This is a genomic window from Streptomyces sp. NPDC038200, assembly GCF_055600785.1.
The window spans coordinates 1-91,812 of sequence record NZ_JBVJYH010000028.1; the positions used below are offsets into that span (position 1 = coordinate 1).

Annotated in this window: 86 protein-coding genes and 1 riboswitch; of the genes, 39 read left to right on the forward strand and 47 right to left on the reverse strand. The window is 73.0% G+C overall.

What is annotated here, in order from left to right:
• The 3 genes from ACZ7KF_RS37390 to ACZ7KF_RS37400 form a co-directional block, all read right to left on the reverse strand.
• The coding region (locus ACZ7KF_RS37390) for an aminotransferase class III-fold pyridoxal phosphate-dependent enzyme (protein WP_471085693.1) at positions 1 to 413 on the reverse strand (413 nt) is incomplete at its 3' end.
• Positions 414 to 425: 12 nt separating this feature from the next.
• The gene (gene ectA, locus ACZ7KF_RS37395) at positions 426 to 944 is read right to left on the reverse strand and encodes a diaminobutyrate acetyltransferase (protein WP_471085696.1); all 519 of its coding nucleotides are present in this window, start codon (positions 942 to 944) and stop codon (positions 426 to 428) included.
• Positions 945 to 1,210: 266 nt separating this feature from the next.
• A complete protein-coding gene (locus tag ACZ7KF_RS37400; protein ID WP_471085699.1) occupies positions 1,211 to 2,311 on the reverse strand; it encodes a pyridoxal-phosphate-dependent aminotransferase family protein in 1,101 nt (366 codons plus the stop codon).
• Between the two features lie 138 nt (positions 2,312 to 2,449).
• Between ACZ7KF_RS37400 and ACZ7KF_RS37405 the strand changes: the two genes are divergently transcribed.
• The 5 genes from ACZ7KF_RS37405 to ACZ7KF_RS37425 all read left to right on the forward strand — a co-directional run bounded on the left by ACZ7KF_RS37405 (position 2,450) and on the right by ACZ7KF_RS37425 (position 7,071).
• Positions 2,450 to 3,298 (forward strand): transporter substrate-binding domain-containing protein, encoded by an 849-nt coding sequence (locus ACZ7KF_RS37405; RefSeq protein WP_471085701.1) that lies wholly within the window; start codon positions 2,450 to 2,452, stop codon positions 3,296 to 3,298.
• The gene (locus ACZ7KF_RS37410; protein WP_471085704.1) at positions 3,295 to 4,128 is read left to right on the forward strand and encodes an amino acid ABC transporter permease; all 834 of its coding nucleotides are present in this window, start codon (positions 3,295 to 3,297) and stop codon (positions 4,126 to 4,128) included. Before ACZ7KF_RS37405 ends, ACZ7KF_RS37410 begins: the two co-directional genes overlap by 4 nt.
• Positions 4,125 to 4,919 (forward strand): amino acid ABC transporter ATP-binding protein, encoded by a 795-nt coding sequence (locus ACZ7KF_RS37415; RefSeq protein ID WP_471085707.1) that lies wholly within the window; start codon positions 4,125 to 4,127, stop codon positions 4,917 to 4,919. Before ACZ7KF_RS37410 ends, ACZ7KF_RS37415 begins: the two co-directional genes overlap by 4 nt.
• A gap of 17 nt (positions 4,920 to 4,936) precedes the next feature.
• The gene (locus ACZ7KF_RS37420; RefSeq protein ID WP_471085709.1) at positions 4,937 to 6,028 is read left to right on the forward strand and encodes an amidohydrolase family protein; all 1,092 of its coding nucleotides are present in this window, start codon (positions 4,937 to 4,939) and stop codon (positions 6,026 to 6,028) included.
• 134 nt (positions 6,029 to 6,162) lie between these two features.
• A complete protein-coding gene (locus ACZ7KF_RS37425; RefSeq protein WP_471085712.1) occupies positions 6,163 to 7,071 on the forward strand; it encodes an SCO1860 family LAETG-anchored protein in 909 nt (302 codons plus the stop codon).
• 28 nt (positions 7,072 to 7,099) lie between these two features.
• Here ACZ7KF_RS37425 and ACZ7KF_RS37430 read toward each other — a convergent pair whose 3' ends face one another.
• Positions 7,100 to 7,696, reverse strand: a complete 597-nt coding sequence (locus tag ACZ7KF_RS37430) for an NADPH-dependent FMN reductase (RefSeq protein ID WP_471085714.1) — start codon at positions 7,694 to 7,696, stop codon at positions 7,100 to 7,102.
• 113 nt (positions 7,697 to 7,809) lie between these two features.
• Here ACZ7KF_RS37430 and ACZ7KF_RS37435 point away from each other — a divergent pair, with 113 nt between their 5' ends.
• Positions 7,810 to 8,640: a helix-turn-helix domain-containing protein gene (locus ACZ7KF_RS37435; RefSeq protein WP_471085717.1), complete on the forward strand. Its 831-nt coding sequence runs from the start codon at positions 7,810 to 7,812 to the stop codon at positions 8,638 to 8,640.
• Positions 8,641 to 8,771: 131 nt separating this feature from the next.
• Here ACZ7KF_RS37435 and cobC read toward each other — a convergent pair whose 3' ends face one another.
• From cobC to cobM, 6 genes are read right to left on the reverse strand one after another with little or no spacing between them, the layout of a single operon-like run.
• On the reverse strand, positions 8,772 to 9,866 hold the full coding sequence (gene cobC, locus ACZ7KF_RS37440) for an Rv2231c family pyridoxal phosphate-dependent protein CobC (protein WP_471085719.1): 1,095 nt from the start codon (positions 9,864 to 9,866) through the stop codon (positions 8,772 to 8,774).
• Entirely contained in the window at positions 9,856 to 10,788 is a 933-nt protein-coding gene (locus ACZ7KF_RS37445) for a sirohydrochlorin chelatase (protein ID WP_471085722.1), read from the reverse strand. Before ACZ7KF_RS37445 ends, cobC begins: the two co-directional genes overlap by 11 nt.
• Positions 10,785 to 11,033, reverse strand: a complete 249-nt coding sequence (locus ACZ7KF_RS37450; RefSeq protein ID WP_471085725.1) for a precorrin-8X methylmutase — start codon at positions 11,031 to 11,033, stop codon at positions 10,785 to 10,787. Before ACZ7KF_RS37450 ends, ACZ7KF_RS37445 begins: the two co-directional genes overlap by 4 nt.
• Positions 11,030 to 12,754 carry a precorrin-3B C(17)-methyltransferase gene (cobJ, locus tag ACZ7KF_RS37455; RefSeq protein WP_471085728.1) on the reverse strand — a complete coding sequence of 575 codons (1,725 nt, stop codon included), beginning with the start codon at positions 12,752 to 12,754 and terminating at the stop codon, positions 11,030 to 11,032. The genes ACZ7KF_RS37450 and cobJ overlap by 4 nt, the downstream gene beginning before the upstream one ends.
• Positions 12,751 to 13,983, reverse strand: coding sequence for a precorrin-6y C5,15-methyltransferase (decarboxylating) subunit CbiE (gene cbiE / locus ACZ7KF_RS37460; RefSeq protein WP_471085731.1), 1,233 nt, complete (start codon positions 13,981 to 13,983; stop codon positions 12,751 to 12,753). Before cbiE ends, cobJ begins: the two co-directional genes overlap by 4 nt.
• Positions 13,980 to 14,798, reverse strand: a complete 819-nt coding sequence (cobM, locus tag ACZ7KF_RS37465; RefSeq protein ID WP_471085734.1) for a precorrin-4 C(11)-methyltransferase — start codon at positions 14,796 to 14,798, stop codon at positions 13,980 to 13,982. Before cobM ends, cbiE begins: the two co-directional genes overlap by 4 nt.
• Positions 14,799 to 14,881: 83 nt before the next feature.
• On the opposite strand from cobM, the gene ACZ7KF_RS37470 reads away from it, so the two are divergent.
• Entirely contained in the window at positions 14,882 to 15,613 is a 732-nt protein-coding gene (locus ACZ7KF_RS37470; RefSeq protein WP_471085737.1) for a ZIP family metal transporter, read from the forward strand.
• A gap of 23 nt (positions 15,614 to 15,636) precedes the next feature.
• Here the strand turns inward: ACZ7KF_RS37470 and cobI are convergent, their stop codons facing one another.
• The 10 genes from cobI to ACZ7KF_RS37520 all read right to left on the reverse strand — a co-directional run bounded on the left by cobI (position 15,637) and on the right by ACZ7KF_RS37520 (position 29,780).
• A complete protein-coding gene (gene cobI, locus ACZ7KF_RS37475; RefSeq protein ID WP_471085740.1) occupies positions 15,637 to 16,386 on the reverse strand; it encodes a precorrin-2 C(20)-methyltransferase in 750 nt (249 codons plus the stop codon).
• Positions 16,383 to 17,807: a cobyrinate a,c-diamide synthase gene (locus ACZ7KF_RS37480; RefSeq protein WP_471085742.1), complete on the reverse strand. Its 1,425-nt coding sequence runs from the start codon at positions 17,805 to 17,807 to the stop codon at positions 16,383 to 16,385. Before ACZ7KF_RS37480 ends, cobI begins: the two co-directional genes overlap by 4 nt.
• Positions 17,804 to 18,403 (reverse strand): cob(I)yrinic acid a,c-diamide adenosyltransferase, encoded by a 600-nt coding sequence (cobO, locus tag ACZ7KF_RS37485; protein ID WP_356150824.1) that lies wholly within the window; start codon positions 18,401 to 18,403, stop codon positions 17,804 to 17,806. Before cobO ends, ACZ7KF_RS37480 begins: the two co-directional genes overlap by 4 nt.
• The gene (locus ACZ7KF_RS37490; RefSeq protein WP_471085744.1) at positions 18,403 to 20,403 is read right to left on the reverse strand and encodes a putative cobaltochelatase; all 2,001 of its coding nucleotides are present in this window, start codon (positions 20,401 to 20,403) and stop codon (positions 18,403 to 18,405) included. The genes cobO and ACZ7KF_RS37490 overlap by 1 nt, the downstream gene beginning before the upstream one ends.
• Positions 20,400 to 24,050 (reverse strand): cobaltochelatase subunit CobN, encoded by a 3,651-nt coding sequence (cobN, locus tag ACZ7KF_RS37495; RefSeq protein ID WP_471085746.1) that lies wholly within the window; start codon positions 24,048 to 24,050, stop codon positions 20,400 to 20,402. Before cobN ends, ACZ7KF_RS37490 begins: the two co-directional genes overlap by 4 nt.
• Positions 24,047 to 25,555, reverse strand: a complete 1,509-nt coding sequence (locus tag ACZ7KF_RS37500; RefSeq protein WP_471085749.1) for a cobyric acid synthase — start codon at positions 25,553 to 25,555, stop codon at positions 24,047 to 24,049. Before ACZ7KF_RS37500 ends, cobN begins: the two co-directional genes overlap by 4 nt.
• Complete coding sequence (locus ACZ7KF_RS37505) at positions 25,552 to 26,496, reverse strand: cobalamin biosynthesis protein (protein ID WP_471085752.1); 945 nt, start codon at positions 26,494 to 26,496, stop codon at positions 25,552 to 25,554. Before ACZ7KF_RS37505 ends, ACZ7KF_RS37500 begins: the two co-directional genes overlap by 4 nt.
• Before the next feature lie 98 nt (positions 26,497 to 26,594).
• A riboswitch (cobalamin riboswitch) is annotated at positions 26,595 to 26,735 on the reverse strand.
• A gap of 461 nt (positions 26,736 to 27,196) precedes the next feature.
• Positions 27,197 to 27,424 (reverse strand): hypothetical protein, encoded by a 228-nt coding sequence (locus tag ACZ7KF_RS37510; RefSeq protein WP_471085755.1) that lies wholly within the window; start codon positions 27,422 to 27,424, stop codon positions 27,197 to 27,199.
• Between the two features lie 34 nt (positions 27,425 to 27,458).
• Positions 27,459 to 28,703 carry an inorganic phosphate transporter gene (locus tag ACZ7KF_RS37515; RefSeq protein WP_471085758.1) on the reverse strand — a complete coding sequence of 415 codons (1,245 nt, stop codon included), beginning with the start codon at positions 28,701 to 28,703 and terminating at the stop codon, positions 27,459 to 27,461.
• Positions 28,704 to 28,847: 144 nt separating this feature from the next.
• Positions 28,848 to 29,780, reverse strand: a complete 933-nt coding sequence (locus ACZ7KF_RS37520; RefSeq protein ID WP_471085761.1) for a lysozyme — start codon at positions 29,778 to 29,780, stop codon at positions 28,848 to 28,850.
• A 220-nt stretch (positions 29,781 to 30,000) separates the two neighbouring features.
• Between ACZ7KF_RS37520 and ACZ7KF_RS37525 the strand changes: the two genes are divergently transcribed.
• The 3 genes from ACZ7KF_RS37525 (at position 30,001) to ACZ7KF_RS37535 (ending at position 33,953) form a co-directional block, all read left to right on the forward strand.
• The gene (locus ACZ7KF_RS37525) at positions 30,001 to 30,738 is read left to right on the forward strand and encodes a class II aldolase/adducin family protein (RefSeq protein ID WP_471085764.1); all 738 of its coding nucleotides are present in this window, start codon (positions 30,001 to 30,003) and stop codon (positions 30,736 to 30,738) included.
• A 496-nt stretch (positions 30,739 to 31,234) separates the two neighbouring features.
• Positions 31,235 to 32,362, forward strand: a complete 1,128-nt coding sequence (locus ACZ7KF_RS37530) for an alpha/beta hydrolase (protein WP_471085767.1) — start codon at positions 31,235 to 31,237, stop codon at positions 32,360 to 32,362.
• A 172-nt stretch (positions 32,363 to 32,534) separates the two neighbouring features.
• On the forward strand, positions 32,535 to 33,953 hold the full coding sequence (locus tag ACZ7KF_RS37535; protein ID WP_471085769.1) for a hypothetical protein: 1,419 nt from the start codon (positions 32,535 to 32,537) through the stop codon (positions 33,951 to 33,953).
• Between the two features lie 16 nt (positions 33,954 to 33,969).
• Here ACZ7KF_RS37535 and ACZ7KF_RS37540 read toward each other — a convergent pair whose 3' ends face one another.
• Together ACZ7KF_RS37540 and ypfJ are read right to left on the reverse strand one after the other, a co-directional pair.
• Positions 33,970 to 34,407: a VOC family protein gene (locus ACZ7KF_RS37540; RefSeq protein WP_471085772.1), complete on the reverse strand. Its 438-nt coding sequence runs from the start codon at positions 34,405 to 34,407 to the stop codon at positions 33,970 to 33,972.
• Positions 34,408 to 34,453: 46 nt separating this feature from the next.
• Positions 34,454 to 35,344: a KPN_02809 family neutral zinc metallopeptidase gene (gene ypfJ / locus ACZ7KF_RS37545; protein WP_471085775.1), complete on the reverse strand. Its 891-nt coding sequence runs from the start codon at positions 35,342 to 35,344 to the stop codon at positions 34,454 to 34,456.
• Between the two features lie 205 nt (positions 35,345 to 35,549).
• Between ypfJ and ACZ7KF_RS37550 the strand changes: the two genes are divergently transcribed.
• The 4 genes from ACZ7KF_RS37550 to ACZ7KF_RS37565 all read left to right on the forward strand — a co-directional run bounded on the left by ACZ7KF_RS37550 (position 35,550) and on the right by ACZ7KF_RS37565 (position 39,585).
• Complete coding sequence (locus ACZ7KF_RS37550; RefSeq protein WP_471085778.1) at positions 35,550 to 36,404, forward strand: PQQ-binding-like beta-propeller repeat protein; 855 nt, start codon at positions 35,550 to 35,552, stop codon at positions 36,402 to 36,404.
• 93 nt (positions 36,405 to 36,497) lie between these two features.
• Positions 36,498 to 38,096 (forward strand): ribosomal protection-like ABC-F family protein, encoded by a 1,599-nt coding sequence (gene abc-f / locus ACZ7KF_RS37555; protein ID WP_471085781.1) that lies wholly within the window; start codon positions 36,498 to 36,500, stop codon positions 38,094 to 38,096.
• A gap of 335 nt (positions 38,097 to 38,431) precedes the next feature.
• Complete coding sequence (locus ACZ7KF_RS37560; protein ID WP_004002281.1) at positions 38,432 to 38,653, forward strand: helix-turn-helix domain-containing protein; 222 nt, start codon at positions 38,432 to 38,434, stop codon at positions 38,651 to 38,653.
• Between the two features lie 128 nt (positions 38,654 to 38,781).
• Positions 38,782 to 39,585, forward strand: coding sequence for an enoyl-CoA hydratase/isomerase family protein (locus ACZ7KF_RS37565; RefSeq protein WP_471085784.1), 804 nt, complete (start codon positions 38,782 to 38,784; stop codon positions 39,583 to 39,585).
• Between the two features lie 30 nt (positions 39,586 to 39,615).
• On the opposite strand, the gene ACZ7KF_RS37570 is transcribed toward ACZ7KF_RS37565, so the two are convergent.
• The 8 genes from ACZ7KF_RS37570 to ACZ7KF_RS37605 all read right to left on the reverse strand — a co-directional run bounded on the left by ACZ7KF_RS37570 (position 39,616) and on the right by ACZ7KF_RS37605 (position 49,077).
• Positions 39,616 to 40,341: a nucleopolyhedrovirus P10 family protein gene (locus ACZ7KF_RS37570; RefSeq protein ID WP_471085787.1), complete on the reverse strand. Its 726-nt coding sequence runs from the start codon at positions 40,339 to 40,341 to the stop codon at positions 39,616 to 39,618.
• A gap of 310 nt (positions 40,342 to 40,651) precedes the next feature.
• A complete protein-coding gene (locus tag ACZ7KF_RS37575; RefSeq protein WP_471085789.1) occupies positions 40,652 to 41,407 on the reverse strand; it encodes an SDR family oxidoreductase in 756 nt (251 codons plus the stop codon).
• A 5-nt stretch (positions 41,408 to 41,412) separates the two neighbouring features.
• Positions 41,413 to 43,218: a glycoside hydrolase family 15 protein gene (locus ACZ7KF_RS37580; RefSeq protein WP_471085792.1), complete on the reverse strand. Its 1,806-nt coding sequence runs from the start codon at positions 43,216 to 43,218 to the stop codon at positions 41,413 to 41,415.
• Between the two features lie 162 nt (positions 43,219 to 43,380).
• A complete protein-coding gene (locus tag ACZ7KF_RS37585; protein ID WP_471085795.1) occupies positions 43,381 to 44,178 on the reverse strand; it encodes an SURF1 family cytochrome oxidase biogenesis protein in 798 nt (265 codons plus the stop codon).
• Positions 44,179 to 44,227: 49 nt separating this feature from the next.
• Entirely contained in the window at positions 44,228 to 44,461 is a 234-nt protein-coding gene (locus tag ACZ7KF_RS37590; RefSeq protein ID WP_225828193.1) for a hypothetical protein, read from the reverse strand.
• A 97-nt stretch (positions 44,462 to 44,558) separates the two neighbouring features.
• Positions 44,559 to 45,533 carry a DEDDh family exonuclease gene (locus ACZ7KF_RS37595; RefSeq protein WP_471085798.1) on the reverse strand — a complete coding sequence of 325 codons (975 nt, stop codon included), beginning with the start codon at positions 45,531 to 45,533 and terminating at the stop codon, positions 44,559 to 44,561.
• 154 nt (positions 45,534 to 45,687) lie between these two features.
• The gene (locus ACZ7KF_RS37600) at positions 45,688 to 48,294 is read right to left on the reverse strand and encodes an MXAN_6230/SCO0854 family RING domain-containing protein (protein ID WP_471085801.1); all 2,607 of its coding nucleotides are present in this window, start codon (positions 48,292 to 48,294) and stop codon (positions 45,688 to 45,690) included.
• A gap of 147 nt (positions 48,295 to 48,441) precedes the next feature.
• Entirely contained in the window at positions 48,442 to 49,077 is a 636-nt protein-coding gene (locus ACZ7KF_RS37605; protein WP_471085804.1) for a TetR/AcrR family transcriptional regulator, read from the reverse strand.
• 101 nt (positions 49,078 to 49,178) lie between these two features.
• Between ACZ7KF_RS37605 and ACZ7KF_RS37610 the strand changes: the two genes are divergently transcribed.
• The 6 genes from ACZ7KF_RS37610 to ACZ7KF_RS37635 all read left to right on the forward strand — a co-directional run bounded on the left by ACZ7KF_RS37610 (position 49,179) and on the right by ACZ7KF_RS37635 (position 55,407).
• Positions 49,179 to 49,988: an acetoacetate decarboxylase family protein gene (locus ACZ7KF_RS37610; protein ID WP_471085922.1), complete on the forward strand. Its 810-nt coding sequence runs from the start codon at positions 49,179 to 49,181 to the stop codon at positions 49,986 to 49,988.
• Positions 49,979 to 50,863 (forward strand): SDR family NAD(P)-dependent oxidoreductase, encoded by an 885-nt coding sequence (locus tag ACZ7KF_RS37615; protein ID WP_471085806.1) that lies wholly within the window; start codon positions 49,979 to 49,981, stop codon positions 50,861 to 50,863. The genes ACZ7KF_RS37610 and ACZ7KF_RS37615 overlap by 10 nt, the downstream gene beginning before the upstream one ends.
• A gap of 13 nt (positions 50,864 to 50,876) precedes the next feature.
• Positions 50,877 to 52,187 (forward strand): amidohydrolase family protein, encoded by a 1,311-nt coding sequence (locus tag ACZ7KF_RS37620; RefSeq protein ID WP_471085809.1) that lies wholly within the window; start codon positions 50,877 to 50,879, stop codon positions 52,185 to 52,187.
• The gene (locus ACZ7KF_RS37625; RefSeq protein WP_471085812.1) at positions 52,184 to 53,419 is read left to right on the forward strand and encodes an amidohydrolase family protein; all 1,236 of its coding nucleotides are present in this window, start codon (positions 52,184 to 52,186) and stop codon (positions 53,417 to 53,419) included. The genes ACZ7KF_RS37620 and ACZ7KF_RS37625 overlap by 4 nt, the downstream gene beginning before the upstream one ends.
• 88 nt (positions 53,420 to 53,507) lie before the next feature.
• Positions 53,508 to 54,218: a VIT1/CCC1 transporter family protein gene (locus ACZ7KF_RS37630; RefSeq protein WP_471085815.1), complete on the forward strand. Its 711-nt coding sequence runs from the start codon at positions 53,508 to 53,510 to the stop codon at positions 54,216 to 54,218.
• A gap of 133 nt (positions 54,219 to 54,351) precedes the next feature.
• Positions 54,352 to 55,407: a zinc-dependent alcohol dehydrogenase family protein gene (locus ACZ7KF_RS37635; protein ID WP_471085818.1), complete on the forward strand. Its 1,056-nt coding sequence runs from the start codon at positions 54,352 to 54,354 to the stop codon at positions 55,405 to 55,407.
• A gap of 196 nt (positions 55,408 to 55,603) precedes the next feature.
• Here ACZ7KF_RS37635 and ACZ7KF_RS37640 read toward each other — a convergent pair whose 3' ends face one another.
• Entirely contained in the window at positions 55,604 to 56,980 is a 1,377-nt protein-coding gene (locus tag ACZ7KF_RS37640; protein ID WP_471085820.1) for a CoA transferase, read from the reverse strand.
• A 66-nt stretch (positions 56,981 to 57,046) separates the two neighbouring features.
• On the reverse strand, positions 57,047 to 58,573 hold the full coding sequence (locus tag ACZ7KF_RS37645) for a S8 family peptidase (protein WP_471085823.1): 1,527 nt from the start codon (positions 58,571 to 58,573) through the stop codon (positions 57,047 to 57,049).
• A 284-nt stretch (positions 58,574 to 58,857) separates the two neighbouring features.
• Between ACZ7KF_RS37645 and ACZ7KF_RS37650 the strand changes: the two genes are divergently transcribed.
• The 3 genes from ACZ7KF_RS37650 (at position 58,858) to moaA (ending at position 61,997) form a co-directional block, all read left to right on the forward strand.
• Complete coding sequence (locus ACZ7KF_RS37650; RefSeq protein ID WP_471085826.1) at positions 58,858 to 59,214, forward strand: DUF485 domain-containing protein; 357 nt, start codon at positions 58,858 to 58,860, stop codon at positions 59,212 to 59,214.
• Complete coding sequence (locus ACZ7KF_RS37655; protein ID WP_471085829.1) at positions 59,211 to 60,836, forward strand: solute symporter family protein; 1,626 nt, start codon at positions 59,211 to 59,213, stop codon at positions 60,834 to 60,836. Before ACZ7KF_RS37650 ends, ACZ7KF_RS37655 begins: the two co-directional genes overlap by 4 nt.
• Before the next feature lie 171 nt (positions 60,837 to 61,007).
• Positions 61,008 to 61,997, forward strand: a complete 990-nt coding sequence (gene moaA / locus ACZ7KF_RS37660) for a GTP 3',8-cyclase MoaA (protein ID WP_471085924.1) — start codon at positions 61,008 to 61,010, stop codon at positions 61,995 to 61,997.
• Here the strand turns inward: moaA and ACZ7KF_RS37665 are convergent.
• Entirely contained in the window at positions 61,994 to 62,227 is a 234-nt protein-coding gene (locus ACZ7KF_RS37665) for a hypothetical protein (protein ID WP_471085832.1), read from the reverse strand. The genes moaA and ACZ7KF_RS37665 overlap by 4 nt on opposite strands.
• 239 nt (positions 62,228 to 62,466) lie before the next feature.
• On the reverse strand, positions 62,467 to 62,874 hold the full coding sequence (locus tag ACZ7KF_RS37670) for a DUF3099 domain-containing protein (RefSeq protein ID WP_471085835.1): 408 nt from the start codon (positions 62,872 to 62,874) through the stop codon (positions 62,467 to 62,469).
• 243 nt (positions 62,875 to 63,117) lie between these two features.
• Between ACZ7KF_RS37670 and ACZ7KF_RS37675 the strand changes: the two genes are divergently transcribed.
• Positions 63,118 to 63,396: a GlsB/YeaQ/YmgE family stress response membrane protein gene (locus tag ACZ7KF_RS37675; RefSeq protein WP_471085838.1), complete on the forward strand. Its 279-nt coding sequence runs from the start codon at positions 63,118 to 63,120 to the stop codon at positions 63,394 to 63,396.
• A 103-nt stretch (positions 63,397 to 63,499) separates the two neighbouring features.
• Here ACZ7KF_RS37675 and tyrS read toward each other — a convergent pair whose 3' ends face one another.
• Genes tyrS through ACZ7KF_RS37690 form a run of 3 tightly spaced genes read right to left on the reverse strand, consistent with a single transcriptional unit; the run spans position 63,500 to position 67,739 of the window.
• Positions 63,500 to 64,768 (reverse strand): tyrosine--tRNA ligase, encoded by a 1,269-nt coding sequence (gene tyrS, locus ACZ7KF_RS37680; RefSeq protein ID WP_471085841.1) that lies wholly within the window; start codon positions 64,766 to 64,768, stop codon positions 63,500 to 63,502.
• Between the two features lie 56 nt (positions 64,769 to 64,824).
• Positions 64,825 to 66,219 carry a metallopeptidase TldD-related protein gene (locus tag ACZ7KF_RS37685; RefSeq protein WP_471085844.1) on the reverse strand — a complete coding sequence of 465 codons (1,395 nt, stop codon included), beginning with the start codon at positions 66,217 to 66,219 and terminating at the stop codon, positions 64,825 to 64,827.
• Positions 66,216 to 67,739: a TldD/PmbA family protein gene (locus ACZ7KF_RS37690; protein ID WP_471085847.1), complete on the reverse strand. Its 1,524-nt coding sequence runs from the start codon at positions 67,737 to 67,739 to the stop codon at positions 66,216 to 66,218. The genes ACZ7KF_RS37685 and ACZ7KF_RS37690 overlap by 4 nt, the downstream gene beginning before the upstream one ends.
• A gap of 239 nt (positions 67,740 to 67,978) precedes the next feature.
• Here ACZ7KF_RS37690 and fabG point away from each other — a divergent pair, with 239 nt between their 5' ends.
• From fabG to ACZ7KF_RS37705, 3 genes are all read left to right on the forward strand, one after another.
• Positions 67,979 to 68,683 (forward strand): 3-oxoacyl-[acyl-carrier-protein] reductase, encoded by a 705-nt coding sequence (fabG, locus tag ACZ7KF_RS37695; protein ID WP_471085850.1) that lies wholly within the window; start codon positions 67,979 to 67,981, stop codon positions 68,681 to 68,683.
• Between the two features lie 5 nt (positions 68,684 to 68,688).
• On the forward strand, positions 68,689 to 69,456 hold the full coding sequence (gene fabI, locus ACZ7KF_RS37700) for an enoyl-ACP reductase FabI (protein ID WP_471085853.1): 768 nt from the start codon (positions 68,689 to 68,691) through the stop codon (positions 69,454 to 69,456).
• A gap of 188 nt (positions 69,457 to 69,644) precedes the next feature.
• Complete coding sequence (locus ACZ7KF_RS37705) at positions 69,645 to 69,995, forward strand: hypothetical protein (protein ID WP_471085856.1); 351 nt, start codon at positions 69,645 to 69,647, stop codon at positions 69,993 to 69,995.
• On the opposite strand, the gene ACZ7KF_RS37710 is transcribed toward ACZ7KF_RS37705, so the two are convergent.
• Positions 69,973 to 70,665 carry a FadR/GntR family transcriptional regulator gene (locus ACZ7KF_RS37710; RefSeq protein WP_471085859.1) on the reverse strand — a complete coding sequence of 231 codons (693 nt, stop codon included), beginning with the start codon at positions 70,663 to 70,665 and terminating at the stop codon, positions 69,973 to 69,975. The two genes, ACZ7KF_RS37705 and ACZ7KF_RS37710, sit on opposite strands and share 23 nt — an antisense overlap.
• A gap of 82 nt (positions 70,666 to 70,747) precedes the next feature.
• On the opposite strand from ACZ7KF_RS37710, the gene ACZ7KF_RS37715 reads away from it, so the two are divergent.
• The 4 genes from ACZ7KF_RS37715 to ACZ7KF_RS37730 all read left to right on the forward strand — a co-directional run bounded on the left by ACZ7KF_RS37715 (position 70,748) and on the right by ACZ7KF_RS37730 (position 73,334).
• Positions 70,748 to 72,064, forward strand: a complete 1,317-nt coding sequence (locus tag ACZ7KF_RS37715) for a CynX/NimT family MFS transporter (protein ID WP_471085862.1) — start codon at positions 70,748 to 70,750, stop codon at positions 72,062 to 72,064.
• 60 nt (positions 72,065 to 72,124) lie between these two features.
• Positions 72,125 to 72,244 (forward strand): SGM_5486 family transporter-associated protein, encoded by a 120-nt coding sequence (locus ACZ7KF_RS37720; RefSeq protein ID WP_471085865.1) that lies wholly within the window; start codon positions 72,125 to 72,127, stop codon positions 72,242 to 72,244.
• A 286-nt stretch (positions 72,245 to 72,530) separates the two neighbouring features.
• Positions 72,531 to 72,737, forward strand: a complete 207-nt coding sequence (locus ACZ7KF_RS37725; RefSeq protein WP_471085868.1) for a hypothetical protein — start codon at positions 72,531 to 72,533, stop codon at positions 72,735 to 72,737.
• Between the two features lie 78 nt (positions 72,738 to 72,815).
• On the forward strand, positions 72,816 to 73,334 hold the full coding sequence (locus ACZ7KF_RS37730; protein ID WP_471085871.1) for a SixA phosphatase family protein: 519 nt from the start codon (positions 72,816 to 72,818) through the stop codon (positions 73,332 to 73,334).
• Between the two features lie 90 nt (positions 73,335 to 73,424).
• Here the strand turns inward: ACZ7KF_RS37730 and serB are convergent, their stop codons facing one another.
• Together serB and ACZ7KF_RS37740 are read right to left on the reverse strand one after the other, a co-directional pair.
• Entirely contained in the window at positions 73,425 to 74,648 is a 1,224-nt protein-coding gene (gene serB / locus ACZ7KF_RS37735) for a phosphoserine phosphatase SerB (protein ID WP_471085874.1), read from the reverse strand.
• Between the two features lie 205 nt (positions 74,649 to 74,853).
• Positions 74,854 to 77,052 carry a streptophobe family protein gene (locus ACZ7KF_RS37740; protein ID WP_471085877.1) on the reverse strand — a complete coding sequence of 733 codons (2,199 nt, stop codon included), beginning with the start codon at positions 77,050 to 77,052 and terminating at the stop codon, positions 74,854 to 74,856.
• Between the two features lie 242 nt (positions 77,053 to 77,294).
• On the opposite strand from ACZ7KF_RS37740, the gene ACZ7KF_RS37745 reads away from it, so the two are divergent.
• Positions 77,295 to 79,859, forward strand: coding sequence for an ABC transporter ATP-binding protein/permease (locus ACZ7KF_RS37745; RefSeq protein WP_471085880.1), 2,565 nt, complete (start codon positions 77,295 to 77,297; stop codon positions 79,857 to 79,859).
• Between the two features lie 86 nt (positions 79,860 to 79,945).
• Here ACZ7KF_RS37745 and ACZ7KF_RS37750 read toward each other — a convergent pair whose 3' ends face one another.
• The 3 genes from ACZ7KF_RS37750 to ACZ7KF_RS37760 all read right to left on the reverse strand — a co-directional run bounded on the left by ACZ7KF_RS37750 (position 79,946) and on the right by ACZ7KF_RS37760 (position 82,757).
• Positions 79,946 to 80,680 carry a transglycosylase SLT domain-containing protein gene (locus ACZ7KF_RS37750; RefSeq protein ID WP_471085883.1) on the reverse strand — a complete coding sequence of 245 codons (735 nt, stop codon included), beginning with the start codon at positions 80,678 to 80,680 and terminating at the stop codon, positions 79,946 to 79,948.
• Positions 80,681 to 80,979: 299 nt separating this feature from the next.
• The gene (locus tag ACZ7KF_RS37755; protein ID WP_471085886.1) at positions 80,980 to 82,065 is read right to left on the reverse strand and encodes an S-adenosylmethionine:tRNA ribosyltransferase-isomerase; all 1,086 of its coding nucleotides are present in this window, start codon (positions 82,063 to 82,065) and stop codon (positions 80,980 to 80,982) included.
• A complete protein-coding gene (locus tag ACZ7KF_RS37760) occupies positions 82,062 to 82,757 on the reverse strand; it encodes an SDR family NAD(P)-dependent oxidoreductase (RefSeq protein ID WP_471085889.1) in 696 nt (231 codons plus the stop codon). Before ACZ7KF_RS37760 ends, ACZ7KF_RS37755 begins: the two co-directional genes overlap by 4 nt.
• Positions 82,758 to 82,986: 229 nt before the next feature.
• Between ACZ7KF_RS37760 and ACZ7KF_RS37765 the strand changes: the two genes are divergently transcribed.
• The 3 genes from ACZ7KF_RS37765 (at position 82,987) to ACZ7KF_RS37775 (ending at position 85,181) form a co-directional block, all read left to right on the forward strand.
• Complete coding sequence (locus ACZ7KF_RS37765) at positions 82,987 to 84,132, forward strand: GAF domain-containing sensor histidine kinase (RefSeq protein ID WP_471085892.1); 1,146 nt, start codon at positions 82,987 to 82,989, stop codon at positions 84,130 to 84,132.
• Positions 84,125 to 84,766 (forward strand): response regulator, encoded by a 642-nt coding sequence (locus tag ACZ7KF_RS37770; protein WP_471085895.1) that lies wholly within the window; start codon positions 84,125 to 84,127, stop codon positions 84,764 to 84,766. Before ACZ7KF_RS37765 ends, ACZ7KF_RS37770 begins: the two co-directional genes overlap by 8 nt.
• Positions 84,767 to 84,935: 169 nt before the next feature.
• Positions 84,936 to 85,181 (forward strand): chaplin, encoded by a 246-nt coding sequence (locus ACZ7KF_RS37775; RefSeq protein WP_225828158.1) that lies wholly within the window; start codon positions 84,936 to 84,938, stop codon positions 85,179 to 85,181.
• A 63-nt stretch (positions 85,182 to 85,244) separates the two neighbouring features.
• On the opposite strand, the gene ACZ7KF_RS37780 is transcribed toward ACZ7KF_RS37775, so the two are convergent.
• Entirely contained in the window at positions 85,245 to 86,033 is a 789-nt protein-coding gene (locus tag ACZ7KF_RS37780) for a hypothetical protein (RefSeq protein ID WP_471085898.1), read from the reverse strand.
• Positions 86,034 to 86,184: 151 nt separating this feature from the next.
• Between ACZ7KF_RS37780 and ACZ7KF_RS37785 the strand changes: the two genes are divergently transcribed.
• The 3 genes from ACZ7KF_RS37785 to ACZ7KF_RS37795 all read left to right on the forward strand — a co-directional run bounded on the left by ACZ7KF_RS37785 (position 86,185) and on the right by ACZ7KF_RS37795 (position 88,556).
• Positions 86,185 to 86,982 carry an ABC transporter ATP-binding protein gene (locus ACZ7KF_RS37785; protein ID WP_471085901.1) on the forward strand — a complete coding sequence of 266 codons (798 nt, stop codon included), beginning with the start codon at positions 86,185 to 86,187 and terminating at the stop codon, positions 86,980 to 86,982.
• Positions 86,983 to 87,041: 59 nt separating this feature from the next.
• Positions 87,042 to 87,473, forward strand: a complete 432-nt coding sequence (locus ACZ7KF_RS37790; RefSeq protein WP_471085904.1) for an NfeD family protein — start codon at positions 87,042 to 87,044, stop codon at positions 87,471 to 87,473.
• A gap of 123 nt (positions 87,474 to 87,596) precedes the next feature.
• Positions 87,597 to 88,556: an SPFH domain-containing protein gene (locus tag ACZ7KF_RS37795; RefSeq protein WP_471085907.1), complete on the forward strand. Its 960-nt coding sequence runs from the start codon at positions 87,597 to 87,599 to the stop codon at positions 88,554 to 88,556.
• Positions 88,557 to 88,667: 111 nt separating this feature from the next.
• On the opposite strand, the gene ACZ7KF_RS37800 is transcribed toward ACZ7KF_RS37795, so the two are convergent.
• The 3 genes from ACZ7KF_RS37800 to ACZ7KF_RS37810 form a co-directional block, all read right to left on the reverse strand.
• Entirely contained in the window at positions 88,668 to 89,174 is a 507-nt protein-coding gene (locus ACZ7KF_RS37800) for an HNH endonuclease (RefSeq protein WP_471085910.1), read from the reverse strand.
• A gap of 168 nt (positions 89,175 to 89,342) precedes the next feature.
• Positions 89,343 to 89,882 carry a YbhB/YbcL family Raf kinase inhibitor-like protein gene (locus ACZ7KF_RS37805; protein ID WP_471085913.1) on the reverse strand — a complete coding sequence of 180 codons (540 nt, stop codon included), beginning with the start codon at positions 89,880 to 89,882 and terminating at the stop codon, positions 89,343 to 89,345.
• Between the two features lie 44 nt (positions 89,883 to 89,926).
• Positions 89,927 to 90,709 (reverse strand): sporulation protein, encoded by a 783-nt coding sequence (locus ACZ7KF_RS37810; RefSeq protein ID WP_471085916.1) that lies wholly within the window; start codon positions 90,707 to 90,709, stop codon positions 89,927 to 89,929.
• A 100-nt stretch (positions 90,710 to 90,809) separates the two neighbouring features.
• Between ACZ7KF_RS37810 and ACZ7KF_RS37815 the strand changes: the two genes are divergently transcribed.
• Entirely contained in the window at positions 90,810 to 91,460 is a 651-nt protein-coding gene (locus ACZ7KF_RS37815; protein ID WP_471085919.1) for a DNA-3-methyladenine glycosylase, read from the forward strand.
• Positions 91,461 to 91,812 lie beyond the last annotated feature (352 nt).

Here is a 91,812-nt window from a genome sequence, read left to right on the forward strand (position 1 = left end):
GACACGATCGCCTCGCGCCCCTTCACCTTCCGCGCCAGCTTCAGCGCCGACTCCACGGCATTGGTACCCGTCGGGCCCGGGAACATGACCTTGTAGGGCAGGTCCCGCGGACGCAGCACCAGATCCTGGAAGGTCTGCAGGAAGCTGCGCTTGGCCGTGGTCGACATGTCCAGTCCGTGCGTGACACCGTCACGCTCCAGATAGTCGATCAACGCCCGTTTCAGCACGGGATTGTTGTGGCCGTAGTTCAGCGACCCCGCACCGGCGAAGAAGTCCAGGTAGGCATGGCCGTCCTCGTCGTACATCCGGCTGCCCCGCGCGCGGTCGAACACGGTGGGCCAGCCACGGCAGTAGCTGCGCACCTCGGACTCCAGGGTCTCGAAGACGCTGAGATCGGGCTGGGTGATGGTCACGTGAATCGCTCCTCAGTGGGGGGTGGACGCGGTCAACGGGCCTATGCGGTAAAGGACTTCGGGATCGTGGGGGCCATCGGGGAACAGGCCGGCGGAGAACAGCACCTCCCGGCCGACCCGCGCGCCGTGCCGCTCGGCGAACGAGGTGAACAGGCGCTCGGAGGCGGTGTTGCCGGGGGTGATGGTGGTCTCCAGCTCGGTGATGCCGCGTTCGGCGGCGAGCCGGGCGGTCAGGCCGTCCAGCAGCGCGGCGGCGATGCCGGCGCCCCGGTGGCCGGGGTCGACGGCCACCTGCCAGACGAGCAGGGTGTGCGGACGGTCCGGCCGCAGGTATCCGGTGACGAAACCGACCGGCTCCCCGTCCGCACCACGCGCCACCGCCGAGGTGTCGGCGAAGTCCCGGCACCACAGCAGATAGCTGTAGGAGGAGTTCAGATCGAGGGTCTTCGATTCCTTGGCGAGACGCCAGAGCGCGGCTCCGTCGGTCGTCGTCGGCCGTTCGATGAGAAGTTCTGCGGGTGCGGCAGTCATGCGGCACGAATTTAGCGAGGCGAATTCAAGAATGCACGGGAGCTGTCGGCGGTGTTGCCAGGGGCATAGGTGAAATGTCCGCAATGCCCCACGGCAAACCACCACAAAACGCCATCGTTGTGGAGTGTGTCACAGCCCGGAAAGTGCAGGAAAGCCGTCTGCAAACTCCCCTGTTTAGCTCTGCAAAAAGCGGGCAGAAGCAGATGGGAAGCTATCGTCCGGGGAATTGGTGGGAATTGTGAAAGGGAATTGAATTCCGACTTCGATCAGTGCCAGGCGGTCTCCGCGGCCCGGCGGGCGGCGGCCGGATCGACCGGCAGCCCCTTCTCGGCGAGAGCCGCCCCCAGTGCCGCCAGCGACCCCTGCACCGCGCCCGGCGTGGCGTCGGGGCCGTAGTGGTTGACCCGGATCATCTCCTGGGCCAGGGCGCCGCCGCCGGCCGCCAGCGGCAGCGCCGGGTCGCTCTCCAGGGCCTGCGCCACCAGCTCCGCGGCCACCACCCCGGACGGCACCCGCAGCGTCGTGGCGACGGGCGCCGCGTCCTTCTCCTCGTGCACGTACGGCTCCAGGCCCCCGCCCAGCGCGACCGCGCCCGCCCGCGTGGCCAGCGCGGCGCGCCGGTGCCGGTCCATCACCGTCTCCAGCCCGGCCGACTCGATCCGCTCCAGGCACGCCTCCAGCGCCAGCATCTCCAGCTGGGCCGGAGCGTGCGGCAGCGCCTTGCGGCCGGCGTCGGTCCAGCGCTCCTTCCAGTCCAGCAGGGAGAGGTAGGAGCGGCGGGGGGCGCCGGGGTTGGCGGCCATCCGGGCCCACGCCCGCTCGCTCACCGAGATCGCCGACACGCCCGCCGGGCCGCCCATCGCCTTCTGCGCCCCGATCACGCACAGGTCCACACCCCACGCGTCCGGCAGCACCGGCTCCGCGCCCACGGAGGCCACCGCGTCCAGGTAGAAGAGGGCGCCCTGCTCCCGTACCGCCTCGCCGATCTCCGCGACCGGGTTGGTGTTGCCGGTCGCCGCCTCCGCGTGCACCAGCGACACGAAGTCGATCTCCGGGTGCTCGGCGAACGCCTCCCGGATCTGCTCGGCGGTCACCGCCGTGTGGAAGGGGACCGCGATGTCGTGCACCGTGGCGCCGGCGTCGCGCAGCCAGTTGCCGAAGGTCTGGCCGTACGGACCCGTGATCACGTTCAGCGCCACCGTGCCCGGCCCGGCCGCCGCGCGGATCGCGCCCTCCAGCGGCAGCAGTGCCTCGCCCTGGGTGATCAGGACGTCCTGCCGGGTCCGGAGCAGCCGCGCCACCCCGTCCTCGATCGCGGCGAAACGCTCGGCGGTCAGCGGGGGCAGGTCGAGGAAGGGGTGGGTCACGGCGGTGCTCTCTTCTGCTCTCGGGGATCGACTCCATCGATCTTAGGTTGAAAGCCTTCGTAACCATGGGTTTGATTTGAGAGACTCAAACCCTTCCTTATAATCGGAAGCCACAGTTCCCCCACAGGAGATCTCCCCATGAAAACGCTCGCAGGGCGCCGGACCCGCCTCCTGGCCGCCACCACCGCGACCGCCGCACTCGTGCTCGTCGTGGCCGGCTGCTCCTCCAGCGACTCGGGGAGCGGCAAGACGACCGTCAAGGGCGTCCACCTCGCCAAGGCCGGTCAGCTGACCACCTGTACCCACCTGCCGTACCCGCCGTTCCAGTCGGAGGTGGACGGCAAGGTCCAGGGCTTCGACGTGTCCCTGATCGATCTCGTCGCCAAGGACCTCGGCGTCAAGCAGCAGATCCTCGACACGCCCTTCGAGAACTTCAAGACCGGCGCCTTCCTGAACTCCGGGGAGTGCGACCTGGCCGCCGCGGGCATGACCATCACGCCCGAGCGCAAGAAGAACGTCGACTTCTCCGACCCGTACTTCGAGGCCACCCAGGCCGTCCTGGTCGACAAGAGCAGCGGGATCGACTCGCTCGCCGACGTCAAGGCCAAGGGCAAGAAGCTCGGCGCCCAGGCGCAGACCACCGGCGAGGACTACGTCAAGGGCAAGGGCTACGACCCGATCTCCTTCGAGTCCTCCGACGCCGTCCTCAACGGCCTGCGCACCGGCCAGGTCCAGGCCGTCGTCATCGACTACCCGGTGGTCCAGGGCTGGCTGAAGGACAAGGCCAACGCCGACAAGTTCAAGGTCGTCGACAACCTCAAGACCGGTGAGCAGTACGGCTTCACCGTGAAGAAGGGCAACAAGGCGCTGCTCGACGCCATCGACAAGGCGCTCAAGAAGGCCAAGGCCGACGGCACCTACAAGAAGATCTACGAGCAGTGGATCGGCCCGTACAACGCCTCCGTCGCCTCGCCCGCCGCCTCATGACCGATACGGACGTACGACTCCAGCCGAAGAAAAAGGGACTGACCCGGCGCCAGAAGCGCAGCCTGTCGCGCGGCGCCCAGTACGCCGTCTTCGCCGCCGCCGTGATCGCCTTCGCGGTCACGGCGGACTGGGGCCGGCTGCAGAACCAGTTCGCCCAGGCCGACATCGCCCGGCAGATGTTCCCGGACGTCATCACGCTGGCGCTGAAGAACACCGTGCTCTACACGGTGTCCGGCTTTGTCGTCGGGCTCGTCCTCGGCATGGCCATCGCGCTGATGCGGCTGTCCTCCGTGGGTCCGTACCGCTGGCTGGCGAGCGTCTACATCGAGATCTTCCGGGGCCTGCCCGCCCTGCTGATCTTCATCTTCGTCGGTGTCGCCGTGCCGCTCGCCTTCCCCGGCACCGAGATCCCCGGCGGCACGTACGGCAAGGTCGCCCTCGCGCTCGGACTCGTCTCGGCCGCCTACATGGCGGAGACCATCCGCGCCGGCATCCAGGCCGTGCCCAAGGGGCAGATGGAGGCCGCCCGCTCGCTCGGCTTCTCGCCCGCGAAGGCCATGGTCTCGATCATCGTCCCGCAGGCCTTCCGGATCATCCTGCCGCCGCTCACCAACGAACTCGTCCTGCTCTTCAAGGACTCCTCGCTGGTGCTGTTCCTCGGCGTCACCCTGGAGGAGAGGGAACTGTCCAAGTTCGGCCGCGACCTCGCCAGCACGACCGCCAACTCCACGCCGATCCTGGTCGCGGGCCTGTGCTACCTGCTGGTCACCATCCCGCTCAGTTTCGTCGTCCGCCGTATGGAGACCAAGGCCCAGGAGGCGATCCGGTGAGCCGCCCGGAGATCGAGGTCCGCGGACTGCACAAGTCCTTCGGCGACAACGAGGTGCTGCGCGGCATCGACCTGGAGATCGGCCAGGGCGAGGTCGTCTGCGTCATCGGCCCCTCCGGCTCCGGCAAGTCGACGCTGCTGCGCTGCGTGAACCTGCTGGAGGAGCCCACCCGGGGCCAGGTCTTCGTCGGCGGCACCGAGGTGACCGACCCCGACGTCGACATCGACGCCGTACGCCGCCGTATCGGCATGGTCTTCCAGCAGTTCAACCTCTTCCCGCACCTGAGCGTCACCGAGAACCTCACGCTGCCGCAGCGCCGGGTCCTCGGGCGGGACAAGGCGGCGGCCGCGCGGACCGCCGCCGAGAACCTGGCCCGGGTCGGCCTGTCCGAGAAGGCCGACGCCTACCCGTCCTCCCTCTCCGGCGGCCAGCAGCAGCGCGTCGCCATCGCCCGCGCGCTCGCCATGGGCCCCGAGGTGATGCTGTTCGACGAGCCGACCTCGGCCCTCGACCCGGAGCTGGTCGGAGACGTCCTCGCCGTCATGCGCAGGCTCGCCCGGGAGGGCATGACGATGATGGTCGTCACCCACGAGATGACCTTCGCCCGCGAGGTCGCCGACCGGGTCGTCTTCATGGACGGCGGTGTGATCGTCGAGGACGGCAGCCCCGAGCGGGTCATCGGCGATCCGCAGCACGAGCGCACCCGGCACTTCCTCTCCCGGCTGCTCGACCCCGCGATGGCCGAGGTGGAGGAGGAGACCTCCGACCAGGTGGGGAAGTCCGCGCCGTAGGTCGTTAAGGTGCGGGCATGAGCGATGGCGCGGTGCTGCACGTGAAGGGCCGGATCCTGGTGGGGCCGGAGGACGTCCGCGACGACCTGTGGGTCGTCGGGGGCCGTGTCTCCTACGAGCGCCCCGCCGGGGCCCGGGACGTGCGGACCGTCACGGGCTGGGCCCTGCCCGGTCTGGTCGACGCGCACTGCCACGTGGGCCTCGACGCGCACGGCCCGGTCGACGCGGAGACCGCGGAGAAGCAGGCGCTCACCGACCGGGACGCGGGCACCCTGCTGATCCGGGACGCGGGCTCGCCCTCCGACACCCGCTGGATCGACGACCGGGACGACCTGCCGAAGATCGTCCGGGCGGGCCGCCACATCGCCCGCACCCGCCGCTACATCCGCAACTACGCCTGGGAGATCGAGCCGGACGACCTGGTGGCGTACGTCGCCCGGGAGGCCCGGCGCGGCGACGGCTGGGTCAAGCTGGTCGGCGACTGGATCGACCGCGACCTCGGCGACCTGGCCCCCTGCTGGCCCCGCGAGGCGGTGCGGGCCGCGATCACCGAGGCGCACCGGCTCGGCGCCCGCGTCACCGCCCACTGCTTCGCCGAAAGCTCCCTGCGCGACCTGGTCGAGGCGGGCATCGACTGCATCGAGCACGCCACCGGCCTCACCGAGGACCTGATCCCGATGTTCGCCGAGCGGGGCGTCGCGATCGTCCCCACCCTCGTCAACATCGCCACCTTCCCCAAGCTCGCGGACGGCGGCGACAAGAAGTTCCCGCGCTGGTCCTCCCACATGCGCCGGCTGCACGCGCGGCGCTACGACACCGTGCGCGGCGCCCACGACGCCGGCATCCCGGTGTTCGTCGGCACGGACGCCGGCGGCTCACTGGCCCACGGCCTGGTCGCGGAGGAGGTCGCCGAGCTGGTCACGGCCGGCATCCCGCCCGTGGCGGCCCTGTCGGCGACGAGCTGGGGTGCCCGCGCCTGGCTCGGCCGGCCCGGCCTGGAGGAGGGTGCCCCGGCCGACCTCGTGGTGTACGAGGCGGATCCCCGGGCGGACGTACGGGTGCTGGCGGCGCCGCGACGGGTGGTGCTGAACGGGCGGATCGTCGAGTAGATGTACTCGTGATTCGAATCGACGTGCGGAATATCCACGTTGGAGTGAAGTAACCCTGCACAGCTGACCGTTCACCCACAGTGCGTACAAGGTTGACGGGTCCCAAGCATGTTCCCGATGGGGGTCCCACCGCCTTGAACAGCAACAACTTCCGCCTGCCCGCACGCCGTCTCGCCGCCCTCGCGACGGTCACCGCCCTCACCGCGGCGCCCGCGGTCCTGGGCGCGGGCGCCGCGCACGCGACCACCGGCCACGGTCGCGCCTCCGCCGTCGTCCTGCGCACCGGGCTCGACGTGTCCCTGCTCGACAAGACCGTGAACGTCCCGCTCGCGGTCTCGCTCAACGAGGTCCAGGCACCCCGGAGCGCCGACAGAACCGCCCTCTCCGCCCGGCTCGACGGCGTGAACGGCGGCAAGCCCTTCACCGTGCTCGGCGCGGACGTCGCCGAGGCCAGGGCCACGGCCACCGCCCGGCGGGCCGAGGGCTCGGTCCGGGTCGCCCACGCCCGGCTGCACCTCCCCGGACTGCCCCTGCTGTCCCTGATCGAGGCCGACACGATCACCGCCAGGGCCACCTGCGAGACCGGCAAGGCGCCGGCCGCCGCCGCGAACGTCCTCGGTACCGTCACCGTCCTCGGCAAGCGGGTCACCCTGACCGCCGGCGGCCGGACCGAGGTCAAGGTGCCCGCCGTCGGCGAGGTCCGCCTGGACCTCGCCCGGCGGACCACGACGACCCGTACGGCCGCCGCGACCGCCCTCGAACTCAAGGTCTCCGTCAACCCCTTGAAGCTGGGCGTCGCCGACGTCGAGGGCACGGTCACCCTGGCGAAGGCCACCTGCGAGTCCCCGATGGCACCGCCCACCGGGAAGCCGGTGCCGAGCCACGACCCGGCCGCCGACGTCCGCCCCCAGGGCGCCCCGGCCCAGGCCGACCTCGCCGAGACCGGCGGCAGCTCGGCGACCCCGTACATCGCCGGTGGCGCGCTGGCGCTGCTGCTGGTGGGCGGGGGAGCGGTGGTGGCGGCCCGCCGCCGCAAGAGCTGACGGCGTCCGGCCGCCCCCGTCCCGCGGGTCACCCCGGGTAGGGAGCGGCCTCCCGGCCCGCCCGGAGCGTGCCCGCCCACCAGGACAGCTGGTCCAGCACGGTCTTGGCGTACCCGGGGGCCTCGGCGTCCAACGGCTCGCCGTCCTGCCAGGCGGTGAAGTAGTTCGGGAAGGCCAGCCCGTCCCGGACCGTCACCGCGTGCAGCTCGGTCAGCACGTTCTCCAGGTGCAGGACGGCGTGCCGGCCCCCGGCCGCGCCCCCGTAGCTGACGAAGGCGACGGGCTTGGCCGTCCACTGGGTGAAGTGCCAGTCGATGGCCGCCTTCAGGGAGGCCGGGTAGCTGTGGTTGTACTCGGGGGTGACGACGACGAAGGCGTCGGCCTCCTCCAGCGCCGAGGTCAGCCGGGCCATCCCGGCGGGCCGGGGGTAGCCGTCCCCGGCGTACTTGGGCGGGGCGGCGGGCAGCGCCAGCGGGATGTCGATGTCGGCCAGGTCGACGACGTCCACCTCGAACCCGCCGTGGGCACGGGCCTGTTCGGCCACCCACGAACTCACGACCGGACCGAACCGGCCCTCCCGGACGCTTCCGACGATGATCAGCAACTTGTGCGTGGTGTTCTCCATGCCCACCACGATCGGGCGCCGCGCACCGGGTGACCAGGCCGGGCTCAGGCTGGCCCCCGCAGGGCCACTCTGAGCCCTCCACCGGCCGCGGACAGCCCACCTATCCTCGCCTCATGGGCACACCGCTGGGGGACTTCATCCGTACCAAGCGCGACAGCATCCAGCCGGAGACGCTGGGACTGCCGGAGCGCGGCCGCCGCCGGTCGCCGGGGCTGCGCCGGCTGGACCTCGCCGCGCGGGCCGGCATCAGCGTCGAGTACCTGACCCGGATCGAACAGGGCCGGGACCGCAACCCCTCGATCCCGGTGGTCAACGCCCTCGCCGACGCGCTCGGCCTGGACCCGGCGGAACGCGGCCACCTGCGCTACCTCGCCAAGATCACCGGCGGTGAGTGCACCGCGCACGCCCGCCCGGCCCCGCCCCGGCGGGACGTCCGGCCCTCGCTCCTGGAGACGCTGCGCCTCCTGGAGCCGGGCATCGCCGTGGTGACCAACCGTCTCGGCGACATCCTCGCCCGCACCAGCGGCTACGAGACGCTGGCCGGCGGCACCGGACTGCTCGACGGCGACACCCCGAACCTCACCCGGTACGTCTTCACCGACCCGCGGGCCCGCACGTTCTTCGCCGACTGGGACGAGATCGCCGACGAGCAGGCCTTCGACCTGTGGCTCGGCCCGTCCGTCGAGAACTCGGAATGGTTCGGCGCGGAACTGGCCCCCGTGGCCGGCCCCGATTTCACGCGCCGCATGAACCGGCATGTGGTGCCGCGGCGGGGGACGCTCCGGCTCCACCACCCGACGGGACACGAACTCCGGTTCCGGCGCGAGACACTGGACGCCCCGGCGGACGCCCAGCAGCTCGTGGTGTACCTGCCGGCGGACGAGGAAACGGCGACGGCGCTCGAACGACTCCGGGACCGGCCGAGGCTGCGGGCGATCTCGTGACAGCACCGCGCGACCGCGAGCCCACGGGGCACCGCGCCGGCGAACTCGCAGCCGGCCGGGGCGGGACGCCGTCGCCCCGGCCGCCGGGGGCCTCGCGGCCGGCCGGGGCGGGAGGCCGTGGCCCCGACCTCTCAGCCGAGCGGGTCGGCTGGGTGGGTGGGCGAATCGAGGGCGGCCGACAGAGCTTCCAGGAAGCCGTTCACGGTCGCCCGGTCCCGCACCGCCACCCGTACCCAGTCCGCGCCGAGCCCCGGGAACGTGTCCCCTCGGCGCACGGCGTAGCCGAGGTCGCGCAACCGTCGCCGTACCGCGGCGGCACCCGGCATGCGCACCAGCAGGAACGGCCCCTCCGCGGGTTCCGTCACCCGCACGCCCCGGCCGGCGAAGGCCGCCAGCTCCGTCACCAGATGGGCCCGGTCCGCCGCGATGCGATGCGCCGCGTGCCCCGCCTCCGCCAGTGCCCGCGGTGCCACGCACACCTCGGCCGCGGTCAGCGCCGGCGTCGAGACCGGCCACAACGGCTGGGCCCGCGCCAGTTCGGCGACGATCTCCGCGGGAGCCAGCACGTACCCGATGCGCAGCCCGGCCAGCCCCCAGGTCTTGGTGAGGCTGCGCAGCACGACGAGACCCGGCACATCGGTCCGTCCGGCCAGCGACTCCCGCTCACCCGGCACCGCGTCCATGAACGCCTCGTCCACCACCAGCGTCCGCCCCGGCCGGGCGAGCCGGACGACCGCCTCCGCCGGATGCAGCACCGACGTCGGATTGGTGGGGTTGCCGATCACCACCAGGTCGGCGTCCTCCGGTACGGCCGCCGGGTCCAGCCGGAACCCGTCCGCCTCGCGCAGCAGCACCCGGTCCACGGTGTGCCCGGCGTCCCGCAGCGCGGCCTCCGGCTCCGTGAACTGCGGGTGCACCACGACCGGCCGCCGCACCTTCAGGGCACGGGCGAGCAGCACGAAGGCCTCCGCGGCCCCCGCCGTCAGCAGCACCCGCTCCACGGGCAGCCCGTGCCGCGCCGCCACCGCCGCCCGCGCGGCCCGCCCGTCCGGGTAGGCCGCGAGCGACGCCAGCGAGCCGGCGATCTCCTCCCGCAGCCACGGCGGGGGAGTGTCCGCGCGGACGTTGACGGCGAGGTCGACCAACGCGGCACCCGTGTCCCGTACTTCGGCGTCCCCGTGGTGCCGCAGATCGTGCCCGGGGCCGCCGGTCCGCTCAGTGCGCATGGCTGTGCGAGTGCCCCCCGTGATGGTGGTGCCCGTGCCCGTGGTGGTGGCCGTCGTCGTCCGGGTGGAAGTGCGGCTGCTGCGGCAGCCCCACCTTGTCCTCGAAGCCCGGCATCGCGATCCGGTACACGCACGAGTCGCAGTTCATGCGCAGGTCGCCCTTGACGGCCTCCTCGTACCGTTCCATCACCAGGTCCAGCAGCTCCGGCTCGGGCCCGATGACGTCGGCCGACCGCACGTCCACCCCCGGGTGCGCGGCGGCCCATCCCTCGGTCTGCTGCCGCACCCGGTCCGGCAGGATGCCGGTGAACAGGAAGTACGGCAGCACGACGATCCTCTTCGCGCCCAGCGCGACGCACCGGTCCAGGCCGCTCGGCACGTCCGGCGCCGCCAGCGACACGAACGCCGTCTCCACCCCGGCGTACCCGCGGCCCTCCCACAGCAGCCGCGCCGCCTTGAACACCTCGGCGTTGGCGTCGGGGTCGGTGGACCCGCGCCCGACCAGCAGCACGGTGACGTCCGCCCGGTCCTCGGGCGTCCGCGCCGTACCCCCGAGCGCATCGTCCAGCCGCCGCTCCAGCACGCTCAGCAGCGCCGGGTGCGGGCCCAGCGGGCGGCCGTAGGTGTACGAGATGCCCGGGTGCCGCTCCTTCTCGCGGGCCAGCGCGGCCGGGATGTCGCCCTTGGCGTGCCCGGCGGACACCAGCATCAGCGGCACCGCGGCGAACCGGCGCACCCCCCGCTCGACCAGCTCGGTGACGGCCTCGCCCAGCGGCGGCGGGGACAGTTCGATGAAGCCGCCCGCGACGGGCAGCTCGGGGTGGCGGCGCCCCAGCTCCCGGACGAAGTCGCGGAACGCCTCGGCTCCGGCGTCGTCACGGGTGCCGTGGCCGGCGATGAGCAGGGCGGGCGGGGTGGTCACGAGGTCTCCTCAGCTGAAACGGGGTGGTACGGCAGGGCGTCGGGCGTGGCGGCGGCGACCGCCGGACGGCCCTTCCGGGGCACGTCGCGCAGGGCGGGCGGCCCGCTCGCCCGCAACGCCTCCCGGGACCCGGCCTGCCGGACGAAGCCGCCGGGCCGGCCGGTGACGAGCGCGGGGGAGGCGTCGGGGCGGGCGCGCGGTCGCCGGAAGGACTGCCGTGCGACGGGGTGGACGGCCCGGTTCACCGGTCGTCCTCCTGCCCCGCGGAGCCGCTCGTCGACGAGGCCTCCTGCCAGCGGTAGCCGCGCGGGGTCACCATGCGCCCCGCGATCTCCCGGGTGGCCGTGTTGCCCACGGTCACGACCGTCATCATGTCGACGCTCGCCGGGTCCAGTCCGGCGAGGGTGGTGACCCGGCTGGACTCGTCCGGCCGGGAGGCGTTGCGGACGACCCCGACGGGCGTCGCCGGCTCCCGGTGCTCGGCGAGGATCGCGAGCGCCTTGGGCAGCTGCCAGTCGCGGCCCCGGGAGCGCGGGTTGTAGAAGGTGACCACGATGTCCGCCTCGGCCGCCGCCCGCACCCGGCGCTCGATGACCTCCCACGGGGTGTGCAGGTCGGACAGGCTGATCGACACGTGGTCGTGGCCCAGCGGCGCACCCAGGATCGCCCCGGCGGCCAGCGCGGCCGTCACCCCGGGCACCCCGACCACGTCGATGTCGTCGGAGGCCTCGGCGAGCGCCGGGGAGGCCATGGCGTACACGCCCGCGTCCCCGCTGCCGATGAGCGCCACGGCGTGCCCCTTGCGGGCCTCCGCGACCGCCGTACGGGCCCGCTCCTCCTCGGCGCCGAGCCCCGACTCCAGCACCCGGGTGCCGGGCCGCAGCAGATCGCGGATCTGGTCCACGTACTGGTCGAGCCCGACCAGCACCGAGGCCCGCCGCAGCTCGGCCGTCGCGCGCGGGGTGAGCAGGTCCCGGGCGCCCGGCCCGAGCCCGACCACCGCGAGCCGCCCGCGCCCCGGACGCCGTACCACGGCACAGGTCGCCATCGCCGGCTGTCCGTCGGCGCGCTCCGACTTCCGCTTGGGCACGAGGAGCGCACCGCCGCCCAGCAGGGCGGCGGCCTCGGCGACGGACGGCGTACCGACGGCCGCGAGCGGCGCGTCGGACGGGTTGGGCACCTCGACGCCGGCCAGTTCCTCGGCGGAGTACGTCACCAGGGGCACCCCGAGCCGCTCGGCGGCGGCGACGATGCCCGGCTCCTGCGCCTTGGCGTCCACGGTGGCCAGCTCGGCCACCGACGCGGGCGAGAGCCCCGCCCCGGCCAGCGTCCCCTCGATCAGCCCGAGCACCTCGGCCACCGGCGCGCCCCTGGACGCGCCCACCCCGACCACCAGCGTCGGCGGCCGGAGCAGCACCTCCCGCTCGCCCGCCGTGATGGCCCGGTCGGTGAGCCGGATGGTGCAGGAGCCCTCGGCCGCGACCGGCAGCGGCGGCAGCGGCCAGGTCACCTCGGCCCGCAGCGCGACCGGCTCGCCGTCCAGCAGGGCCCGGGACACCGCGGCGACCGAGCCCTCGTACGGCAGCCCGAGCGTGTCCAGGCCCGGCAGTCCGACGGCGTCCGTCGCCGTCGTCACCACCGGCTCCGCGCCCAGCGACTCACCGACCTCGCGGGCCAGTTCGTTGGCGCCGCCGCCGTGCCCGCCGAGCAGGGACACGGCGAACCGGCCGCCCTCGTCCACGCAGACCACGCCCGGATCGGTCGCCTTGTCGCCGAGCAGCGGGGCGAGCAGCCGTACCACCGCCCCCGTCGCCAGGAAGCACACCAACTGCTCGCACTCGGCGAACGCGGCCCGTACGGCCTCCCCGACGGGGCCGTCGTAGACGCGCGTACGCTCCGGCCAGGCCGCGGCCAGCCGGTCCCGCGCCGCCGCTCCCGCCGCGGTGGCGGAAATGAGGCCGATCACTGGGCAACTCCTTCACTGGACACCGGGGTTCGCACGCCCCACAGCAGAAACACAGGATTGGTGGCCGCCAGCCGGGTCACGTCCCCGGGCAGCGGCGCCAGACGGGAGGACTGCAGCAGCACCCCGTCGCAGGTGAACCCGGCATCCGTCAGCGCCTCGCGCGCCGCCGGCACCCGGTCCAGCGCGGCCATGGCGACGACGACCGTGCGCCGCGCCCGCCGCGCGCTCGCGGCGACGATGGCCGGCAGCTCCCGGCCCCCGCCGCCGACGAACACCGAGTCGGGGTCCGCCAGCCCCGCCAGCGCGGACGGTGCCGAGCCGTGCACCACGTCCACGTCGACGCCGTGGGCGTCCGCGTTGGCGCGGATCCGCGCCACCCCGTCCGGAGTCTTCTCCACGGCGACGACGGCCGCGCCGAACCGCGCGCACTCCACCGCGACCGAGCCCGACCCGGACCCCACGTCCCACACCAGGTCGCCCAGCCGCGGCCCCAGCCGGGCCAGGGCCAGCGCCCGCACCTCGAACTTGGTGATCATCGAGTCCCGGTGGGCGAACTCGCTCTCGTCCAGCGCCCACCGGGCCGGCGCCCCCGGTGCCCCGGCGACCGTGCGCATCGCGCCGAGCGCCCGTGCCTCGTCCAGGCACAGCACCACGCTCACCGCCGTACCCCAGTCCCGGGCCGCCGCCTCGGCGGCCGTCACCCGTTCCACACGCTCCCGCTCCGGGTCGCCGAGGGCACTCGCCACCACCAGGACCCGGTCACCGGGCAGCGCGGCACCCAACTCGGCGGGTCCGGCACCCGGCCCGGTCAGCACGGCCACCTTCGGCCGCGCCCGGCACACGTTCACCGCCGTACGCAGCTCCCGGCCGTGCGCGCTGACCACGACCGCGTCGTCCCAGGGCAGCCCGGTCCGGGCGAAGGCGGCGGCCACGGAGGACACACCGGGCCGCACCCGGAGCAGTCCGGCGCCGAACCGCTCGGCCAGCGCCCGCACGATCCCGAAGAACCCCGGGTCCCCGGACGCCAGCACGACGACCGGCAGCGCCTTGCCGACGTACTCCGCGACGGTGTCCAGGGCGGGGGCCAGCGGCCCGAGCACGACCCGCTCGGCGCCCTCGGGCAGCCGTACGGCGTCCAGGTGCCGCCGCCCGCCGACGACCAGCGCGGCCCCGGCGAGGACGTCCGCGGGCACGGGCGTGCCCGTTCCCGCACCGACGACCGTGATCAACTCTTCGCCTTCTGCTCGCGCAGTGCCCGCCGTGCCTGCGGATCGGCCTTGCGGTAGCCGTGGAAGTGGCCCGGGTGGTACAGGTGCGAGCGCGTCCCGTGGGCGGCCAGCGCCGGGCCGACCAGGAACAGCGTGTGCTTCCAGAGCTTGTGCTCCTTGACCGTCTCCTCCAGCGTGCCGATCGTGCACCGCACGATCAGCTCCTCCGGCCAGGTCGCCTGGTACGCCACCACCACCGGGGTGCTCGTCGGATAGCCGCCCTCCAGCAGCTCCCGCACCAGCTGCCCGCTGCGCGCCGCCGACAGGAAGACCGCCATCGTGGTGCCGTGCCGGGCGAACTCGCGCACCTCCTCGCCGGGCGGCATCGGCGTCTTGCCCCCGCCCAGCCGGGTCAGCACCACGGACTGCGCGACCTCGGGGATGGTCAGCTCGCGCCGGGCGAGCGCGGCCACCGCGGAGAACGAGGACACGCCCGGGACGACCTCGGTCGCGATGCCGATCTCCTCGCAGCGGTCCAGCTGCTCCTGCGTGCCGCCCCACAGGGCCGGGTCGCCGGAGTGGATACGGGCGACCTTCAGCCCTTCCTCGAACGCACGTCGGTACACGGCGACGACGTCCTCCAGGGACATGGTCGCCGAGTCCAGGATCTCGGCGCCCTCGCGGGCGTGGTCGAGGACCTCCGCCTGCACCAGGCTCGCGGCCCAGATCACCACGTCGGCCTCGGCGATGGCCCGCGCGGCACGGAACGTCAGCAGATCGGCGGCGCCGGGGCCGGCACCGACGAAGGTCACCTTGCCGGTGGGGGCATCGGCCATGGGAATCGGTCCTCTCCTACAAGTCAGTACGTGAACGGCTGTCGGACATGCGCGAACGGCGGTCCATCGGATAGCAAGGCCCTATGGCGGTCTTCGTGGCGCTCGGCGCGTTCCTGATGACGCTGGCCGGCGGCTGGACGGCACAGCGCGTGACCGACCGCCGCCATCTGGTCCTGGGCCTGGCCGGCGGGCTGATGCTGGGCGTGGTCGGCCTGGACCTGCTGCCGGAGGCGCTGCGCGCGGCCGACCGTGAGATCTTCGGCGTGCCCGCCGCCCTGCTGCTGTTCGTGGCCGGATTCCTGCTCGCCCATCTGGTGGAGCGCACGCTGGCCGCCCGCCAGGCCGCGCACGGCGGCGCCGAGGGGCACGACCACCGGGTGCCCGAGGTGGGTCTCGCGGCGGCCGCGGCGATGGTGGGCCACAGCGCCATGGACGGCGTGGCGATCGGCGCGGCCTTCCAGGTGGGCGGCGGCATGGGCACGGCCGTCGCGCTCGCCGTGATCGCCCACGACTTCGCCGACGGCTTCAACACCTTCACCCTCACCAGCCTGTACGGCAACGCGCGCCGCCGGGCCGTCGGCATGCTGGTCGCCGACGCCTGCGCACCCCTGCTGGGCGCGCTGTCCACGCTCTTCTTCCGCCTCCCGGAACCGGTGCTCGGCGGCTATCTCGGCCTCTTCGGCGGCGTGCTGCTCTACCTCGCCGCCGCCGAGATCCTGCCCGAGGCCCACCACGAGCACCCGGCCCGCTCCACCCTGCTGTGCACGGTGGCCGGTGCCGCGTTCGTCTGGCTGGTGGTCGGCCTCGCCGGCTGACCCGGCAGGACGGATGTACGGTCTCACAGCTTCCCGCCCCGGCCGCCGTCCCGCCGCGGGGGCGCGATCAGCGTCGAGAGGTACGGCAGCGGTGTCCCGTCCAGCTCGGCGGCCGGCCGCACCGACTCCTCCGGCAGCCCCAGCGCCGAGCCCCACACCGCGTCCCCGAGCCGCCCGGTCCGCGCGAGCGCCTCGGCGACCTCGGCGGCCTGCCGCCCGAACTTGTACGCCACGACCGTCCCCGGCCCGGCCAGCGCCTCCTTCAGCACGGCCGACCCGGCCGTCACCGGGACGAGGGTGAGCGGCTCGGTGCCCTCCGTCAGCACCGCCCCGGACCGCGCCGCGAGGTCCTGCATGGCGGTGATCCCGGGCACCGTCTCCACGGCGACCCCCGGCACCAGCTCCACGATGGTCTGCGCGAGATACGTGAACGTCGAGTACACGTTCGGGTCCCCGATGGTGGCGAACGCGACCGACCCGTGCTCCCGCAGCAGCTCGGCGACCCGCGCACCGGCGGCGTCCCACGCGGCCTCCCGGCGCGTCTGGTCCGTCCGCTCGTTCAGCGCGAACACCACCCGGACCACCTTCCGGGCGGGCACGTAGTGCAGCACGGTCGCCTCGGCGCGCCCCGGCTCTCCGCCGTCCGTCCCGTCGGGCGCGGCCATGACGGGTACGACGACGACATCGGCGGCCCGCAGGGCGTTGACTCCCTTGACGGTCACCAGCTCCGGATCACCGGGACCGACCCCGACTCCGATCAGCCTGCTGCTCATGACGTCCGGCACCTCTCCACGAACCGACGGGCGACACCGGGCTCGGACGCCCAGTGCGTGTGCAGATAACTCGCGTGCACGCCCTGCTGTACGAAACCTTCGACCCGCCTGAGCGGCGTCCGCACCCCCCAGGCGGGAGCGGCACCGGCGCCCGGCTCGACGACGGTGCGGTGGAACTCGTGGCCGCGCATCCGCGTCCCGGCCGCCGCCAGCACACTGTCGCCGACGGCCACCGCGTCCCGGTAGCCCAGGGTCAGCCGATCGGTCATCCGCGCGGTGGCGTCCAGCACGCCGCACATGGGCCGCCCGTCCAGCTCGCGGCTGAGATAGAGCAGTCCGGCGCATTCGGCCGCCACGGGCGCGCCGCTCGACGCCAGCCCGGCCACGGCCGCGCGCAGCGGCTCGTTGGCGGACAGCTCACCCGCGTACACCTCGGGGAAACCGCCGCCGATGACCAGCCCGGCGGTTCCCTCGGGCAGTTCCTCGTCCCGCAGGGGATCGAAGGCGACGACGTCGGCGCCGGCGGCGGTCAGCAGCTCGGTGTGCTCGGCGTAGGAGAAGGTGAACGCCGGGCCACCGGCGACGGCGACCACCGGCGCCCGCTTCCCGGCCGACCGCGTCCCACGGCGGGCGGGCGCCTCGGTGGCCTGTTCCCCGGCCGGCCGATCCGGGTGGTGGGCGGGCGGGACGGGGGTCCAGGGGGCGACGCCTGCCGGGAGGGCACCCGCGGTCCGGGCGAGTGCCTCCAACGCGGCCAGGTCACATCCCCGGGACACCAGCGCCGCCATGGCCTCGACGGCCTGCACCGCCGCGGACTGCCGTTCGGCGACCGGCACCAGCCCGAGATGCCGCGACGGCGTCTCCACCGGCTCCGCCCGCCGCAGCACACCCAGCACCGGCACTCCGGAGGCGTCCAGCGCCTCCCGCAGCAACTGCTCGTGCCGGTCGGAGCCCACCTTGTTCAGGATCACGCCCCCGACCCGCACCTGCGGATCCCAGGAGGCGAACCCGTGCACCAGCGCCGCCACCGACCGCGACTGCGAGGACGCGTCCACGACGAGCACCACCGGCGCCCCCAGCAGCTTGGCGACATGGGCGGTGGACGCCAGCTCGCCTTCCCCGGCGGCCCCGTCGTACAGCCCCATCACACCCTCGACCACGGCGAGATCGCATCCCCGCGCCCCGTGCAGGAACAGCGGAGCCACCAGCTCCGGCCCGCACAGGTACGCGTCCAGGTTGCGCCCCGTCCGCCCGGTCGCGAGGGCGTGGTACCCCGGGTCGATGTAGTCCGGCCCGACCTTGTGCGGGGACACGGCGAGCCCCCGCGCGGCGAACGCGGCCATCAGCCCCGTGGCGACGGTGGTCTTGCCGCTGCCCGAGGAGGGCGCGGCGACGACCAGCCGAGGCACCGACGACCTCACCACTCGATGCCCTTCTGGCCCTTCTGGCCCACGTCCATGGGGTGCTTGACCTTGGACATGTCGGTCACGAGGTCGGCGAAGTCCACCAGCTTCTCCGGCGCGTTCCGCCCGGTGATCACCACATGCTGGGTGCCGGGACGGTTCCGCAGCACCTCGACCACCTCGTCGGTGTCGACCCAGCCCCAGTGCATCGGGTACGCGAACTCGTCCAGCACGTACAGCCGGTACGTCTCGGCGGCCAGGTCCCGCTTGACCTGCTCCCAGCCCTCCCGGGCCTTCTCCTCGTTGTCCATCTGCGCGTCCCGCTGGACCCAGGACCAGCCCTCGCCCATCTTGTGCCAGTCGACGGTGCCGCCCTCGCCGGAGGCGCCGAGCACCCGCAGCGCGTTCTCCTCGCCGACCTTCCACTTCGCCGACTTGACGAACTGGAACACCCCGATGGGCCACCCCTGGTTCCAGGCGCGCAGCGCGAGCCCGAACGCGGCGGTGGACTTGCCCTTGCCGACGCCCGTGTGCACCACGACCAGCGGACGGTTCCGCCGCTGGCGGGTGGTCAGGCCGTCGTCCGGTACGACACTCGGCTGTCCCTGCGGCACTACGCGGCCCTCCTCGACGTCCCCTGCACATCCCTGACCAGCCCGGCGATCGAGTCGGCCCGCAACTCGTCCAGCGTCACGGCCGTACCGCCCAGCTCACCCGCGAGCTGCCCGGCGAGCCCGAGCCGCACCGGCCCCGACTCGCAGTCCACGACCACCGAGGCGACGCCCTCGGCGGCGAACAGCCGCGCCGCACGCCCCGCGAGGGCGACCGGTTCGGGGCCACCGGTGGCCCGCCCGTCGGTCACCACCACGACCAGCGCCCGCCGCGCCGGATCCCGCAGCCGCTCCACCCGCAGCACCTCGTGCGCCTTGAGCAGCCCGGCGGCGAGCGGCGTACGGCCGCCGGTCGGCAGCGACTCCAGCCGCGCGGCGGCGGCGTCGACGGAGGACGTCGGCGGCAGCGCCACCTCCGCGGCGGAACCCCGGAAGCTCACCAGCCCCACCTTGTCCCGCCGCTGGTAGGCGTCGAGGAGCAGCGACAGCACGGCGCCCTTCACGGCGCTCATCCGCTGCCGCGCCGCCATCGACCCCGAGGCGTCCACCACGAACAGCACGAGGTTCCCCTCGCGCCCCTCCCGGGTCGCCTGCCGCAGATCGTCCCGGCGGATCACCAGTCCCGGCCCCGACCGGCCGCGCGCCCGCTGATGCGGAGCGGCGGCCTGCACGGTCGCCGCCAGATGCAGCTTGGTCAGCGTCCCCCGGGGCCGCCGGGCCCCGGTGGTCCTGCCGTGCTCGGTCCGCGCCCGCGACCGCCGGCCGGCGGCGCCCTCGCCGATGCCGGGCACGCTCAGCGCCTTCGTGCGGAAGGGCTCCGCGGCGCGCACGGCCGACTGCTCCTGCGCGCCGGCCGGCTGCGGTTCCCCGCCCTCACCGGCCTCCGGGCGCGCGGAGGTGTCACCGCCGCCCTGCGGGCCGGAGTCGGGCTGCGGACGACCGCCGCCCCCGCCGGGGCCGTCCGGGTCCGGGTCGTCCTCGCCCTCGTTCTCCCCGGAATTCTGCTCCAGCGTCTCGTCCAGCTTGTCCTCGTCCAGCCCCGGCGCGTCGAACGGGTTCCGCCGGCGCCGGTGCGGCAGCGCCAGCAGCGCCGCCTGCCGCACGTCCTCCGCGAGCACATCGGTCCGCCCGGCCCACGCGGCCAGCGCGGTCGCGGTCCGTGCCATCACGATGTCGGCGCGCATGCCGTCCACCTCGAAGGCCGCGCAGGTCGCCGCGATCTGCCGCAGCGCACCGTCGCCCAGGCGCACCTGCGGCAGCAGCTCCCGCGCCGCCGCGATCCGCTGCCGTACGGCGGCCTCCTCGGCGGCCCAGCGCGCCGCGAAACCGGCCGGGTCGGCGTCGTAGGCGAGCCGCCGCTTGACGACCTCCACCCGCAGGTCCGGCTCCCGTGAGGCGGCGACCTCCACGGTCAGCCCGAAGCGGTCCAGCAACTGCGGGCGCAGCTCCCCCTCTTCGGGGTTCATGGTGCCGACGAGCAGGAACCGGGCCGCGTGCCGCACGGACACGCCCTCGCGCTCCACGTACGAGGCACCCATCGCCGCCGCGTCCAGCAGCAGGTCGACCAGGTGGTCGTGGAGGAGGTTCACCTCGTCCACGTACAGGATCCCGCGGTGCGCGTCGGCCAGCAGGCCCGGCTCGAACGCCTTCACGCCCTCGGCCAGCGCCCGCTCGATGTCCAGCGCGCCGACCAGCCGGTCCTCGGAGGCGCCGACGGGCAGCTCGACCATCCGCGCGGGCCGCTCGGCGCCGCTGCCGGGCTCGTGCGGCCCGTCCGGGCACGCGGGATCGGGGGCGGCCGGATCACAGGAGAACCGGCAGCCGGGCACGACGGCCACCTCCGGCAGCAGCGCCGACAGCGCTCGTACCGCGGTGGACTTCGCGGTGCCCTTCTCACCGCGCACCAGCACACCGCCGACCGCCGGCGACACGGCGTTCAGCAGCAGCGCGAGCCGCAGATCGTCCTGGCCGACGACGGCCGTAAAGGGGAACGGGGTGGTCACTGGTCGCCCTCCAAGTCGCCTTCCAGCTCCAGATACGTGGCGCGCAGCCGCTCCAGCGTGTCCGCGTCCGGTTCCGCCCACAGACCACGGTCCGCGGCCTCCAGCAGCCGCTCGGTGATCCCGCGCAGCGCCCATGGGTTGGACTTCTTCATGAAGTCCCGGTTCTCCGGGTCGAAGACGTACTCCGCGCTCAGCTTCTCGTACATCCAGTCGTCGACGACGCCGGCCGTCGCGTCGTACCCGAACAGGTAGTCCACGGTCGCCGCCATCTCGAAGGCGCCCTTGTAGCCGTGCCTGCGCATGGCCGCCATCCAGCGCGGGTTGACCACCCGCGCCCGGAACACCCGGTGCGTCTCCTCGCCCAGCGTGCGGGTCTTCACCTGGTCCGGTACGGCACTGTCGCCCACGTACGCCTCGGGGTTGGCGCCCGTCAGATGGCGGACCATGGCGACCATGCCGCCGTGGTACTGGAAGTAGTCGTCGGCGTCGACCAGGTCGTGCTCGCGGGTGTCGACGTTCTTCGCCGCCACCGCGATCCGCTTGAACGCCGTCTCCATGTCCCCGCGCGCCGCCCGCCCGTCGAGCCCGCGCCCGTACGCGTAGCCGCCCCACACCGCGTACACCTCGGCCAGGTCCGCGTCGGAGCGCCAGTTGCGGGCGTCGATCAGCGGCAGCAGACCGGCGCCGTACGCGCCCGGCTTCGAGCCGAAGATCCGGGCCGTCGCGCGCCGCCGGTCGCCGTGCTCACGGGCGTCCTCGTCGGCGTGCGCCTTCACGAAGTTCCGCTCCGCCGGCTCGTCCAGCTCGGCCACCGCCCGCACCGCGTCGTCGATCAGACCGACCACATGCGGGAACGCGTCCCGGAAGAACCCGGAGATGCGGACGGTGACGTCGATGCGCGGACGCCCCAGTTCCTGCAGCGGGACCACCTCGAAGCCGGTGACCCGGCGGGAGGCGTCGTCCCACACCGGGCGGCAGCCCAGCAGCGCCAGGATCTCGGCGATGTCGTCGCCCTGGGTGCGCATCGCGGACGTGCCCCACACCGTGAGGCCGACGGACCGCGGGTACTCGCCGGTGTCCTGCAGATACCTCTGCACCAGGGAGTCGGCCAGCGACTGCCCGACCTCCCAGCTCAGCCGGGACGGAATGGCCTTGGGGTCGACCGAGTAGAAGTTGCGGCCCGTCGGCAGGACGTTCACCAGACCGCGGGTCGGCGAGCCCGAGGGGCCGGCCGGGACGTATCCACCGTCCAGCGCCCGCAGGATGTGCCCGATCTCGTCCGTGGTCCGCGCGAGCCGCGGGACGACCTCGTCGCAGGCGAACTCCAGCACCGCGAGCGCGTCCGGGAGCAGGGAGCCGACCGCGTCCGACAGGACGGCCGGGACGGCCGCGCGCTCCCAGGCCCGCTCCTCCATGCCCTCCGCGATCCGCCGGCACAGCTGCTCCAGCAGGTCGATCGCGTCGGAGGCCGTACGGGCCGGCCCCTGCACCAGGTCGGTCAGCTCCACCGGCACCTTCACCGGGGCGCCGGGCTCGCCCAGCAGCTCCTTCTCGTCCAGCCCGAAGTGGGCCGCCAGCGAGGACCGCAGCCCCGGCAGGGCGTTCGCCTGCCCGCCCCAGACCTGGGACGCCCGCAGCACCGCCAGCACCAGGTTGACCCGCGGCTCCCCGACCGGCCCGCCGCCCAGGATGTGCAGGCCGTCGCGGATCTGCACGTCCTTGATCTCGCACAGATAGCCGTCGATGTGCATGACGAACTCGTCGAAGTCGTCGTCGTCCGGCTGCTCGGCCACATGCAGGTCGTGGTGCAGCTCGGCCGCCTTGACCAGGGTCCAGATCTGGGCGCGGACGGCCGGGGCCTTCGTCGGGTCCAGGTCGGAGACGAGCGCGTACTCGTCCAGCAGCTGCTCCAGCTTGGCGAGGTCGCCGTAGGTGTCGGCGCGGGCCATCGGCGGCACCAGGTGGTCGACCACGGTGGCGTGGCCGCGCCGCTTGGCCTGGGTGCCCTCGCCGGGGTCGTTCACGATGAACGGGTAGACGAGGGGGAGGTCGCCGAGGACGGCGTCCGGCGCGCAGCCGGCGCTCAGGCCCAGGCCCTTGCCCGGCAGCCACTCCATCGTGCCGTGCTTGCCCATGTGCACGATGGCGTCCGCGCCGAAGCTGTTCTCCAGCCAGCGGTAGGCCGCCATGTAGTGGTGCGAGGGCGGCATGTCGGGGTCGTGGTAGATCGCGATCGGGTTCTCCCCGAAGCCGCGCGGCGGCTGGATCATGACCACGACGTTCCCGAACCGCAGGGAGGCGAGCACGATGTCCTCGCCGTCGACGTACAGGCCGCCCGGCGGCTCGCCCCACGCCTCGCTCATCGCGTCCCGCAGCTCCGGGTCCAGCTTCTCGAACCACGCCCGGTAGTCCGCCAGCGGGACCCGGGCGGGCGCCGCCGCCAGCTGGTCCTCCGTCAGCCACTCCACGTCGTGGCCGCCGGCCTCGATGAGCCGGTGGATCAGCTCGTCGCCGCCCGAGGGGTACGCGGTGAGCCCGTACCCGGCCTCGCGGAGCGCGTCCAGCACCCGCACCGCCGACGCGGGCGTGTCCAGGCCGACCGCGTTGCCGACGCGGGAGTGCTTGGTCGGGTAGGCGGTGAAGACCAGGGCGATCTTCTTCTCGGCGTTCGGCTTGTGCTTCAACCGGGCGTGCCGCAGGGCGATCCCGGCGACGCGGGCGGCCCGCTCGGGGTCGGCGACGTACACCGGCACGTCGTCGGGGCCCTGCTCCTTGAAGGAGAACGGCACGGTGATCAGGCGGCCGTCGAACTCCGGGATCGCGACCTGCATCGCCGCGTCCATGGGGGACAGGGCCGCGTCGGACTCCTGCCACGCGGCCCGCGAGGAGGTGAGGCAGAGGCCCTGCAGGACCGGGACGTTCAGGTCGGCGAGCGCGCCGATGTCCCAGGACTCCTCGTCACCGCCCGCCGAAGCCTGCGACGCATGCGTACCGCCGGCGGCCAGCACCGTGGCGACCAGGGCGTCGGCCCGTCCCAGCAGCTCGTACAGCCCGGCGTCCGCGCCGCGCAGCGAACCGCAGTAGACGGGCAGGGCGTTGCCGCCCCGCGCCTCGATCGCCTCGCACAGGGTGTCCACGAAGGCGGTGTTCCCGCTCAGCTCGTGCGCCCGGTAGAAGAGCACGCCCACGGTCGGCCGGCCGTCCCGGACCGGGTAGGAGCCGTGGACGCCGTACTCCGGCATCTTCCGCGGCTCCTCGAAGCCCTCACCGGTCAGCAGCACGGTGTCCGACAGGAACCGGGACAGCTCCAGCAGGTTCGCGGGGCCGCCCTCGACCAGGTACCGCAGGGCCTCGGCGACCACACCGGCCGGCACGGACGACTCGGCCATCAGCTCCGCGTCCGGCACGGCCTCGCCGCCCAGCAGCACGGCGGGGATGCCGGACGCCTTCAGCGCGGCCAGCCCGTCCTCCCACGCCCGCTTGCCGCCCAGCAGCCGTACGACGGCGAGGTCCGCGCCCTCGATCAGGCCCGGCAGTTCCCCGGCGACATCGACCCGGGTGGGGTTGCCGATGCGATAGCCGGCGCCGGAGGCCCGGGCCGCCAGCAGATCCGTGTCGGCGGTCGACAACAACAACACTGTGCTCATGCGGGCGCTCCCGGTGGAATGAAAGGCAGTCCTTGTGGCGCGCCCGACTCGATGAGCCGCCAGAGCGCGTCCGTGTCCGCGTGCTGTTCGATCAGGTCGCCGAGCCGGTCGAGCTGCTCCTCGCGCAGCGCGGCGAAGGAGGTGTCCGGCGCGGGCACGAAGCGGCGGCCCGCGGCGGCGGCCACCTCGCGCAGGAAGGCCCGCCGGAAGCCGTCCGACTCCAGCGAGCCGTGCCAGTGGGTGCCCCAGGTCTGGCCGACCCGGCAGCCGTCCAGGAAGGGTTCGCCGCTTTCGACGGTGGCCACGCCGTGGTGGATCTCGTAGCCGTCGACCCGCTCGCCGAGGGCTTCTCCGGACGGCCGGGTGAGGGTCTTCTCGCGGGCGAACCGCACCCGCACGGGCAGCATCCCGAGCCCGTCGACCGCGCCGGCGCGCGACTCGACCTCGTCCTCGATGTGCTCGCCGAGGATCTGGAAGCCGCCGCAGATGCCGAGGACGGGGCGTCCCTCGGCGGCCCGGCGTACGAGCGCGTCGGCGAGCCCCCGCTCGCGCAGCCACCGCAACGCCCGGACGGTCCCGCGCGTGCCGGGAACGACGGCCAGGTCGGCGTCCGCCAGCTCCTCCGGCCGGTCCACGAACCGCACCACGACACCGGGTTCGGCGGCCAGCGCGTCCACGTCGGTGAAGTTGGACATCAGCGGGATCGCGCACACGGCGACCCGCAGCACGTCCTCGCCGACCGGGGGAGCGACGGTGGACTCGCGGACCGTGCCGCGCAGCGAGACGCGCAGTCCGTCCTCCTCGTCGATGCCGAGCCCGTGCCGGAAGGGGAGCACGCCGTACGTGTGCCGCCCGGTGAGCCCGTGCAGCATGTCCAGGCCGGGTTCCAGCAGGGAGACGTCGCCGCGGAACTTGTTCACCAGGAAGCCGGCGATCAGCTCCTGGTCCTCCGGGGAGAGCAGGGCGACCGTCCCGAAGAAGGAGGCGAAGACGCCGCCGCGGTCGATGTCGCCGACGACCAGCACGGGCAGCCGCGCACGGCGGGCGATGCCCATGTTGACGATGTCGGTCCGCCGCAGGTTGATCTCGGCCGGACTCCCCGCCCCCTCACAGATCACCGCGTCATACGTGCCCCGCAACTCGGCCAGGCAGTCCAGCACCGTGCCGAGCAGCCGCTGTTGGCGTCCGCCGTGGTACCCGCGCGCGCTCAGCTCGCCCACCGGCTTCCCCAGCAGCACCACCTGACTGCTCTGTTCGCCGCCGGGCTTGAGCAGCACCGGGTTCATCAGCGCGGTCGGCTCGATCCGGCACGCCTGGGCCTGCATGGCCTGCGCCCGTCCGATCTCCGCGCCCTCCCGTGTGACGAACGAGTTGAGGGACATGTTCTGCGCCTTGAACGGCGCCACTTGGACGCCCTGGCGCACCAGCCAGCGGCAGATGCCGGCGGTCACGACGCTCTTGCCCGCGTCGGAGGTGGTGCCGGCGACGAGAAGACCACCGTTCACTTCCCACGTCCTTTCAGGAGGCTGCGCGCGGCGACCGTGGTGCCGAGGGCGAGCAGGCCGACGCGGCGGGAGAGCCGTACGGCCCGGTCGATGTCGGTGACCCGGACCGGTCGTCCGGCGGCGCCGTTGAGCACGGGGCGGTGCTCGATGCGGCCCCCGTAGGACAGCGTCCCGCCCAGCCGGACGCCGAGGGCGCCCGCGAAGGAGGCTTCCACGGGACCGGCGTTGGGGCTCGGATGCCTGCGCGCGTCGGCCTTCCAGGCGCGCAGGGCGCCCCGCGGATCGGGTCCGGCCGCGGCGGCGAGCACGGCGGTCAGCCGGGCCCCGGGCCAGCCGGCGACGTCGTCGAGGCGGGCGGAGGCCCAGCCGTAGCGCCGGTGCCGGGGCGACTTGTGACCCACCATCGCGTCCAGGGTGTTGACCGCGCGGAACCCGAGCAGTCCGGGTACTCCGGCCACGGCACCCCAGACCAGCGCACCCACGACGGCGTCGGAGGTGTTCTCGGCGACCGACTCGACCACCGCCCGGGCCATGCCGTCGGCGTCCAGTGCCTGCGGGTCCCGGCCGCACAGATGGGGCAGCCGGGCCCGGGCGGCCTCGACGTCCCCGGCCGCCAGGGCGCGTCCGATGGTCCGGGCCTCCCGGGCGAGCGAGGTGCCGCCGACGACGGCCCAGGTGGCGGCGGCGGTCAGCGCGACGGAGGCGGTGCGGGAGGGGCGTACGGCGCGGGCGGCCAGCGCGCCCAGCGCGACGGCGCCACCGGCGCATACGGCGGTGTGCAGCGCGCCCCAGCCGCGGTGGTCGTGCCACAAGGCGCCTTCCACGGCTCCGGCCGCGCGGCCGAACGTGGCGACCGGATGCCCGCGGCGCGGATCGCCGAGGAGCAGGTCCCCCAGGACGCCGGCGGCGGCGCCGTACGCGTACGTGCGATCGGCACCCATCGGCTCAGCCGGCCGTGGGCACAGAAGCGGGCCTGGTACGGGTCCTTCGGCAGCCGGGCATGGCGATCTGTGTCCTCACTCAGGGTGTCCGCGCCCTGGTTCGACGTCAATCGGCGGTGAGAGTTCCTGGCTCCCGGGGTTCTTCCCCGGTGACAGTGGCGGGACCGCGCCGGATTCGCACCGGCTTCCTCTCCTGCCGCCGTACATGGCCTGGGCAGTCCACCACGCGTCCGGAAGGGCCGTCAACTTGCCTTTGACCTGGGATGCCGGACTGTGTGGAGGCCCACACCGCCGGCACGCCGGACGCCGTCGGACGGCCGGATCGCGGTGAATTCCCCTCGCGCGGAGGGCATTCGCCGGTCTCGCTCGTGCGCACGGACGGTGAGGATCTGCAAGGGCTCGTCCGTGTCATACGGGGCGCAACGGACGTGGGGAGGGAGGCGCGGTGGCGTATGCGGGCGAGATGCCGCTCGACGACGGCCGGATCGTGCCGCTGGAGGTGGCGGGCGAGGGCCCGGCGGGCGTCCGGCGGGTCGCGCGGGGCGGCCCGGTGGCCGGGGCGGCGGAGACCCTCCCGCAGGCCCGTGCACGCGCCGCGGACACACATCGGCCCTGCCGGCACCGCGGAGGCGGTGACCCGGCAGGGCCGACATCGGGCTTTCGGCGTCAGGCCTCGGCCATGCTCAGGAGTAGGCCGTGATCAGGCCTTGGCCATGATCAGGTAGATCCCGTACGCGACCGCCGCCGCGCACGCGGCGAAGCACACGTACGCACCGGTCATCGCCAGCCCGGCGGAACCGCCCTGGGCGGCGGCCTTCTCACGGCGCGCCAGGCCGTTGACACCGAGGGTGAACAGGGCCACCAGGCCCACCGTGAACGCGAGGCTCACACCGAAGACGGAGCCGAGGGCCGCCCAGTCGATCTTCATGGGGATGCTTCCTTCAGTAACCGTGTGCTCGGGGTCAGACCGCGGCGGCCGGCGGGACGGCCGGGGCCGGTTCGGCGACGGGGGCGGGGATGGTGGCCGTCAGCTCCTCGACGACCGTGCCCGCGGGCGGCGGGATCACGGCGGCGATGGCGGTGGTGACCACGCCGGCCGGCTCGCCGGTCTCCTCGACCACGTTGGTGTGGTCGACGACCTCGCGGCGGGAGATCTTCCAGATCGCGGCGCTGGCGGCGACCAGGAAGACGGCGACGGCGGCGGTGCCCCAGTCACCCAGGTCGGTGACGGACTCGGCGCCCGCGCCGACCAGCGCGGCGGCCGGGAGGGTGAGCGCCCAGGCGGCGAACATGCGGGTCGCGGTGGACCAGCGGACCACACCGCCCTTGCGGCCGAGGCCCGCGCCCATCACCGAGCCGGAGACGACGTGGGTGGTGGAGAGGGAGAAGCCGAGGTGGGACGAGGCCAGGATGGCGGTCGCGGCGCTGGTCTGGGCGGCGAAGCCCTGGCGCGGCTCCAGGTCGGTCAGGCCCTTGCCCATGGTGCGGATGATGCGCCAGCCGCCGATGTAGGTGCCGAGGGCGATGGCCAGGCCGGCGGAGAGGATCACCCAGGTGGGAGGGTTGGATCCGGGGGCGATGGCGCCGCCCGCGATCAGCGCGAGGGTGATGATGCCCATCGTCTTCTGGGCGTCGTTGGTGCCGTGGGCGAGGGAGACAAGGCCGGCGGAGGCGATCTGGCCGGCGCGGTAGCCCTTGCGGGTGGCCTCGCCGTCGGCCTGGGAGCCGATGCCGTAGGAGAAGCGGGTGGCCAGCAGGGAGGCGGCGCCCGCCACGATCGGCGCGGCGACCGCCGGGAGCAGCACCTTGGTGACCAGGACGTCACCGTGGACGGCGCCGAAGCCCGCGGAGGCGACGGTGGCGCCGACCAGGCCGCCCATCAGCGCGTGCGAGGAGCTGGAGGGCAGGCCCACCAGCCAGGTCAGCAGGTTCCAGAGGATCGCGCCGACCAGGGCGGCGAAGATGACCTCGGGACGGATGCCGCTCTCGTCCACGAGACCCTTGGAGATCGTGTTCGCGACCTCCACGGAGAGGAAGGCGCCCACAAGATTGAGGGCGGCGGACATGGCCACCGCGATCTTGGGCTTCAGGGCGCCTGTCGAGATGGTGGTGGCCATCGCGTTCGCGGTGTCGTGGAAACCGTTCGTGAAATCGAACGCGAGAGCGGTTACCACCACTATCGCGAGGATCAGCGAGAAGCTTTCCATTTACCCAGGCAATCGTTCGAGGTCGTTGGCTGGTCGAACGTAGGCAACCTGGGTGAACGGAAGATGAACTCGGGTGGGCATTGCAGTGTCACAGAGGGGGGGTTTGGGGTTCCGCTTTGCTTCGCCGCCCCAAGCGTCCCTTGGCTATCTGCCGCGCGCGAAGATCCGCAGCCGGGCCAGGGAGCCGTTGAAGAGATTCTGGTCACCCGGCAGCGCGCCCTTGGTGCCGTACTGCCAGAACGTCCAGTACCGCCAGCCGCCCGGCAGCGGCCCCGGCCGCGAGGTGCCGTGACGGGCGATCCAGAGGGCGTGGGAGGAGGAGAAGGCGCGGCTGTTCCCGGTGCACTGCTTCCACCACTGGGTGGTGGTGTAGATCACCGGACGGCGGCCGGTCTCCCGCTCGATCTCGTCGCTGAACGATCGGATCCAGCGGACCATCCGCTCCTTGCTCTGCCCGTAGCACCTGTGCTTCTTGCTGTACGGGTTGTACTCGATGTCCAGCGCGGGCGGCAGCGTCCAGCCGTCGGCCCGCCAGCCGCCCCCGTGCCGCACGAAGTACGCGGCCTGCCGGGCCCCGGAGGACCGGTCCGGCCGGGCGAAGTGGTACGCGCCCCGGATCAGGCCGGCCTTGCGGGCGCCCGTGTACTGCCCGGAGAAGTCGGGGCTGCGGTAGTCCGTGGACTCGGTCGCCTTGATGTAGGCGAAGCGCGCGCCCTTCGCGCGGGCGGCCCGCCAGTCGACGCCCTCCTGGTGCGACGACACGTCGTGCCCGCGCGGCAGGACCACGGCCAGGCTCAGCAGCGTGGCGGACTCCGACGCGGCGACGACATCGGCCGGGTCCGCCGGTCCGGCCGGCCGGGGGGCTTCGGCGGGCTTCCGCGGTCCGAGCGGGTCCCGCGGTCCGAGCGGGTCCCGCGGTCCGGCCGACTTCAGGGGTGCGGTCCGTCCCGGGGGTGCGGTCCGTCCCAGCGGTTCGGCCGACGCCGTCGCCGTGGTGCCCGTGAGGGCCAGGGCCGCCGCCGTGGCCGCCACGAGGACACGGGCGCGCCGACGGGCGAAGGTGCGTTTGCGGGCCATGCGTCTCCGCTCCCCGGGGTGGCGGACGACAGGCGCCCAGCCCGCTCGGGCGGCGGCGGTCGTCCAGTGGGCAAGAGGGATCATTGAAGGCTCATTGATCACCGGATATGTATCGATTTCAGGCGTTTCGCGACCGGATCCGCTCGTTCGGCCGTACGATTTCCGGACCGATACGACCGGCCCGCCCGCTCCCCGCCGATCCGGCTGGCAGGATCGCCGCATGGCTGAACCGCGGCGGAACACGGAAGAGGGGCAACTCGGCGCGCACCGGAACCAGGCGCGGCCCCGGGGGCAGGGCGAGGCACGGCTCCGGGGGGAGGAGGAGGCGCGGACCTGGGCGGAACTCGTCGCGACGGCGCGCCGGAGCGTCGCCGACGGGCTGGTCGTCGGTACCTCGGGCAACGTCTCCGCCCGGATCGGGGACCTGGTGCTGGTCACCCCGTCGGGCGTCCCCTACGACCGGCTCACCCCCGACGACATCACCGGCGTCGACCTCGGCGGACGCCAGGTGCTCGGCTCGCTCGTGCCGACCAGCGAGCTGCCCATGCACCTCGCCGTCTACCGCTCCACCGATGCCCGCGCGATCGTCCACACCCACGCCGTGCACGCGACGGCGGTCTCCACGCTCGTGTCCGAGCTGCCCCTGGTCCACTACATGGCCGCCGCCCTCGGCGGCCCCGTCCGGGTCGCCTCCTACGCCACCTACGGCACCGACGAACTGGCCGAGAACATGCTCCGCGCCCTCGCCGGCCGCTCCGGCTGCCTGCTGCAGAACCACGGCACGATCACCCACGGCGCCACCCTCGACCAGGCCTACGACCGCACCGCCCAGCTGGAGTGGATGTGCCGCCTGTGGCTGACGGCGTCCTCCGTGCCCGGCCTGACCCCGTCCCTGCTCTCGGAGGCACAACTCGCCGAGGTCGGGGAACGCTTGAAGGGGTACGGCCAACGGAGGTGACCCCTTGCCGAGCCACACCCCGCCCCGCCCGCGCACCCTTGCGCCCCGCTCCCGTCACTCCCCGCGCATCCGCCACCGGCGACTGCACTCCCGTCACCGGCCGCGCCTGCGTGATCTGATCCGCTGCCTTCCGGTCCCGCACGCCCTGATCCGCCGCCTGTCCACCCCGCCCGCCGCACTCGGCCGTCGCCCTCCCACGCCGCGCGCCGCACTCGGCCACCGGCTTCCCGTGTCGCTCGCCGTGCTCGGCCGCCGGTTCCTCCCTTCCGGTCCCGGGACCCGCCGCGGCGGCGCTCGGCGACGGTGGGCCCTTCCGGCGATGCCGAAGCCGCCCGTGCCGAAGCTCCCCGTCCCGAAGCTCGCTGTGCCGAAGCTCGCTGTCCCGAAGCCTCCTGTCCCGAAGCCGCCCGCCCGGAAGCCGTCCGTTCCTCGGCGCTTCTCGCTCGGTCCGGGCCTTCCGCTGGCCGCCGACGGCATCCCCCACGACACTGGAGCAGTGCGCACCGCAAAGGCGACCGCCACCGCACTCACCGCCGTCGTGGCCGCCGGCACGGCTTCCGTGGTCGTCGGCCGGCTCGCCAGCGACGCCGCCCTCAAGGCGCCCGCGGGCCGCCCGCTGCCCACCGAGCCCCGCCTCACCGTGCACGGCACGGCCGCCGGCCAGGTGTCGCTCACCCGCGACCTGGCCGCGCTCCGCCCCGGCACCTACGGCCTCGCCGGCGACGGCTCCCACGCGGTCGTCGGCCCCGTCCTGGAGGCCGCGCCGCACACCGCCGACACCGTCGTACGCCGTCTGGAACGCGTCACCCACGGCGCCCTCGCCGCCGGCGACGCCGTCTGGCTCACCCCCAACCTGTACGTCGGCAATCCCGGCACCGCCCTCGGCCTGGACCACGCCGACGTCGACGTGCCCGGCGAACTGGGCGCCCTGCCCGCCTGGTTCGTGCCGAGTCACCGGGACACCTGGGTGATCGCCCTGCACGGCCTCGGCACCACCCGGGAACAGGCCATGAACGTCATGCCCTTCCTGCACGGCCGCCGGGTGCCGGTCCTCGCCCTCGCCTACCGCGGCGACCTCGGCGCCCCCCGCTCCCCGGACGGGCTGAACCACCTCGGCGAGACCGAGTGGCGGGACGTCGAGGCGGCGATCCGCTACGCGGTCCGCTACGGCGCCCGCCGCGTCGTCCTGCTCGGCTGGTCCACCGGCGCCACCATGGCCCTGCGCGCCGCCGAGCACTCCGCCGTCCGCGACCGCATCGCCGGGCTCGTCCTCGACTCGCCCGTGCTCAGCTGGCAGGCCACGCTGCGTGCCCTGGCCCGCGCCCGGCACACCCCGCAGCCGCTGCTGCCGCTCGCCGTGCGGGCCGCGCAGGGCCGGGCCGGGCTCCACGCCGACCGGGTCGCCGAGACCGCGGACCCCGCCCGGCTGCGGGTCCCCACCCTGATCATCCACGGCCCGGACGACCAGGTCGCCCCCTGGGAGCACTCCCGCCGGTTCGCCCGGCGCCGCCCCGACCTCGTCGCCCTGCACACCGTCCCGCACGCCCCGCACGCCGCGATGTGGAACGCGGACCCCGGGGAGTACGAGGAGCGGCTGCGCCGGTTCCTGACCCCGCTGTTGTGACGCCCGGGCACGGGGGGCGGCCACCACCGGTGCAAGGCATTCCGTTTAAGGCCGTACGGTTGGCTCGATCGCGTCACTCCGGCCCATTCCGCACCCCGTGCATTGGCCCACCCCGTCGCCCGCCGTGACATTCCGTTTGGGTTTTCGGACCGTCAACCGGAAGACTGCACCCGTGACGTCCCGTATCCCGCGCGACTCCAGGCTCCGACTCGTCCGACCGCGACCCCTGGCCGCCGCCCCCAGAGCTGTGAACCAGCGGCGCTCGCGCCGCCCCGCACCCCGGCCGCCGGAGGGCACGCCCGCCCGCGCCGAGCTGGCCGGAATGGCCCGCACCGGTCTGGCCGGCGCGGCCCGTGTCGCCCGCTGGGCCGACACCGCACTCGGCCCCGGCCGCGACGGCGCCACCGACGACGGCAAGGCCACCCTCTCCGACGCCACCGCCGAACGCGCCGCCGCCGACCTCGGACTGAGTGCCGCTCAGATCCGGGCCGACTGGGACACCGCCCGCCTCGCCGGACTCGTCGAGGTGCACGGCGACAGCGCGCGCCCCGGGTGGCGCCTGCGTGCCTGGGACCGTGACGACAGCGCCGTACTGCGCGGGTGGGTCGCTCTCTTCGACGCCTGGTCGCTCGCCTGCCCCGAGCCGGACGGCCACGAACCGGCCGCCGTCGCCGAGGTCGTCTCGGCCATGCCGCAGGTGCTCTCCTTCCTCCAGCTGTCCGCCGGCCCGGTGCCGGTCGAGCAGCTGCTCGACCTGCTCCAGCAGCGGGTCACCGAACTGCGCACCGAACGCTGCGAGGTCGCCTACGAACCCGGCACCGGACAGCCGGCCGGATCCCCGGCCCCGGCGGACCCCGCACCCGCCACCGACGCCGCGCTCGCCCCCCTGCTCGACTGGGCGCTGCGGGCCCTCGGCTCCGTCGGCGCCCTCACCTACGGGGCCGGGCAGGCCACGCTCACCCCCCTGGGCAGCTGGGCGGTCTGGGTCAAGCTGGAGCAGATCTGCGTGGCCGCGCAGAGCCCGGCCGGCAACATCGAGCAGTCCGCCGAGGACATGCTCCGCGGCTGCGCCCAGCTCCGCCCCAACGCGGCCCGCGCCGAGTACCGCGCCTGGCTCGCCGCCCGCCCCGTCGGCAGCGCCGTCAGCGAGCTGATCGACGCCGCCCGCGGCGACGACGCGCTGCTGCGCGGCCTGGCCTTCGAGGCGCTGCGCGTCGTCGGCGCCCCCGCCGAGCCCGACGTACGGGCCGTGGTGGAGGAGCCGGCTCTCCGGCCGTACGCCCTGCTGTGGCTCGCCGAGCACGACGGTGTCGACCCCGAGGACGCCCACGAGGCGCTCACCCGGGAGGAGGCCACCTGGCTGTGGGTGGACACGGCCGCCGCCGTCGCCGACCACGGCGAGGCGCCGATGCTGGTCCGGCACCTGGAGTCCGCGGTGCAGCCCACCGTGCCCCAGCTGCTCGACGAGGTCCGCGCCGTCGGCCATCCGCGCACCGTGCAGGTGCTGGTCGCGCTCGCCGCCGCCCACCCCGACCCGGCCCTGGCCAAGGCCGTGCGCCGGGCCGCCTTCCAGGTGCACACCGGGGGATGAGCGGGACGAGGGGGACTCAGGTGCCGATCTCGGGGGCGTACGTGCCGAAGCTCCAGATGTTCCCCTCGGTGTCCCGGGCCAGGTAGTCCCGCGAGCCGTAGTCCTGGTCCGTCGGGGGCATCAGGATCTCCACCCCGTGCTCCACGGCCCGCTGGTGGTGGGCGTCCACGTCGTCCACCACGACGTACACCCCTGCGGGGCCCGCGTTCTTCATCGCCGTGTCGAAGAGGCCGCCGCGCCCCTTGGAACCGATCATCACCGCGCCGCTGCCCTGCACCAGCTCGGCGTGCAGCACCTTGCCGTCCTCCGTCTCGTACACCGACAGCTCGGTGAAGCCGAGGGCCTCCGTGAGCTGCCTGATCGCCGCCTTCGCGTCCGCGTAGAGCACCGTGGGATAGATGCTGGGCCGTGCGCCGCCGCCCGTGTCTGCCATGCCGATCACTCCTTCGTGCATCGGTTGCGCCGTGCCCTCGAGTCTTGCAGGCACCACTGACAACGCGTCAGCGGAACGTGTCGCACCGATCCATGTCACCGGTCCGGTAGCCCTGCTCGAACCACTGGCGCCGCTGCTCCGCCGACCCGTGCGTCCAGGTCTCCGGCGTCACCCGGCCCTGGAACCGTTCCTGGATCCGGTCGTCGCCCACGGCCGCGGCGGCGTCCAGGCCGTCCCGGATGTCGGCGGCCGTCAGGCTGGTGATCAGCGGGCGCCCGGTCGACTCGTCGGGCGTGGTCGTCGCATGGCGCGCCCACACCCCCGCGTAGCAGTCCGCCTGCAGCTCCGTACGCACGGAAGCGCTGCCGGCGCCGGCCAGCCCCTCCTGGGACCGGCCGAGCACACCGAGCAGGTCCTGCACGTGGTGCCCGTACTCGTGCGCGATCACGTACGCCTGCGCGAAGGGGCCGCCGCCGGCGCCGAACTTCGTGCGCAGGTCGTCGAAGAAGCCCAGGTCCAGATAGACCTTGCGGTCCGCGGGGCAGTAGAACGGCCCCACCGCCGAGGTCGCCACACCGCAGGCCGTGGCGATCCGCCCGCTGAAGAACACCGTCGTCGAGGGGCTGTACGTCCACCCCCGCCGCTGGAACTCCTGCCTCCAGTAGTCCTGCACACTGTTCACCACGGCCACGGCCCGGCAGTCGTACCGGGTGTTCGCGTCCCGGCCGGTACGGCAGGTCTGCTGGACCTGGGCGAGCGAGGAGGCGGTGGGCTCGGCCGAGTCGCCGCCGGTCGACAGTCCCAGCTGATCCGGCCCGACGCCGAGGAAGAGCGCCAGCAGCAGGGCGATCAGGCCGACGATGCCGCCCCCCACGGTCGCCTTCCCGCCCGGGATCCGGCTGCCGCGCACATCCTGCACCTCGGAGGTGTCCAGGTTCGCGTCGTCGTCGAACTGCACGCGTCACCGCCTTCCGACCGCGCCGCCGCGCGCGTCGTCCGCACCGTGGTGCCAGTCTCACCCGCCCCGCCGTCCCCGGCCGCCGGACGACCCGCCGAACGGGGGACATCCTGCCCCCGCCCGCCGGGACGGCCCGCGGACCCCGGCCGGCGGTGACTACGCTCTGCGCCTGATCCGGGACGGTGGACGAGACCGAGGGGGCAAGGTGGCGCTTCCACCCCACGAGCCCCACCCGCGTCACGGCACCCCGCCGTCCTCACCCTCCCCACCGCTGCCGCCGCCTCCCGGGACCGGGCCGCAGGCCGCCCGCACCGCCGCCCGCGCTCCCGCGCCCGCCCGGCGCGCTCCCGCGCCCGCCCGCCGTACCGCTCCGCGCACCCCCGTGCTCGCGCGCCGCGCCGTCGCCGGGCTCCTCGTGGCCGGCCTGGCGCTCGGTCTGTTCGGGGCGGCCCGTCACCTCCGGCCCGCTCCCTACGGCGACCGGCTCCTGCCCCACGGCCAGGGGGAGTGGGCGGCCCGGGCGCAGGGCGCCGCCGTGGTCGGCTACGACAGCCGCACCGGTGCGCCCCGGTGGCGCTACGCGCGCGCGGGGCACCGTCCCGTCGCCGTGGTCCCCGCGCGCGGGGAGGCGATCGCGCTCTGGGACGACGGGCTGCTCACCGACACCGACGGCCGTACCGTGCGCTGGCACCGGGCCCTGCCCGACGCGGCCGAGTGGCTCCCGGCCCAGGGCGGCACCGGCGTCCTGCGCCCCCTCGGGCGCGGCATCCTCGCCGTCGTCGCCCCGCGCCGCGTCACCGCGTACCGCACCGCCGACGGCGATCTGCGCTGGGTGCTGCCCGCCCGGAAGGGCTGCGCGTTCCGGCCCGAGAGCGCCCTGCGCCGCGGCACGGCCCTGCTCCTGGCCCAGCCGTGCGCGGACGCCGCCTGGACCGGGCAGCTCGTGGCCCTCGACGACCTGGGCCGGATCGTCCCCGACCGCACCCCGCTGGGCAACGATCTCCCCGGCCCGAGCCCCCGCCGCCTGGACGCAGAAAAACCGCTTGCCCGCCCCCGTTAGACTTGTTCCCATGGCCATTCTCCTCGCGCATTAGACGGCGGGAACGTCCTCAGCCGCCCACCCGCCAATCCCTGTCTGCCCTGGAGTCTGTCCGTGATCTCCGCCTCCGGTATCGAGCTGCGCGCCGGTGCGCGCGTCCTCATCGAGAACGCCACCTTCCGTGTCGCCAAGGGCGACCGCATCGGACTCGTCGGCCGTAACGGCGCCGGCAAGACCACCCTCACCAAGTGCCTGGCCGGCGAGGGCATCCCGGCCGCGGGCCAGATCGCCCGCTCCGGCGAGGTCGGCTACCTCCCGCAGGACCCCCGCACCGGCGACCTGGACGTCCTCGCCCGCGACCGCGTCCTCTCCGCCCGCGGCCTCGACGTACTGATCCGCAAGATGCGCGAGAACGAGGAGCGGATCGCCAACGGCAAGGGCGGCACCCGCGAGAAGGCCCTGAAGCAGTACGAGCGCCAGGAGACGGAGTTCCTCACCAAGGGCGGGTACGCCGCCGAGGCCGAGGCCGCCACCATCGCCGCCGCCCTGAACCTGCCCGACCGGGTGCTCGGCCAGCCGCTGCACACGCTCTCCGGCGGTCAGCGCCGCCGTATCGAGCTGGCCCGCATCCTGTTCTCGGACGCCGACACCCTGCTCCTCGACGAGCCCACCAACCACCTCGACGCGGACTCGATCATCTGGCTGCGCGACTACCTGAAGACCTACCGCGGCGGCTTCATCGTGATCTCCCACGACGTCGACCTCGTGGAGACGGTGGTCAACAAGGTGTTCTACCTGGACGCGAACCGGTCCACGATCGACATCTACAACATGGGCTGGAAGCTGTACCAGCAGCAGCGCGAGGCCGACGAGAAGCGCCGCAAGCGCGAGCGCGCCAACGCCGAGAAGAAGGCCGCCGCGCTCAACGCCCAGGCCGACAAGATGCGGGCCAAGGCCACCAAGACGGTCGCCGCGCAGAACATGGCCCGCCGGGCCGAGAAGCTGCTCTCCGGCCTCGAAGAGGTCCGGATGTCCGACAAGGTCGCCAAGCTCCGCTTCCCGCAGCCCGCGCCCTGCGGCAAGACCCCGCTGACGGCCGAGGGCCTGTCGAAGTCGTACGGCTCGCTGGAGATCTTCACCGACGTCGACCTCGCCATCGACAAGGGGTCCCGGGTCGTCATCCTCGGCCTCAACGGCGCCGGCAAGACCACCCTGCTGCGGCTGCTCGCGGGCGTGGAGACGCCGGACACCGGCCAGGTCGTCCCCGGTCACGGCCTCAAGCTGGGCTACTACGCGCAGGAGCACGAGACCCTGGACCCCGACCGGACGGTCCTGGAGAACATGCGCTCCGCCGCCCCGGACATGGACCTGGTCGAGGTCCGCAAGGTGCTGGGATCGTTCCTGTTCTCCGGCGACGACGTCGACAAGCCGGCCGGTGTCCTCTCCGGCGGCGAGAAGACCCGGCTCGCCCTCGCCACCCTCGTCGTCTCCTCGGCGAACGTGCTGCTCCTGGACGAGCCGACGAACAACCTGGACCCGGCCAGCCGCGAGGAGATCCTCGGCGCCCTGCGCACCTACAAGGGCGCCGTCGTCCTCGTCACGCACGACGAGGGAGCCGTCGAGGCGCTCCAGCCGGAGCGGATCATCCTGCTGCCCGACGGCGTCGAGGACCTGTGGGGTTCCGACTACGCCGATCTCGTCGCCCTGGCGTGATCGAAAGCCTGATCCACTGAGTATGGATCATTCGGCCCATCCGTGATCCATCATCTGTGTGAGATCTCCTCGTATCGGGGTGTGTCGTACACGGATTTTCCGGCCGATCCCTCGCTGGCCAAGGGATCGGCCGCTTTGCGTCCCTGACCTGCTACTTCGCGAATCCACCCGCCCGCACGCACGGACTCGACCCCTTGGAATCATTGATTCCGCTTGTGGGGATGCCCTCCTGTCGTCACAACGATGTCTCACGGACCTTGCCGAATGGGTGGCCATCACGCCCAAGAGGGGTGATCATGAGGAGACCAGAGCGCACTTCCCATGAGGAGGCACGGGTGGCCGAGACTCTGAAGAAGGGCAGCCGGGTGACCGGCGCCGCGCGCGACAAGCTCGCGGCAGACCTGAAGAAGAAGTACGACTCCGGTGCGAGCATTCGGGCGCTGGCCGAGGAAACCGGCCGCTCGTATGGCTTCGTACACCGGATGCTCAGTGAGTCGGGCGTCACGCTGCGTGGGCGCGGCGGAGCGACCCGGGGCAAGAAGGCCGCTTCGTCCTGACTCCGGGCGGCCCATCGGCTTCGATGGTGGCCACCCGGTCGGCAGACTGATCGACCGGGTGGTTACTGTGCAGTCACTTAGCATGCCGTACGGCACTGCGTGATGACCGCACCCATCGGAGGCGCCCCATGGCTTCGCCCGACCAGGACCTCGCTCCTGTACTCGACAAGGACGGCGTACGGCTCACCGTCGACGACGCGCTCGCCACGGTGACGCTGACCAACCCGGCCAAGCGCAATGCGCAGAGCCCCGCCCTGTGGCGGGCGCTCGCCGAGGCCGGGCGGCTGCTGCCGGGCTCCGTCCGCGTCGTCGTGCTGCGCGGCGAGGGCAAGTCCTTCTCCGCCGGGCTGGACCGTCAGATGTTCACCCCGGAGGGGATCCCGGGCGAGCCGACCTTCATCGACCTCGCGCGCCGTGACGACGCCGGGCTCGACGCGACCATCGCCGAGTACCAGGAGGCGTTCACCTGGTGGCGGCGGACCGACATCGTGTCCATCGCCGCTGTCCAGGGGCATGCCATCGGGGCCGGCTTCCAGCTCGCGCTCGGCTGCGACCTGCGGGTCGTCGCCGACGACGTGCAGTTCGCCATGCGCGAGACCAGCCTCGGTCTCGTCCCCGACCTCACCGGTACGCATCCGCTGGCCGGGCTCGTCGGGTACGCCCGCGCGCTGGAGATCTGTGTGACCGGGCGGTTCGTCGGAGCCGAGGAGGCGGTGGCGAGCGGGCTGGCCAACCTCGCGGTGCCCGCGGCGGAACTCGACGCGGCGGCGCGGGACCTGGCCGCCGCGGTGCTGGCCGCGCCGCGGGATGCCGTGGTGGAGACCAAGGGGCTGCTGCGGGGTGCGGCCGACCGTACGTACGAGGAGCAGCGTGCGGCCGAGCGGGCCGCTCAGGCCCGGCGGCTGCGGGACCTGGCCGGCCTCGGCGAATGAGCCCTGCGCCGGGCCCGCACCCGGCGTGGCTCAGTCCACCGCCGTGACGAGGACCGCCACCGTCGGCCGGTCCCTCAGCGCGTCCCGTGCCGCCGCGCGGACCGACCGGGCCACGTCCACGGCCCGGTGGTCCGTGCCGGTGGCCACCTCGACGCGCACATGACGACGGGGCAGGGCCGTGCCCTCCCCGCGTTCCTCGATGTGCACGGCCCTGCCCAGGCCCCCCAGCGATCCCGTCAGCCGGACCACCCCGGGAACGGCGAGGACGGCGGCGGTCACGGCGATCTCGTCCGGGTCCGTGGGCTCCCGGGCGGGCGGCGGCTGTGGCACCGGCACCGCCGTGGGGGCCGGCCCGTCCCCCTCCAGCAGGTCCGTCACCCGTAGATCGATCTCCGCGACCGTGAGGCCGAGGCGGTCCGTCGCGGCCGTCGCCAGGGCCCGTCGCAGCCGGGACGCCGCCGCCGGCAGCGGCTCGGCCGCGGTCACCGCGAAGTCCGCCGTCACCCGCAGCGCGCCCGGCGGCAGCGCGCTCGGCGGCGCCGGAACGACCGGCTCCCGCACGTCCTCGGGGTCGGCCGGCGCGATCCGCAGCGCGCCCAGGCGCACACCCGGCGCTCCGTCCGCAGCCGCACGCTCCAGCACGGCACCGGCCGCCCTCTCCGCGATCCACGCGCCGTCGCGCGGTCCGCCGAGCGGCAGGAGCCTGCCCAGTCCCAGCTGATGCCGCACCCTCTGTTCCCACCGGTCCGCCGTCATGACACCAGCCTGCCGCACCTGCCGCCGGCCCACCGCCCGGTGGCGGCCGTCGGTCATCGCCGTCCCCGGTGAAGGCCCGACGGTGGGGCGAGGCCGGACACCGGTCCGAACGGGTGTGGTGGCTGTTCGCGGGCCTGGTGCCGGCGGGTGTGGTGGCCGTTCGTGTGCCTGGCGCCGGCGGGGGTGGTGGCCGTTCGTGTGCCGGGTGCCGGCGGATGCGGGTGTGGTGGCTGTTCGTGTGTCCGGTGTCGGCGGATGCGGGTGTGGTTCGTGTGCCTGGCGTCGGCGGGTGAGGTGGCCGTGCGCGTGGCTAGAAGCCGTGCCGGGTGCCCCCGTCCACGGGCACCATGACCCCCGTCACGTAGGAAGCCGCCGGCGACAGCAGGAACGCCGCCGTCCGCCCGAACTCGTCGGGCCTGCCGTACCTCCGCAGCGGAATGCGCGACTCGTTGGCCGCCCGCGTGGCCTCGGGGTCGGCCGACAGCGCGTCCAGCTCGCGCATGCGGTCCGTGGCGATCCGTCCCGGCAGCAGCCCCACCACCCGGATCCCCCGCGGCCCCAGCTCGTCCGCGATCGACTTGGCGAATCCGGCCAGCCCGGGCCGCAGTCCGTTGGAGATGGTCAGCGCCGGGATCGGTTCGTACACCGAGCCGGACAGCACGAACCCGATGACACCGCCCTCCGCCAGCTCGGCCGCCGCCGCGCGAGCGACCCGTACCGCGCCGAGGAACACCGACTCGAACGCGCTCCGCCACTGCTCGTCCGTGGTGTCGGCGACGAACCCGGGCGGCGGCCCGCCCACGCTCACCAGCACACCGTGGAAGCCGCCGAAGTGCTCACGGGCGGCGGCGATCAGCCGTTCGGCGGCCTGCGGGTCGGCGTTGTCCACGGCCACGCCCAGGGCGTTCGGGCCCAGTTCGGCGGCGGCGTCGGCGACCCGCTTCTCGTCCCGGCCGCTGATGACCACCTTCGCCCCGTCGGCGACGAGTTCGCGCGCGGTGGCGTTGCCCAGTCCGCGGGTGGCGCCGGTGACGACGTACACCCGGTCCTTCAGTCCAAGATCCATGGCCCCTATCCTGCCCCCTGTCCGCTCCCCGTGGCCCCGCCGCCCCCGAACAGCGTGAGGGCGGTGTTCACCAGCGCGATGTGGCTGAACGCCTGCGGGAAGTTGCCCACCTGCCGGCCCAGCTTCGGGTCGTACTCCTCGGCCAGCAGCCCCACGTCGTTGACGAGGGTCACCAACTGCTCGAACAGCCGCCGGGCCTCGTCCGTGCGGCCCGTCAGGTGCAGGGCGTCGGCGAGCCAGAACGAGCAGGCGAGGAAGGCGCCCTCGCCGCCCGGCATCCCGTCCACGCCGATGGCGTCGGTGTCGTAGCGGCGTACGAAGCCGCCGTGGCCCAGGTCCGCGCGGATCGCGTCGACCGTGCCGATCACGCGCGGGTCGTCGGGCGGCAGGAAGCCGACACGCGGGATCAGCAGCAGGGAGGCGTCCAGTTCGCGTGAGCCGTAGTACTGGGTGAAGGTCCTGCGCCGGGCGTCGTAGCCGAGTTCGCACACCTCCCGGTGCACCTCCTCGCGCATCGTCCGCCAGGCGTCCAGGTCACCCTCGAGTTCGGGGTGCTGCTCCAGCGTCCGTACGGCCCGGTCGGCGGCCACCCACACCATCACCTTGGAGTGCACGAACTGGCGCCGGCCGCCGCGCACCTCCCACAGGCCCTCGTCGGGCTGCCGCCACTGCGACTTCAGGAAGTCCATCAGCGAGCGCTGGAGGGCCCACATGTGCGGCCTGGTGGGCAGGCCCGCGGCGCGGGCCAGCGACAGCGAGTCCATGACCTCGCCGTACACGTCCAGCTGGAGCTGGCCGACGGCGCCGTTGCCGACGCGTACCGGCGCGGAGTCGGCGAAGCCGGGCAGCCAGGGCAGTTCCCACTCCGGCAGCCGCCGCTCGCCCGCGACCCCGTACATGATCTGCAGGTCCGCCGGGTCGCCCGCGACGGCGCGCAGCAGCCAGTTGCGCCAGGCCTCGGCCTCCTGGTGGTACCCGGCGGAGAGCAGGGCGCCGAGGGTGAGGGTGGAGTCGCGCAGCCAGCAGTAGCGGTAGTCCCAGTTGCGCACGCCGCCCGGCTCCTCGGGCAGCGAGGTGGTGGCGGCGGCGACGATCCCGCCCGTGGGGGAGTAGGTGAGGGCCTTGAGCGTGATCAGGGAGCGTACGACGACGTCCCGGTACGGCCCGTCGTAGCGGCAGCGGGAGGTCCAGCGCCGCCAGCCCCGGACGCTGGCGCTCAGCGCCTCGTAGGGATCGACGAGCCGGGGCCGCGGCTCGTGCGAGGGGTGCCAGGTGAGCACGAACGCCACCCGCTCGCCCTCGGCGACGGTGAACTCCGCGTGGGTGCTGTAGTCCTCGCCCCAGAAGCGCACGGGGGGCTCGCTGCGCAGCCACACCGAGTCCGGTCCGGCGACGGCCACGCGATGGCCGTCGGAGCGGCGCATCCACGGGACGATGGATCCGTAGTCGAAGCGCAGACGGAGGGTGCAGTGGACGGTGACGCGCCCGCTGACGCCCTCCACGATGCGTACGACGTCGGGGGCGCGGTCGCGCTGCGGCATGAGGTCGGTGACGCGGACCGTGCCCTCGGCGGTGTCCCATTCGGTGTCGAGGACGAGGGTGTCGGGCCGGTAGGCGCGGCGCGTGCAGGCGCCGGCCCCCTTCGGCGCGATCGTCCAGTGGCCGTGGTCCTCGTTGCCCAGCAGCCGGGCGAAACAGGACCCGGAGTCGAAGCGGGGCAGGCACAGCCAGTCGACGGAGCCGTCCCTGCCGACGAGGGCCGCGGTCTGCTCGTCGCCGATGAGGGCGTAGTCCTCGATGCGCGCGTCCACGGGATCCGGTTTCCCGGCGGCCCGGGGGGCCAATCAGGTGGAGCGCCGGGGGAGTGACCTCCCGCCGCGCGGCGGGGGCGTGCTCGGATCGGGGCGGGATGCTGTCGAGCGGCGGGGGCGTGCTCGGGTCGGGGCGGGTTCCTGTCGAGCGGCGGGGCGTGCTCAGACCGTGGCGGGTTCGCTCGCCTCGGGCTGTTCCTGGGCCGCGGCCTCCTGCCGGTCGCGGATCTCCCGCCGGACCAGGAACCACCAGCCGACCGGGACGCCCGCCGCGAACAGCCACCACTGGATCATGTACGCGTAGTTCAGCGGGGCGTCCTCGCTGCCCGGGTCGGAGATCTGCTCCGGGGAGCCGCCCTTGGGCTCGGGTGCCGTCTGCTGGATGTAGCCGCCGAGCACCGGCGCACCCAGCCGCCGTGCCTCCTCCGCGCTGCTGATCAGCATGATCTGGCGGTCGGGGAGGCCCTTGACGTTCTTGATGCCGCTCGCCGCGGTCGTCTCGTCCGCCATCAGCCGCCCGGTGATGGTGGTCCGGCCGGCCGGCGGGGCGGGGACCTTCGGGAAGGCGGTCTGCGCGCCGTTCGCCGGGATCCAGCCGCGGTTGACGAGCAGCACCTTGCCGTCGGTGAGAACGAACGGGGTGAGGACGTGGAAGCCGACCTCGTCGTCGGAGTTGGTGCGGCGGCGCACCACGACCTGCTTCGCGGTGTCGAAGGTGCCGGTCGCGGAGACCGTGCGGTACTTCTCGGCGCGGGTCACGGCGTGCCCGGGAGAGGTCAGCCGCTCGACCGGAACCGGCTCGGCGTGCAGCGCGGCGGAGACGAGGTCGTTGCGGGCGGTGCGCTCCTCGTACCGGTGCTGCTGCCAGAAGCCCAGCTTGATCATCGTCGGGATCAGCGCGATCGCGACGAGCGTGAGGATCACCCACTGGCGGGACAACAGGAAGCGGTAGCGGTGCACCCCACGACGGTACCTCCGAGCCGTGGGGCGCATTCGGGCGGGTACCGGGTCACACCCGGTCGACGATGCCCGTCCTCCCCTCCGCGCGGGCGCAGTGCGCGCCGCAGAACCAGTGGCCCTCCACCTCCACGCCCTGGCCGACGATCGACACCCGGCAGTGCTCGCAGACCGGGGCCATGCGGTGAATCGCACAGGAGAAGCAGTCGAAGACGTGCACCGCGCCCTGTGCGTGCACCTCGAAGGTCATTCCGTAGTCATTGCCGCAAACTTCACATGTCGCCATGCGCCACAGGGTGAGCCGTCACCGATCTCCGGGCGAGCGGCAGCCGGGTGAGTCGTGCGGCAATCACCCGTTCGTACGATCACCTGACGGCGGGCGTCTACTCGTCGGCGGGCTCGACATCCCGGAGCAACTGCCCGAACGCGGCCTCGTCCACGATCGGCGTGCCGTACTGCCGGGCCTTGACCGTCTTCGACGTGCCCGAGTCGGGATCGTTGGTCACCAGCAGGCTGGTCAGCCGGGAGATGCTGGTGGCGACGTGCAGCCCGGCCTCGACCGCGCGGTCCTCCAGCAGATCGCGCTCGGTCGAGGTGTCACCGGAGAAGGCGACCCGCATGCCCTGTTTGAGCGGTTTGCCGTCTTCGTAACGACCCGGATTGGGATAGGGGCATGCGGGCCTTTTGCGGGAGGGGCGCCAACTGGCGGCCCCGTAACCGCCCGAGGACTGCCGCGGCACGGGCCGGTCCGACCACTCCGTCAGCGGCCGGCACTCCAGCAGCGGCAGCCGTACGCCGCCCGCCGCCGCGGCCCGCAGGCTGGGCCGGAACGCCTCCGCCAGCACGCGCGCGTCGTCCAGCGCGTGGTGCGCCCGCTGCTGTACGACCCCGAAGTGCGCGGCCAGCGACTCCAGCTTGTGGTTGGGCAGCGGCAGCCCCAGCTCCTTCGACAGCGCGATGGTGCACAGCCGCTGCCGCACCGGTGCCTCACGCCGCACGCGCGCGTACTCCCGCGCGATCATCTGCCAGTCGAAGACGGCGTTGTGCGCGACCAGCACCCGGCCGTCCAGGCGGGCGGAGAACTCCTCGGCGACGTCCGCGAACAGCGGCGCCCCCTCGAGCGTCTCGCTCGTCAGGCCGTGTATCCACACGGGACCGGGATCGCGCTCGGGGTTGACCAGCGTGTACCAGTGGTCCTCGACCTCGCCGCGCGCGTCCAGCCGGTAGACGGCCGCGGAGATGATCCGGTCGTCCCGGGCCAGGCCGGTGGTCTCCACGTCAACGACCGCGTATCCCTTCGGATACGCGGTCGGCCACTGGGTGGGGGAGGACACTGCGGTCGCACGGTCTTCGAGCATGGTCATTGAGGATACGGGCCGCGACTGACAACGCCGTCCCGCAGGGCCCGCTCACGCGCCCGGGCTCGCCCTCCTGCCCGGCGACCGCACACACACGCGCGCGTGCCCGTGAACGCCGGAAGGCCGGCGGCCTGTTCGGCGCGGTCCCGCGGGGTCACCCCAGCGCCGCCACCAGGTCCCCGGCCGCCAGGGGTGCGAGTCCGCAGCCGTCGGCCGGGCCGGGCAGCAGCCGGTACAGCGCGCCGGTCGCGCCCTGCGGCGCCACCCCGCCGTGCACCAGCGCCAGCAACACGTGCTTCCTCGCCGCCGCTTCGCCCGCCCGGGCGTCGACGTCCGCCCCCTCCGCGAGGGGCTCTCGTCGGTCCGGGTCTTCGAGGGCCTGCGTCCGGGCGGCCAACGCGGCGTCCGTCTCCCCGTCCCGGCGCCGGTAGTGCCACAGCTCGTCGGGGGCGCGCGGAGCGGGTGCGCGCCGGACGACCAGCACCTCGTCGCTCCGCGCCGCCGCGTGCCACACCGCGAGGTCCCACAGCGTCGTACGGCCGTGGGCGAAGTACTGGAACAGGTCCCGCCCGACCCGGCCCAGCGCTTCCCTGTGCCGGTGCACGTCGTGAAAGCCCTCGGCCGACGGCAGATGCAGGTCCGTCCACAGGAACGTGCGGCGGCGCAGGTCGACCAGCATCGGCACATGGATGCGCGAGTCGCCCTCCAGGTCGTAGCGCTGCCGCACCGCGCGCGGGTGGTACCCGGCGCCGCGCGCCTCCTCGGCCCTCGACGGCAGCGCCATGAAACCGGCGAAGGCGTCGGCCAGCTCCTCGAACGGGATGTCGTTGAAGCTGAAGACGACCGGCACCGCGTACCGCACCTCCCGTTCGCCGAGCGCGGTGAGGTCCAGGTCGACGTACTCGGTCGCGCCGTCCGGTGCCGGGGCCGACGTCAGGTCGCCGGAGTGCACGGCCCACCGGTCGCCGTGCACCAGGTTCGTGTAGTCGCAGAGGCCGGCGAACTCCCAGTCCTCGTCGTACAGCGCCACGGACAGGTCCAGGTCCACGCGGGTCCTCGGCGGCTCCGTCCAGTGCAGGAAGAGCCGCAGCACCTCGCCCTCGGGCAGCGGCTGGGTGCTGCCGCGCGGCACCGACACCAGGGCCGTGGCCGCGGTCCGCTCGGCGGACGGCACCGCGAGCCCGGCGAGCGCCGAATCCAGCACCGCGAGGTCGAACCGGGAACCCTCGGCCAGCCGGCGCAGCGCCTCGGCCTCCAGCAACGCGCACACGCGCGTGGTCACCGCTTCGGCGAGCGGCGCGCGCGTGTCGTCCAGCGCGAAGGCGTGCGTGACCTGCCCGCGCGGGAAGAACACCCGCCGTTCTCCGGGGAGATGACGGATCCGCATCCGGCCCAGCGCGGCCAGCAGCGGGCCGGGACCCGCCTTGGGCAGCGCCCGCTCCAGCACCTCGGCGAACTCCTCCGGCAGCACGTCGAGCGCGCGCAGCCGCAGCAGATGGTCCAGCCGGCGCAGCAGCTCGCCCGGCCGCTGCCCCAGCAGGGTCAGTGCGGCACGCTCGTCCCGCCCGGCCAGCGCCTGCTCCACCCGCGCGCGCCAGGTCGCCGGCCGGATCCGGCCGCCCGTGACCCGCACGGCCTCCGGGTGGGCGGCGGCCGTGCGCAGCAGGGCCTCGCCCAGGGCCGTGCCGGGCCCGACCGGCGTGCCGCGCAGCACGGCGAAGGCGAGGGCGGCCCGGGGGTGGCGGGCGTGGCGCTCGAAGGGATGCAGGGTCTCGGCGGCCCGCTTCCACGTGCTGGGGTGCCGCAGGACGTCCTCCACCAGCGAGGGCACCGCGAGGGAGTCGAGCAGGCCGAGCAGCCGGCCGCGCAGCGCGCGGGGCAGCGAGCGCAGCCGCGGCGGCGTCATGAGGTCCGCCGCTCCGCCGGACCACACGCACAGCAGCCGCAGCACGTCCGTCGCGGTGGTCAGATGCGGGGTGAGCAGCTCGGTGGCCGCCACACGCGTGTGCCGGTCGCGCAGCAGGGTGCCGAGCACGAGCGCCTTGGTCTCGCGGACCGGGATGTCCGCCGGGAACCAGCCGAGGTCCGTGGGCGCGTGGGCCAGCAGCACCGCCAGGTCGGCGCGGTCCTGCGCGGGCAGGGGGGTGCGCCGGGCCAGCAGGGTGCGCAGCGCGTGGACCGTGTCCGCCCGGATGTCCGTGCCGAGCGCGAGCAGCCTCAGCGGGCCGGCCGGCACGTCCTGGGGCCGACGCGGCTCGCCCGGCACCAGGAACGGGTCGGCGGAGTCGATCCGGCGGCGGCAGAGCGGACAGCCGGTGTAGTCCGCGCCGTCCCAGCAGGCGCGGCACACCAGATGCGCGCACGGCGCCACCGGGTGCACGCTGCCCACCGTGCCGCACAGCACGCAGGGCTGGGCGGGCCACTGCAGCAGCAGGGCGAAGACCCGGTCCACGAACAGCGCGCACGTGTCGTCGGGCACGGAGACCGGGAAGTTGCGGAACAGCGGCATGTGGGTGCGGTCGGCGCCCAGCTCGGCGTCCAGGTGCCGGATCAGCTGCCGGCCGGCGTCCGCGAGCCCGGCGGGGCCGAGCCAGGCGAGCGCCGCGCGCAGCGGGGCCGCCGGAGCGAAACCCCGGTCGAGCAGCTCGCCCTCCAGGGCGACGAGACCCTCGGCCGTGGACGGGTCGCCCGGGCGTGGTCCGGCCTGGTCGACGTAGACGGTACGGAGACGACGGAGCAGCACGGACGCCAGTGCGGACAAGCAGAATCCCCCGGTGAGGAAGAGAAGCGGAGGCGGGGGCGGAGAGTGGGCGCGCTGTGGATTCCGAGGCAGAGAAGAGAAGGAAGCACACCGGCGGAGCCGCCCCCGCGATCAGGAACGGTAGGCGTACGGCAGTTCGGGCGCCAGTCATTTTCCGTGCGGCGCCAGCAGGGACCGCACCAGCGCCCGTACGGCCGTCACGAACAGCCGTTCCGTGTCCACGGGGCGGGCCAGCGCCCGGGCCAGCGCGGGATCGTCCCCGGCGCCGGCCGCGCGCCACAGCTCCTCCTCGCCCGGATGCTGCGCCGGCGCCCGCTCGCGATTGCGCTCCACCAGCACATGCCCCACGACCTGGAACTGCACGGCCCGGACGAACGCGGCGGCCCGCGCCCCGCGCAGTCCCGCCGCCCGCGCCTCGCGGACCAGGACCTGCTGGGCGGGCAGGAACATCCGCTCGGTCAGCCCGCGCTCGTGCACCAGGGCCACCAGGTGCGGATGGTCGCGCAGCTGGCGCCGCAGGGCGCGCGCGACGGACAGGACGCGCTGCTCCGGCGTGCGCCCGGCCGGGCGGATCTCGCCGAGACCGGCCACGGTCCGCTCCACGAGCGCGTCGAGCAGGGCCTCGCGGCCCCCGACGTGCCAGTAGATCGACGTCACCGCGGTGCCCAGCTCGGCGGCGAGCTTGCGCATGGTCAGCGCGTCCGGGCCGTGCCGGCGCACCAGCTCCGCGGCGGCCTCCAGCACGGTCTCCCGGTCCAGCGCGCTCCTCGCCCCGCTCGGCATGATCCCTCCAACTCCGTCAAGTGCACGCGTATTTACCCCGCACCCTGACTGCTGTAACTGTGTTACAGGTGACGGTCCGTCAGAAGAAGGGCGGTACGGTGATGGCACGCGTGCGGTACGGCGCACGGACCGAGCGGGAGATCGCGGCGACGCGCACCGCGAGCGCACGGCTCCCCGACATCTGGTCCACCGGCGTGGTGGCCGTCTGGGAGACCGACCCGGACGCGGTCGCGGCGGTGCTGCCGCCCCCGCTGAAGCCCGCCTCACGCCCTCTGGTGCGGGTGAACATCAGCAAGGTCGAGCTGCCCGGGTATCCGCTCGGCGCGGGCTCCTTCGCGGTCGCCGCCGCCCACGGCGCGGTCGACGGCTGGTATCCGCTGGTGATGCCCATGACCCACGAACGCGCCCTCACCGGCGGTCGTGAGGTCTTCGGGGAGCCGAAGAAGCTCGGCGAGGTCACCGTCGAGCGCGACGGCCTCGTCGTACGGGCGTCGATGGCGCGGCACGGCATCGCCTTCGTGGAGGTCCGCGGGGCGGTCGGCGGCTCCCTGCCCCTGCCCGGGCCCACCCGCAAGACCGACTTCTACTTCAAGTTCCTGCCCGCGGCGGACGGTTCCGGCTTCGACGGCGACCCCGTGCTGGTGCACTGCGTGCGGCAGGAGAAGGTGCGCCGGCTGGAACGGGTCACCGGGGACGTGGTGCTCCGCGAGTCGCTGTACGACCCCGTCGCCGACCTCCCCGTGCTGCGCCTGCTGGAGATCAGCATCGGCGAGAAGACCAGCGACCAGAGCGGCCGGGTGGTGGAACGGGTGGACGCACAGGCCCTGTTGCCGTACGTCCACCAGCGCTACGACGACCCGCTCCAGGTCCACGACGGGCCGCCCGGGGGAGGTGAGCGGCCATGGAGCTGAGGGCCGGACAGGTCGCCGTCGTCACCGGGGCGGCGAGCGGGATCGGGCTGGCGATGGCCCGGCGGTTCGCGGCCGAGGGCCTGAAGGTCGTCCTCGCCGACGTGGAGGAGGCGGCGCTGGACCAGGCCGCGGCGGACCTGCGCGCGGAGGGCGCCGACGTGCACGCGCGCGTGGTCGACGTGGGCGTACGGGAACAGGTCCTGGAGCTGGCCGGGACGGCGTACGACACCTACGGCGCCGTGCACGTCCTGTGCAACAACGCGGGGGTCGGCTCCGGCGCCGAGGGGCGCATGTGGGAGCACGAACCGAACGACTGGCAGTGGGCCTTCGCCGTCAACGTGTGGGGCGTCTTCCACGGCATCCAGGCGTTCGTGCCCAGGATGATCACGTCGGGTCAACCCGGTCATGTGGTCAACACGTCCTCCGCCGACGGCGGTGTCGCACCGCTCCCGACCGCCTCCGTCTACGCGGTCACCAAGGCGGCCGTCGTCACGATGACCGAGTCCCTGTACGCCCACCTGCGGGCCGAGCACGCGCGCGTGGGCGCCTCGGTGCTCTTCCCCGGGCCGCACATGCTGCGCACCGGCCTGTGGGAGTCGCACCGCAACCGCCCCGCCCGCTACGCCAAACAGCGGCCCAGGAAGACGCCGTACCGCTCCCTCGGCCAGTGGGAGGAGGCGATGCGCGAGGCCGGCCGGGAGGTCCGTTTCACGCCCGTCGAGGACGTCGCCGGTCTCGTCGTGGACGGCATCCGGGAGGACCGCTTCTGGATGCTGCCGGCCGGCGGCCACAGCGACGCACAGATCCGCGCGCGTGCGCGCTCGATGCTGGAGCGCGCGAACCCCGCGTACCTCGAAAGCTTCGTACTCGATTGACCGGGAGGCTGTCGTGACCGGCCAGGACCCGTATCTGATCATCTCCTCCGACTGCCACGCCGGGCTGCCCACCGAGCGGTACCGGCCCTACCTGGAGTCCCGGTTCCACCGGGACTTCGACGAGTTCCTCGCGGGCCGCGACCGGCGCCGCGAGGAGATGACCCGGCTCGGCATCCGCAACGAGGCGTTCGCGGCCCGGTGGTTCCACGACAACGAGGAGGGCCTGCGCGGCGGCTGGGACGCCGCGCGGCGCCTGAAGGAGCTGGACGGGGACGGCGTGGCCGCCGAGGTCGTCTTCCCGGACGCCGACGCCGTGGACAGCGGGACCGCCGCTCCCTTCGGCGTGGGCCTCGGCCTCTCCGGCGACCAGGACCCGGAGCTGGGGATGGCGGGCGCGCGGGCGCACAACCGCTGGCTGGCGGAGTTCGTCTCCGAACACCCCGAACGGCACTGCGGAGTGGCCCTGCTGCCCGTCACGGCCCCCGTCGATCAGGTCGTCGCCGAGATCCGCCGGGCCCGGGAGTCCGGCCTCGGCGCCCTGATGATCCCGTCCATGTGGGCCGGCCGCGACCCGTACCACGATCGCCGCTACGACCCGGTGTGGGCGGCCGCCGCCGAGTGCGGCATGCCGGTGCTCACCCACTCCGGCGCCGCCCCGCGCCACGAGTACGGCGACCACCTCGGCATCTACGTCAGCGAAGTGACCTGGTGGCCGGCCCGTCCGCTGTGGTTCCTGCTCTGGTCCGGCGTCTTCGAACGCCACCCGGGGCTGCGCTTCGGCGTCGCCGAGTCGGGCTGCTGGTGGCTGCCGAACCTGCTGTGGTTCATGGACCGCCTCTACCTCGGCGCGCACGGCGGCAAGAAGCTCTCCCCGTTCCGGGAGCTGAAGCGACCGCCGCACGAGTACCTGGACCGGCAGATCTTCGTCTGCGCCACCCACACCAAGCGGCGCGAACTGGCCCAGCGCTACGAGATCGGCGTCGACAACATCCTCTGGGGCAGCGACTTCCCGCATCCCGAGGGCACCTGGCCCGACACGCGCGCGTGGCTGCGCCGCACCTTCCACGACATCCCGGTCGCCGAGACCCGCCGCATGCTGGGCCTCGCCGCGGCCGAGGTCTTCGGCTTCGACACCGAGAAGCTGGCCCCCCTGGCCCGCCGGATCGGCCCCACCCCCGCCGACCTGGGCCAGCCCGCCGACCAGACGGCCGTGGAGGCGTCCTGGGCACGCTCGCGCGAGACGGGCAGGCACTGGCTGACGGGCGGCGACTTCCCGCTCCAGGGACCCGACCGGGCCTTCCCCCTCCCGGAGGTGACCCGGTGACGGACCGCTACACGGTGATCTCCGCCGACTGCCACGCCGGCGCCGATCTCCTCGACTACAAGCCGTACCTGGCCAAGCGCCACCACGACGACTTCGACGTCTGGGCGGCCACCTACGTCAACCCCCACGAGGACCTGCTCGCGGACTCCGCCGACCGGAACTGGAACTCCGACCGGCGTCTGGCGGAGATGGAGGCGGACGGGATCGTCGCGGAGGTGATCTTCCCGAACACCATCCCGCCGTTCTTCCCGTCCGGCTCGCTCATGGCCCCGCCCCCGGACGCCGGGGACTTCGCGCGGCGCTGGGCGGGCCTGCGCGCCCACAACCGCTGGCTCGCGGACTTCTGCGCGGCGGCTCCGGGACGCCGGGCGGGCGTCTTCCAGATCCTCCTCGGGGACGTCGAGGAGGCCGTCAAGGAGATCCGGTGGGCCGCCTCGGCGGGCCTGAAGGGCGGCCTGATGCTGCCCGGCACCCCGCCCGGCTCCGGCCTGCCCGAGCTGTACTCGCGGACGTACGACCCGATCTGGGCCGCCTGCGCGGAACTCGGCCTGCCCGTCAACCACCACGCCGGTTCGGCGTCCCCGCCGCTCGGCGAGGAACCGGCCGCGCGCGCGGTGTTCATGGTGGAGACGACGTGGTTCTCCCACCGCGCCCTGTGGCACCTGGTCTTCGGCGGCGCCTTCCGCCGTCACCCGGATCTGCGGCTGGTCCTGACCGAGCAGGGCTCCGGCTGGATCCCCGGTGTCCTGGACATGCTGGACTACTACCACGGCCGTCTGGTCGCGACGGCCACGAAGGCGTCCGAGGCCGCCACCGCGGAGGCGAAGTTCGGCGCCGGTCTGGCCGCGGGCATGGGCGAGGCGCCCTCCCGGGTCTGGCGGGAGAACTGCTACGTCGGCGCCAGCTTCATGCGCCCCCACGAGGTGCCGCTGCGCGACCGCATCGGCGTCGACAAGATCATGTGGGGCAGCGACTACCCGCACGACGAGGGCACCCACCCGTACACCCGAGAGGCCCTCCGGTTCGCCTACGCGGGCGTCCCGCGCGCGGAGGTCGCCGCCATGCTCGGCGGCAACGCGGCGCGGGTCTACGGCTTCGACCTCGCCCTCCTGGACCCCGTCGCGGCGAAGGTGGGCCCCACCGTGGCGGAGATCGCCGAGCCCCTGACGCACCCACCGGCCGACGCCACGAGCCCGGTGTTCGCCCGGGGAGCGTCGGTCCGGGTCTGGTGACGGCACGGCGGCGGACCGGCACCCAAGGTCCGGCGGAGCCCCCATGTCGCTCCCGCGGGGCGACGGCCGGGGTGGGATCCTCCCTGCTGTGACGGAACCCACCCACGTCGAGGCCCACGGCGGCACGCTCGGCTCACGGCTGAACTGGCTCCGGGCGGCCGTGCTGGGCGCGAACGACGGCATCGTCTCCACCGCGGGCCTGGTGGTCGGCGTGGCCGGCGCGACCGAGAGCCGGGCCGCCCTGCTCACCGCCGGACTGGCCGGCCTGCTCGCCGGCTCCATGTCCATGGCGGCCGGCGAGTACGTCTCGGTGTCCACCCAGCGCGACTCCGAGATGGCCGCGCTGGCCCTGGAGAAACGGGAGCTGCGCGAGCAGCCGGAGGCCGAACTGCGGGAGCTGACCGAGCTGCTGGAGGAGCGCGGCCTGACCCGCGAGGTGGCCCGCGAGGCAGCCGAACAGCTCACCGCGCGGGATGCGCTGAAGGCCCACGCGCGCGTGGAGCTGGGCATCGACCCGGACGAGCTGACCAACCCCTGGCACGCGGCCTGGGCGAGCTTCCTGTCCTTCACCGTGGGCGCGCTGCTCCCCCTGCTGGCCATCGTCCTGCCCCCGGCCGGCCGGCGCCTCGGCGTCACCGTCGTCTCGGTCCTGGCCGCCCTGACCCTCACCGGCTGGAGCAGCGCCCGCCTCGGCGCGGCCGACCCCGGGCGCGCGGTCCTGCGCAACGTGGTGGGCGGCGCGCTGGCGATGGGCGTGACGTACGGGGCGGGAAGCCTGCTGGGGGCTGCGGGGGTCTGATCGCGGAGGCACCCCTGGCCGCGCGGAGCCCGGCGGCACCGGCGTACCGTGAAGTGCGCTCGACACCCCTGAGCGCGCCCCGGGCGGCCTCGCCCGACGCTCGTACCACCCCCGCACGAGAAGGATCCCCGCCATGCGCGCCACCACCATCCACGCCCCGTACGACATGCGCGTGGAGGACGTGCCCGAGCCCGTGGTGCAGTTGCCCACCGACGCCGTCGTGCGGGTGCTGCGGGCCTGCATCTGCGGCAGCGACCTGTGGGCGTACCGAGGCGAGGCGGCCCGGCAGCCGGGGCAGCGGATCGGGCACGAGTTCCTCGGCGTCGTGGAGGAGACCGGCTCCGAGGTGAGCACCGTCCGGCGCGGTGACCTGGTGGTCGCGCCCTTCATGTGGTCCGACGGCGTCTGCGACTACTGCCGTGAGGGTCTGACCACGTCCTGCGAGCACGGCGGCTTCTGGGGCTCCGTCGGCTACGACGGCGGCCAGGGCGAGGCCGTCCGCGTGCCGTTCGCCGACGGCACCCTGGTGCAGCTGCCCAAGGACGCGGCCTCCGACGACCACCTGCTGTCCGCCCTGCTGACCCTCTCCGACGTCCTCGGCACCGGCCACCACGCCGCCCTCGGCGCGGGCGCCCGGCCCGGCGCCACGGTCGCGGTCGTCGGCGACGGCGCGGTCGGCCTGTGCGCCGTGCTCGCCGCCAAGCGGCTCGGCGCCGAGCGGATCATCGCGCTCGGCCGGCACGAGGTGCGTACGGACATCGCGCGCCGCTTCGGCGCCACCGACGTCGTCGCCGAGCGCGGGGACGCGGCCGTCGAGGCGGTCCGCGAGCTGACCCGCGGGCAGGGCGCCCACGCCGTCGTGGAGGCGGTCGGCACCGAGCAGTCCATGCGGACGGCCGTCAACATCACCCGCGACGGCGGCGCCATCGGCTTCGTCGGCGTGCCCCACGGCAGCGGCACCGGCCTGGACCTCGGCGTGATGTTCGACCGGAACATCGCCCTGCGCGGCGGTGTCGCCCCGGTCCGCGCCTACATCCCCGACCTGCTGCCCGACGTGCTCGACGGCACGATCGACCCCTCTCCGGTGTTCGACATGACCGTCGACATCGAGGGCGTACCCGCCGGCTACAAGGCCATGGACGAACGCACGGCGCTCAAGGTGCTGGTGACCAACGGCGCCAAGAGCTGAATCGAGACCGTCCCTGACCGGTCATCGAGGTCGATCGGTCAGGGACGTAGATCGGTCATCGAGGTCGATCGGTCATCGAGGTCGCTCGGCCATTGACGTCGACGGTGGCGTCGATGACCGGATCAACGTCAACCATCACGGCTGCCGTATCCGCTTCGGTCAACCGTCACGGTCACCGCGTCCGCTCGGTCGACCGTCACAGCCACTTCGAAGGGTCCGACCCCCAGGGCACCGGCGGACGCCGCCAGGCGGTGGGGCCGCCGGTGAAGGATACGGCCGGGCGGGCGTGCCGCAGACGGCCCAGGGGGCTGTCCGTCTCGGTCAGCCAGGCGTCCGGGCCCGGATACGGCGCGCCCTCGGCCGGTACCGGGCGGATGCCGTGCGTCAGCCAGTGGGCGGTCCGGGCCAGCGCCGCCCGGACCAGCCGGCTCCCGCCGTCGTACGACTGCTCGGTCAGCGCCCGCAGCACGGCCGCCGCCAGCAGATAGCCGGTGCCGTGGTCCAGGGCCTGCGCGGGCAGCGCGCCGGGCCGCTCCGCCGCCCCTTCGGTGACCGCGATGCCGGTCGCGACCTGCACCAGGCTGTCGAAGCCGCGCCGCCCGCCCCACGGCCCGTACGCGCCCCACGCCGACACCTGCGCCACGACCAGCCCCGGGTGCCGCTCGGCCAGCGCCCGCGGGGCGAGTCCGTACCGGTCGAGGGCCCCCGGCCGGTACCCGGTGACGACGACGTCGGCCGTGCCCAGCAACTCCTCGACGGTGTCCCGGTCGGAGTCCAGGTCGAGCGTGGCGGACCGCTTGCCGATGCCGGTGTCGGCGTGCAGGTCCGGGAGTTCCGGCAGCCCGGGCGCGTCCACGCGCAGGACGTCCGCGCCCAGCAGGGCCAGGGTGCGGGTGGCGACCGGGCCCGCCAGCACCCGGGTCAGATCCAGGACCCGCAGCCCGGCGGCGGGCAGCAGGGGAGCGGCGGCCGGGTCCAGGGAAGGCAGCACGCGCGCGGGCGCCGCGTCCAGCCGGGCGCGCTCGACCAGCGGCCGTGCGGCCACCTCGGCGGCCTGCGGGTGCGCCTGCCACTCCCGCGGTGTGCGCAGGGCCACGGCGAGGCCGCCGGCGGCGTGGACGGCCTCCTCGGCCTCCTCGGCCGAGCGTTCGGCGAGCCGGCCGGCGACCTCCGCCACCGAGGCGTCCGCCGGCAGGCCCAGCGCGGCCGACAGCCGGGCCCGGTGGTGCGGGTAGTTGGCGTGGGTGCGCACCCAGCCGTCCGCCGTCCGCCAGAACCGCGACAGCGGTGCGAAGGCCTCCGGCGTCCGGCCGTCGACCCGGACGAGCCGCTCGCTGTGGAAGGCGGCGGCGACGGCGCCGTCGTCCACGATGACCGCCGGCACGTCGGCGAGCCCGGCCCGCCGCGCCCCCAGCTCGGCGGCGGCCAGCGCGCACGCTCCCGCACACGCGCGTGCCAGCTCCCGCACGGGCAGCTTCGCGGGGAGCGTGTCCCCGCGGACGACGGCCGAGAGACGCGGCAGCAGCGCGGGCGTTCCGCCCACGGCTTCCCAGGCATCATTGATTGCAGTCATTACTTCACTATGCAGTATTGATTCAATCAACACTGCATAGTGAAGGTCGACTGCTTCGCGCTCCGCCTACTTCACCGCGCGCAGCGCGTCGACGACGCCGAAGCCGTAGAAACCGTTGATCCGCTTGCCGCCGACGCAGGTCGCGTCCACGACCCCGTCGCCGTCACCGTCGTACGGCTCGGCCGGGCAGCCCGGGTTGTCCGCCTCGGCCTTCAGCAGCGCCTGCAGCTGGGCCGGAGTGGCGTGCGGGTGGGCCGACTTGAGCAGCGCGGCCACCGCGGCGACGTGCGGGGAGGCCATCGACGTCCCCTGGAGGAAGCCGTACTGGTCGTTCGGCAGCGTGGACAGGATGCGGCCGTTCTTCGACGGCGTGTCCGGGATCTGGTACTTGTCGCCACCCGGCCCGGCCACGTCGACCACGCCCCGGCCGTAGCTGGAGTAGTAGGACTTGGTGCCCTTCACGCCCACCGCGCTCACCGTCACCACGCCGGGCAGCTGGGTCGGCACGTCGAAGCACTTGTGCGGGTCGACCGTACGGGTCTGGGGCGTCGAGTCGTCGGGGCTGGAGTCGTCCACGATCGCGTCGGCGTCCAGGTCGTCGTTGGAGTTGCCGGCCGAGGCGACGTTGAGCGTGCCCTTGCGCTGGGCGTACAGCTGGGCCCTGTTGACCGCGTCGACGATGGCGTGTTGATCGGGGTCGTCCATGCAGTTGTACAGCCATGGATCCACGTAGTAGCTGTTGTTGGTGATCTCGACGCCGTGATCGGCGGCGAACACGAAGGCGCAGACCACGCTCTCCGGGTAGAACAGCGAGGTCGCGTCCGGCTGCGAGACGGTGATGCTCGCGACCTTCACGCCCGGCGCCACGCCCGCCACGCCTACGCCGTTACGGGCCGCGGCTATCTCGCCCGCCACATGGGTGCCGTGGTAGTGGTCGGCGTCCGCCGGCCGCCAGGCGCCGTACGTCGTGTCCGCCTTGCCGCTCACGCAGTTCGCCGACTGGGAGGCGGAGAAGTTCGGGGCGATGTCCGGGTGGGTGTCGTCGACGCCCGTGTCGATGACCCCGACCGTGACGCTCCTGCTGCCGGGGTTGATCGTCGCGGCCTTGTCGGCGCCGATCGCCCGCAGGTCCCACTGGTCGGCCTCCAGGGGCTCCGCGCCCGCCGTCGCGTCCTGGGCGATCTTCGCGGCCTCCGCCTTCGACAGGACCTGGACCGCGCCCTCGTCGGTCGTGCCCGCCGCCGTCAAGGGGGCGGTGCGCGTGGCACCCGCCGACTGCACGCCCCGCACCGCACGCATGCGTGCGCCGAAGTCGGGAGTGGCGGAGTGGACGACGATGACACCGATCCGGTCGTAACTCGCCACGACCGTACCGCCGTTGCGCGTGATCGCCCGCTGCACCGACTCGATCGTGCGGTGGTCCGTCCTGGTGTTGACCACGTAGGCGAGTCGGGGGCCGTCCGCCGCCCGCGCCGTCGTGGCCGCCGGGGTCGCCGCCGAGGCCGCCGACGGCAGGAAGCCGAGCGAGGCGGTCAGTGACAGCACGACCGGCACGGCGAGCCCGAGCCGACGTCTGGAGCGCAGATGAGCCATGGGATCTCCACATCATCCGGATACGGAACCGCCCGAGACGCAGGTGCTGCTCGGGCAGGTACATGACGGGTGGTGCAGGGTGAAGCTATCTCCCGACGCTGATCTCCGAAAGAGCGAGGCCGAGTTGAACCGGTCCGCGCGGGGCGCCGTGACCGTGGAGGGAGGGCCCATCAGGATCGCGCCCTCCGCCGGAATCACCCCAGGGAGTCGAACGATGACTCGCTGTAATGTGATGCCGTCCCTGCGAGATCAGCAAGCGCACGTCCGTGACGCGAGGAGACTCCGTGGCTACCGAGACACCGCCGCCCGCCAGACCCCAGGCCCACCTTCCCTCCACCGAGGAGTTCACCGAGGTGCAGCAGAGCGCGGAGTTCGGTGAACTGCGCCGCGCCCACCGCTCCTTCGCCTTTCCCCTGACCTTCGCCTTCATCGCCTGGTACCTGCTGTACGTCCTGCTCTCCAACTACGCGGGCGGCTTCATGGGCACCAAGGTGGCCGGCCACATCAACGTCGCGCTCGTCCTGGGCCTCGCCCAGTTCCTCACCACGTTCCTCATCGCCTGGTGGTACGCCCGGCACGCCGCCGCCAAGCTCGATCCGAAGGCCGCGGCCATCAAGTCCCGGATGGAGGGCGGAGCATGAGCCCCGCGCAGCACACCCTGCTGGCCGCCGGCGAGGCGAGCGAGCACCGGACACTGATCATCACCCTGTTCGCGGTGTTCGTCGCCGCGACCCTCGTGATCACCGTCTGGGCGGGCCGGCAGACCAAGGACGCCGCCGACTTCTACGCCGGCGGCCGGCAGTTCACCGGTTTCCAGAACGGCCTCGCCGTCTCCGGCGACTACATGTCCGCCGCGTCCTTCCTCGGCATCGCCGGAGCCATCGCCCTCTTCGGCTACGACGGCTTCCTCTACTCCATCGGCTTCCTGGTCGCCTGGCTCGTCGCCCTGCTCCTGGTCGCCGAGCCACTGCGCAACTCCGGCCGCTACACGATGGGCGACGTGCTGGCCTACCGGATGCGCCAGCGCCCCGTCCGCACCGCCGCCGGCGCCTCCACGATCGTCGTGTCGATCTTCTACCTGCTGGCCCAGATGGCCGGCGCCGGCGTCCTCGTCTCCCTGCTCCTCGGCATCACCAGCGACGGCGGCAAGATCGGCATCGTCGCCCTGGTCGGCGTACTGATGATCGTGTACGTCACCATCGGCGGCATGAAGGGCACCACCTGGGTCCAGATGGTCAAAGCGGTGCTCCTGATCATCGGCGCCCTGCTGCTGACCTTCCTGGTACTGCTGAAATTCCACTTCAACGTCTCGGACCTGCTCGGCACGGCCGCCGACAACAGCGCCAAGGGCTCGGCCTTCCTGGAGCCCGGCCTGAAGTACGGCGCCACCGGCACCACCAAGCTGGACTTCCTCTCGCTCGGCATCGCCCTGGTCCTGGGCACCGCCGGCCTGCCGCACATCCTGATCCGCTTCTACACCGTCCCCACCGCCAAGGCCGCCCGCAAGTCCGTCATCTGGGCGATCGGCCTGATCGGCGCCTTCTACCTGATGACCCTCGCCCTCGGCTTCGGCGCCGCCGCACTGATCAAACCGGACGAGATCATCGCCTCCAACAAGGCGGGCAACACGGCGGCACCGCTGCTGGCCCTGCACCTCGGCGGCGTCGACTCCACCTGGGGAGCGGTCCTGCTCGCCACCATCTCCGCGGTCGCCTTCGCCACGATCCTCGCGGTCGTCGCCGGCCTCACCCTGGCCTCCTCGTCCTCGTTCGCGCACGACATCTACGCGAACGTCCTCAAGAAGGGCCAGGCCACCGAGAAGCAGGAGATCGGCGCCGCCCGCTGGGCGACCGTCGGCATCGGCGCGGTCTCGATCGTCCTCGGCGCTCTGGCCCGCGACCTGAACGTGGCCGGCCTGGTGGCCCTCGCCTTCGCGGTCGCCGCCTCCGCCAACCTGCCGACCATCCTCTACAGCCTGTTCTGGAAGCGGTTCACCACCACGGGCGCCCTCTGGTCGATCTACGGCGGCCTGGTCACCGCGGTCGGCCTGGTCCTGTTCTCCCCGGTGGTCTCCGGCAAGCCGACCTCGATGTTCCCCCACGTCGACTTCCACTGGTTCCCGCTGGAGAACCCCGGCATCATCTCCATCCCCGTCGGCTTCCTGCTCGGCGTCGTGGGCACCCTGCTGTCGAAGGAGGTCCCGGACGCCGGCAAGTACGCCGAACTGGAGGTGCGGTCCCTGACCGGCACCGGAGCCCACTGAGGGTTCGTACGGACGGCCGCGTCGTCCAGGACTGTACGGTCCTACGACGCGGTCGTGGCGTACCTCGTGGGATCAGGTCGCTGTCGATGTCGGCGGGGTCACGTAGGCTCGCAGGTGACGGAGGACGCACCGTCACCGAAAATGAGTGACCGGGAGAGGGAGGGGGCCCACGTGCTCATCGACACCTACGGCCGAGTGGCCACCGACCTGAGGGTCTCGCTGACCGACCGGTGCAATCTGCGCTGCACCTACTGCATGCCCGAGGAGGGCCTGCAGTGGCTGGCCAAGCCCGACCTGCTCACGGACGACGAGATCGTCCGGCTCATCGACATCGCGGTCCGCACGCTCGGCGTCGAGGAGGTCCGCTTCACCGGCGGCGAGCCGCTGCTGCGCCCCGGACTGGTCGGCATCGTCGAGCGCGTCGCGGCCCTCGCCCCGCGCCCGCAGATGTCCCTCACCACCAACGGCATCGGCCTGAGGCGCACGGCGACCGCCCTGAAGGCCGCGGGCCTGGACCGGGTCAACGTCTCCCTGGACACCCTCCGCCCCGACGTCTTCAAGACCCTCACCCGCCGCGACCGCCACCAGGACGTCCTCGAAGGTTTGCAGGCCGCCCGCGAGGCCGGCCTCACCCCGGTCAAGGTCAATTCGGTCCTGATGCCGGGCCTGAACGACGACGAGGCCCCGGACCTCCTCGCCTGGGCGGTGGAGCACGACTACGAGCTGCGCTTCATCGAGCAGATGCCCCTGGACGCCCAGCACGGCTGGAAGCGCGAGGGCATGGTCACCGCCGGGGACATCCTCGCCTCCCTGCGCACCCGCTTCGACCTCACTCCCGAGGGCGCCGACGAGCGCGGCTCGGCACCGGCGGAGCGCTGGCTGGTGGACGGGGGCCCGCACCGGGTCGGCGTGATCGCCTCGGTGACCCGGCCGTTCTGCGCGGCCTGCGACCGGACCCGTCTCACCGCCGACGGCCAGATACGGACCTGCCTGTTCGCCACCGAGGAGACCGACCTCCGCGCCGCCCTGCGCTCGGGCGCCCCGGACGAGGAGATCGCCCGGATCTGGAGGCTGGCGATGTGGGGGAAGAAGGCGGGAGCGGGCCTGGACGATCCGTCGTTCGTCCAGCCGGACCGCCCCATGTCGGCGATCGGCGGCTAGCCGACCGGCGGCTCGGCCTCCTCGGAGGCCTGCCACTCCCGCAAGGTCACCACGTCCTTCAGGAAACCCCGCACCCCGAGGAACTGCGACAGATGCTCCCGGTGCTCCTCGCAGGCCAGCCATGTCTTGCGCCGCTCCGGCGTATGGATCTTCGGGTTGTTCCACGCCAGCACCCACACGGCGTCGGCACGGCAGCCCTTGGCGGAGCAGATCGGGGTCTCGTCACTCACGGCTTCGTCTCGAGTTCGTCTTCTCGGGTTCGGCTCAGGAACGGGCGGAAACATGGCGACGCCGGGCAGCCACGGGGGGAGCTGCCCGGCGTCGGTCCGTCGCTCCGACGGGGGATGCGGAGCGCGTACGCAGTATGTCACGGGTACCCCATCGCCCGGCACCGGAACAGCAGGATTGATCTGAGCTTTTCTTGAGTTTGGCGCGAGGGCGCATTCCGCTTCCGCCGCGTCCGCGGTGCTCAGCCCGGGTCGGGACGGTCGCCGCGCGCTCCGGCCGCCGAATCCGCAGGTGCCTCCTGCCGTGCCGACTCCCGCACCGATTCCGCCTGTTCCTCCTCGGCCTGCGGCGGCGCGATCATCGTACGCACGGGCGCGGTGACGAACGTCGACGGGAGAGAGGGCGGCCTCTCCCTGCCCGCGTTGGCGACCACCACGGCGATATAGGGGAGCAGTCCACCGAGCACGAGCGCCACGATGGCGACGTACCGTTCGACATTCCACAGCGCGACCGCGAGGATCACCGACGCGGTACGGATCGACATCGAGATCACATACCGGCGCTGCCGGCCTCGGACGTCCTCGGCGAGTCCGGTCCGGGCACCGGTGATCCGGAACACCTGGGCGCTGCCACCGTGCTGTTTCCGCATCGCATTCCACCATCCGCCCGTATCGGACTCTCCCCGGCCCGCACCTTCGTCCGCATCCGGCGGGGAACCGGGCCGGGACGCCTCCCACGTTACGCCGCACCCGCGCCACCTACGAGACCGGGTCGCCCTCTCGCCTGCGACGACACGTCCCGCCCCGCGTACGGGGGAGCCCGACATGCGCCCTACGGCGGACCGAACCACACTGGCCCTAATGCTCACGTCGAGCCGTACGAGGAGGCAGCCATGGGCTGGTTGTGGGCGATCATCGTGGGATTTGTGCTGGGCCTCATCGCCAAGGCGATCATCCCGGGCAAGCAGCACAGCCCCCTGTGGCTGACCACCATCTGCGGCATGCTGGGAGCCATCGTGGGCAACGCGATCGCCCGATCCCTCGGCGTCGACGAGACCCGGGGCATCGACTGGAGCCGGCACGCCTTTCAGCTGGTGGCCGCGATCATCATCGTCTTCGCGGTCGACATGCTCTACATGGCGACGCTGGGCAAGCGCAAGCAGCGGGCCTGAGCCCGCGAACGCCCCGGCGGAAGCGCCCCGAGCGGGGCGCGGCGAACCGCGCGACCGGCCACGACGGTGCCGCGGTCGCCGGTTCGCCCACGCCCCCGAGGCGCTACTCGGAAACGACCTCCACCGCGGCGAGGTTCTTCTTGCCCCGCCGCAGCACCAGCCACCGCCCGTGCAGCAGCTCCTCGGCACCCGGGACGAAGTCCTCCGCGGTGACCTTCACGTTGTTCACGTAGGCCCCGCCCTCCTTCACGGTCCGCCGGGCGGCGGACTTGCTCGCCACCAGCCCGACCTCGGCGAGGAGATCGACCACCGGAGCGAGCTCGGCGACCTGGATGTGCGGCACCTCGGACAGCGCCGCCGACAGGGTGCGCTCGTCCAGCTCCGCCAGCTCGCCCTGTCCGAACAGCGCCTTGGACGCGGCGATCACCGCGGCCGTCTGGCCGGCGCCGTGCACCAGCGTCGTCAGCTCCTCGGCGAGCGCCCGCTGCGCGGCCCGCGCCTGCGGACGCTCCTCCGTCTGCCGCTCCAGCTCCTCGATCTCCTCACGGGACCGGAAGCTGAAGATGCGCAGGAACTTCGAGACGTCCCGGTCGTCCGCGTTGACCCAGAACTGGTAGAACGCGTACGGCGTGGTCATCTCGGGGTCGAGCCACACCGTGCCGGACTCGGTCTTGCCGAACTTGGTGCCGTCCGCCTTGGTGATCAGCGGGGTGCCCAGCGCGTGCACGACGGCGTCCGGCTCGACCCGGTGGATCAGGTCCGTGCCCGAGGTGAGGTTGCCCCACTGGTCGCTGCCGCCGGTCTGCAGCGTGCAGCCGTGCCGCCGGTACAGCTCCAGGAAGTCCATGCCCTGCAGGATCTGGTAACTGAACTCGGTGTAGCTGATGCCCGCGTCGGAGTTGAGCCGCCGGGCGACGGCCTCCTTGGCGATCATCTTGTTGACCCGGAAGTACTTGCCGATGTCCCGCAGGAACTCGATGGCCGACAGGCCCTGGGTCCAGTCCAGGTTGTTGACCATCACCGCGGCGTTCGGCCCGTCGAAGTGGAGCAGCGGCTCGATCTGGGCGCGCAGCCGCTCCACCCAGCCGGCCACCACCTCCGGCGCGTTCAGCGTGCGCTCGGCCGTGGGCTTGGGGTCGCCGATGAGACCCGTGGCACCGCCGACCAGCGCCAGCGGACGGTTGCCCGCCTCCTGGATGCGGCGCATCGTCAGGATCTGCACCAGGTTGCCGAGGTGCAGGCTGGGCGCGGTCGGGTCGAAGCCGCAATAGAACGTGACGGGGCCGTCCGCGAACGCCTTGCGCAATGCGTCCTCGTCCGTGGAGAGGGCGATGAGCCCCCGCCACTTCAGCTCGTCGACGATGTCCGTCACGGTTCTCGTGTCTCCTTGATGGTCCTCGGGCGGTCGGACGACAGCCGACTACGAGGTTATACGCCCTGACTGACAGAGCTCATATTGAAATCCGGGATGCGCAGCGCGGGCATCGCGGCCCGGGTGAACCAGTCGCTCCACTCGCGCGGCAGCGTCTTCTCCGTCCGCCCCGCCTCGGCGGCCCGGCCCAGCAGGTCCACCGGCGACTCGTTGAACCGGAAGTTGTTCACCTGACCGGTCACCTCGCCGTTCTCGACCAGGTAGACGCCGTCCCGGGTCAGGCCCGTCAGCAGCAGCGTCGCCGGGTCGACCTCGCGGATGTACCACAGGCAGGTCAGCAGCAGCCCTCGCTCGGTGTCCGCGACCATGTCCTCCAGGGAGCGGTCGTCGCCGCCGTCCAGGATCAGGTTGCCGAGCGCGGGGGCGACCGGCAGCCCGGTCAGGGCCGCGCTGTGCCGGGTGGTCGTCAGATGCCTGAGCACGCCATGGTCGATCCACTCGGTGGCGTGGGTCGGCAGCCCGTTGTCGAAGACCGACTGGTCGCCGCCCGAGGAGTGGGCGACCACGAACGGCGGGCACTCCAGTCCCGGCTCGTTCGGGTCGCTGCGCAGGGTCAGCGGCAGCTCGCTCAGCTTCTCACCGAGCCGCGTGCCGCCGCCCGGCTTGGAGAACACCGTCCGGCCCTCGGCCGCGTCCCGGCCCGACGCCGACCACAGCTGGTAGATCAGCAGGTCCGCGACCGCGGTGGGCGGCAGCAGCGTCTCGTAGCGGCCCGCGGGCAGCTCCACGCGCCGCTCCGCCCAGCCGAGCCGTACGGCCAGCTCGGCGTCGAGGGCGCCCGGGTCGACGTCCTTGAAGTCCCGGGTGGACCGGCCGGCCCACGCCGAGCGCGTACGGTCCGGAGACTTGGCGTTCAGCTCCAGCGTGCCGGTGGGCTGGTCGTGCCGGAGGCGCAGCCCGGTGGAGGTCCCCACGTACGTCGACACCAGCTCGTGGTTGGCGAAGCCGTACAGCTCCCGGCCCCCCGCACGCGCGCGTGCGAAGGCCTCGCCGAGCGCCGGGGCGAAGTCGGCGAACACGGCGGAGGAGGTCTCGGCGGGCGCGTCCGTGAAGTCCGGGGACTCCGGCACCCCGCCGACCAGCGGCTGCGCGTCCTCGGCGGGCCCGGCACCGCGCGCGGCGGCCTCGGCGGCCCGCACCAGCGGCTCCAGCTCGTCCGGGGTGACCGCCGACCGGGACACGACCCCGGAGGCGGTGCCCTGTGCCCCGTCCACGGTGGCGATCACGGTGAGCGTACGACCCCGGGTCACCCCGTTGGTGGTGAGCGCGTTGCCCGCCCAGCGCAGGTTGGCGGTGGAGTGCTCGTCGGCGATGACGACACAGCCGTCGGCACGGGACAGTGCCAGGGCCTGCTCGACGACCTCGTGCGGCTTGTTGGTGAGGGCGCTCATCGGCCGGCCTCCTGCGTGGTGTTCAGAATGTTGACGCCCTTGAAGAGGGCGGACGGGCACCCGTGGGACACGGCGGCCACCTGGCCCGGCTGGGCCTTGCCGCAGTTGAAGGCACCGCCGAGGACATAGGTCTGCGGGCCGCCGACGGCCGCCATGGACCCCCAGAAGTCCGTGGTCGTGGCCTGGTAGGCGACGTCCTTGAGCTGCCCGGTGATCCGCCCGTTCTCGATCTTGAAGAAGCGCTGGCCGGTGAACTGGAAGTTGTACCGCTGCATGTCGATCGACCAGGAACGGTCGCCGACCACGTAGATGCCCCGGTCGACACCGCCGATCAGGTCCTCGGTGGACAGTCCGGCCGGATCCGGCCGGAGCGACACATTGGCCATGCGCTGCACCGGCACGTGCGCCGGCGAGTCGGCGAACGCGCACCCGTTGGACCGCTCGAACCCGGTCAGCCTCGCGATCCTGCGGTCCAGCTGGTAGCCGACGAGCGTGCCGTCCTTCACCAGGTCCCAGGACTGTGCCGCGACGCCCTCGTCGTCGTAGCCGATGGTCGCGAGACCGTGTTCGGCGGTGCGGTCACCGGTGACGTTCATCAGCTCGGAGCCGTACTTCAGCTTGCCGAGCCGGTCGAAGGTGGCGAAGGAGGTGCCGGCGTAGGCGGCCTCGTAGCCGAGCGCGCGGTCCAGCTCGGTGGCGTGGCCGATGGACTCGTGGATGGTCAGCCACAGGTTGGACGGGTCGACCACCAGGTCGTACAGGCCCGGCTCCACGCTCGGCGCCCGCATCTTCTCGGCGAGCAGCTCGGGGATCCGCTCCAGCTCCGTGTCCCAGTCCCAGCCGGTGCCGGTCAGGTACTCCCAGCCGCGCCCCACCGGCGGGGCGATGGTGCGCATGGAGTCGAACTCGCCGCTCGACTCGTCGACCGACACGGCCGTCAGCTGCGGATTCAGCCGCACCCGCTGCTGGGTGGTCACGGTCCCGGCGGTGTCGGCATAGAACTTGTTCTCGTGCACGGTGAGCAGCGAGGCGTCGACGTGGTCGACACCCTTCGCGGCCAGCAGCCGCGCGCTCCACTGCGCCAGCAGCGCGGCCTTCTCGTCGTCCGGCACCGAGAACGGGTCGATCTCGTACGACGAGACCCACGTCTTGTCGGCGTGCACCGGCTCGTCGGCCAGCTCCACGCGTTCGTCGGACCCGGCGGCCTTGAGCACCTGCGCGGACAGCTTCGCCATGGCCACCGCCTGCGAGGCGACCCGCGCGGCGGCGTCCATGGTCAGGTCCACGCCGGAGGCGAAGCCCCAGGTACCGCCGTGCACGACCCGTACCGCGTACCCGAGGTCGGTGGTGTCCGACGATCCGGCGGGCCTGGCGTCGCGGAGCCGCCAGGACGCGCTGCGCACCCGCTCGAACCGGAAGTCCGCGTGCTCGGCCCCCAGCGCACGCGCGCGTGCGAGCGCGGCGTCGGCGAGGGCCCGTAGCGGAAGCGCCGTGAAGGCTTCGTCGATGGAATGAGGCACGGAGGTCTCCCTGCTGTCGTGGCCTGTCGGCTCCGATCATGTCGCGGGAGCGGCGCGGCGGACCACAGGTTTGGGGTCCGGGCCGGAGGATTCTGTAGGGATCCGACAGCGACACTCCCGCGCCACTGTCGGTGCCCGCTTGCCCGCGCGGGTGGCGGTACCGATAGGTTTTCGATGAAGCCGCCTGTCATCCAGGTGTCCGGGCGGATCTGTCAGACCGCTATCGAAAGGGTGATCCGTTGAGCCGCTCGGTTCTCGTCACCGGAGGCAACCGAGGCATCGGCCTCGCCATCGCCCGCGCTTTCGCCGACGCCGGCGACAAGGTCGCGATCACGTACCGCTCGGGAGAGCCGCCGGCCGGCTTCCTGGCCGTCAAGTGCGACATCACCGACCCGGAGCAGGTGGAGCAGGCCTACAAGGAGATCGAGGACCAGCACGGTCCGGTCGAGGTCCTGATCGCCAACGCCGGCGTCACCAAGGACCAGCTCCTGATGCGCATGTCCGAGGAGGACTTCACCTCGGTCATCGACACCAACCTCACCGGCACCTTCCGTGTCGTCAAGCGCGCCAACCGCGGCATGCTGCGGGCCAAGAAGGGCCGCGTCATCCTGATCTCGTCCGTGGTCGGCCTGCTCGGCTCGGCGGGCCAGGCGAACTACGCCGCCTCCAAGGCCGCCCTGGTCGGCTTCGCGCGTTCGCTCGCCCGGGAGCTGGGCTCGCGCAACATCACCTTCAACGTCGTCGCGCCCGGTTTCGTCGACACCGACATGACGCGGGCGCTCAGCGACGAGCAGCGCCAGAGCATCGTCTCGCAGGTGCCGCTCGCCCGTTACGCGCAGCCGGAGGAGATCGCCGCGACGGTGCGGTTCCTCGCCTCGGACGACGCCTCGTACATCACTGGAGCCGTCATCCCGGTTGACGGCGGACTGGGAATGGGTCACTGATCACCATGAGCGGAATTCTTGAGGGCAAGCGCATCCTGGTCACGGGTGTGCTGATGGAGTCGTCCATCGCCTTCCACGTCGCCAAGCTCGCGCAGGAGCAGGGCGCCGAGATCATCCTGACCGCGTTCCCGCGGCCCACGCTGACCGAGCGCATCGCCAAGAAGCTGCCGAAGCCGACCAAGGTCATCGAGCTGGACGTCACGAACCAGGAGCACCTCGGGCGCCTGGCCGACGTCGTCGGCGAGGAGCTGGGCGGCCTCGACGGAATCGTCCACTCCATCGGCTTCGCCCCGCAGGACGCGCTCGGCGGCAACTTCCTCAACACGCCGTTCGAGTCGGTGGCCACGGCCATGCACGTCTCGGCGTTCTCCCTGAAGTCGCTGACCATGGCCTGCCTGCCGCTGATGCAGAACGGCGGCTCGGTCGTCGGCCTCACCTTCGACGCCCAGTACGCGTGGCCGCAGTACGACTGGATGGGCCCGGCCAAGGCCGCCCTGGAGGCCACCAACCGCTACATGGCGCGTGACCTGGGCAAGCAGAACATCCGCTGCAACCTCATCTCGGCGGGCCCGATCGGCTCCATGGCCGCCAAGTCCATCCCGGGCTTCTCGGAGCTGGCGTCCGTCTGGGACAGCCGTTCGCCCCTGGAGTGGGACCTGAAGGACCCGGAGCCGGCCGGCCGCGGTGTCGTCGCCCTGCTGAGCGACTGGTTCCCGAAGACCACGGGCGAGATCATCCACGTCGACGGCGGGCTGCACGCCATCGGCGCCTGACCCTCGCGCGATCCGGCCGACGCCCCGATTCCCGCCGCGAGCGGGGAGCGGGGCGTCGGCCGTCCGGCCGGCGGCCGGCCATGTCACCCGTTCGGCCCACCGGCCGGGCCGCCGGCGTGCCGACGGCGCACCCTGGATTACACCCTCCCTCGCACGTCCCTCCGCAGTCGGACGAGGAGGTCCCCCTTGTGCGCCTCTCCCGCAGCCTGGTCACGGCGACCGTGGCCCTGGCCCTCGTCCTGTCCCTGCCGTACGACGCGCTGCCCCACGCGCGCGTGGGCCACGGCGAGCCGCCCGCGCCGAGCCGGTTCGGCGCGGCCTGCCGTACGGCGGTCCGCGGCTCCCAGGTGGTGGCCTACTGCCACAATCCCTATGTCGACATCGATCGCGTGCGCCTGCACATCGAGTGCGCCCGCTGGTGGGACATCGACACCGACAGCGCCCCCGTGGACGCCGGGCCGGCCATGACCGTACGGCTCACCGGCCGGTGCTGGAAGGAGGTCCGGTCGGTCTGGATCAGCCACCAGAAGGCGCGGTGAACCGGCCCGGATCGCACAGGAACGGGTAGCTCGCGGCCTCCATCGCCGCCGCCTCCGCGTCCCCGGCGCGGATCGCGTCCACCAGGCGCCTGTGGTCCATGTGCGTCTCCGGGGTCAGCTCCGCCCCGACGTCCGCGCGCAGCCAGTCCCGCAGCACCTCGCCCAGGTCGGCGTACATCGCCGACATCACGTCGTTGTGGGAGGCGGCCACCACGGCCAGGTGGAAGGTGGCGTCGGCCGTGACGAAGGACTCCGCCTCGCCGGTCTCCCACGCCTTCTCGCGCCGCGCCAGCAGCGTGTCCAGCTGCTTGAGGTCCTTCTCGGTGCGCCGCTCGGCCGCCAGCTTCGCCGCGGCCGACTCCAGCGTGGAGCGCAGCTCGGCGATGTGCCGGGGGTCGGCGTCGGCGAAGCGGCGGTGCATCACGCCGGCCAGCTCACTGGTGGCCACGACATAGGTGCCCGAGCCCTGGCGGATGTCCAGCAGGCCGTTGTGGGCGAGCGCGCGGACCGCCTCGCGGACGGTGTTGCGGGCGACACCGAGCTGCTCGACCAGCTCCGGCTCCGTCGGGATGCGCGAGCCGACCGGCCACTCGCCGGAGGTGATCTGGTTGCGCAGTTCGGCGATGACCTGCTCGGACAGCGCCGAACGGCGGGGGTGGCTCAAGGGCATGGCACACCTTCGCACGAGTGGCCCGGGCGCGGACGTCCCGGGGATGGACAGGCAATCATCCTATGATTCTATGATGGGTCTCATGGTTAGTGAGGAAACCCGGACAGTGGAGACCCGTACGGCGATGTCATCGACCGAACGCGGTACGGCCGCCGCGACGAGCACACCCGACACGCCGCCCGGCGCGGGCCGCACACGCGCGTGGGCGACCCGGCTGGTCGTCGTGGGCATCGTGCTGTCCGCGCTGAACCTCCGCCCGGCCATCACGAGCCTCGGCGCCCTCCTGGAGGAGGTCCGCGACGGGCTCGGCATGAGCGGCAGCGTGGCCGGCCTCCTCACCTCCGTGCCCCCGCTCTGCTTCGCCGTCTTCGGCGTCACCGCACCCCGTCTGGCCCGCCGCTTCGGACCGGCCGCCGTGGTGTGCGCCGGCATGGCCGCCATCACCGCGGGCCTGCTCCTACGGCCCTACGTCGGCGACACCGCCGGATTCCTGGCCGCCAGCGCGCTCGCCCTGATGGGCATCGCCGTCAGCAACGTCCTGATGCCGGTCATCGTCAAGCGCTGGTTCCCCGACCGGGTCGGCTCCATGACCGGCCTCTACTCGATGGCCCTCGCGGCCGGCACCTCCCTCGCCGCCGCGGTGACCGTCCCCCTGACCGACGCCCTGGGCGGCAGCTGGCAGTCCGGCCTCGCCGTGTGGGCGGTCATCGCCGCCGCGGCCGTCCTGCCCTGGCTGCCCCTCGTACGGGACCGTGGCACCGCCGCCGTCCCGTCGCAGGAGCCGGTGCGCGGGGCCGCGGAACAGCACGCTCCCCTGCGTATCGCCCGCAGCCGCACCGCCTGGGCACTCGCCGTCTTCTTCGGCCTCCAGGCGACCGCCGCCTACATCACCATGGGCTGGATGCCGCAGATCTTCCGGGACGCCGGCGTCCCGGCGGGCACCGCGGGTGTCCTGCTCGCCGTCACCATGGTGATGGGCGTGCCGCTGGCCTTCGTCATCCCGCGGGTCGCCACCCGCCTGCCCCACCAGGGGCCGATCGTGCTGGTCCTGGGCGCCTGCGGCCTCGCCGGATACGCGGGGCTGTACCTCGCCCCGGCCGGCGGCGCCTGGGCCTGGGCCGTGCTGCTCGGCGTCTCCAACTGCGCCTTCCCGCTCGCCCTGACGATGGTCGGCATGCGCGCCCGCAGCGGTCCGGGCGTGGCCCAGCTGTCCGCGTTCGCCCAGAGCACCGGCTATCTGATCTCCATCCCCGGCCCGCTGCTGGTCGGCGTGCTCTACCAGCAGAGCGGCGGCTGGGGGCTGCCGATCGCCCTCATGGCGGCCCTGATGGTGCCGCAGATGGCGGTGGGCTTCCTGGCGGGCCGCGACCGGACGGTGGAGGACGAGGCGGCGCGCTGACCCGGCGCGCCGGGCGCCCCCGGCGCCGCCGTGCGGGGTGCGGGGTGCGAGACTGGGCGCATGCAGCCAGTGCTCGACCCGAACCCGCAGAACGGCCAGAAGAAGATGCTGCTCATCTTCGGTTCGTTCTTCGCCATCTTCGTGATCATCGCCATCGTGGCGATCATCGCGTCCCCGTGACGGCGGCCTCCGCGGGGATCATCGCGTTCCCGTGACGGCGGCCTCCGCCGGGGTCGCCGGGTCCGCGTGGGGCTCACCGGGTCCTCGTGACGGCGGCCTGCCCCGGGGTCACCGCCGCGCCCGTTCCTCCCGGAGGACGGTGGGGCTGACCCCACCATCCCCTAGGGGGTAAGGCTCAGGGTCAACTGGGTGGAGTTCCGGATGGGTTGGCGCCCCCGGTTTCCGTAGCTTCGAGAGGTGACCGCACCAGCGGTCAGGACCCGCTCGAGGACTCACGGAGGCGACCATGCCGGCCCCCACCCCCTCCCGGCCCCACCCGGCGACCACGGGCGGCGTCGACATCAGGCTGCCCTGGTGGGCGCTCGCCCTGCCCGCCCTCGCGTTCATCGTGCTGCTCGCGCTGATACTGAACCCGTCGGACGCCCAGGCTGCGAGCGGCGACCCCGCGATCGCGCGTCTCCTGGAGCGCGCCCAGCAGCTCCTCGCGCGCTGACGGCAAGCCCCCTCGCGCGGTGAACCCGCATGTCAACTCCCTGCGCCGGGTGGCCTGGTTCATGCGAAGCTGGGTCTCATGAGCGTCGCAGAACCCCGCAGGATCGTCCTCTTCCGGCATGCGAAAGCCGACTGGCCCCAGGTCCCCGATCACGAACGCCCGCTCGCCGAGCGGGGCCGTATGGACGCCGCAGTCGCCGGGCGCAAGCTGGCCGACACCGGCATCGCCTTCGACCTGGCCCTGTGCTCCACGGCGACCCGCACCCGCGAGACCTGGAAGCTCGCCGTCCACGAGCTGTCGCACCGGCCGAAAACCGTCTACGAGGAGCGGGTCTACGAGGCCTCGCCCGGCGAGCTGATCGCCGTGCTCAACGAGCTGCCCGACGATGCGCGGGACGTCATCCTGATCGGGCACAACCCGGGCGTGCACGGCCTGGCGGAGATCCTGGCCGGTTCGGCCGACGGCGACGCCCGCGAACGGATGAACCGCCGCGGTTTTCCCGCCGCCGGATTCGCCGTGCTCTCCTTCGACGGCCCCTGGAAGAGCGTCGAGCCCGGCGTGGCCACGCTCACGGAGTACTGGGCGCCCTCCGAGTGACCCGGCGCTGACCCCGGACACCGAACGGCGCGGGGCCCGGCACCGCACAGGGTGCCGGGCCCTCCGTGGCCGGACGCGGGCCGGGGCCGCTCAGCCCTCGTCGTGCGTGTCGGCGGCCTCGACCTCTTCCCGGGTGACGCCCAGGAGGTACAGGACCGTGTCGAGGAAGGGGAAGTTCACCGCCGTGTGCGCCGCCTCGCGCACCACCGGCTTGGCGTTGAAGGCCACGCCCAGGCCCGCCGCGTTCAGCATGTCCAGATCGTTGGCGCCGTCGCCGATCGCCACCGTCTGCGACAGCGGCACCCCGGCCTCCGCGGCGAACCGGCGCAGCAGCCGGGCCTTGCCCGCCCGGTCCACGATCTCGCCGGTCACCCGGCCGGTGAGCTTGCCGTCGACGATCTCCAGCGTGTTGGCCTGCGCGAAGTCCAGGCCCAGCCGCTCCTTCAGATCGTCGGTGACCTGGGTGAATCCACCGGAGACGACGCCCACCTGGTAGCCGAGCCGCTTCAGGGTGCGGATCAGGGTGCGCGCGCCCGGGGTCAGCCGGACCTCCTGGCGCACCTTCTCCACCACCGACGCGTCCAGCCCCTCCAGCAGCGCCACGCGCGCGTGCAGCGACTGCTCGAAGTCCAGCTCCCCGCGCATCGCCGCCGCCGTCACCTCGGCGACCTTGTCCTCACAGCCGGCGTGCGCGGCGAACAGCTCGATGACCTCGTCCTGGATCAGGGTCGAGTCCACGTCCATGACCACCAGCCGCTGGGCGCGCCGGTGCAGGCCCGCCGAGACCACGGCGACGTCGACACCCAGTGCCGCCGCATCGGAGGCCAGAGCCGTGCGCAGCGGCTCCGTCTCCACGCCGGACACCGCGAACTCCACGGCCGTCACCGGGTACTTGGCGAGCCGGAAGATGCGGTCGATGTTGCCGCCGGCCTTGGCGATCCGGTCGGCGATGGCGGCCGTCGACTCGGCGGTCAGAGGGTGGCCGAGCACGGTCACCAGGGAGCGCCCGTGACCGCGCGGACGGTTGTCGCCGTGTCCGGAGATGATCTCCGCCTGCATCTTCATCGACTCGGCCCAGCTGTGCACCGTGGCCCGCAGGTCGCCCTCCAGACCGGCCGGCGGCTGCGTCACCAGCGCGCACAGCACCAGGCGTCCCCGGGTGACGACCTGCTCGATGTCGACCACGTCGACGAGGTAGGCGGCAAGGGTGTCGAAGAGGCCCGCCGTGATGCCCGGGCTGTCCTTGCCGAAGATCTTGACGAGGAGGGTGGGGACCTCGGAAGTCCCCGTAGCGGAGGTCTGCGAAGCGCTCATGGTGTCACCACCGTATCCGGCACCCAGTGCCGCCCGCCGCCGAGGTCCGCCTGACGGACACGGAACAATGGGTGGCGGTCCGGTGTCGGGGATCTTGCCGCGGGGAAATCGGCGCCGACGCGCGTGCGGCGACACCGCCTCGGCTCCCTCACGAGCGTGCCACGGCGGGCCGCGGACGGCGATTCACGGGACCCGCGCCCGGCTCTCATCCGCGCCGCTTCGGTGCTCCGGGAGGGGGCGGGGGAGGCGGCGGTCCGTCGCCCGGCGTCCGAGGGGGGCGCTCATCCGGCCGCCGCGGGGACGGGTGTTTCCGGGGTACCGGGGGAGGAGGGCCGAGCGGCCCGGCGATGGTCGGCGCACCGTACACGTCCCGCCCACCGTCCGGTTCCCGCCCACCGTCCGGTTCCCGCCCACCGTCCGGTTCCCGCCCGCCGGCCGGCTCCTGCCCACCGCCCGGTTCCCGCCCACCGCCCGGTTGCCGCCCGCCGGCCGGCTCCTGCCCACCGCCCGGTTCCCGCCCACCGCCCGGTTGCCGCCCGCCGGCCGGCTCCTGCCCACCCGCCGGCCCCCGCCCCGTCGCCGGATCCTGCGCCGGGTCCCCCTCGCGTCCGGCAGACGGCTCCTGTCCGGTGCCCCGCTCCGGTCGGTCCGCCGGCTCCTGTCCCGCGGCCGGGGGCCAGATGTCCCGCCGCTCCTCCGGCAGCCGCAGGTAGGGGTTCGTGTCGGGGTTCGGCGGGCGGTACGGCCGGCTCGGCACGTACGGCCCGGCGTCGGAGCCGAGCCCGGAGCGCCGGGGAGCACCACGGTCCCCGGAACCGTGCCCGCCCCGGCCTCCGTCGCCGTACCCGGAGCCGTCCCGGCTCCCGCCGCCGTACCCGGAGCCGTCCCGGCCTCCGTCGCCGTACCCGGAATCGTCCCGGCTCCCGTCGCCGTACCCGGATGCGCTCTGGCCGCCGCTCCCGCCGCCGCTCCTGCCCCCGTACCCGTACTCGTACCCGGGGGCGCCCCCGCCTCCTGGCACCACCCCCGCCCCCGCCCCCGCCGCCCCGCTCGTCCAGGCCAGCAGGGCTCCCGCCGCGCCGGTGCCCGTGCCCCAGGCAGCGCCCAGCAGCAGTGCCGTGCCGAGGTGGCCGTGCAGGTCGAGGCCCGCGCCGAAGGCGTCGAAGCCGAGGACGGACAGGGCCGCGTCCACGGACACGTCCGTCAGCCGGGCGAGGAGGGGGAGGGCGAGCGCGGTCGCGACCCCGAGCCGCAGTGCGCACCGGCCGGCGAACCCCAGGGCGCTGTCGGCGGACCGCAGCACCGGGGTGCGCACCGCGGTCAGTACCCCGGCCAGCAGCATCATCAGCGCCGCGGCCACCACGAGCAGCCACACCCGCCCGTCCAGTGCGGCCAGTCGGCCCACCGTCACGGGCTCGGCGGACCGCCCCCCGAGCAGCTGGTCCAGCGGGTGCGGGAGCACCGCGGTGAGAACGCCGGTGGCCCTGCCGTCCCAGGGGACGAACAGGCCGAGGGGCACGCCGAGCCAGACCCCGTTCGGCGCGCCGAGCAGCGCCGCGCCCGCGATCCGCCGTGGGTGGTCGTCGCCGACCGCCGCGTGGACCGCCGCGGCGAGCCCGGCGGCCACGGCCGTCAGTGACACGGTGACGAGCGCCGAGACCGCCGGGCGGACCACCCGGTGTACGGCCGTCCAGCCGGGCGGCAGCGGTGCGCGGCGGGCGGCGAGCAGCGCGATCAGCAGGACGCCGGCGCACCAGCACAGACCGCCGAGGAGCGTGGCCGAGGTGTCCACGGTGAAGCCGACGGCCGCCTTGGCGTCGATCAGGTCGCCGATCCGGTCCGGCAGCAGTCCCCCCACGTCCCCGATGCCGGGAAGGCTCAGCCCCCCGCCCCCCTTGCCGCCCCCGCCCGGCAGCCCGTCCAGGCCGAGCGAGCCGCCGTCGATGGTGATGACGTCGTGACCGGCCCAGGCGAGCCCCCCGAGCATCGCGACGAACAGCACGGCCACCGTGCCCACGCGCGCGAGGAGTTCGGCCGGCGCGACGACAACTCCTGCCGCGCGCAGGGACCGCAGGAAGAACCACGACAGCAGCAGCGCCCCGACCAGACTCACGCCGAGTGGCGTGATCTCGACGGCGGTGTGGGCCTCGGCGCCTTTCAGTCCGAAAGCGGACACATCGCCCGACGGGGAGACCGAACCACCCGCGCCGAGCACCACAACGGCCGCCGTCATGGGGCCGATCGAGCCCGCGGAGTCCGCCTCCAGCAGATGGAGCCCGAGCGCGGCCGTGCCCGCCATGCCGATCAACGCCCAGCTCACGGCGGCGATCGCGGACAGCAGGACATCCACCCAGGGCAGCGGCGCACGGTGCCGCGTGGTCTCGGCACCCAGGACAGCACTCATCGCAGACCCCCCGATCCACGCCGCGGCGCCGGATGGCCGCGCTTGTCCCCCTCGCGAGGATTACCACTCTCCGGCCCGGTTTCAACCCTGTGGACGGGGCGAGTTGAAGCGCGCACCGGCGCCCTTCGCAAGGCCCGGGTTTCGGTCAGAGGGCCGAGCCTGAAATAGTTCCCCACGATGTTCGACATCCCTAAACTCCCTGTGATGGGGATAACTCGGGGGACAACTCAGTGGGGCATGGAGTGCCGGAACTCGTACTGGAATCAAATGGACGTACCTGGACGCTCGACCCGTCCAGGCCCTACACCCTCGGCCGCGATCCGCAGGGTGACATCGTCTTCGACGACGCCAGGGTCTCCTGGCGACACGCCACGGTCAGCTTCAACGGCCGCAGTTGGGCCATCGAGGACCACGGCAGCACCAACGGCACGTTCGCACAGGGCCGGCGGATCCAGCACCTGGAGATCGGCCCCGGCTCGGCGCTGCACCTCGGCAACGCCACCGACGGACCGCGGCTGAATCTGTCGGCGGCCGCGGCGCCGGTCGGCGGCCCGGTGCAGCCGTCGGCGCCGTACGCGGCGCAGGGCGCCGACGCGCCCGGCTGGGCCCAGCAGGCTGCCCCGCAGCAGGCCGTGCCCCCTCAGGCGGCGGCACATCAGCAGGATCCCCAGGCGGGCTGGCAGCAGCCGCCCGCGTTCCCGCAGCAGCAGGGCGGGCCCGCCGAGCAGTACGCGCAGAAGACGCCCGGTGGTGGCGCGGGGGCGCCGCCGGTCTACGGCGACCGCAGCCCGACCACGTTCCACCAGTTCGCGCTCGGCCGCGTGATGCGTATCGGCCGTGCCCTGGAGAACGACCTGGTCGTCTCCGACCTGCAGGTCTCGCGCAACCACGCCGAGTTCCACGTCACGCCCGACGGCCGCTTCGAGATCCGCGACCTCGGCTCGCACAACGGCACCTACGTCAACGGTCAGCCGATCGCCAAGGGCGGCTCGCAGCTGCTCGGCCCGAGCGACATCGTCGGCGTCGGCCACTCGACGTTCCGGATCGTCGGCGACCGCCTCGAGGAGTTCGTCGACACCGGTGAGGTCTCCTTCTCGGCCCGCCACCTGACCGTGACGGTCGACGGCGGCAAGCAGATCCTGAAGGACGTCTCCTTCGGCGTGCCCGAGAAGTCGCTGGTCGCCGTGATCGGTCCGTCCGGCTCCGGCAAGTCGACCCTGCTCAAGGCGCTCACCGGCTACCGGCCCGCCAACCAGGGCGAGGTGCTGTACGACAACCGGAACCTGTACAAGCAGTTCGCCGAGCTGCGCCAGCGCATCGGTCTGGTCCCGCAGGACGACATCCTGCACAAGGAGCTGACCGTCAAGAAGGCCCTGAAGTACGCGGCCAAGCTGCGCTTCCCGGCCGACACCACCGCGCAGGAGCGCGACGCCCGCATCGACGAGGTGCTGCGCGAGCTGAAGCTGGACATCCACAAGGACAAGAAGGTCACGTCCCTGTCCGGCGGCCAGCGCAAGCGTGTCTCGGTGGCCCTGGAGCTGCTGACCAAGCCGTCGCTGATCTTCCTGGACGAGCCGACCTCGGGCCTCGACCCGGGCATGGACCGCGACGTCATGCAGCTGCTGCGCGGCCTCGCCGACGACGGCCGTACGGTCCTCGTCGTCACCCACTCGGTGGCCGAGCTGGCACTGTGCGACAAGCTGCTGGTGATGGCGCCGGGCGGCGCGGTCGCCTACTTCGGGCCGCCGGAGGAGGCGCTGAACTTCTTCGGCTACGACAGCTGGGCCGACGTCTTCTCCGCCTTCGAGAACTACCGCGACTACGACTGGGCGGGACGCTGGAAGGGCTCGCAGCACTACCAGATGTACGCCGCGGAGATCGACGCGATCGCCCCGCAGGCCGTACCCATGCCCGCGCCGCAGGCGCTGAAGCCGCCCAAGCCGCAGAGCTGGGGCTCCCAGCTGATGACGCTGATACGCCGCTATGTGGCGGTCATCGCCTCCGACAAGGGCTTCCTGGCGCTGACGGTGATCCTGCCCGCGGTCCTCGGCGCGGTCAGCCTGCTGATCGACCACAGCCACGGCCTGCTGGTCAACGAGGCGATCAACCCGAAGACCGGCACGCACGTCCCGAACGGCACCGCCACCACCGTCCTGCTGATCCTCGCCGTCGGCGCGTGCTTCGCGGGCGCCGCGAACTCGGTCCGTGAGCTGATCAAGGAGCGGGTGATCTACGAGCGGGAGCGGGCGACCGGCCTGTCCCGCTCGGCGTACCTGATGTCGAAGGTGGTCGTGCTCGGCGCCGTCACGGTGCTGCAGGGCCTGATGGTCGGCCTCATCGGGTTCTCCAGCCGGGAGATCCCGGAGAAGGGGCTCGTCCTCGGCGGCTCGACGCTGTTCGAGCTGTGCCTGCCGATCATGGCGCTCGGCTTCACCTCGATGATGTTCGGCCTGGTGATCTCCTCGCTGGTGAAGACCGCCGAGAAGACCATGCCGCTGCTCGTGATGTTCGCGATCATCCAGGTCGTCTTCACCGGCTGCCTCTTCACCCTGCACGGCACGCTCGGCGTGAACGAGTTCTCGTACCTGATGCCGTCGCGCTGGGCGGTCGCCGCGGCCGGCGCCACGCTGGACTTCAACAACATCGCCCCGAACAGCGACGACCCGGGCAGCACCGACCCGCTGTGGGACCACACGGCCTCGGCCTGGGGTCTGGACATGGTCGCGCTGATCGCGCTCGGTGTGGTCTGCGGCTTCTTCGTGGCCCGCTTCCTGCGCCGCCACGAGCCGGAGGTCATGCGCAAGTAACCGCGCCCCTACAACGCCGAAGGGCGGCGCCCCGTGATCGGGGTGCCGCCCTTCGGCGTCACGTCGCTGAGGTCCCGCGCCAGGCCTCAGTACGCGCTGTTGACGTTGTCGATCGAGCCGTACCGGTGGGCCGCGTAGTTGGCGGCGGCGGTGATGTTCGCGACCGGGTCGTAGATGTTCCAGGAGGTGCCGGCGACGTGGTAGGCGGTGAACGTCGGCGGGATGACCTGGAGCAGGCCCTTGGACGGGATGCCGTTGACGGCGTTGACGTCCCAGTTGTTGATGGCCATGGGGTTGCCGGAGGACTCCCGCATGATGTTGCGGTGCAGGCCGTTGTAGCTGCCCGGGATGCCCTTGGACTTCATGATGCCCAGCGCCTGCCGGATCCAGCCGTCGAGGTTGTTGGAGTACGTCTTCGCGGCGACCGGCTCCATCTGCAGGCGCTGCACGGAGCGGGTGGCGGCCTGGGCGACGCGCGCCTGCGCGGCCCGCTTCGCGGCGGCCTGCTGCACGGCGGCGGCCTCGGCGGCCTTCTTGGCGACGGCGGCGTCGGCGGCCTTCTTCTGCGCCGCGAGGGTGTCGAGCTTGACGCTCTCGGCGGCGAGCTGGCCGGTGATCGTGCCCTTGACGTTGTGCAGGACGGTGCCGGTGGCGACCTGCGTGGCCGTGGCCGGGGCGCCGGTGGTGACGGTCTCGGCGTTGCTGGGGGCGGCCGAGAGCACGAGGGCGGCGGTGCCGAGCGCGGCGACGCCGGCGACGGCGATCTTGTGCTGCTTGGTCAGGGTACGACTATGAGCACGAGCGAGGATGTTCTTGGGCATGGCTGATGGACCTCTTCGGATAGCGCGGAGGTCGCTCCTGCGTCCGCCGGAGGAATCGGCTCCTCCCGCACGAACGCCGCTGGTCTGAACCTGCGGCGCTGAGCGACGGAAGCCATTCTTAGCGGGCGCAAAATGCCCAGGCAAAGGTGTGACATACGATGCTGGATAGTGGATCAGGGAAGGGCAAAATGGGACAGACAGGACCGTCTGTCCCGTTCATGCGGGGCGGTTTATCTCCTATGCCCTTTCGTACGTGATGCAGGCCCTATGCGCGGGCTCACATGGAATTGCGGACTACCTCACCGCGAGTTGCCATCGCAATGCTGTGTGTGAGGGTTCTCCTCCGGGAGGATGAGGTGGACGTCGCCGAACTCGTGCCACAGGTAGAGCTCCCGCAGCGCCTCCTCGTACGCCCGGTCGACCGCCGCCCGGCCGGCCACCGCCGCCAGCATCAGCAGATGCGAGGCCTCCGGCTCGTGCAGCCCGGTCAGCAGCCCGTCCACCACCCGCACCCCGCGCTCGGGCGTGACCACCAGATCCGTCCACCCCTCGGCCGCCCGCACCACCCCCTCCGGCCCCGCCGCCGACTCCACCGCCCGCACGGCCGTCGTCCCGACCGCGATCACCCGGCCGCCCCCCGCGCGCACGCCGTCGATCAGCCGCGCCGAGGCCTCCGGCACCGCGAACCGCTCCGGATACGGCGGCTCGTGCGCCTCCGCCGACGAGACCCCCGTGTGCAGCGTGACCGGCGCGAACTGCACGCCCCGGCTCACCAGCTCGGTCACCAGCCGCGCGGTGAAGGGCCGGCCCGCACTCGGCATCTCCGCACTGCCCGCCCCGTCCGGCGACGGCAGCGCGAACACCGTCTGATACACGGACAGCGGCTGGTCCCGCCGCGTATAGGAGTAGCGAATGGGCCGCCCGTGCTCCCACAGCACCTCCCGCACGTCCGCCCCGGCGGCCCGCGCCCACCACAGCCGCTCCCCGCGGGCGCTCAGCGGCTCCTCCAGCACCAGCCGGCCACCGCCCGGCAACGACACCCCCGCCCCCGCGTGCGAACCCGCACGCGCGCGTGTAGTACCGCGTCCGTCCGGCTCCCGCAGTTCGACCGCCCACCGTCCGTCGTCCCCGCGGGTGGAGAAATGCACCACCACGCGCGCGTGCCCGAGCCGCCCGTCCACCGCGGCGGCCAGCGTCGGCGAGGTGTTCACCACCAGCACATCCCCCGCCCGCAGCAGGCCGGGCAGCTCACGGAACGCGTGATGCGCCACCTGCGTACCGCACGACACCAGCAGCCGTACGGCGTCCCGGCCGAGCCCCGGCCCCCGCTGCTCGGCCGGCACGCGCGCGGACAGCTCCTCCGGCACCCGCACGGTGGTCGTCACCGCCCCTCCACCAGGGCCGGCGCCGCGTACCGCCCGCTCGCCGGCCGCTCGTCCAGCAGCCGCAGGAACGCCGGGACGACACCGGCGGGCGCCGGCCGCGGACCGTCGTCGTCCGGTACGGCCGCCGCATACAGGTCCGTCGCCATGTCCCCGGGATCCACCGCCCACACCCTGAGCCCCGGCTCCTCCGCGCCGAACACCGCGACGAGCCGGTCCAGGGCCGCCTTCGAGGCGCCGTAGCCGCCCCACGTCTCGTACGCCTCCACCGCGGCGTCCGAGCTGACCGCGATCACCGCGCCCGCCGGCGCGGCCCGGAGCAGCGGCAGCGCCTCCTGGACGAGGCCCAGCGCCGCCACCACGTTCACCTCCAGCGCCCGCCGCAGTCCCTCCAGCGGCAGCTCCGCCAGCCGCACCAGCGGCTCGGCACCCAGCGCGCTCGCGTTGCTCACCACCAGATCGACACCGCCCAGCCGCCACGCAGCGGCCACCAGGTCGGCCCGGTGCCGGCCGTCCGCGACGTCCCCCGGCAGCTCCACCACCCGCGCGCCGAGCCCCGTCACGGCCGCCGCGGCCGCCCGCAGGGCGTCGGCGCCCCGGGCGTCGAGCACCAGATCCCAGCCGCGGGCGGCGAGCGCCTCCGCGAGCGCCCGCCCCAGGCCCTTCGAGGCCCCCGTGATGATCGCCACCGGCATGACTACCGTCCCCTCGTCGCTCACCGCCCCCGCCGGGCGGCTGACCACAACGTAGGAACCGCACCGCCCGGGCCGCCTCGGACGCGGGCCGCAAACCCCCGGGGTCCTTCGGCGTACGCCCCGGGCCCCGGTCCGCCGGGCCTACGCCGCCCGCCCTAGGCCCAGCGGACCGGGTCCCGCCGTCACAGGCCCGATCCGCGCTGTCACACCCCGCCGGTACCGTGAGGACATGAGTCAAGGCCCCCGGTCCGGCCTCGCCGCGGTGAGTTCCGCGCTGCTGGCCATGAGCAGGCATCTGGAGGTGCGCGACGTCCTCAAGACGATCGTCGCCTCCGCCCGCGAACTGCTCGATGCGCAGTACGCCGCCCTCGGCGTCCCCGACGACCACGGGGGCTTCGCCCAGTTCGTCGTGGACGGGGTCAGCGAGGAGCAGTGGCGCGCCATCGGCCCGCTGCCGCGCCAGCACGGCATCCTCGCCGCGATGCTGCGCGAGGCGAAGACCGAGCGCCTCGCCGACGTGCGCAAGGACCCCCGCTTCGAGGGCTGGCCGTCCGCCCACCCCGACCTGGTCGACTTCCTGGGCCTGCCGATCAAGGACGGCGAGGAGGTCCTCGGGGCACTGTTCCTCGCCAACAAGATCTGCCCCAGGCCGGAAGGCGGCTGCGGCTTCACGGAGGAGGACCAGGAACTGCTCTCCATCCTCGCCCAGCACGCCGCCATCGCCCTCACCAACGCCCGGCTGTACGAGCGCAGCCGCGAACTGACCATCGCCGAGGAGCGCTCCCGCCTCGCCCACGAACTGCACGACGCGGTCAGCCAGAAGCTGTTCTCGCTGCGCCTGACCGCGCAGGCGGCGGCCGCGCTCGTCGACCGCGACCCCGCCCGGGCCAAGGGCGAACTGCACCAGGTGGCCTGCCTCGCCGCCGAGGCCGCCGACGAACTGCGCGCCGCCGTCGTGGAGTTGCGGCCCGCCGCACTGGACGAGGACGGCCTGCTCGCCACCCTGCGCACCCAGACACAGGTCCTCGACCGCGCCCACACCGCGCGCGTGACCTTCACCAGCAACGGCTTCCGCGCGCTGCCCGCGGCCCAGGAGGAGGCCCTGCTCAGGGTCGCCCAGGAGGCCCTGCACAACGCCCTGCGCCACTCCGGCGCGGGGCAGGTCGACGTGAGCGTGGAGCGGCGCGGCGGCGGAGCCGTCCTGCGCGTCACCGACGACGGCAGCGGCTTCGACCCCTCGGCGGTCCGCCGCGCCGGCCGCCACCTCGGCCTGGTCTCGATGCGGGACCGGGCCGGCGGGGTCGGCGGCTCACTGAGCGTGGAATCGGCGCCCGGCAAGGGCACCACGATCGAGATGGAGGTCCCCGGTGGATGAACCGATCAAGGTGCTGCTGGTCGACGACCACCAGGTCGTCCGCCGGGGCCTGCGCACCTTCCTGGAGGTGCAGGACGACATCGAGGTCGTCGGCGAGGCCGCCGACGGCACCGAGGGAGTCGCCCGCGCCGAGGAACTGCGGCCCGACGTCGTCCTCATGGACGTGAAGATGCCGGGCATGGACGGCATCGGTGCCCTGCGCCGACTGCGCGAACTCGGCAACCCCGCGCGCGTGCTGATCGTCACCAGCTTCACCGAGCAGCGCACGGTCGTCCCGGCCCTGCGCGCCGGCGCCGCCGGCTACGTCTACAAGGACGTGGACCCCGACGCCCTCGCCGGCGCCATCCGCTCCGTGTACGCCGGGCACATCCTGCTCCAGCCCGAGGTCGCCGACGTCCTGCTCTCCCAGGAGGAGGCCGGCACCGGACAGGGAAGAGGGGGCTCGCTCACCGAGCGGGAGCGCGAGGTGCTCGGTCTGATCGCGGACGGCCGCTCCAACCGCGAGATAGCCCGCGCCCTCGTCCTCTCCGAGAAGACCGTCAAGACGCACGTCTCCAACATCCTGATGAAACTCGACCTCGCCGACCGCACCCAGGCCGCGCTCTGGGCCGTACGCCACGGCGTGACCGGCTGAAACGCCCTGCCCCACGCCTCACCCGCGGCACCACGGAGCGTCACGGTCCGGGCCGAGATTCATACCGTCGTGGGAATGTCACCCGGATGGCGCACCCTCCGGTGCTCTCCGCCGTTCTCCCGTGCGTGCCGCGGCGATCGCCGCGGTGAACGCCAAGGAGGGGTTGACAGTGAAGAACCTGAAGAAGGCGGCGGCCGTGACGATGGTGGCCGGTGGTCTGGTGGCCGCCGGTGCCGGCCTGGCCGCTGCCCACGGCGGCGCCCAGGCGGCCGGCGAGGCCCACGGCTCGCCGGGCGTCGTCTCGGGCAACGTCGCTCAGGTCCCGGTGCACGTGCCGGTGAACGCGGTCGGCAACAGTGTGAACGTCATCGGCGCGCTGAACCCGGCCTTCGGCAACCTCGGCCTCAACCGCTGAGGCCGGTCCGGCCACGCCGCCCGGAGCCCGGTCCGCCTCCCCGTCGGCGACCGGGCCCCACGGCTACCGCCCCCCGCGCTCCCGCTCCTCCACGAACGCGTTGTACGCCGCCACCTGCGCCCGCCGCGCCGTCCGCTCCACGGGCCGCAGCGCCGCTCCCCGGGCCGCCATCTCCGAGGCGCTCACCGCGCCCCCGTGCCCGTTGCCGTACGCCAGGGACACCAGCAGCCCCACCCGCTGCGCCAGCTCCAACACGCGCACCGCACGCGGCGGATACCCCGGGGCCAGCACCTCCCGCCCCCGCTCGGCCCGCGACCGGTAGGCGTCGATCGCCGCCTCCGCCACCGACCCCGACCCCGCGACGTCCAGCTTCGACAGCACCTCGGTCGCCTCCCGCAGGGCCTCCGCCAGCTCCCGCTCGGCCTCGCCCAGCGACGGCACATCGGCGGGCGGCGCCTCCCGCACCGCCAGCACATGCCAGACCACCTCGGCATGCACATCACCCGCGGGCCCCGCCTCGTACACCTCCGGCACCAGCCCGAAGGCGGCACCGTGACAGACCACCGCCTCCTCGGCCGCCAGCGCCCGCGCGTTGAACTCCGGCGGACCGCTCAGCCCCAGCGGGTGCCCCGGCGCGGGAAGCGCCACCCGCAACCCGCTCACCCCGAGCGTGCGCAGCCGCCCCAGCGCGAGCGTCAGCCCGACCGGCGCGGACTCTCCGGGCAGCCCCTCCACCCGGTGCACCGCGTCCTCGCCCACGATGGCGAGTGCGGCGTCATCCGGAGAGACAAGTCCGGCCAAGAGGGCATTTCCCCAAGCGGCGAGGCGTCCTGAACGCGGTTCCGAGAGCATGCCTCCACCCTAAGGACAGGACCGATGGAATGGAGCGGGGCACTCGTGGCGTAGATTTCATAAGGGCTGCGCCCACCGGCGCGGCGGACCCGAGCCACAGGCGTACGCGACAGCCGAGACCGGCCACACTGCAAGGGGAGACAACGCGCTCATGAGCGATGTTCTGGAGCTTCAGGACGTATCCGTGGTCCGCGAGGGCCGGGCTCTGGTGGACCAGGTCTCCTGGTCGGTGAAGGAGGGCGAGCGCTGGGTGATCCTCGGCCCCAACGGCGCCGGCAAGACCACCCTCCTGAACGTCGCCTCCAGCTACCTCTTCCCCAGCAAGGGCACCGCCACCATCCTCGGCGAGACCCTCGGCAAGCCCGGCACCGACGTCTTCGAGCTGCGCCCCCGCATCGGCGTGGCCGGCATCGCCATGGCGGAGAAGCTCCCCAAGCGCCAGACCGTCCTGCAGACCGTCCTCACCGCCGCCTACGGCATGACCGCGGGCTGGCAGGAACAGTACGAGGCCGTCGACGAGCAGCGCGCCCGCGCCTTCCTCGACCGCCTCGGCATGACCGACTACCTGGACCGGAAGTTCGGCACCCTCTCCGAGGGCGAGCGCAAGCGCACGCTGATCGCCCGCGCCCTGATGACCGACCCCGAGCTGCTCCTGCTGGACGAGCCCGCCGCCGGCCTCGACCTGGGCGGTCGCGAGGACCTGGTCCGCCGCCTCGGCCGGCTCGCGCGCGACCCCATCGCCCCCTCGATGATCATGGTCACGCACCACGTCGAGGAGATCGCCCCCGGCTTCACCCACGTCCTCATGATCCGCCAGGGCAAGGTCCTCGCCGCCGGCCCGGTCGAGCTGGAACTGACCTCCCGCAACCTCTCCCTCTGCTTCGGCCTCCCGCTCGTCGTGGAGCAGGTCGGCGAGCGCTGGACCGCCCAGGGTCTGCCCCTGTCCTGACCCTCCGCCCCTCTCCGCGCGCCCTGTCCGCCGCCCGACCAGGGCCCTACCATGACCCTGTGAACGACATCGACGCATGGGTGTGGTGGCTCGTCGGCGCGGCGGCGCTCGGAATCCCGCTCGTGGTCACCGCGATGCCGGAGTTCGGCATGCTGGCGGTGGGAGCCGTCGCGGCGGCGGTCGTCTCCGCCCTCGGTCTCGACGCGGTCATCCAGGTCCTCACGTTCGTCGTCGTCTCCGTCGCCCTCATCGCCGTCGTCCGGCCCATCGCGGCCCGGCACGGCAGACAGCGCCCCCAACTCGCCACCGGGATCGAGGCCCTGAAGGGCAGGCAAGCCGTCGTGCTGGAACGGGTCGACGCCTCCGGCGGCCGCATCAAGCTCGCCGGAGAGATCTGGTCGGCCCGCGCCCTCGACACCGGCCGCGCCTACGAAGTCGGCCAGGAGGTGGACGTCGTGGACATCGAAGGGGCCACCGCGATCGTCCTCTGAGGACAACTCGGCGAGAAAAACTCACGAGTTGCGCGACGGTCTGTCAGACTCGACCAGCAAGATCTTCAACAGTCATGAGATCTGCCGAAGTCGCCGAGGCGGAGAAGGGTACGGGGAACGACGATGGAACCGGTCATCATCGTCTTGATCATCCTGGTGGTGTTGGTCTTCATCGCCCTGATCAAGACCATCCAAGTCATCCCACAGGCGAGCGCCGCCATCGTCGAGCGCTTCGGCCGCTACACACGGACACTGAACGCGGGCCTCAACATCGTCGTCCCGTTCATCGACACCATCCGCAACCGCATCGACCTGCGTGAACAGGTCGTACCGTTCCCGCCGCAGCCGGTGATCACCCAGGACAACCTGGTCGTGAACATCGACACGGTCATCTACTACCAGGTCACCGACGCCCGGGCCGCCACCTACGAGGTCGCCAGCTACATCCAGGCGATCGAGCAGCTCACCGTCACCACGCTGCGGAACATCATCGGCGGCATGGACCTGGAGCGCACCCTGACCTCCCGCGAGGAGATCAACGCGGCCCTGCGCGGTGTCCTGGACGAGGCCACCGGCAAGTGGGGCATCCGCGTCAACCGCGTCGAGCTGAAGGCCATCGAGCCGCCCACCTCCATCCAGGACTCGATGGAGAAGCAGATGCGCGCCGACCGTGACAAGCGCGCGGCGATCCTCACCGCGGAAGGTACGCGCCAGGCCGCCATCCTCACCGCCGAGGGCGAGAAGCAGTCCCAGATCCTGCGCGCCGAAGGCGAGGCCAAGGCCGCGGCCCTGCGCGCCGAGGGTGAGGCACAGGCCGTCCGTACGGTCTTCGAGGCCATTCACGCCGGCGACCCGGACCAGAAGCTGCTGAGCTACCAGTACCTGCAGATGCTCCCGAAGATCGCCGAGGGGGACGCCAACAAGCTGTGGATCGTCCCCAGCGAGATCGGCGACGCCCTCAAGGGCCTCTCCGGCGCGATGGGCAACTTCGGTTCCCTGGGCGGCGGTTCGGGCAACAACGGCTCGTCGGGCAACGGCGGCAACGGCGGTTCGGAACGCCGCGAGAAGCCGAGCATCGACTAAGGGCCGCCGGAGCACGCCGGGTCCCTCCCCGCGCCCCCTCAGGGGCGTGGGGAACCGCGCGCGAGGCAACGGACAGCCCGCGGTCGCCGACCGGCGGGACCCGGCAGACGCCTAGGCCGCTTCCCGGGCGAGCCACTCGGGAAGCGCGGCGAAGTCCTCCTGGCCCAGCGCCAGGAGCATCGCATCGGCCGGTGTGGGCTCGAACGGCTCCTTCAGCAGAGCCATCCCCGCCTCCTCCGGAGTCCGGTTCGCTTTGCGGTGATTGTCCTCCGCGCAGGCGGCCACCGTGTTCAGCCACGTGTCCTGCCCGCCCTGCGACCGCGGCAGCACGTGGTCCACGGTCGTCGCCCGGCGCCCGCAGTACGCGCACCGGTGCCGGTCCCGGACCAGCACCCCACGCCGCGACCACGGCGCTTGTCTTCGGAACGGCACCCGTACGTACCGGCAGAGCCTGATCACCCGGGGCGCGGGTATGTCCACATCCGCACCGCGCATGCGCAGCTCGGGATGGGCCTGTTCGACCACGGCCTTGTCCTGCAGCACCAGGACCACGGCTCGGTTCAGAGTCACCGTCGACAGCGGCTCGAAGCTTGCGTTCAGGACCAACGTGTCACGCATCCAGCCCACCTCCCGTGCGCACCTGCCCGCCCCCCGGCGGGCTTGGATCAACTCTGGACGGGCGCGCCGAGATGGACAACGCAATAAAAAATGCCCGCCTCCGATCACTTCCAAGACCGGAGGCGGGCAAACGTTCCATGAACGCTCGGCTGAATCAGGGCGGTGCGGCTAGCCCTCCGCGGGGTTCTCGTACTCACCGATCAGCTGGGCGCGCGCGATGGCGTGGAACCGGAGGTTGAAGCCGACGACGGCCGGGGAGGCGTCCGCGTCCGGGCCGAGCTTCTCCTGGTCCACCGCGTACACCGTGAAGACGTAGCGGTGCGGGCCGTCCCCGGGCGGCGGCGCGGCACCGCCGAAGTCCTTCGTCCCGTAGTCGTTCCGCACGTGCACGGCCCCCGCCGGCAGCCCCTCGAACTTGCCGCTGCCCGCACCCGCAGGCAGCTCGGTCACCGAGGCCGGAATGTCGAACAGCACCCAGTGCCAGAACCCGCTGCCGGTCGGCGCGTCCGGGTCGTAGCACGTCACGGCGAAGCTCTTGGTCCCGGCCGGGAACCCTTCCCAGCGCAGCTGGGGGGAGGTGTTGCCCTCCGCGTGGACCTGGGCGCTCCGCAGCGTCGCACCCTCCTCGATGTCCTCGCTCGTCACGGTGAACGACGGCACGGGCGGATGGAAGGCGTGGGGGAGCGGCCGCCGCTTGAGCTCGGTCACCTCGGTACCTCCTGATCGATGATCTGGAACCAGCAGTCCTGAGCCTAGAACCAGTTGCGCTTGCTGCCGACCTCGGACAGCCACTGGTTGAGGTACGCCGCCCAGTCGGTCCCCTGCCAGTCGTTCAGACCGACCTGGAAGGACCGGTAGGTGTCCGAGCCCTCACTGAACAGACCCGGCTTCTTGTCCATCTCCAGGACGACGTCCATGGCGTGCTCGTCGGCCACGAAGCTCAGCTCGACCTGGTTCAGGCCCCGGTACTGCGACGGCGGGAAGAACTCGATCTCCTGGTAGAAGGGCAGCTTCTGCCGCGTACCCCGGATGTGGCCGCGCTCCATGTCCGCGTTCTTGAAGCGGAAGCCCAGCTGGATGAAGGCGTCCAGGATCGCCTTCTGCGCCGGCAGCGGGTGCACGTTGATCGGGTCCAGGTCGCCGGAGTCCACGGCCCGCGCGATCGCCAGCTCGGTGGTCACACCGATGTGCATCCCGCGCAGCGACTGTCCGTCGATCATGGTGACCGGCGTCTCCCAGGGGATCTCCAGCCCGAACGGCACCGCGTGCACGGCCCCCGCCTGCAGCTCGAAGGCACCGCCGAGGCTCACCTTCGTGAATTCGATGTCCTGCTTGTACTCCTGGTCGCCGCTCTCCACCTCGACCTTGGCCTGGAGGCCGACGGACAGCCCCTCGATGGCCTGGTTCACCGATCCGCCCTGGATCCGCACCTCACCCTGGACGACACCGCCGGGCACGACGTTGACCTCGGTCAGCACCGTCTCCACGGACGCCCCGCCGGCCCCCAGGCTCGCGAGCAGCTTCTTGAACGCCATGACTCTCCCTTTACGAATGGACCCTCGACCCGTACAAACGCGATCCGCCCCCGCTCGGTTCCGCCGGCACGGTGCCCCGTCTGGACTACCCTCGGAGGGCATGATCGCGCCCCCGGACCGTACGCCATTGCCTCGAGCCTTCTTCGACCGCCCGGTTCTGGAGGTCGCACCGGATCTCCTCGGTCGCATCCTGGTCCGCACGACCCCCGACGGCCCGATCGCGCTCCGCCTCACGGAGGTGGAGGCGTACGACGGCCCGAACGATCCCGGCTCGCACGCCTACCGTGGCCGCACCGCCCGCAACGCGGTGATGTTCGGTCCGCCCGGACATGTGTACGTCTACTTCACCTATGGCATGTGGCACTGCATGAACCTGGTCTGCGGACCCGAGGGCCGGGCGAGTGCCGTCCTGCTCCGCGCGGGCGAGGTGGTGGAGGGCGCCGAGCTGGCTCGCAAGCGACGTGTTTCGGCCCGCAACGACAAGGAACTGGCCAAGGGGCCGGCCCGGCTCGCCACGGCGCTGGAAGTGGACCGGGCACTGGACGGCACGGACGCGTGCACCTCCGGCGAGACACCGCTGCGCATACTGACGGGCGCGCCGACCCCCGCTGAGCAGGTACGCAGCGGTCCCCGCACCGGGGTTGCCGGAGAGGGCGGGAACGGCGACCTCCACCCGTGGCGGTACTGGGTCGGCGACGACCCGACGGTCAGCCCCTACCGGGCCCATGTACCGAGGCGGCGCCGAAGTTGACTCGGCTCGTAGGGATGCGTAATGTAGCCCGAGCCGCTGAACCGGGTACGGCGATCGCCTGCAGCCGGAGCGGCCAACCCACCACCTAGCTCCCACCCCCTCACCGGGGTCGTTTCTGGTGCGCCCGCGTACCCGAATTCGAACTCGCGAGACTCGATTATGAGTCGCCGAGGGAATCGGCTAGCGTAGTGAACGTCAAAAGGCCGGAGGCAAAAGCCGAAAAGCCCGTAGACAAACCCCGCCGACCGGGAATCGGAACCGAAAGGATCTGATAGAGTCGGAACCGCCGGAAAGGGAAACGCGGAAGCGGGAACCTGGAAAGCACCGAGGAAATCGGATCGAATGAAGATCT

Bases quoted from the DNA above. Each gene is read 5' to 3' on its own strand.
- ectA (WP_471085696.1), bottom strand. From the start codon at position 944: ATGACTGCCGCACCCGCAGAACTTCTCATCGAACGGCCGACGACGACC.
- ACZ7KF_RS37405 (WP_471085701.1), top strand. From the start codon at position 2,450: ATGAAAACGCTCGCAGGGCGCCGGACCCGCCTCCTGGCCGCCACCACC.
- ACZ7KF_RS37410 (WP_471085704.1), top strand. From the start codon at position 3,295: ATGACCGATACGGACGTACGACTCCAGCCGAAGAAAAAGGGACTGACC.
- ACZ7KF_RS37420 (WP_471085709.1), top strand. From the start codon at position 4,937: ATGAGCGATGGCGCGGTGCTGCACGTGAAGGGCCGGATCCTGGTGGGG.
- ACZ7KF_RS37430 (WP_471085714.1), bottom strand. From the start codon at position 7,696: ATGGAGAACACCACGCACAAGTTGCTGATCATCGTCGGAAGCGTCCGG.
- ACZ7KF_RS37435 (WP_471085717.1), top strand. From the start codon at position 7,810: ATGGGCACACCGCTGGGGGACTTCATCCGTACCAAGCGCGACAGCATC.
- cobC (WP_471085719.1), bottom strand. From the start codon at position 9,866: ATGCGCACTGAGCGGACCGGCGGCCCCGGGCACGATCTGCGGCACCAC.
- cobM (WP_471085734.1), bottom strand. From the start codon at position 14,798: ATGGCCGATGCCCCCACCGGCAAGGTGACCTTCGTCGGTGCCGGCCCC.
- ACZ7KF_RS37470 (WP_471085737.1), top strand. From the start codon at position 14,882: ATGGCGGTCTTCGTGGCGCTCGGCGCGTTCCTGATGACGCTGGCCGGC.
- cobI (WP_471085740.1), bottom strand. From the start codon at position 16,386: ATGAGCAGCAGGCTGATCGGAGTCGGGGTCGGTCCCGGTGATCCGGAG.
- cobN (WP_471085746.1), bottom strand. From the start codon at position 24,050: ATGAGCACAGTGTTGTTGTTGTCGACCGCCGACACGGATCTGCTGGCG.
- ACZ7KF_RS37505 (WP_471085752.1), bottom strand. From the start codon at position 26,496: ATGGGTGCCGATCGCACGTACGCGTACGGCGCCGCCGCCGGCGTCCTG.
- ACZ7KF_RS37510 (WP_471085755.1), bottom strand. From the start codon at position 27,424: ATGAAGATCGACTGGGCGGCCCTCGGCTCCGTCTTCGGTGTGAGCCTC.
- ACZ7KF_RS37515 (WP_471085758.1), bottom strand. From the start codon at position 28,703: ATGGAAAGCTTCTCGCTGATCCTCGCGATAGTGGTGGTAACCGCTCTC.
- ACZ7KF_RS37520 (WP_471085761.1), bottom strand. From the start codon at position 29,780: ATGGCCCGCAAACGCACCTTCGCCCGTCGGCGCGCCCGTGTCCTCGTG.
- ACZ7KF_RS37525 (WP_471085764.1), top strand. From the start codon at position 30,001: ATGGCTGAACCGCGGCGGAACACGGAAGAGGGGCAACTCGGCGCGCAC.
- ACZ7KF_RS37540 (WP_471085772.1), bottom strand. From the start codon at position 34,407: ATGCACGAAGGAGTGATCGGCATGGCAGACACGGGCGGCGGCGCACGG.
- ACZ7KF_RS37565 (WP_471085784.1), top strand. From the start codon at position 38,782: ATGGCTTCGCCCGACCAGGACCTCGCTCCTGTACTCGACAAGGACGGC.
- ACZ7KF_RS37570 (WP_471085787.1), bottom strand. From the start codon at position 40,341: ATGACGGCGGACCGGTGGGAACAGAGGGTGCGGCATCAGCTGGGACTG.
- ACZ7KF_RS37575 (WP_471085789.1), bottom strand. From the start codon at position 41,407: ATGGATCTTGGACTGAAGGACCGGGTGTACGTCGTCACCGGCGCCACC.
- ACZ7KF_RS37590 (WP_225828193.1), bottom strand. From the start codon at position 44,461: ATGGCGACATGTGAAGTTTGCGGCAATGACTACGGAATGACCTTCGAG.
- ACZ7KF_RS37595 (WP_471085798.1), bottom strand. From the start codon at position 45,533: ATGCTCGAAGACCGTGCGACCGCAGTGTCCTCCCCCACCCAGTGGCCG.
- ACZ7KF_RS37605 (WP_471085804.1), bottom strand. From the start codon at position 49,077: ATGCCGAGCGGGGCGAGGAGCGCGCTGGACCGGGAGACCGTGCTGGAG.
- ACZ7KF_RS37610 (WP_471085922.1), top strand. From the start codon at position 49,179: ATGGCACGCGTGCGGTACGGCGCACGGACCGAGCGGGAGATCGCGGCG.
- ACZ7KF_RS37615 (WP_471085806.1), top strand. From the start codon at position 49,979: ATGGAGCTGAGGGCCGGACAGGTCGCCGTCGTCACCGGGGCGGCGAGC.
- ACZ7KF_RS37635 (WP_471085818.1), top strand. From the start codon at position 54,352: ATGCGCGCCACCACCATCCACGCCCCGTACGACATGCGCGTGGAGGAC.
- ACZ7KF_RS37640 (WP_471085820.1), bottom strand. From the start codon at position 56,980: ATGACTGCAATCAATGATGCCTGGGAAGCCGTGGGCGGAACGCCCGCG.
- ACZ7KF_RS37645 (WP_471085823.1), bottom strand. From the start codon at position 58,573: ATGGCTCATCTGCGCTCCAGACGTCGGCTCGGGCTCGCCGTGCCGGTC.
- ACZ7KF_RS37655 (WP_471085829.1), top strand. From the start codon at position 59,211: ATGAGCCCCGCGCAGCACACCCTGCTGGCCGCCGGCGAGGCGAGCGAG.
- ACZ7KF_RS37670 (WP_471085835.1), bottom strand. From the start codon at position 62,874: ATGCGGAAACAGCACGGTGGCAGCGCCCAGGTGTTCCGGATCACCGGT.
- ACZ7KF_RS37675 (WP_471085838.1), top strand. From the start codon at position 63,118: ATGGGCTGGTTGTGGGCGATCATCGTGGGATTTGTGCTGGGCCTCATC.
- ACZ7KF_RS37685 (WP_471085844.1), bottom strand. From the start codon at position 66,219: ATGAGCGCCCTCACCAACAAGCCGCACGAGGTCGTCGAGCAGGCCCTG.
- fabI (WP_471085853.1), top strand. From the start codon at position 68,689: ATGAGCGGAATTCTTGAGGGCAAGCGCATCCTGGTCACGGGTGTGCTG.
- ACZ7KF_RS37710 (WP_471085859.1), bottom strand. From the start codon at position 70,665: ATGCCCTTGAGCCACCCCCGCCGTTCGGCGCTGTCCGAGCAGGTCATC.
- ACZ7KF_RS37715 (WP_471085862.1), top strand. From the start codon at position 70,748: ATGGTTAGTGAGGAAACCCGGACAGTGGAGACCCGTACGGCGATGTCA.
- ACZ7KF_RS37720 (WP_471085865.1), top strand. From the start codon at position 72,125: ATGCAGCCAGTGCTCGACCCGAACCCGCAGAACGGCCAGAAGAAGATG.
- ACZ7KF_RS37725 (WP_471085868.1), top strand. From the start codon at position 72,531: ATGCCGGCCCCCACCCCCTCCCGGCCCCACCCGGCGACCACGGGCGGC.
- ACZ7KF_RS37730 (WP_471085871.1), top strand. From the start codon at position 72,816: ATGAGCGTCGCAGAACCCCGCAGGATCGTCCTCTTCCGGCATGCGAAA.
- serB (WP_471085874.1), bottom strand. From the start codon at position 74,648: ATGAGCGCTTCGCAGACCTCCGCTACGGGGACTTCCGAGGTCCCCACC.
- ACZ7KF_RS37740 (WP_471085877.1), bottom strand. From the start codon at position 77,052: ATGAGTGCTGTCCTGGGTGCCGAGACCACGCGGCACCGTGCGCCGCTG.
- ACZ7KF_RS37750 (WP_471085883.1), bottom strand. From the start codon at position 80,680: ATGCCCAAGAACATCCTCGCTCGTGCTCATAGTCGTACCCTGACCAAG.
- ACZ7KF_RS37760 (WP_471085889.1), bottom strand. From the start codon at position 82,757: ATGCCGGTGGCGATCATCACGGGGGCCTCGAAGGGCCTGGGGCGGGCG.
- ACZ7KF_RS37765 (WP_471085892.1), top strand. From the start codon at position 82,987: ATGAGTCAAGGCCCCCGGTCCGGCCTCGCCGCGGTGAGTTCCGCGCTG.
- ACZ7KF_RS37780 (WP_471085898.1), bottom strand. From the start codon at position 86,033: ATGCTCTCGGAACCGCGTTCAGGACGCCTCGCCGCTTGGGGAAATGCC.
- ACZ7KF_RS37785 (WP_471085901.1), top strand. From the start codon at position 86,185: ATGAGCGATGTTCTGGAGCTTCAGGACGTATCCGTGGTCCGCGAGGGC.
- ACZ7KF_RS37795 (WP_471085907.1), top strand. From the start codon at position 87,597: ATGGAACCGGTCATCATCGTCTTGATCATCCTGGTGGTGTTGGTCTTC.
- ACZ7KF_RS37800 (WP_471085910.1), bottom strand. From the start codon at position 89,174: ATGCGTGACACGTTGGTCCTGAACGCAAGCTTCGAGCCGCTGTCGACG.
- ACZ7KF_RS37810 (WP_471085916.1), bottom strand. From the start codon at position 90,709: ATGGCGTTCAAGAAGCTGCTCGCGAGCCTGGGGGCCGGCGGGGCGTCC.
- ACZ7KF_RS37815 (WP_471085919.1), top strand. From the start codon at position 90,810: ATGATCGCGCCCCCGGACCGTACGCCATTGCCTCGAGCCTTCTTCGAC.